Below are 111,459 nucleotides of genomic sequence, written 5' to 3' on the forward strand. Positions count from 1 at the left end.
CCCCTGCCGCTGCGGCGGTGGCTGCTGCCGGGCCGACTTTGGCCGGTTCGAAGGATTTGCCTGCCGCCAGGTCTTCAACCTGACTGGCCGCACGCTGGCCGGTGCGCAGTGCGCCTTCCAGAGTGCCCGGGTACAAGGTGTCGGTGTGTTCGCCGGCAAACGCTACGCGTTGCAGCGGACGCTCCCACAGGCGCCAGTATTTGCTGATCTGGCCAGGGCCGAAGGCGAGGTAAGAACCGCCGGTCGATGGATCGGTGCTGTAGCGACGGATTTCATAACCGGTGAACGAGCCACGGGCCTGTGGATAAAACGCGTGCAGACGAATCAGCACCTGATCGACCATCTGCTTGTCGCCGAAGGCCTGCATGACGCGGGCGTTGTCGCCGGACAGGTTGATCACCACGTTCGCGCCGCCCTTCAGGGCTGGCTCGATCCACAACATGCCAAGACCGGTGTTGCTGTAGATCTCGCCGGACATCCGCGCCTTGCTTTCCCACACAGGCGTCTTGAACTTCAGCATGATCTGGTCGCGCCAGCCGTAGTTGGTGCCTTTGATCGCAGCCAGGTGCTGGGCGTCCAGCGCCGGGGTCAGCTGGATCTTGTTAAGGGCGCGCAACGGCACCGCCAACACGACGTAATCCGCCGAATAACCCACACTGCCGACCTTGACGGTCACGCCGTCCTTGTCCTGGGTGATGGCGGATACCGGCGAGTCGGTCTTGATGGTTTTCAGCTGTTTGACGAAGGCCTGGGCCAGCACCGGGCTGCCGCCAACCAGACGCGAAGCGCGCAGGTCACGGTCGGACACGCCGCGATACACCCGGCTCTGCTGTGCGAAGTACAGCAGCGACAGGCGCGAAGGCTCGTCGTAGTGGGTGCGGATGTCCTGGTTGATCAGCTGACGCGCGGTGGCCGGCAGGTTCTGCTTGTCGAGCCAGCTCGAGACGTTGATCTGGTCCAGTGCATGCAGGGTGTTGGTCGCCGCCGGGTTCTGCGGATCGTCGATCGAACGCGCCAGATCGTCACGGGTTTTCTCGTAGCGCTTCAGCGCTTCGGCCGTAGCAGGCTGTTTGGTGGTCAGGTCGGCGGCGGAGAAATACTCGCCGTCGATCAGGTAACCCGGGGTCCGTACGAATTCAGGGGCTGGCGTGGTGTTCAGCTTGAAGGTCGATACGTACTTGTTCAGCACCGGCTGAGTCTTGTCGTTGCCGATCCACTCGCTGGTGGCCATACCCGAGCGACCGCCCAGGCTCGGTTTGGCTTCGAGCAGCGTCACCTGCCAGCCCTTGTTCTGCAGTTCGTAAGCCGCCGTCAGGCCCGACAGGCCGCCGCCGATCACGATCGCGGTTTTATCCTTGGCCAGCGCCGTAACGCTAAACAGCCCCAACACCACTAGCGCACAGGCGCGCAGCCAACCGACAGACATTCAGCGAACTCCGGAAAAACACGTAGGAAAATGCAGTTTTGCGGGTCAGACGACCCAAAGAACCGCGAAGAATACGTCAGCCATCAAAACGCCGCCAGCGACGTCTATCGGCCCATACAAAGTAGCTCAATCGACACAATGGGTTGTCCCGACGCAACGCATTGCATACGCTTGCGCGATTGTTTGCCCGCGCCTGACGCGAGCCGCCTCGAGGAGACTGAACATGGGCCTGAACAACCAGTGGATGCAACGCGATCTCGCGGTGCTGTGGCATCCCTGCACCCAGATGAAAGACCACGAACAGCTGCCGCTGATCCCGATCAAGCGCGGTGAAGGCGTCTGGCTGGAAGACTTCGAAGGCAAGCGTTATCTGGACGCGGTCAGCTCCTGGTGGGTCAACGTGTTCGGCCATGCCAACCCTCGCATCAACCAGCGCATCAAGGATCAGGTCGATCAGCTGGAACACGTGATTCTGGCCGGCTTCAGCCATCAGCCGGTGATCGAGCTGTCCGAGCGTCTGGTGAAGATGACGCCCGAGGGCCTGAACCGGGTGTTCTACGCCGATAACGGTTCGTCCTGCATCGAAGTCGCGCTGAAAATGAGCTTTCACTACTGGCTCAACCGCGGCCAGCCGAACAAGAAGCGCTTCGTCACGCTGACCAACAGCTACCACGGCGAAACCATGGCGGCGATGGCGGTCGGTGACGTGCCGTTGTTCACCGAAACCTATAAAGCCCTGCTGATGGACACCATCAAGGTGCCGAGCCCGGATTGCTACCTGCGCCCGCAGGGCATGAGCTGGGAAGAGCATTCGCGCAACATGTTCGCGGCGATGGAGCAGACGCTGGCGGAAAATCATGACAGCGTCGCTGCCGTGATCGTCGAGCCGCTGATCCAGGGCGCCGGCGGCATGCGCATGTACCACCCGGTGTACCTCAAGCTGCTGCGCGAAGCCTGCGACCGCTACGGCGTGCACCTGATCCACGACGAAATCGCCGTCGGCTTCGGCCGCACCGGAACGATGTTCGCCTGCGAACAGGCCGGCATCCGCCCGGACTTCCTGTGCCTGTCGAAAGCCCTGACCGGCGGTTATCTGCCGTTGGCGGCGTGCCTGACCACCGACGAGGTGTACAGCGCGTTCTACGACGATTACCCGACCCTGCGCGCCTTCCTGCATTCGCACAGCTACACCGGCAACCCGCTGGCCTGTGCGGCGGCGCTGGCGACCCTGGATATTTTCGAACAGGACAACGTGATCGAGAACAACCGGGCGCTGGCCCAGCGCATGGCGTCGGCGACGGCGCATCTGGTGGATCATCCGAATGTTTCGGAAGTCCGGCAGACCGGCATGGTGCTGGCGATCGAGATGGTCAAGGACAAAGCCACGAAAGAGGCTTATCCGTGGCAGGAACGTCGCGGTCTGAAGGTGTTCCAGCATGCGCTGGAACGTGGCGCGTTGCTGCGCCCGCTGGGCAGCGTGGTGTATTTCCTGCCGCCGTACGTGATCACCCCGGAGCAGATCGACTTCCTCGCCGAAGTCGCCAGCGAAGGCATCGACATCGCCACTCGCGACAGCGTCAGTGTGGCGGTGCCGAAGGATTTCCATCCCGGGTTCCGTGATCCGGGCTGATTCGGCTTACTTCACTCGTTCCCACGTCGAGGCGTCGAACCGTCTGCGTGGGAATGCAGCCCGGGACGCTCCGCGTCCCAAAAGCGGACGCAGAGCGTCCAACGAGGCATTCCCACGCAGAGCGTGGGAACGATCTACTTAAAGAGAACCACCATGAGACTGTCCCGCTTCTTTATCGACGCCCCGCTCAGCACCGGCGAACACGAACTGCCGGAAGCCCAGGCGCATTACATCAGCCGCGTGCTGCGCATGGCCGAGGGCGATGCGGTGCAGATGTTCGACGGTTCCGGCCACGAGTTTCGCGGATCGCTGGTGGAAGTCGGCAAGAAACGCGTGGTGGTGCAGATCGACGAGCAGTTCGCCGGTCAAATCGAATCACCGCTGCAGATCCACCTCGGCCAGGGCCTGTCCCGGGGCGAGCGGATGGACTGGGCGATTCAGAAAGCCACCGAGCTGGGCGTGAACGAAATCACCCCGATCTTCAGCGAACGCTGCGAAGTCCGACTCAAGGACGAACGCGCCGACAAACGCCTGCTGCACTGGCGTCAGGTGGCGATCAGCGCTTGCGAGCAATGCGGTCGTTCGCGGGTACCGGTGATTCATCCACCGGTGCTGCTGGCCGACTGGCTGAAACAGACCGAAGCCGAACTGAAACTGGTGCTGCACCCGGTGGCCGAGCCGCTGGTCAGCCATGCCAAACCATCGACGCTGGCGTTCCTGATCGGCCCGGAAGGCGGCCTGTCCGACGCCGAAGTCGAGCAAGCCAAGGCCAAAGGCTTCCACGCCGCCCGCCTCGGCCCGCGCGTGCTGCGCACCGAAACCGCGCCGGTTGTGGCGCTGGCGGTGGCGCAGCAACTGTGGGGTGATTTCTAAGGCTTCATCGCCAGCACGCTGGCTCCCACAGGTGATCTGCGGTGCACACAAAATCGCGAACACCCGAAATCCAATGTGGGAGCCAGCCTGTTGGCGAATGGCAGCACCTCGATCTGACAATTATTGCACCGGATCACTGATCGGTCTGGCGATGATTGCCTTGAGTTCGCTGGTCATCGGGAACTCAAGGTTCAGGCCCTTCGGCGGGATCGGTTGTTCGAACCACTTGCGGTAGATCCCGTTGATTTCCCCCGAGCTGTACAGGTCGGCCAGCACTCCGTTGACCAGCGCGAGAAATTGCGGATCATCCTTGCGCACCATGCAGCTGTAGATTTCCCGCGATTGCTCCTCCCCCACCACGACCCAGTTATGCGGGTCGCGCGCCTTGGCCCGCTCGCCGTAAAGCAGCGCATCGTCCATGTAGAACGCCGCCGCGCGCCCTGATTGCAGCATCTGGAACGCCTCGCCGTGATCCTTGGCGCTGATGACGAACATGTTCAGTTTATGGTCGAGGTTGTAGCTCTTCAGATAGCGCTCGTTGGTGGTGCCGGCGGTGGTCACCACGTTCTTGCCGCGCAGGTCATCGAAGCTGTGGATGCCGCTGTCCTTTGCGGTCAGCAACTGCCCTTTGACGTAGATGAAACCGTAGGAGAACGCGACCTGCTTCTGCCGTTCGGCCGTCACCCCGGTAGAGCCGCATTCAAGGTCGACCGTGCCGTTCTGCACCAGCGGAATCCGCGTCTGCGACGTCACCAGGTTGTACTTCACCTTCAGCTCCGGCAACGCCAGTTGCTGCTTGATGCGCTCGACGATCTTGTCCGCCAGTTCCACCGAATACCCCATTTGGCTGGCCCGTGTGATCGCCCACATACGAGAACGGCACCGACGCATCGCGATAACCCAGGATGATGCTGTTGGCGCTGGCGATCTTGCCGAGCGTACCGGTCAACGGCAGTTCATTGGCCTGAGCCTGAGCGCCGAAAACCAGCGCCAGAGTGCAGCCGAGCAACGTGATTTTTTGCATTGTTATTCTCCGTTGTGGGTGGGGTGTTTTAGCAGAAACCGTCACGCCGCACGGGGATTGAACCCGTGCAGATCAATGGATGTGCGCTGCTGGCCAATCAGCTCACTGAGCAGTTGTCCGCTGCCGCAGGCCAGGGTGAAACCGAGCGCACCGTGGCCGAGGTTGAGCCACAGATTGCGATACGCCGTGGCGCCCAGCAGTGGAACGCCGGTGGGGGTGGCCGGGCGCATGCCGGCCCACTCCACGGCCGCATCGTAGTTGCCGGCGTCGGGAAAGGTGTCGCGGGCCTGGCGCTTGATCAGCGCCAGCCGCTCGGGTTCCACCGCCGGGTCGAAACCGACGATGTCGACCATTGCCGCCACGCGCAGTTGTTCGCCGATGCGCGCGTAGACGATTTTGCGGTCGTAGTCGGTGATGCTCACATCTGGCGCTCGATGCTCGTTGCCGATCGGCACGGTCAAGCTGTAGCCCTTCAGCGGATACAGCGGCAGGCGCAGGCCGGGCAGCGCCAGCAACGGGCTGCGATGGCCGGCGGCGATCACCAGTTGTTCAACCGGCAGGGTTTCTTCGCCAAGCTCAATGGCCGTAACCGCGCCGTGGCTGTGGCGAATGCCGGTGACTGCCTGACCAAGGCGAAACTCGCAGCGACCCGACGCCTTCAATCGCGCCGCCAACTGTTGGCAGAATCCGTGACAATCGCCGACTTCTTCATCCGGCGTGTAGATCGCGCCCACAAACGGCGCATCGGCCAGTGCCGGTTCCAGTTGTGCACATTCGGTGGCAGACAACACCTGCTGTTGCTGGGGATCGGCCAGGCCTTTGCGTGCATGCTCGAAGCTGGCGGCATTGCGGAAGGTCACCAGTTTGCCGTTGCGCCGCCAGTTGAAACCGACCAGTCCGTCGTCCTCGCGCCAGCGTTTCAGCGCGCTCTGGCTGAACAGCGCCAGACGCAACAGGTGCGCGGCGTTTTCACGGTTGACCGAGGTGCGGCACGCGGCGAGAAACGAGGCCATCCAGCGCCACTGCGCCGGGTCTAGGCGCGGGCGCAACTTGAGCGGTGAGTCGCCGCGCAGCATCCAGCCGATTGCCTGCAATGGCACGCCGGCATCGGCCAGGGGCGCAACGTAGCGGTAGGACAACTGGCCGCCGTTGGCGAAACTGGTTTCGCTGCCCAGCGCCTGCCGCGCCTCGACCACTGTCACTTCGAAACCGTCGCGCACCAGCGCCCAGGCCGTTGCCAACCCGATCACGCCGCCGCCGATGATGCACACACGCTGAGCCATGTCTGTCCTTAACCGTTCTTGAACACGAGGCCGAGGTTAGGGTGAGGTGACAGGCGCCGAACAATGAATAAAGATGCCAAACCTATAAACAAAGGTTATGGAATCGTCATGCGCCTTCGTCATATCGAGATTTTCCAGGCCATTCGCCAGACCGGCTCGGTCAGCGCCGCTGCGCAGTTGCTGCACGTCTCGCAACCGGCGGTGACGAAAGTGCTGCAGCACGCCGAGCAGCAGCTGGGCTTTCCATTGTTTCTGCGGGTACGCGGCAAGTTGCAGGCAACCCCGGAAGCGCTGGAGCTGGAGCGCGAAGTCGACAAGGTCACCGAAAGCCTGCAAGGCTTGCGGCGTCTGGCCCAGAGCCTGCGCCGCGAACCCGGCCACAGCCTGCGGATCGGCGCGACCCCGGCGCTGGCGCTGTCGTTGCTGCCGCCAGCGATCCAGCAGTGGACGGCGCAGTTCCCGGACATCGCCTGCGAACTGTCGAGTGCCCACAGCCGCGAGCTGATGCAAAACCTGCTGATGCGCGAAGTGGACGTGGCCCTGACGTTGCAGTTGCCGGACCATCCGGGGCTGAAGGCGCAGGCATTGGCATCGGGGGTGCTGGTGGCGCTGGCGCCCAAAGGTTACTGGCCGGAGGAAGACGCAGGTCAGCCGTTGCCGCTGATGGCTCTGGCCGGGGCGCCGCTGATCGGGCTGTCCAGCGCCGATCCACTGGCCGCGCGCCTCGATAGATATCTCGAAGCGGTCGAGCCACCGCCTCGCGTGCGGATTGCCGTGCAGACGTATTCGCTGGCGCGGGCGATGGTGGAGTCCGGCGCCGGGGTGGCCGTGATCGATCCGTTCACCGCCCTCGGTGCCTCATCGGCCACCACCACTATCCGCCCTCTCGCCCCGCCGCTGCCGATCACGCTGTACGCGGTGACCCGCGCCACCGAACCACCGCCACATACGCTGAATGATTTGCTGGAGATCTTCAGTCAGCGTGCCGGCGAACAACTCGGCCGCCTGATGAGCGTTTAAAGGACGTAAAACAGAATCGCCACAAAGTGCAGCAGGCTCCCGGCGATCACAAACAGATGCCAGATCCCGTGGGCATGCCGCAACCGATGATCGAGGGCAAAGAAAATGATCCCCACGGTGTACAACACGCCGCCCGACGCCAGCCAGGCAAACCCCGCTGTCCCCAGCGCCGCAATCAACGGCTTGACCGCCACCAGCACGATCCAGCCCATCACCGCGTAGATCACGATCGACAGGATCCGCGCCTCCGAGCGCGGCTTGATCTCTTGCAGGATGCCGATCAGCGCCAGCCCCCAGACGATCCCGAACAGCGTCCAGCCCCACGGCCCGCGCAGGGTCACCAGGCAGAACGGCGTGTAACTGCCGGCGATCAGCAGGTAGATCGAAAAGTGATCGACCTTCTTCATGATCGCTTTCTTGCGCCCGCGCACGCTGTGGTACACGGTGGATGCGCTGTAGAGCACCAGCAAGGTGAAGGCATAAATCGCCACGCTGACGATCTTCCACGGGCTGCCGTCGAGGCTGGCGATCACCAGCATCCAGACGCCCCCGACGAACGCCGCTATCGCCCCGACCAGATGCGTCCAGGCGTTCAGTTTTTCTCCGTGATACATGTGTCGCACACCTCGATTTCATTACCGCAGCGCGCAAGGCTCGGGCCTTGAGCGTAAAAGCGCAATGTTTCCGTTCAACGCAGGCAGGCGCCTGTCCTGATATTTGGGCACAATCGACCGATACCAAGAAGAGTCCGCGCCATGCTAATCGACGAAGAATTGACCCTGAAGAAACTCGAGGTGTTCCTCGCCTTCATGCGCACCGGCAACCTCGCCCGCGCCGCCGCCGAGTTGCAGACCAGCAACGTCAGCGTGCACCGCGCGATCCATTCGCTCGAGAGCGCCCTGCGCTGTCCGCTGTTCAAGCATGAAGGGCGCAACCTGACGCCGCTGGAAAGCGCCTACGTGCTCGAAGAGCGGGCGCAGAAGCTGATTCAGGACGTGGTCGAAAGCGTGCGTCTGACCCGCGAAGCCGCCGGGTTCTCGGCCGAGCGCTTCAAGCTCGGCTCGCTGTATTCGCTGACGGTGAAAACCGTGCCGCAGCTGATCATGGGTTTGAAGATCCGCCGCAGCGAACTCAACATCGACCTGATCCTCGGCTCGAACATCGACCTGCTCTACAAGCTGAAAAACATGGAAGTCGACGCGATCCTCGTGTCGCTGGACGACAGCGTCAACGACCCGGACTGCGAGCAGATTCCGCTGTTTTCCGACGACATCTTCCTCGCTACGCCAGCCGATTCGCGCTTCGCCCAACGCAGCGAAGTGGATCTGGCAGAGGTGCGCGACGAAACCTTCATCACCCTGACCCAAGGCTTCGCCACCCATCAGGACGGTATTCGGGTGTTCAGGCAGGCGGGGTTCGAGCCGAAGGTGGCAATGCAGGTCAACGACATCTTCACCCTGCTGAGCATGGTCAGTTCCGGGGTCGGTTATGCGTTGCTGCCGGGGAGGATTGCGGCGGTGTACGAGAACCGGGTGAAGCTGATTCCGTTGCAGGAAAAGTACCGGTTGCAGCAGCACATTGGGGTGGTGTTTTTGAAGGCTAAAGAGCGGGATCCGAATTTGCTGGCGTTGCTGGCGGAGTGTCGGATGTATGCGAATCGCCAAGGCTCACAATGATCGCGGCTGATGATCGTTCCCACGCTCCGCGTGGGAATGCCTCAATGGACGCTCTGCGTCCGCTTTTGGGACGCGGAGCGTCCCGGGCTGCATTCCCACGCAGAGCGTGGGAACGATCTTCAGAACCTAGCCAACGATTCCGCGAACAATGAAGAACAGCAGCGATGGCCCAAGCAGGCACCCAAGCCCGGTGTGAAACGTAGCCGTCAACGCCCCATAAGGCACCAACCGCCGATCCGTCGCCGCCAGCCCCGCCGTTACGCCGCTCACGGTCCCGGCCAGCCCGCCAAACACCATCGCCGAGCGCGGATTGTCGAGGCCCATCCAGCGTGCCGCCACCGGCGTGCCGACCATCACCAGAATCGCCTTGATCAACCCGGTGGCAATCGACAGCGCCATCACATCCGACGTCGCGCCAATCGCCGCACCGGTCACCGGCCCGACGATGTAAGTCACCGCACCGGCGCCGATGGTGGTCATGCTCACCGCATCGCGATAACCGAACGCGTAAGCCATGCACGCGCCGACAATGAACGGCAGGATCGTGCCCAGCAGCAGCGCAATCACGCCGATCATCCCGGCCTTCTTCGCCTCGGTCGCCTGCACTTCAAACGCCGTGGCAACGATGGCGAAATCCCGCAGCATCGCGCCGCCCATCAGGCCGATGCCGGAGAACAGCGTCAGGTCCGCCAGGCCCTTCTGCCCGCCCGTCATCGTGCCGCCGACCCAGGCCAGCACCAGGCCGATGACGATGGCAATCGCCGAGCCGTGAATCCGTCCGAAGGTCAGGCGTTTGGAGAGGATCACCGAGACCCACATGATCACGCCGACGAACGCGAACGCGGTGATCAGACCGTTGTGTTCCAGACCTTTTTCAATGAGATCCCACATATCAGCGACCTCCTACCGGTGTGCCGACCGGGGAGATTTCCGCCGGTTCATCGGGCAATGGCTCGCCCTTGTGGGTGCGGCTGATCAGGGCAATCGTGCAGCCACAGACCACCACCGAACCGATCGCCGCCAGCACTGCCACCGGGCCGCCGTGCAGGGCGGTGACGACGTTCTGTTGCGCGGCCATCGCCACCACCACCGGAATGTACATGGCGCCCCAGAAGCCGACGCCCATCTCGCAATCCTTGGTCATGCCGCCGCGTTTCTGCATCCACAACCGCGCGCAGATCAACAGGATCATGGCGATGCCGACCCCGCCGACGTTGGATTTGACCCCCAGCAGCACGCCAAGCAGGTCACCCATGATCACCCCTGCCAGCGTACAGATCGCCAGCAGCGCCACACCGTAAATAATCATTGTTGTAGTCCTCAAAGTGCATCGTCGAATGTTGTTTTTGTTGTTCGAAGCCTGAGTCGGTGATTTAGGGTCGTCGGCCCTCCTCTTCACGCAACAGCGCCTGCAAGGTGTCGAGCCGGGCACTGTCGAAGGCAGTGACAGTCCCCTGTTCGAACACCCGGCGCGCCAGCCCGGTCAGCACCGCACCGGGCGGCAGTTCGATCTGTAGACGTACGCCGCGCTCGTAGGCGCTTTGCACGGTGCCGCGCCAGTCCACCACGCGGCACATGTTGAAAGCGAGATCGTCGCGCAGCGCTTCTACCTGGGTCACAGGCCTTGCGCGACTGCCGCTCAGGTAGGCGATTTTCGGTGTTTTCAGTTCTACCCTGGCGAACGCTTCGGCGAGGGTTTGCGCGGGTTCATCCAGCAGCGGGCAATGCGACGGCACGCTGACCGCCAGACGTTTCGCCAGCCCGGCGCCACGACTGCGCGCCAGCTCGGCGACCGCTTGCATCGCCTTGTCACCGCCAGCGATCACCACCTGGTTATCGGCGTTGATGTTGGCCAGGTACACCGGTGTTTCTGCGCTGTGCACCTGAGCCAGCAAATCTTCGACTGTGGATAATTGCAGACCGATGATCGCGGTCATGCCGAAGCCCTGTGGATAAGCCTGCTGCATCAACTCGCCGCGCAGGCTGACCAGATGCAGCGCATCGCTGAAGCTCAAGGCTCCGGCGACCACTGCTGCCGGGTAAGCACCGATGGACAGACCGGCGACGTAATCTGCGGTGAGTCCGCCCTGCAACAACTGCCGCGAGGCTGCGACTCCGGCGATCAGCAGACAGAGCTGAACCGCTCGGGTGCTGCGCAACGCTTCGCTGGAATCCAGCCGCAAGACATCTTCACCGAGGCTTTCACTGGCCTCGATCAGCGTTTCCCGAGGCAAACGCTGGAGCATGCCGGGCTGCTGCGCGCCCTGGCCGGGAAACACCAGCAGACTGCTCACGCTGCCTGCTCCTGCGGGTTCCACGGGTCGGACACCAGACAGGCTTCATGGGCGTTTTTCAGCAGCACCCGTGAAGCATTCCCGGCCCATTCGCGCAGGGCGACGGCACCGAATGGCGTCTGCAACTGCATATCTACCCGGCAGATCGCCTGATCGAAAACCGTGACCAGTTTGCGCGCCTGATTACGGGTGATGAGTTGTGGCGTACGCAGGATCAAGTCGAGATCGCTGGCTTCGTGCATCGCCGTAAATCCACTGGCCAATTCAAACCCGACGCTGCCACTGACGCCCCAGATCCAGCCGCAATCATCGAGCACCGGCCGCAATTGCCGCAGCGCGTGCATGACCGGCAGATCACGCTCGCTCTCGACATGACAAAGCGCTTCCGGACTGACCCGACAGGCAATCGAATCGATCGCCATGAACGCCGCCAACCGCTGCTCGCGCAACCAACCGCGCACGCCCACTGCCACAAGTCCTTCCTCACTCAACGCCCGCCGCACCACCACCGGTTGCCCAGCAGCCAGCGAATCAATCGCCCACTGCGGCGCATCCGCCGGCAACTGCGCCGGCGTCATGCCCCACAGCAGGTCGTGGGCCAGAGGCGTGTTCACCACTGCGCCCTCAGCAGTTCACGAACGCGGCTGGAGGCTTCACGATTTTTCGCGCCGAGACGATTGCTTAGATCAGTCGCCGAAATATCGCCGATGGCTTGCTTCAGGCATTCGCTGACTCGCGCCAGATCCTCCGCCGTCGGCTGTTCGATCTGCTGCACCGACAGGGTTTCCCAGAGCAATCCGAGGCTGGCATAGCTGTCGATGTCATAGGCCATCGGCGGCACGCTGGACGCCAAGGCTTCCAGTTCTTCGACGCTGCGCAAGGTCACCCGCGCCGCCGAAGCCTTGCCCATTGCATGCACCATCACCCCCGGATCCCGCAGGGCGATCAAGCGATTGGCCTGATAACCGTGAGCGAGAAACGCCCCGGACATGGCCTTGCCCACCAGCAGCGCAATCACCGGATGCCCGGCCAGACGGGCGCGGGCATAAGCGTCCGCCGCACCGGCCAAAGCCTGATGAATGCCGAGGGCTTCTTCGCGGCGACCATAGGCCTGGCTCGGCACATCGACGATGGCGATCAAGGGACGCTTTTGCGTTTTGTCTCGGTCGGCGGTGATCGCATCATCCACAGCCTTGGCCAGGCCCCAGCCTTCGAGCAAACCGACTTCGCCGTTGCGAGCGCGAGGGAAACGGTTTTGCGGATCGGCGACCACCGCGATAAAGCGCCCGAGTAGCCCGTCGGCGACCTTCAGCGAGGGCGGCAAACCTTCAACCGCGTTCGCGCCAGCGCTCAAGGCGTTGAACCAGTTCAAACCGCGCACGGAATAACCACTCATGAGCGCTCTCCTTGATACAGATCGCGAACCACCGAAGGCTCGATTTGCTTGTCAGTGTCCAGGGTCGTCAGGCGTTGCAGGAACCACTCGGCTCGTTGACTGCGCGGTTGCGCTGGCAAGCCTTGTTGCAACAATTCGCCGACCTGTTGGCGAATCTGCGCCACGTCATCGGCGACGTAACGGTCCACCAGACCACTGGCAAACCGTTGCTCGCCGCCGGTCAGGCTCCAGATGAAGGGCCGGTCGCGGGAGTCGTATTCCTCGATCCCGGCTTCCTGCTCGATCACCTGCGGGCCGTTCAGGCCAAGGCGTGCTTCCTGGGTCACCAGCAAGTAGCTGCACAGCGCGGCGGCAATCGACATCCCGCCAAAGCAACCGACGCTGCCGGCTACCACGCCGACCACCGGCTGGTACTGCTGCAAATCGACAATCGCCGCGTGGATGTCGGCAATCGCCGCCAGCCCGAGGTTGGCTTCCTGCAAGCGCACGCCGCCGGTTTCCAGCAGCAGGATGGCGCGGGTCGGAATGCCTTTGCGGTTGTCCTCGGCGGCCAGTTCCAGCGCGCCGGCGATTTTCGCGCCGCCGACTTCACCGAGACTGCCGCCCTGAAACGCGCCTTCAATCGCCGCGATCACCACCGGCAAACCGTCGAGGCTGCCCTTGGCGATCACCACGCCGTCATCGGCCTGCGGCACTACGCCCTGACGTTCGAGCCATGGCGACATGACGCGTTGAAACGGGTCGAGCAATTCGCGGAAGGTGCCGGCGTCGAGCAAGGCTTTCGCCCGCTGCCGGGCGCCGAGTTCGACGAAGCTGTGTTTGTGCAGAAGTGCCGAGGTGTCAGTCATGGCCGATCTCCTCGAAGCCCTGTTCCAGGCGCAGACGCACCACGCCCGGGGTCGCGCCGAAGTCATGGATATCGATGGCCATCGCCGGCGGTGTGGTGCCGTCGAACATCCGCTCGAACAGATGCTGCCAGCGCTGCTGCGCGCCATTGACCGAGGTTTGCACATTGATTGTCAGTTTGCCGGCCAGGCCCGGTTCGATCAGCACTTCCAGATCGCCCGAACCGACACAACCGACCAGCGCCCGACCGCGCGGCGGCTGCCCGGCGGGGAATTCAAAGGATAAGGTTTCCATCAAAACGCTCCCTGAAGGATGCCGTCGCGCTCGATTCGATCAAGCAGCAGAGTGGCGGCGAGCAAGTCGGCGGCGCCACCGGGCGAGGCATTCAATGCAATGAGTTGTTGATCCAGTTCGTGCAGGCGACGGCGACCGGTGAGGCTGGCGCTGCCACCGGCGTCGAGCACTGCCTGGGCGCCGTGCTGCATGGCGTGCAGACCCTGTTCGCCGGCGCGATAGAGGACGCAGGTGTCGGCGAGGTCGGTCATGATCGCCAGCAAGCCATCGAGCCGGGCGTTCTGTTCGCCATGGCCGGCGGCGCGGCTGCGCTTGAGTTGCGGCAGACCGCGTTGCACAACGGACGGAAAGCCGAGTTGCGCTTCTTCCCGGGCACCGCGAGCGCCGTAGCGCTGGGCGACTTGCGCGCCGTGGCTCAGCGGACGCGGCGCATAACGGTCATCGAGCAATGCCAGACGCGCAGCGCGCAGAGTGACGGCGCCAGCGCTGGTGGATTTGGTGTCCAGCGCAGCAGCCGTGACCAGCAGACCCAGCGCCCAAATCGCCCCGCGATGGGTGTTCACGCTGTTGGTGGTGGCGAGCATCGCTTGCTCGCCTTCCCGTCCGATGCGGCCGATGGCTTCGCGCAGCGGCAAGCCAATCTCGCCGAACTCGAGCGCGGCTTCGGCCATTTCCTTGAACGCCGGCCACAACGCCAGCGCCGAGGCATGCATCAATCCCAGGTGCAGGTCGGTGTGTGCACCGTTGCCGCGACGGTCGACCAGCGCCGGTTTCGGCGACAGGTCGGCTTCGTCGATCAGCGCGTCCACGGCCAAATCCGCCAGCCGTTCCGCGAGGGTGATGGTTTTGGGTTGCAGGTTGAGTGCGTGCATTACCAGCTCCTGAACTTGGCGGGCGGGTTGTAGAGGCCGCCGGACCACTCGACCAGATCGGCCACGCTTTTCGCCGCGAGCAGTTCGCGGGTGGCGTCAGTGCGGCGGATACCGAGGTCTTCGGGCAAGGCGATCAGGCCTTCGCGGCGCATGCGTTCGGTGTCTTTCGGGTTATGGCGCAGGCCGATGGCGGTGACGCCGGCGACCGCAGCGATCATCGCCTGACGCTCTTCCAGCGAGCGCGCCTTGTACAGGTAGGCGATGCCTTCTTCGGTGAGCAGGTGAGTGACGTCGTCGCCGTAGATCATGATCGGCGCCAGCGGCATCCCGCTTTTCTTCGCCACCTCTACCGCGTCGAGGGTTTCGACGAAGGTGGGTTTGCCGCCCTCCTGGAACGTCTCGACCATCTGCACCACGAGTTTCTTGCCGCGTTCGAGCATCGGTTGCTGCGAATCATCGTGGCGCATATCAAGCCACGCCGGGGTGCCGTGACGACGGCCGCGCGGGTCGTGACCCATGTTCGGTGCGCCACCGAAACCAGCGAGGCGGCCACGGGTGACAGTGGAGGAATGGCCATCGCCATCGACTTGCAGGGTTGCGCCGATGAACAGGTCCACCGCGTATTGCCCGGCCAGTTGGCAGAACATCCGGTTGGAACGCAGCGAGCCGTCGCGCCCGGTGAAGAACACATCGGGGCGAGCGGCGATGTAGTTTTCCATGCCCAGTTCGGTGCCGAAGCAATGCACGCTTTCGACCCAGCCACTTTCAATCGCCGGGATCAGCGTCGGGTGCGGGTTGAGCGTCCAGTTGCGGCAGATCTTGCCTTTGAGGCCGAGGGATTCGCCGTAGGTCGGCAGGATCAATTCGATGGCGGCGGTGTTGAAACCGATGCCATGGTTCAGCGACTGCACGTTGTGTTTTTCGTAGATCCCGCGAATCGCCATCATCGCCATCAACACGTGCACAGGCTTGATGTGGCGCGGGTCGCGGGTGAACAGCGGCTCGATATAGAACGGTTTGTCCGCCACCACCACGAAATCGACCCACGATGCGGGGATGTCCACGCGAGGCAGTTCGCTGACGTCGTCTACCAACTGGTTGACCTGGACGATGACGATGCCGTCGCTGAAGGCTGCCGGTTCGATCAGCGCCGGGGTGTCTTCGGTGCTCGGGCCGGTGTAGATGTTGCCGGCACGGTCGGCCATGAACCCGGCCGAGAGCACGACGTTGGGGATCAGATCCACCACCAGCCGGGCGTAGAGTTCGATGTAGGTGTGGATCGCGCCGACTTCCAGCAGACCGTCTTCGAGCAACTGGCTGATACGCAGGCTCTGGGTACCGGCGAAGGAGAAATCGAGCTTGCGGGCGATGCCGCGTTCGAACAGGTCAAGATGCTCGGAGCGGCCGACGCTGGGCATAATCATGTGCAGATCGTGGAGCTTTTCAGGATCGGCCTTGGCCAGCGCACGGGAAAGAAAATCCGCCTGCTTCTGGTTGTTGCCCTCCAGCACCACACGGTCGCCCGGATGGATCAGCGCTTCGAGCGCCGCGACGATCCTGTCGGTGGGCAACACCGCACCGTCGGCCAGCCCGCGCACCTTGTCGAGGCGCCGCTGCTTCTCGTCACGCCGCCGCGTCCAGCGCGAGTCGGGGGAAATGGTTGTTGTCATGCTCACTCCACGGGGTTCGCTGTCGTGGAGCTACCTTAGGAGTGTGATCGAGGGGCATCAATCAAGCGCAGTGGCGAACCGTTACGGTGAGCGTAACGATCAGCGGACAAGCCCCGCATCCACCAACAATTTCTCCAATGCCAACAAATCCGGCACCTTCGCCACCTGTTCCCCCACCTGCACCGCCGCCTGCTCCAGCGCACACAACGGCACGTCGACATAACTCAACTGGCTGTCGAGCTTGTACGAGCGTGGAATCCCCTGCACCAGTAGCGCGATGAACTTCAACTCCGGCCGCCCGCCGAGGGCGTTGAGGATGACGATCCGCGCCCGTTCGCCGATGACGATCTTGTTGCCGCACGCCGACTCGAAACTCAGCAGCGGAATCTGCCGCTCACGCCAGGTCACCCGACCGAGATACCACGGCGGCGTGTCGAGATCGAAGGCGCTCGACTGGTAGTCGATCAGCTCGGCGACGGCGACGTTGGGCAGGATCAGGTTGCGATCCGCCAGCGGCAGCAGCAGCCCGGTGAGTTGGCTGGTGCGCTGGTTGTGCCGGCGTTCATGCATGTTTTTTGCTCCACAGGGCGATGCTTTCGAGCAGCACCGATTCCTGGTACGGCTTGCCGAGGTAGTCGTTGACGCCGATGGCCATCGCGCGGTCGCGGTGTTTCTGGCCGGTGCGCGAGGTGATCATGATGATCGGCAGGTGTTGCAGGCGTTCGTCGTGACGCACCTGGGTCGCCACTTCGAAGCCGTCCATGCGCGGCATTTCGATGTCGAGCAGCATCAGGTCCGGCATGTGTTCTTCCAGCAGCAGCATCGCATCGACCCCGTCCTTGGCGGTCAGCACGTTCATGCCGTGGCGTTCGAGCAGGCGGCTGGTGACCTTGCGCACCGTGACCGAATCGTCGACCACCATCACCAGCAACGGCTTCTGCGGTTCGCTTTCGATTTCGTGACTGGCCGGACGCTGCGGCAACCGCGCCTGCATCGCGCGGATCGGCGCCAGCAGGTCGAGAATCAGCACCACCCGGCCATCGCCGAGGATCGTCGCCCCGGACACGCCCTGCACCGACGCGAACTGCGGGCCGAGGCTCTTGACCACGATCTCGCGGGTGCCGGCCATCGTGTCGACCTGCACCGCGATGTGCCGGTCGTTGCACTGCACCAGCAAGACCGGCACCGGCAGGCTCTGGCCGGACAGTTTTGGCCGTGGCGCGGTTTTCAGCAGCTCGCCCAGGTAGCACAGTTCATAACGCTGGCCGCCGTACTGATAACTCGGCGGATCGAGACGGAAATGTCCATCCAGTTCATTCGGCAGTACGCGGACGATGCCGTCGATGGTGTTCAGCGGAATCGCGTACTGATCCTCACCGCACTGCACCATCAGCGCACGGTTGACCGACACGGTGAACGGCAGGCGAATGCGGAAATGCACGCCCTGCCCCGGCACCGAGTCGATGCTCATGGTTCCGCCCAGTTGCCGGACTTCTTCGTGCACCACGTCCATGCCCACGCCGCGCCCGGAAATCTGGGTGATTTTCTCGGCCGTGGAAAAGCCTGGCTGGAGGATGAACTGCAACACTTCGCGGTCGCTGATATCGGCATCCGGCGCCAGCAGACCGCGCTTGATCGCCTTGCGTCGCACCGCGTCCAGCGGCACGCCGGCGCCATCGTCGCGGATGTCGAACACGATGTCGCCGCCCTCGCGAGACAGGTCGAGGCTGATCTGCCCTTGCGCCGGTTTGCCCGCCGCCAGCCGGACTTCGGCGGACTCCAGACCATGGTCGACGGCGTTGCGCAGCATGTGCTCCAGCGGTGCGGCCATGCGTTCGAGAACGTTGCGGTCCATCTCGCCTTCGGCGTTGCCGACGCTGAACGCGACGTCCTTGCCCAGCTCTTCGGCGACCTGTCGGACGATGCGTTTCAAACGCGGTAACATGCGTTCGAACGGCACCATGCGCGTGCGCATCAGGCCTTCCTGCAATTCGGTGTTGATCCGCCCCTGTTGCTGCAACAGGTTCTCGGCGTCGTGGGTGCGCCGGTCGAGTGTTTCCTTCAGATCCAGCAAGTCGGAAGCGGACTCGAACAGCGCCCGTGACAGCTGCTGCAACTGCGAATGGCGGTCCATTTCCAGCGGGTCGAAGTCTTCATAACCGAGGCGTTCGGCATCCACTTGCTGACGGCTGAGGATGCGCCCCTGGGTTTCGGTGTCGAGCCGGCGCAACTGGTCGCGCATACGCTCGATGGTGGTTTCCATCTCGTGCAGGGCGGTCTGTGCATCGCTGACTTGCTGCTCGATGCGCCCACGGAAAATCGAGGTTTCGCCGGCGAGGTTGACCAGTTCATCCAGCAGCTCGGCGGAGACCTTGACCATGTCCGCCCCGGCCTCGGGCGCCGGGGCAGCAGGCTCGACCTTGACCGCAACCGGCGGCACGGGTGCAGGGGTTTGCACGACCAGCGGATGGCTGAAATTCTGGATCGCGCTGATCAACCGGTCTGCCGGTGGGCACGGCTGGCCGGCACGCACTGCATCGAGCATCTGCGCCAAGCGGTCCTGGCCGCGCTGCAACAGCGCGAACAGTTCGGCGCTGCCTTGCAGGGTGCCGGCGGACAGGCTTTCGTATAGGTACTCCAGCTCATGGGCGAGGTCGCCGATCGGGCCGATCTCCACCATCCGCGCGCCGCCCTTGAGGGTATGCAGGTCGCGCAGCAGGGTTTCCACTTCCTGGCGATTGCCGGGCTCGGCCTGCCAGCGCAACAGCGCGGCGCCGGAGTTTTCGATGATGTCGAAACCTTCCTCGAGGAAGATCTCCAGCAGCTCCGGATCGTGTCCGGGGCCGTGCTGCGTGACGGTGGCTGATGGCGTTTCGGGGTTGGTGCTCGGGCCCTGACGGAAACGGCGGATCGCCTCGATCAGGTCCTGCGCCGGATCCAGCGGCTGGTGCCGGTGCAACTGTTCGAGGAACTGTGCCAGACGCTCGTGGCTCTGGCGCAGCAATCGGTCGAGGGCTTCGCTGTGGCTGTAACGACGATCCACCAGCCCTTCGTAAAGGCCTTCCAGCTCATGGGCCAGATCACCGACCGCCGCCACCTCGGCCATCCGCGCGCCGCCCTTGAGCGTGTGCAAATCCCGTTGCAGCGACGACAGCGGTGCGCCGTTTTCCGGATCTTTCAGCCAGCGCTGCAAGGCTTGGCCGGCGCTGTCGAGAATGTCGACCGCCTCTTCGAGGAAGATCTCCACGATCTCCTCGTCCGGCCCGCTGTCGACGCTGTGTTGTTGCAGTTCGGCGGTGGCGCTGCCCAGTTCGCGGATGCTCAGGGTGCGGCTGCCGTCGCTGCGGATCAGGCCCATTGCCGACGGATCGAGGCTCTCGTCGAGCAGTTCGTGCAAGGCGCGGATGCGTTGCGGTTGCGGGGTGATTTCCTGGCCGGCGGCCAGTTCGTCGAGCATGTTGATCAGCGCTTCGTGGGCCTGCTGCGCCTCATGAAAAAACCGCTCGCTGACCGCCAGGCTGCTTTCTTCAACCGCGCCGTACAGATCGAGCAAGGCTTCGCACAGCACATCCACCGGCAGCAGATCTGCCAGGTGTGCGCCTTCGCCCAGGGTGGTCAGCTCATCCAGCAGCGCGCTGAGTTCCTGACGTTCGCCGGGGTGCTGCTGCCAGCGCTGCAAGAGGTTTTCGGCGTCGAGCAGGATGTCCATGCCCTGGGCCAGGAAGTTGTTGATCAGTTGCGGATCGCGCTTGACCCGCAAGGCACTGCTCGGGGCATTGAGGATCGATTCCAGACGCTCGCCGATCAGGGTTTCGGTGCGTTTGATCAGCGACTGCGCGCCGACAATCGGCGCCAGCGGATCGTGTTTGAGCTGACGCAGACCGACACGGAACAGGCCCTCGGCCTCCAGCAGCAGCTCCACTTCGTCGAGGTCCAGCGCCAGTTGATGGGCCTTGAATTCCCGGGCGAGCTTGTCGAGCGGCGCCGCCAGTTCGGCAATCGGCGAAACCCCCGCCATCGAGGCGCTGCCCTTGAGGGTGTGCAGCGCTCGCTGCAATTCGTCGCTGGCCTGTAACGGCACATGCTCGGCAGCCTGATCGAGAAAACGGTTGAGGCTGGCGAGGTGGGTCTCGGCTTCGTTGCGAAAGATCTCCAGCAACAACGGATCGAGGGCTGCGACGTCTTCCACGTCCTCGGCCGGCAGCGGCGTGTCGCCCTTGGCTAGCGCGTGGGCACGGGCCGCCAGTTGATCGACATCGTGGCGTTGGCGCTGGCCGTTGGTGGCGAATTCGCCGATCAGGTCCGGCAACAGCAGTAGGGTATCGGCAAGCAACTGGCGCACCGCCGGGCCGGGTTCGACGCTGTGTTCCAGCACGCGATTGAGCAGGTTTTCCACCGCCCAGGCCAGCTCGCCGAGGACCAGCGCACGCACCATCCGGCCACTGCCCTTGAGGGTGTGGAAGGCGCGGCGCAGTTCACTCAGGGCGGCTCTGTCATCGGGCGCGGCAGACCAGCGCGGCAGGTATTCGCTCAGCACTTCGAGCACTTCCCCGGTCTCTTCGAGGAACACTTCGCGCAGCTCGTCGTCCACCGGTTCTTCATCGGCCGGTGGCGGCAGCAGGCTGCCCGGCGTGGTCAGCGCCGGCGGGTTGACCGCCGACACCGGGCTGGCCAGTACTTCGGCCAACGACTGCACGATCTCCGGGTCGTCCAGTTCCTGCAAATCCTGCATCACCAGCGCTTCGCTGGGGCTGAGCACATCGTCGAGCACCGGCACATGCGGCTCGCCGGGCTGTTCGTCAGGAAAGAAACCGAGACTGGCGAGGCTTTTCTGCGCGATATCCAGCAAGTGTTCGCTGGGTGCCTGCGGGTCGTCGGTCAGGCGCTCGAGGTAATACTCGAGGCTGGTGATGGCGTCGGCGAGGCTGTCGAGTTGCTGCCAGCCCGGCTCGTGAGGGTCGAGCAACAGGTGCTCGCGGATAAATCCGTTGCAGGCTTCGAGCAGGCTTGCCGCACGCGCCAGCGGGATCATCGCCAGCGCGCCGCGCACCTGGGTCAACAGCGCCGGCAGGCTTTGCAGTTGCTGGCGATCCCAGTCGGCGTCGATGTAGTCGACGATCATGTCCTTGGCCTGTTGCAGGCAGATCCGTGCTTCCTTGATCACGATCTGATGGATCTGCGTCAGGTCGGTGGTCGGCAGGCGCGAGTCTTCCGGGCTTTCCGGTTCCACCGTGCCGACCATCCCGGCCAGCGTCGCTTCGACGTAGAGCAAGGCGCCGGCGACGTCCATCAGCGTGGCGTCGTTCGGTTCGCGCTGGCCCTGAGCGAGGCTGAGCACCACCGCCAGTTGATCGATGATCACCTTGCGTGGCTGGCCGAAACCGAGCACCGCCAGGGTGTCGGCGATCTGCCGCAGCGGCGCCAGCAGGCTGTCCAGATCCGAGGCGTGCTGGCGGTCGCTGCGCACGAACAGGTCGAGGCGTTCCTTGACCCGCACCAGTTCTTCGCACAGCGCCGCGAGCACCGAGCGCATGGCATCGCGGTCGGGGCCGGCCAGGCGCGCGCGTTCTTCGTCGACCATCGCGCTGTCGGGCAGCGCGTCGTCCAGGGAGTAGCGATCTTTCATGGTCAGCATCTGCCCGGTGGGATGTTCGGCTTTGGCGATATAAAACAGCAGGCTTTTCAGCAGTTCAGGCGGTGGCGGCTGGTTGAGGCCGGGCATGCCCTGTTCGAGCAGGCGCTTGAGTTCCTTGTCGGCATCCTTGAACAGGCTGCGCAGGGCCGGGCTGTTGGCGATCCGCCCTTCGCGCATGCCTTCGACCAGCGCCGAAGCGACCTGCCACAACGGGCTCAGTGGCGAGTTACCGCTGAGTGCTTCAAGCCGTGTAAAGACCTTGGCCAGATAAGCGAGATGCGTCTGGTCGTCCTGCTCGCGGAGCAATCCGACCAACGCCATTTGCAGCATCTGGCGCAACTTGCGCAGCACATTCGGCAGCTCTGCCGGTTGCAGCAGCGCCAGGGTTTCCTCGCCCAAAGGCGCAAGTTCAGGCAACTGCGGGCTGAACAGGCTGGTTTCCGACAGCAGGCTTTCGCCCCGGGCGCTGCGCAAGTCGTTGATCAGCGGCAGCACCACCAGCGGCAGATCGCGGCGGGCGCCCTGCACGCGGTCGAGGTAGATCGGCAACTGACCCAGCGCCTGCAACAGCAAGTGCAGTGCTTCGTCGCGGTGGCTGACGCGGTCGTTCTGCAACGCTTCGACCAGGTGTTCCATCTCTTCGGCCAGCAACGCCGCACCGTAGAACTCGACCATTTGCAGGCTGCCGTGTACCTGATGGATGCAGGCCAGGCATTCGTCCAGCCCCGGCACCGACTGCGGATCGTCGAGCACGGCTTCGATGGCCTGATGCGCCTGTCTCAGCGTCTCGGCTATTTCACCCTTGACCCATTCGAGGGCCACGTAGTCGTGCCGGTCACCCATAACCACTCCGCTCGACATGGACTCGCCCGCAGGCCTCACGCCTTGTCCGCGACGGGCGCAGGCGCCGCCGGCAAGGTGAACCCGGACACCGAGCGGCGCAACTGGCTGGCCATTTTCGCCAGGTTGCCGATGCTCTCGGCGGTGGCCGTGGAGCCGGACGAAGTCTGCGAGGTGATCTGCTGGATCACGTTCATCGTCAGGGAAATCTGCCCGGCCGAAGACGTCTGCTGCTGCGCCGCGTTTGAGATGCTCTGGATCAGCGCCGCGAGGGTCTTGGACACGCCTTCGATTTCTTCCAGGGCCACACCGGCATCCTGCGCCAGCCGCGCGCCGCGCACCACTTCGGTGGTGGTCTGCTCCATGGAAATCACGGCTTCGTTGGTGTCGGTCTGGATCGCCCGCACCAGCGTCTCGATCTGCCGGGTCGCGGCGGACGAACGCTCGGCCAGCCGCTGCACTTCGTCGGCCACCACGGCGAAACCACGCCCGGCATCACCGGCCATCGAGGCCTGAATTGCCGCGTTGAGGGCAAGAATGTTGGTCTGGTCGGCGATGTCGTCGATCAGGCTGACGATGTCGCCGATTTCCTGGGACGACTCGCCCAGGCGCTTGATGCGTTTGGCGGTGTCCTGGATCTGTTCGCGGATGTTGTCCATGCCGTGGATGGTGTTGTGCACCACCTCGTTGCCCTTGTTGGCGATCTCCACCGACCGCTCGGCAACCGCCGAGGATTCGGCGGCGTTGGCCGACACCTGATCGATGGACTGGGCCATGTCGCTGATCGCGGTCGAGGCTTCGGAAATCTGCTGGGCCTGATGCTCCGAGGCCTGGGCCAGGTGCATGGCGGTGGCCTGGGTTTCCTGCACCGCGGCGGCGACCTGGCCGGCGGTGAGGTTGATGGTGGCGACCAGATCGCGCAGCTGGTCGACGGAATAGTTGATCGAATCGGCGATGGTCCCGGTGAAGTCTTCGGTCACCGAGGCGGTTACGGTCAGGTCGCCGTCGGCGAGGTCTTCGATCTCGTCGAGCAGGCGCATGATCGCATTCTGGTTGCGCTCGTTCTTCTCGGCGGTCTCGCGCAACTGACGGTTGGTTTCCCGGACCATGACCATGCCGATCAGGATGATCGAGGCCAGCGCCAGCAGGCCCAGCACGTAGCCGCCGATGGTGTCGGTATTGCGCCCGCCGGCGAGGTTTTCGAAACCGGTGGCCAGGTGCGAGGCTTCGTCGAGCAGGGTCTGCGACAGGCTGAAGATATTGGTGGCCGATTCACGGACCTTGAACAGCTCCGGCGAGGTTTCGAGGATTTCATCCACCGAACCCGAGACGAACTGGAACAGTTCGGAGATCTCGCTCAAACGCGCGCGCGCGTCGCGGTCTTCGACCTGGCTGATCTTCAGTGCCGGGTTGCCCTGCAGCATGCCGTTAAGCACCTGACCGAAGCGTGCGGCATCGCGACCGAAGGCATCGGCAGCCTGCTGGGAGTTTTCATCGCCGGAAAGCACGGTGTTGACCGCGCCGAGAATCCGTTCGGCCAGCAGCGACTGACGCTGGGCCATCGCCACCTGCGCCGCCGGAGCGCCGCGTTGCAGGAGGATTTCCACGACCTTTTCGTATTCGATCTGCAACTGCGGCACGGTTTCGGCCAGGGTCGCGGCCACCTGATGCAGGGACAGCACGGTCTGTTCGCTGGAGAGAATCGCGTCGGTGTTTTTCAGCAGGCGTTCCCAGTCCAGCTGCACGGCGCGCATTTCCGGGCGCACGGTGGACGGCGCGGGCGGCAGGCCGGTGGCCGGGTCGCCTTTCTTCAGGTAGCCCCAACGCTGGGCGAAGTCGTTGCGCGCATCGCTCAACAGCTTGAACGCGGCAGCCTTGCCGGCGGCGGCTTCGGTGGCGTTCTTGGCGATCCGCTGCGACAGCACCCGCAGCTCGCCGGCGTGGCCGATGTACTGCTTGTCGTAGTTGGCCTGGGTGTTGAGGTAAGCGAAGTTGGCGAACAGCAGCATGATAAACACGATCAGTGCGATGAACAGCACGATGATCTGCGAGCGGCTGCGCGAGCCTTCTGCGGGCTTGCCTGTTTTTGCTTTGATCATCGGTCCTCGCCTGTTAAACCGCGACGTGCATGAAACTCGGTGACTGCGCCAGCGCAAACAGGCTGAACACCCGCCAGTTCTGCTCGCGCCGGAAATAGCCCTTGATGAACTCGCCCTTGGAGCCTTGCCGTTTACTGATCGAGACGGATTCGAAACTGTCCTGCTCGAAGTGCTGCAGGCCGAAGACTTCATCGACCAGCAACCCCGCAAACACGTCCTGATGCTCTACCACCAGTACCCGCCGCTGCTTGCGCATCGGTGACAGCTCATGGCCGAAAAAGCCACACAGGTCCATGACCGGCAACAGCCGTCCGCGCAGGTTGGCCACGCCCTTGACCCACGGCTTGACGCCCGGCAACTGGGTGACGCGCAGTTCGGGCAGCACTTCGCTGACTTCGCCCATGGGCGTGACATACCAGTGCTCGCCCAGACGAAAGCCGATGCCGCTCCAGCGATCCTGGCGCGCCGGTTGCGACGGCAGGTCCGCCGCCAGCAGGCGACAGCGCTGGTCGATCTGCCACAACAGTTCGAACGCGGTCAGCGATTCGCTCATGGCGGCGCGATCAACCGGCCAGCACGTTGTTCAGGGTCTTGATCAGCGTGTCTTCGTCGACCGGTTTGGTCAGGTAGTCCTTGGCGCCCTGGCGGGTGCCCCAGACCTTGTCGGTCTCCTGATCCTTGGTAGTGATGATGATCACCGGGATGTGGCTGGTCTCCGCATCCTTGGTCAACTGGCGGGTGGCCTGAAAACCGTTGAGGCCGGGCATGACGATGTCCATCAGCACCGCGTCAGGTTTTTCCTGGCGGGCCAGGGCCACGCCGTCGGCGCCGTTTTCGGCTTTCAGCACTTCGTGCCCGTGCTTTTCCAGCATGCCGGTGAGTTTGTACATTTCGGTCGGCGAATCATCGACGATCAGGATACGTGCCATGGTCTTCCCCATTTTTCTTGTCGACACCGGGCCCGCTGGCCGAGCGTCTCTGTGCGTGTCTTACTGCGGCAAAGCGGCAGCGAAGCCCGGAACATGGGCCGAAATCGCGTCGAGCAGTTCTTCCTTGCTGAAAGGCTTGGTCAAAAATTGATCGGAACCGACAATCCGCCCCTTGGCCTTGTCGAACAGCCCGTCCCGGGACGACAGCATGATCACCGGCGTGCCCTTGAACGCATTGTTGTTCTTGATTAAAGCGCAGGTCTGATAACCATCCAGACGCGGCATCATGATGTCGACAAAGATGATCCCGGGATGGTGGTCGGCGATCTTCGCCAGGGCGTCAAAACCGTCGATCGCGGTGATGACTTCGCACCCTGCATTTTTCAACAGGGTCTCGGCGGTGCGACGAATCGTTTTCGAGTCGTCGATCACCATGACCTTCAAGGCGCTGGACTGCTGTTCCATAAGGGGGCTCTACCGTCGCCTTTGCGAATCAATTTGTCCGTTTTGCGATGCGTAATGGCTGGAAACCCTTGATGTTCAAGGGCCAGCACGACATGGCAGCCTTTTTAGCACAGTCTCCTGATCCAATCTATCGACGGGTTTTTCCTTGACCGAAAACCCGCCCGGCGCCACTCTGGCGGCACTTTTTTCATACCGATCCGGTAGCCAATTTTCGAGGAAAACCCAATGAGCGTTCGCGTCGGGATTGTCATGGACCCTATCGCCAGCATTTCCTATAAAAAGGATAGCTCGCTGGCCATGCTGCTGGCGGCGCAGAAGCGCGGCTGGGAACTGTTCTATATGGAACAGAAAGACCTTTATCAGGGCGAAGGCCAGGCACGGGCGCGGATGAAGCCGCTGAAAGTCTTCGCCAACCCGGAAAAATGGTTCGAACTGGGCACCGAGCAGGATTCGCTGCTGAGCGACCTGAACGTGATCCTGATGCGCAAGGATCCGCCGTTCGACATGGAGTTCGTCTACTCCACCTACCTGCTCGAACAGGCCGAGTCGGCCGGGGTGCTGGTGGTCAACAAGCCGCAGAGCCTGCGCGACTGCAACGAAAAACTGTTCGCCACCCTGTTCCCGCAGTGCACGCCGCCGACCGTGGTCAGCCGCCGCGCCGACGTGCTGCGTGAATTTGCCGCCAAACATGGCGACGTTATCCTCAAGCCGCTGGACGGCATGGGCGGTACTTCGATTTTCCGTCACCGCGCCGGCGACCCGAACCTGTCGGTGATCCTGGAAACCCTGACCGCCCTCGGCGCCCAGCAGATCATGGGCCAGGCCTACCTCCCGGCGATCAAGGACGGCGACAAGCGCATCCTGATGATCGACGGCGAGCCGGTGGATTACTGCCTGGCGCGGATTCCGGCCCAAGGCGAAACCCGTGGCAACCTCGCGGCCGGTGGTCGTGGCGAAGCCCGCCCGTTGACCGACAAGGATCGCTGGATCGCCGCCCAGGTCGGCCCGACCTTGCGCGAAAAAGGCCTGCTGTTCGTCGGCCTGGACGTGATCGGCGAGCACCTGACCGAAATCAACGTCACCAGCCCGACCTGCATCCGCGAAATCGACAATGCCTTCGGCACCGACATCGGCGGCCTGCTGATGGATGCCATCGAGAAAAAGCTGCAAGCTTGATGTGCATCACATGCAGCCTGTCGCTTGATGCTTGAAGCTAAAGGCGTGAAACCAACATTGCGTTATCATGCGCGGCCTGTGAAAAACGCGATGTTGGTTTTCTTGTCATGACACTTCCGTCCGATCTGCCCGCTGAACTCGCCCATAAAGGCGTGCGCCCGGTCGATCGCCTCGGATTTACCCTGTTTCTCGCGGCGCTGATCCATCTGGCGCTGCTGCTCGGCGTGGGTTTCACCATGGTCGAGCCCAAGCAGATCAGCAAAACCCTGGAAATCACCCTCGCCACCTTCAAGAGCGAAAAGAAGCCGGCGAAGGCTGACTTCCTCGCCCAGGAAAACCAGGAAGGCAGCGGCACCCTCGACAAGAAGGCGATCCCCAAGACCACCGAGGTCGCGCCGTTCCAGGACAACCAGGTCAAGAAAGTCACCCCGCCGCCCGCCGCCAAGCCGGAAGTGCAGGAAGCCGCACCCAAAGCAGCGGTGACCACCGTCGCGCCGAAACCGAAAAAGGCGCCGACCAAGAAAGAAGAAGCCAAGACCGAGACCAAACCGACGGTCGACGCCCCGACCTTCGACAGCTCGCAGCTCTCCAGCGACATCGCCAGCCTCGAAGCCGAACTGGCCAACGAACAACAGCTCTACGCCAAGCGCCCGCGCATTCACCGCCTGAGCGCGGCGTCGACCATGCGCGACAAGGGCGCCTGGTACAAGGACGAGTGGCGCAAGAAGGTCGAGCGCATCGGCAACCTCAATTACCCCGACGAAGCCCGGCGCAAGCAGATCTACGGCAATCTGCGCCTGATGGTGTCGATCAACCGCGACGGCTCGCTGTATGAAGTGCTGGTGCTGGAGTCTTCCGGCCAGCCGCTGCTGGATCAGGCGGCGCAGCGCATCGTGCGACTGGCAGCCCCGTTTGCACCGTTTACCGGGGACCTGTCGGACATCGACCGGCTGGAAATCATCCGCACCTGGAAATTCGCCCGGGGCGACCGGCTGTCCAGTAACTGAATACATCGCTCCCACTTTTGATCTGGGTTGTTCTCTGATCCTCAGCTTGTCAGCTTGTCAGCTTGTCAGTTTGCCCCTTCGACGCCACACTAGCGCACATGAAAAACGTCAGCCCCAGCTACCTCAAGCATCACTTCCTGATCGCCATGCCACACATGGCCGACCCGAACTTTGCCCATACCTTGACCTACATCGTCGAGCACACGGCCAATGGCGCCATGGGGCTGGTGGTCAACCGACCGCAAGAGCTGAATCTGGCCGACATCCTCGAACAATTGCGCCCGGACATCGATCCGCCAGCGCTGTGCCAGCATGTGCCGATCTTCATCGGCGGCCCGGTGCAGACTGATCGCGGTTTTGTCCTGCACCCGGCGGGCAAGACCTTCCAGGCCACCGTCGAGCTGGACGGCGATCTGGCCCTGTCCACCTCGCAGGACGTGCTGTTCGCCATCGCCGACGGCGTGGGCCCGGCCAAAAGCGTCATCACCCTTGGTTATGCGGGCTGGGAAGCCGGGCAACTGGAGGCCGAGCTGGCCGACAACGCCTGGCTGACCTGCCCGTACGACGCCGACATCCTGTTCAACACCAGCAGTGAACTGCGCCTGGAAGCGGCGGCCAAGCACCTGGGGATCAACCTCAGCCTGCTGACCAGCCAGGCAGGACACGCCTGATGGCCCTGCGCCTGATCCTCGGCTTCGACTACGGCACCAAACAGATCGGCGTGGCGGTCGGCCAGGTGATTACCGGCCAGGCCCGCGAACTGTGCACCTTGAAGGCGCAAAACGGTGTGCCGGACTGGAATCAGGTCGAAGCCCTGATAAAGGAATGGAAGCCCGACGCCGTGGTGGTCGGCCTGCCGCTGAACATGGACGGCACGCCCAGCGAGATGTGCGCCCGCGCCGAGAAATTCGCCCGCCGCCTCAACGGCCGCTTCAACCTGCCTTTCTATACCCACGACGAACGCCTGACGACCTTCGAAGCCAAGGGCGAACGGCTGGTGCGCGGCGGACAGAAAGGCAGCTACCGCGACAACCCGGTGGACGCCATCGCCGCCGCCCTGCTGCTGCAAGGCTGGCTCGACGAAAACACCGCACTATTTGAATCCTGACAAGCGCTACGGCGCTTTTCTTTTGGTTACAACCCGAGCCACGGTTCGCGAGAACCGGCTCGACCCCAAGAAGGAGCAACCATGAGCCTGCCCAATCCCGCCGATCTGATCAGCCAGATGGCGACCCGCCTCAAGGCGCACCTTGCCCAGCGTGATATCAGCGAACCGCGTTACATCGGCATCCGCACAGGCGGCGTCTGGGTCGCCCAGGCCCTGCTCGCAGAGCTGGGCAGCGACGCGCCATTGGGCACGCTGGATGTTTCCTTCTACCGCGACGACTTCAGCCAGAACGGCCTGCACCCGCAGGTGCGCCCGTCCGCCCTGCCCTTCGAAATCGAAGGCCAGCATCTGGTGCTGATCGACGACGTACTGATGAGCGGCCGGACCATCCGCGCCGCCATGAACGAACTGTTCGACTACGGCCGCCCGGCCAGCGTGACGCTGGTCTGCCTGCTGGACCTGGACGCCGGCGAACTGCCGATCCGCCCGAACGTGGTTGGCGCGACCCTGTCGCTGGCCGCCCACGAGCGGGTCAAGCTGTCCGGGCCGGAGCTGGCCCTCGAACTGCAAGACCTTGCCCTTTAATCCGCCCTATTGAGAGTCCCCCTCGCGATGACGCCTCTAGATACCAAGCGCCCGCTGCAGCTCAATGATCAGGGCCAGCTGCGCCACTTCCTCTCGCTCGACGGCCTGCGCCGCGAGTTGCTGACGGAAATCCTCGACACCGCCGACTCGTTCCTCGAAGTCGGTGCCCGGGCCGTGAAGAAGGTCCCGTTGCTGCGCGGCAAGACCGTGTGCAACGTGTTCTTCGAAAACTCGACCCGCACCCGTACCACCTTCGAACTGGCGGCCCAGCGGCTGTCGGCGGACGTGATCACCCTGAACGTGTCGACCTCGTCGGCCAGCAAGGGCGAAACCCTGCTCGACACCCTGCGTAACCTGGAAGCCATGGCCGCCGACATGTTCGTCGTGCGCCACGGTGATTCGGGCGCTGCACACTTCATCGCCGAGCATGTCTGCCCGCAAGTGGCGATCATCAACGGCGGCGACGGCCGGCACGCGCACCCGACTCAGGGCATGCTCGACATGCTGACCATCCGCCGCCACAAGGGCGGTTTCGAAAACCTCTCGGTGGCCATCGTCGGCGACATCCTGCACTCGCGGGTGGCGCGCTCGAACATGCTCGCCCTGAAGACCCTCGGCTGCCCGGACATCCGCGTGATCGCGCCGAAGACCTTGCTGCCGATCGGCATCGAGCAGTACGGCGTGAAGGTCTACACCGACATGACCGAAGGCCTGAAAGACGTCGACGTGGTGATCATGCTGCGCCTGCAGCGTGAGCGCATGACCGGCGGCCTGCTGCCGAGCGAAGGCGAGTTCTACCGCCTGTTCGGCCTGACCACCGCGCGCCTGGCCGGCGCCAAGCCCGATTGCATCGTCATGCACCCGGGGCCGATCAACCGCGGCGTGGAGATCGAGTCGGCGGTGGCCGACGGCCCGCACTCGGTGATCCTCAATCAAGTCACCTACGGCATCGCGATCCGTATGGCCGTGCTGTCGATGGCCATGAGCGGACAAACAGCGCAGCGTCAATTCGAGCAGGAGAACGCCCAGTGAAGCTCAGCATTCTCGGCGCCCGCGTCATCGATCCAAGCAGCGGCCTGGATCAAATCACCGACATTCACGTTGAAGCCTGCAAGATCGTCGCCCTTGGCGCTGCACCGGCAGGTTTCACCGCCGTCGAAACCATCGACGCCCAAGGCCTTGTCGCCGCTCCAGGCCTCGTAGACCTGAACGTCGCCCTGCGCGAACCGGGCTACAGCCGCAAAGGCACCATCGCCAGCGAAACCCGCGCGGCTGCAGCCGGTGGCGTGACCAGCCTGTGCTGCCCGCCGAAAACCAGACCGGTGCTCGACACTTCCGCCGTGGCCGAACTGATCCTCGACCGCGCCCGCGAGGCCGGCAACACCAAGGTGTTCCCGATCGGCGCGCTGAGCAAAGGTCTGGATGGTGAACAACTGGCCGAGCTGGTTGCCCTGCGCGACGCCGGTTGCGTGGCGTTCGGCAATGGCCTCGAAAGTTTCCGCAACACTCGCACCCTGTGCCGGGCGCTGGATTACGCGGCGACTTTCGACCTGACGGTGATTTTCAACTCCCAGGATCACGACCTCGCCGACGGCGGTCTGGCCCACGAAGGCCCCACCGCCAGCTTCCTCGGCCTGCCGGGCATCCCGGAAACCGCTGAAACCGTGGCGCTGGCCCGGGATCTGCTGCTGGTCGAGCAAACCGGTGTGCGTGCTCACTTCAGCCAACTAACCAGCGCTCGCGGCGTGGCCCTGATTGCTCAGGCCCAGGCTCGTGGCTTGAAAGTCACGGCGGATGTCGCCCTGTATCAATTGATCCTGACGGACGAAGCGCTGATCGACTTCAGCAGCCTGTATCACGTGCAACCGCCGCTGCGCACCCGCGCCGACCGCGATGGTCTGCGTGAAGCGGTGAAGTCCGGCGTGGTCTCGGCGATTTCCAGCCATCATCAGCCCCACGAGCGCGATGCCAAACTGGCACCCTTCGGCGCGACCGAGCCGGGCATCAGCAGCGTCGAACTGCTGCTGCCGCTGGCGATGACCCTGGTCGAGGATGGTCTGCTGGACCTGCCGACCCTGCTGGCCCGCCTGAGCGCCGGCCCGGCCGAGGCACTGCGCCTGCCGGCGGGCAAACTGGCGGTGGGTGGCGCGGCAGATATCGTGCTGTTCGACCCGAAGGCCTCGACCGTTGCCGGCGAAACCTGGCTGTCGAAGGGCGAGAACTGCCCGTTCCTAGGCCATAGCCTGCCGGGTGTGGTGCGTTACACGCTGGTGGATGGCCGGATCAGCCATCAGGCGTAAAAAAATGGCGAGGGAGCCAGCTCCCTCGCCATCACTTACTGAAAGGCGCCCCGCCCTTCGGCATTACGCACCGACACCTGATCGTTCAGCGTCCAGAAGTCATACAGCACCCCCAGAAAGAACAACCCGCCAGTCAGCAGATACACCACCCCGCTGATCCACTTGCCCTGATACATCCGGTGCACGCCGAGCGCGCCGAGAAAGGTCAGGAGAATCCATGCCACGTTGTACTCGATCGGGCCCGCGGCGAAACGCAGGTCGGCTTCGCGATCCATCGCCGGGATCAGGAACACGTCGATCAGCCAGCCGATCCCCAGCAACCCGAAGGTGAAAAACCAGATCGTGCCGGTCACCGGTTTGCCGTAATAGAAGCGGTGAGAGCCTGTGAAACCGAAAATCCACAACAGGTAACCGATCACCTTGCTATGGGTGTCTTTTTCCTTCACACGGGGCAGCTGATAGCCGTTCATTAAGACCTCGATACACGCGATAGATAAATATTCTTTAATTCTTTGTGACTTTTTTACAGGTAGCCGACGTATGGCAAATGCTACCGTGTCTCCCGTCAAAGCCTTATAGCACCGGACTCCTGTCCGACAATTGCGTCTTTTTGCCGCTTATTTGGTTCCGTTGGCACCCGATTGAATCGACCAACGGCCTCGGAAGGGACAAAAAAGCTGTTATAAAGTTGCGCGCTATCACATGAAGAGCCCTGCCTAATGCGTCCATTTTTCAAGACATGGCTAACTATTTGCCTATTAATGCCACTGGCCGCCCACGCCACCAATCGTGAGCAACGTCTTCCAAACGTTAACGGTTTTACCCCTAAATCACATGCCTCTGCTCCATCGAACAAAGGCAAACAGGTCAAACACACCACGCTGAGCAGCAACGGCCGCAGCAAGCTGGTGCCACCGATGGCGACCAAGGAAAGCAGCAACGTCCTCAGTCGCGCGGTAAACGTCCTCGGTACACCTTACCGTTGGGGCGGCAGCAGCCCGAGTAAAGGCTTCGACTGCAGCGGTCTGGTGAAATACGCGTTCAACGACGCTACGTTCGACCTGCCACGCACCTCGAACGCCATGGCCAGCGGTCACGGCGAGAAAGTCGAACGCAAGGACCTGAAGCCGGGTGACCTGATTTTCTTCAACATCAAGAGCCGTCGGGTCAATCACGTTGCCATCTACCTGGGCAACGACCGTTTCATACATGCGCCACGGCGCGGCAAGTCGGTGAGCATCGACACACTGAACAAGCCGTACTGGGAAAAGCATTACGTCGTAGCCAAACGCGTATTGCCGAAAGAACAAGGGCAGATGCGCGTCGTTCAGCGCTGATTGCTCAGACACAAAAAATCGCAGCCCATGGGCTGCGATTTTTTTTGCCTAGAAGTTATCCGGCGTACGCGCCTTCTCCCGCGCATGTTCGCGGCTGATCAAGCCCTTGGTCACCAGATCCTTCAGGCACATGTCGAGTGTCTGCATCCCCAGCGACCCGCCGGTCTGAATCGCCGAGTACATCTGCGCCACCTTGTCCTCGCGGATCAGGTTACGGATCGCCGACGTGCCCAGCATGATCTCGTGCGCCGCCACCCGGCCACCGCCGATCTTCTTGATCAGCGTCTGCGACACCACCGCCAGCAACGACTCCGAGAGCATCGAGCGCACCATGGACTTTTCGTCCCCGGGAAACACGTCCACCACCCGGTCGATGGTCTTGGCCGCCGACGTGGTGTGCAGCGTTCCGAACACAAGATGCCCGGTTTCGGCGGCGGTGAGTGCCAGGCGGATGGTTTCCAGATCACGCATCTCGCCTACCAGAATCACATCCGGGTCTTCGCGCAGCGCTGAACGCAATGCGGTGGCGAAACTGCGGGTATCGCGGTGGACTTCACGCTGATTGATCAGGCATTTGCGCGATTCGTGGACAAATTCGATCGGATCTTCGATGGTCAGGATGTGGTGATGACGATGGGTGTTGAGGTAATCGATCATCGCCGCCAGGGTCGTGGACTTGCCGGAGCCGGTCGGTCCGGTCACCAGTACAAGCCCGCGTGGCGCATCGGTGATCTTGCGGAAGACGTCGCCCATGGCCAGGTCTTCCATGCTCAGCACTTTCGACGGGATGGTCCGGAACACCGCGCCGGCGCCACGGTTCTGGTTGAAGGCATTGACCCGAAAGCGCGCCACGCCGGGGACTTCGAAGGAAAAGTCGGTTTCCAGATGTTTCTCGAAGTCCACCCGCTGGGTGTCGTTCATGATGTCGTAGATCAGCTCGTGCACCTGTTTGTGATCCAGCGCCGGCAGATTGATCCGCCGCACATCGCCATCCACGCGGATCATCGGCGGCAGACCGGCCGACAGGTGCAGGTCGGAAGCGCCCTGTTTGGCGCTGAAGGCCAGCAGTTCAGTGATATCCATAGCGTCCCTCAATTCCAGTAGAATGCCGCGAACCTTCAGACCGCTGGCGCCTCTTGATGTCCACGATAGCAGACAACATTCTCCAGGTTAGTTCGCGCATCCAGGCAGCGACCCAAGCTGCCAATCGCAGCGAAGACAGCGTCCAGCTGCTGGCCGTGAGCAAGACCAAACCGGCACAAGCCCTGCGCGAAGCGTACGCCGCCGGCCTGCGCGACTTCGGCGAGAACTACCTGCAAGAGGCCTTGGGTAAACAGCTCGAACTGACCGACCTGCCCTTGATCTGGCACTTCATCGGCCCCATTCAGTCGAACAAGACCCGCTCGATTGCCGAGCATTTCGCCTGGGTGCACTCCGTGGATCGTCTGAAAATCGCCCAACGCCTTTCCGAACAACGCCCGGCGGATCTGCCGCCACTGAACATCTGCATTCAGGTCAACGTCAGCGGTGAGGCCAGCAAGTCCGGCTGCACGCCGCAAGACTTGCCGGCCTTGGCCCAGGCCATCAGCGCCCTGCCACGCCTGAAGCTGCGCGGGTTGATGGCGATTCCCGAGCCGACCGAAGATCGCGCCGAGCAGGACGCGGCATTCGCTGCTGTTCAGAAGTTGCAGGCCAGCCTCGATCTGCCGCTCGACACACTTTCCATGGGCATGAGCCACGACCTCGAGTCGGCCATTGCCCAGGGCGCGACCTGGGTCCGTATCGGTACGGCCCTGTTCGGCGCCCGCGACTATTCCCAATCTTGAACATTTCCAGATAAGGACCTGACATGAGCAACACACGTATTGCCTTTATCGGTGCCGGCAACATGGCCGCCAGCCTGATCGGCGGCCTGCGGGCCAAGGGTCTGGAAGCTGCACGGATTCGCGCCAGCGATCCGGGCGAAGAAACCCGCAACCGGGTCAGCGCCGAACACGGCATCGAAACCTTCGCCGACAACGCCCAGGCCATCGACGGCGCCGACGTTGTCGTGCTGGCAGTCAAGCCACAGGCCATGAAAGCCGTGTGCGAAGCGATTCGCCCGAGCCTGAAACCGAATCAACTGGTGGTCTCGATCGCCGCCGGCATCACCTGCGCCAGCATGACCGCCTGGCTGGGCGAGCAGCCGATCGTGCGCTGCATGCCGAACACCCCGGCGCTGCTGCGTCAGGGCGTGAGCGGTTTGTACGCAACCAGCGCAGTGAGCGCCGAACAACGCCAACAGGCTGAAGAACTGCTGTCCGCCGTCGGCATCGCCCTGTGGCTGAACGAAGAGCAGCAACTGGACGCGGTCACTGCGGTGTCCGGTTCCGGCCCGGCGTACTTCTTCCTGCTGATCGAAGCCATGACCGCCGCCGGCGTCAAACTCGGCCTGCCGAAGGAAACCGCCGAGCAACTGACTTTGCAGACCGCTCTGGGCGCCGCGCACATGGCCGTGTCCAGCGACGTCGACGCTGCCGAACTGCGCCGCCGCGTGACCTCCCCGGCCGGCACCACTGAAGCTGCGATCAAATCGTTCCAGGCCGGCGGCTTCGAAGCCCTGGTGGAAAAAGCACTCGGCGCCGCCGCGCACCGCTCGGCCGAAATGGCCGAACAACTGGGCAAATAAGGAGCCTTACATGATTGGATTGAACACCGCAGCGGTCTACGTGCTGCAAACCCTCGGCAGCCTGTACCTGCTGATCGTGCTGCTGCGCTTCGTCCTGCAACTGGTGCGGGCGAACTTCTACAACCCGCTGTGCCAGTTCGTGGTCAAGGCCACCCAGCCGCTGCTCAAGCCACTGCGCCGGATCATCCCGAGCATGTTCGGCCTCGACATGTCGTCGCTGGTGCTGGCGATTCTCGTGCAACTGGCGCTGATGGCGCTGACCCTGCTGCTGACCTACGGCACCACCGGCAACCCGCTGCAACTGCTGATCTGGTCGCTGATCGGCGTGACGGCGCTGTTCCTGAAGATTTTCTTCTGGGCCATGATCATCAGCATCATCCTGTCCTGGGTCGCACCGGGCAGCCACAATCCGGGCGCCGAACTGGTGAACCAGATCTGTGAACCGGCCCTGGCGCCGTTCCGCCGCATCCTGCCGAACCTCGGTGGTCTGGATCTGTCGCCGATCTTCGCCTTCCTCGTGCTGAAGCTGATCGACATGCTGGTGATCAATAACCTCGCGGCGATGACGATGATGCCGGAAATCCTGCGCCTGCTGATGTGAGCTGGTTTCGCTGGGACGGTGACGACCTGATTCTGGAATGTCACCTGCAACCGGCCGCCCGCAGCGATGATTTCTGCGGGCTGCACGGCGATCGCCTGAAGATCCGCCTGACCGCGCCGCCGGTCGAGGGCAAGGCCAATGCGTACCTGATGGGGTTTCTGGCCAAGGCTTTTGGGGTTTCCAAAAGCCAGGTCAGCCTGATCGGCGGCGAGTTGAACCGGCAGAAGCGGGTGAAGATCTGCTCGCCGAAGAAGCTCCCGGATTTGCCTGATTTGGCGCGTCCAGCCTGATCCACCGAGTCGTCTCATTCGCGAGCAGGCTCGCTCCCACATTAGATCTGTGTTCAATACAAATCCCCTGTGGGAGCGAGCCTGCTCGCGAATGGCCGCACCTCGATCAAGAGCGAACCAATCGGGCCTGATCGTTGCTTGCCGCTAACCCCACCGGTCTTTAGACTTACGCCTCATTTCAACGAGAGCAGGGTCGATGCCAGCTGCCTTTCCCCCCGATTCTGTTGGTCTGGTGACGCCGCAAACGGCGCACTTCAGCGAACCGCTGGCCCTGGCCTGCGGCCGTTCGCTGGCCGATTATGACCTGATCTACGAAACCTACGGCACGCTGAACGCGCAAGCGAGCAACGCCGTGCTGATCTGCCACGCCTTGTCCGGCCACCACCACGCCGCTGGCTACCACAGCGTCGACGACCGTAAGCCCGGTTGGTGGGACAGCTGCATCGGCCCCGGCAAACCGATCGACACCAACAAGTTCTTCGTGGTCAGCCTGAACAACCTCGGCGGTTGCAACGGCTCCACCGGCCCGAGCAGCCTCAACCCGGAAACCGGCAAGCCGTTCGGCGCCGACTTTCCGGTGCTGACCGTGGAAGACTGGGTGCACAGCCAGGCACGTCTGGCCGACCTGCTCGGCATCGGCCAGTGGGCCGCGGTGATCGGTGGCAGCCTGGGCGGCATGCAGGCGCTGCAATGGACCATCACGTATCCGGATCGCGTGCGCCACTGCCTGGCAATCGCCTCGGCCCCGAAGCTGTCGGCGCAGAACATCGCCTTCAACGAAGTGGCGCGCCAGGCGATCCTCACCGACCCGGAATTCCACGGCGGCTCGTTCCAGGAACAGGGCGTGATCCCCAAACGCGGCCTGATGCTGGCGCGGATGGTCGGGCACATCACGTATCTGTCCGACGACTCCATGGGCGAGAAATTCGGCCGCGGCCTGAAGAGCGAAAAGCTCAACTACGACTTCCACAGTGTCGAGTTCCAGGTCGAAAGCTACCTGCGCTATCAGGGCGAAGAGTTCTCCGGGCGCTTCGATGCCAACACCTATCTGTTGATGACCAAAGCGCTGGACTACTTCGATCCGGCGGCGAACTTCAACGATAACCTGGCGAAAACCTTCGAAGGTGCGAAAGCCAGGTTCTGCGTGATGTCGTTCACCACCGACTGGCGTTTCTCCCCGGCCCGCTCGCGGGAATTGGTGGACGCGCTGATGGCCGCACGCAAGGACGTCAGCTACCTGGAAATCGACGCGCCGCAAGGCCACGACGCCTTCCTGATTCCGATCCCGCGTTATTTGCAGGCGTTCGGCAATTACATGAACCGCATTACGTTGTGAGAAAGCCATGAGAGCTGATCTGGAAATCATCCAGGAATGGATCCCCGCCGGCAGCCGCGTGCTCGACCTCGGTTGCGGTGACGGCGAATTGCTGACCTGGCTGCGCGACCACAAGCAGGTCACCGGCTACGGCCTGGAAAACGACGCCGACAACATCGCGCAGTGCGTGGCCAAGGGCGTCAACGTCATCGAACAGGACCTGGACAAGGGCCTGGGCAACTTCGCCAGCAACAGCTTCGACATCGTGGTGATGACCCAGGCCCTGCAAGCCGTGCACTACCCGGACAAGATCCTCGACGAAATGCTGCGGGTCGGACGCCAGTGCATCATCACGTTCCCGAATTTCGGTCACTGGCGCTGCCGCTGGTACTTGGCGAGCAAGGGCCGGATGCCGGTGTCGGAATTCCTGCCGTACACCTGGTACAACACGCCGAACATTCACTTCTGCACCTTCGAAGACTTTGAAGAACTTTGTCGCGAACGTGAGGCGAAGGTCATTGATCGGCTTGCCGTAGATCAACAGCACCGCCACGGGTGGGCCAGTAAGCTATGGCCTAATCTGTTAGGTGAGATCGGTATCTACCGCGTCAGCAGCCCGGGGCTTGCGGATCACAGAATCGCGGTCTGAACCACGACATTGCGAGGAGAACGAACATGGGACGCTTGATTACCGCGCTATTGGCCGCCTGCCTGAGCCTGTCGGCCGTGGCCGCCGATGCCATCAAGGGCGAACGCAAGGAAGTGTTCGGTGATGTCACCGTGCATTACAACACCTTCAACTCGACCTTCCTGACGCCGGACATCGCCAAGGCTGCCGAGCTGATCCGCAGCAAGAACCAGGGCGTGATCAATGTCTCGGTGATCAAGGACGGCAAACCGCTGATCGCCCAGGTCACCGGCACCGTCAAGGACCTGACCAGCCAGAGCGTGCCGCTGACCTTCCGCCAGATCACCGAACAGGGCGCGATCTACTACATCGCCCAGTACCCGGTGGAGCAGCAGGAAACCCGCACCTTTGAAATCAAGGTGCAGACCGGCGACAAGATCAACACCATCAATTTCAACCAAGAGCTTTTCCCTGGCCAATGATCAATCTCAAGCAACTCGTACTGGCCAGCCATAACGCCGGCAAACTCAAGGAACTCCAAGCCATGCTCGGCGAATCGGTGCAATTGCGCTCGATTGGCGAATTCAGCAGCGTGGAGCCGGAAGAAACCGGTCTGTCGTTCGTCGAGAACGCGATCCTCAAGGCACGAAATGCCGCGCGCATCTCAGGGCTGCCGGCGTTGGCCGACGATTCGGGCCTGGCGGTGGATTTCCTTGGCGGCGCGCCGGGCATCTACTCGGCGCGCTACGCCGACGGCAAGGGCGACGCGGCGAACAATGCCAAACTGCTTGACGCCTTGAAGGACGTGCCTGAAGCCGAGCGCGGCGCGCAGTTCGTCTGCGTGCTGGCGCTGGTGCGTCACGCCGACGATCCGCTGCCAATTCTCTGCGAAGGCCTGTGGCACGGGCGCATTCTGACCGCCGCCAGCGGTGAGCACGGTTTCGGCTACGACCCGCTGTTCTGGGTGCCGGAGCGTAACGTGTCCAGCGCCGAGCTGAGCCCGAGCGACAAGAACCAGATCAGCCACCGCGCCCGTGCAATGGATCTGCTGCGCCAGCGTCTGGGCTTGAAATGACCGATAGTTCCTCCGCGTCGTCGCTGATTATCGGTGGCGCCGCCTCCTCGCCTCGGGCGCCGTTGCCGACGCTGCCGCCCCTGGCGCTGTACATCCACATCCCGTGGTGTGTGCGCAAATGCCCCTATTGCGACTTCAACTCCCACACCGCCAGCCCGGTGCTGCCGGAGCAGGAATACGTCGACGCGATGCTGGCCGACCTCGATCAGGATCTTCACGCGGTGTACGGCCGTGAGTTGAGTTCGATCTTCTTTGGCGGCGGCACGCCGAGCCTGTTCAGCGCCGAAGCCCTGGGTCGCTTGCTGGAAGGTGTGAAACAGCGCATTCCATTTGCCGACGACATCGAAATCACCCTGGAAGCCAACCCCGGAACCTTCGAACAAGAGAAGTTCGTCGCCTACCGCAAACTGGGGATCAATCGCCTGTCGATCGGCATCCAGAGCTTCCAGCAGGAAAAGCTCAAGGCCCTCGGCCGTATCCACAACGGCGACGAAGCCATCCGCGCCGCCGGCATGGCGCGCCAGGCCGGGTTCGATAACTTCAACCTCGACTTGATGCACGGCTTGCCGGACCAGTCGCTGGACGATGCCCTGAGCGATCTGCGCCAGGCGATCGAGCTGAAGCCGACGCACATTTCCTGGTATCAGCTGACACTGGAGCCGAACACCGTTTTCTGGAACCAGCCGCCAGTGCTGCCGGAAGACGACACGCTGTGGGACATTCAAGAGGCCGGACAGGCGCTGCTGGCCGAGCACGGTTACGCGCAGTACGAAGTTTCGGCCTACGCCCAACCGGGTCGCCCGGCGCGACACAACCTCAATTATTGGAGCTTCGGCGACTTCATCGGCATCGGCGCCGGCGCCCACGGCAAGCTCAGTCACCCGGACGGGCGCATCGTGCGCACCTGGAAGACGCGCCTGCCGAAGGATTACCTCAACCCGGCCAAAAGCTTTCAGGCCGGCGAGAAGGCCCTGACCAACGACGAGATGCCGTTCGAGTTCCTGATGAACGCCCTGCGCCTGACCGCCGGCGTCGAATCGCGCCTGTATCCGGAGCGCACCGGCCTGCCGCTGGAAAGCCTCGACGAACACCGGCGCGAGGCCGAACAAAGCGGTCTGTTGCAGGTCGAACCGTCACGTCTGGCGGCCACCGAGCGCGGACAACTGTTCCTCAACGACTTGCTGCAGAAATTTCTGAGCTGACCGCTCTTAAGGAAACCGCATGGATTTGATACTCGACCTGCTCGCCACCGTGTCCCGCTGGAGTCGCAGCAACCTCTCGGAAATCGCTTTGGCGCTGGTGGGCTGTCTGCTGGTGCTGTTCGGCGCTGACTTCAAGGCTTGGGTCGAACAGCGCCTGGGCAGCATCGCCGGCGCCCTGCGCGTCCCGCTGATGGCCCTGCTGTGCCTGATCGGCAGCGGCGCGGCGCTGATCTACGCGACGCCGTGGGTGGTGAAGGGGCTGAGCCAGTTCAACAACTACAGCCTGGCGCCGGTGTTGTTGGTGGTGCTGGTGTTGATTGGCGTGGTCGCGGATCGCCGCTGACCGCGCATTGAAAACAGACAGGGAAGTTCATGAGTAAGAAACTGCTGGACGAAACAAGCAAATTTCTCAGCTTCGTGCTGCGCCATGAGCCTCAGGCGATTGGCCTGGCGCTGGATTCCGAAGGTTGGGCGCACATCGACGCCTTGATTGATGGCGCGGCGCGGGACGGCAGAACGCTGGATCGCACGCTGATTGAAAACGTCGTGGCGAGCAGTGACAAGAAGCGCTTTTCGATCTCCGCAGACGGTCAGTCGATTCGTGCGGTTCAGGGGCACTCGACGAAAAGCGTGGAACTGCAATTCGAAGAAAAGCAGCCTCCGGAAACGCTTTATCACGGCACCGCGACGCGTTTCATGGACTCGATCAACGAGCAGGGATTGATCCCCGGCTCACGTCATCACGTGCATCTGTCCCAGGAAACTGCCACCGCTTCAGCGGTTGGCCAACGTTACGGAACGGTCGTGATTCTGCAAGTCGCCGCGCGGCAAATGCAGGAACAGGGTTTCAAGTTCTATCAGGCCGAGAATGGGGTCTGGCTGACTGAGCGGGTTCCGGCGGTGTTTCTTTCTACGGTGTAATTTTCGAGTACTGCCAAAACAACTGTGGGAGCCATTGGCTCCCACAGTTTTATTGCGTGATGCTTAAGCGAGCTTTTCGAACTTCAGATCCCACACGCCATGTCCAAGACGTTCGCCGCGGCGTTCGAACTTGGTGATCGGGCGTTCGGCCGGGCGAGGTACGCACTTGCCGTCTTCGGCGAGGTTGCGATAGCCCGGAGCGACGTTCATCACTTCCAGCATGTATTCGGCGTACGGCTCCCAGTCGGTGGCCATGTGCAGAATGCCGCCGACTTTCAGCTTGCTGCGCACCAGTTCAGCGAAGGACGCCTGAACGATGCGGCGCTTGTGATGACGGCTCTTGTGCCACGGATCCGGGAAGAACAGCATCAGGCGATCAAGGCTGTTGTCGGCGATGCAGCGGTTGAGCACTTCGATCGCGTCGCAATCGTAGACCCGCAGGTTGGTCAGGCCCTGAGTCAGCACGCCGTTGAGCAGCGCACCGACACCCGGACGGTGAACCTCGACACCGATGAAATCCTGTTCCGGCGCAGCGGCGGCCATTTCCAGCAGCGAGTGACCCATGCCGAAACCGATTTCCAGCGAGCGCGGCGCGGAACGGCCGAACACCTGGTCGTAATCCACCGCCGCGTCGGCCAGCGGCAGGACGAACTTCGGCGCGCCCTGATCCAGGCCGCGCTGCTGGCCTTCGGTCATGCGCCCGGCGCGCATCACGAAACTCTTGATGCGGCGGTGTTGGCGCTCGTCGCCTTCTTCCGTCTGGATTGGCGTGTCGTTCGATTCAGTCATCAATAGCTCTTACTTGATCAGACCATCCAGCGGCGAAGAGGCGCTGGCATAGAGTTTTTTCGGCATGCGGCCGGCGAGGTAGGCCAGGCGGCCCGCGACGATCGCGTGTTTCATGGCTTCGGCCATCATGATCGGCTGCTGGGCGTGGGCGATGGCCGAGTTCATCAGCACGGCGTCACAGCCCAGCTCCATCGAGATGGTGGCGTCGGAAGCGGTGCCGACACCGGCATCCACCAACACCGGGATCTTGGCTTCTTCGAGGATGATCTGCAGGTTGTACGGGTTGCAGATCCCCAGGCCCGAGCCGATCAGACCGGCCAGCGGCATCACCGCGATGCAGCCGATTTCCGCCAGTTGCCGGGCGATGATCGGGTCGTCACTGGTGTAGACCATCACGTCGAAGCCTTCCTTGACCAGCACTTCGGCGGCCTTGAGGGTTTCGATCACGTTGGGGAACAGGGTTTTCTGGTCGGCCAGCACTTCCAGCTTCACCAGGTTGTGGCCGTCGAGCAGCTCACGAGCCAGACGGCAGGTGCGCACGGCTTCGACTGCGTCGTAGCAGCCGGCGGTGTTCGGCAGGAAGGTGTAGCGATCCGGCGACAGCACTTCGAGCAGGTTCGGCTCGCCTTCGATCTGGCCCAGGTTGGTGCGGCGCACGGCGAAGGTGACGATCTCGGCACCCGAGGCTTCGATGGCCAGGCGGGTTTCTTCCATGTCACGGTACTTGCCGGTACCGACCAGCAAACGCGACTGGTAAGTACGACCGGCCAGAACGAAAGGCTTGTCGCTACGAACGATGCTCATGGGGAATCCTCTGTTGGGGTGAGGGTCTTGCAGAATTCTCGGCCCATGCAGGCCTGGCGATCAGCCGCCGCCGATGGCGTGCACCACTTCGACGTTGTCGCCGTCGTTGAGCGTGGTGTCGGCATGCTGGCTGCGCGGGACGATATCCAGATTGAGTTCGACCGCGACGCGGCGTCCGGTCAGGTCCAGACGGGTCAGCAGGGCCGCAACGGTTTCACCGTCGGGCAGTTCAAAGGATTCACCGTTCAACTGAATGCGCATGCGCAACGCCGCCATCACTTTTTAGGGGGTGGCATTCTAGCCCGATCATGACCTAAAGGTCAGCACCAAGCGTCAAGCGGTTGGATGCAGGCGCCAGGCGGCGAGTCCGAGGCACAGCCAGCCGATCAGGAACGCCAGACCACCGAACGGGGTGATGATGCCGAGCTTGCCGATGCCTATGGTGGTCAGCAGGTACAGGCTGCCGGAGAACAACAGGATGCCGATGCTGAACGAGATGCCGGCCCAGGCGATCAGACGCCCCTGCAGCTGGGTGGCCAGCAGCGCCACGCCGAACAGCGCCAGTGCGTGCACCAACTGGTAGGTGACGCCGGTGTGGAAGATCGCCAGATACTCCGGGGTCAGGCGGTTTTTCAGGCCATGGGCGGCGAATGCGCCGAGGCCGACACCGGTGAAACCAAAGAAGGCAGCCAGCATCAGAAAGCTACGCAGCATGTAGAACTCCAGTCAGACTCGATCGGCAGGGTCTGTATAATGGCCCGCTCAACCGGTTCGGCCAAGCCATCTCTATGCTGCGTTTATTTCTCCGTCGTTTCACGAAGGCCCTGCTCTGGTTCGCGGGCGGCAGCGTATTGCTGGTATTGGTGTTTCGCTTCGTGCCGCCACCGGGCACGGCGCTGATGGTCGAGCGCAAGATCGAATCCTGGGTCGACGGCGAGCCGATCGATCTGCAACGCACCTGGAAACCCTGGGACGAGATCTCCGATGACCTGAAGGTCGCGGTGATTGCCGGGGAAGACCAGAAATTCCCCGAGCATTGGGGTTTTGACCTGAGCGCGATCAAGGCCGCACTGGCCCACAACGAACTCGGCGGTTCGATTCGCGGCGCCAGCACCCTGAGCCAGCAAGTGTCGAAGAACCTGTTCCTGTGGTCCGGCCGCAGTTATCTGCGCAAGGGCCTGGAGGCCTGGTTCACCGCGCTGATTGAAGTGTTCTGGCCGAAGCAGCGGATTCTCGAGGTGTACCTGAACAGCGTCGAGTGGGATGACGGCGTGTTTGGTGCCGAAGCGGCGGCAAGGCATCACTTTGGCGTAGGCGCCAGGTCGCTGTCCCGGCAGCAGGCGAGTTATCTCGCGGCTGTGCTGCCAAATCCCCGGGTCTGGAGTGCCAGTCATCCGACCGCTTACGTGTCACGCCGTGCCGGCTGGATTCGTCAGCAGATGAGCCAGCTGGGTGGCGACAGCTATTTGCTGACGCTCAATGATTCGCGCCGCGCGCCCTGGGCCCAATGACGTTCTGACAGGCAAACAAAAACGCCCCGATCATCACTGATCGGGGCGTTTTTTATTGCCGGACTGCCGGTTATGCGGCAATCGACAACTTGAGCTTGTTCATCGCGCTCTTCTCGAGCTGACGGATTCGCTCGGCCGACACGTTGTACTTCTGCGCCAGGTCGTGCAGCGTGGCTTTCTCTTCTGCCAGCCAGCGTTGGTAGAGGATGTCGCGGCTGCGTTCGTCCAGCACTTCCAGCGCTTCGTGCAGGTTGTGATTGGAGTTGTCGCTCCAGTCGGCATCTTCCAGTTGACGCGCCGGATCGTACCGGTGGTCTTCCAGGTAGTTGGCCGGCGACTGGAAAGCGCTGTCGTCGTCCGCTTCCGCAGCCGGGTCGAAGGCCATGTCATGGCCGGTCAGGCGACTTTCCATCTCACGCACTTCACGCGGCTCGACGCCGAGGCTTTCCGCCACACGGTGGACTTCCTCGTTGTTCAGCCAGGCCAGACGTTTCTTCTGGCTGCGCAGGTTGAAGAACAGCTTGCGCTGGGCCTTGGTGGTCGCGACTTTCACGATCCGCCAGTTGCGCAGGATGAACTCGTGAATCTCGGCCTTGATCCAGTGCACCGCGAAGGACACCAGACGCACGCCCATTTCCGGGTTGAAACGCTTCACGGCCTTCATCAGGCCGACGTTACCTTCCTGGATCAGGTCAGCCTGAGCCAGACCGTAGCCGGAATAGCTACGGGCGATGTGTACGACAAACCGCAGGTGGGCGAGCACCATCTGCCGAGCCGCCCCCAAATCCTGCTCATAGTAGAGACTCTCGGCCAGTTCACGCTCCTGCTCCGGCGTCAGCAATGGAATGCTGTTGACGGTGTGCACGTAGGCTTCCAGGTTTGCGCCTGGAACCAATGCATACGCAGGTTGCAAAGAATTGGACATACGGAAAAACCTCCGACTTACATACTCATGCTTTTCAGCATTGCGAAAAATTGACCGGAAACTCAAATGAAAGTTTCCTTAACAGCTGAAAGATCAATCACGCGCAAAAAAAGATTCTACTTCGGCGCCAGCTCCCTGAGATGACGTGCGACTGCAATCCATGCACCGATATAACCCAACAGCACCGCGCCAAGCAAGAGCGACAGACCGTCGGCAACTGGCACGCCGGCCAGTGCGAAATCACTGCCGTACAAGCCGGCCAGCCCGACCACCGCGTCGTTCAGCCAGTTCAGGCCGAACGCCAATACACCCCAGGACAACAGCCCCGCACCGAAGCCATACAGCGCGCCCATATAAAGGAAAGGACGACGCACATAGCTGTCGGTGCCGCCGACGAGTTTAATCACTTCTATCTCGGTGCGGCGGTTTTCAATATGAAGACGAATGGTATTGCCTATCACCAAAAGTAATGCAGAAACCAGCAACACCGTCAGACCGAACACGAAACGGTCGCCGAGCTTGAGGATGGCAGCCAGACGCTCGACCCAGACTAGATCAAGTTGCGCCTGTTGTACCTTGGGCAGCTCGGAAAGTTTTTGTCTTAATGCTTCCAGCGTCGACTTGTCGACCTCGTTCGGCGTCACCAGCACCACACCCGGCAGCGGGTTTTCCGGCAGCTCGCGCAGGGCTTCGCCCAATCCGGACTGCTGCTGGAACTCTTCCAGCGCCTGGTCGCGGCCGACATATTCAGCATCAGCTACGCCCGGCATGCCTTTGATCTGGTCGCGCAACGCTTCGCCCTGAGCCGGACTGGCTTCAAGTTCCAGGTACAGCGAGATTTGCGCCGCGCGCTGCCACGAGCCGCCCAGACGCTCGACATTGCTCAGCAACAGCGAAAGGCCCATCGGCAGGCTTAACGCAACCGCCATCACCATGCAGGTGAAGAAGCTGCCGATCGGCTGTTTGCCGAGGCGACGCAGGCTGTCGATCCAGCTGGCGCGATGGCTTTCGATCCAGGCACGGAACAGCGTGGCAAAGTCCGGACCGTCGTCATCGTCGTGCTTTTTCTTCTTTGGCGGTTGCGGATCGGCGGCCTTCGGGGCCACGCGCTCGGAAACCTTCGGACTGCGTGTTGCACTCATACGCCGGCCTCCCCGTCGCCGATCAATCGGCCGCGTTGCAGGGTCAGCATGCGATGGCGCATGCGTGCGATCAGCGCCAGATCGTGACTGGCGATCAGTACGCTGGTGCCCAGACGGTTGATGTCTTCGAACACACCCATGATCTCGGCCGCCAGACGCGGGTCGAGGTTACCGGTCGGTTCGTCCGCCAGCAGCAGGGCCGGACGGTGAACGATGGCGCGGGCAATGCCGACGCGCTGTTGCTGACCGGTGGACAGGTCGCCCGGATACAACTCGGCCTTGTCCGACAGCGCCACGCGCTCAAGCGCGGAATCGACGCGCTTGGCAATTTCGACCTTGGACAGCCCGAGAATCTGCAACGGCAGCGCGACGTTGTTGAACACCGTGCGATCGAACAGCAGTTGATGGTTCTGGAACACCACGCCGATCTGCCGACGCAGGAACGGAATCTGCGCATTGCTGATGGTGCTCAGGTCCTGCCCGGCCAGCAGCAGTTTGCCGCTGGTCGGACGTTCCATCGCCAGCAACAGGCGCAACAGCGTGGATTTACCGGCACCGGAGTGGCCGGTGACAAACAGGAACTCGCCGCGACGGACTCGAAAGCTCAGCTCATGCAAGCCGACGTGACCGTTCGGGTAGCGCTTACCGACCTGTTCGAAACGAATCATGAACGCTCCCGCTCGGCAAACAGTGCCTGGACAAAGGGTTCGGCTTCAAAGGTACGCAGATCGTCGATGCCCTCACCGACGCCGATATAGCGGATCGGCAGGCCGAATTGCTTGGCCAGGGCGAAAATCACCCCGCCCTTGGCGGTGCCGTCGAGCTTGGTCAGCGCCAGGCCGGTCAGTTCGACGGTCTGGTTGAATTGCTTGGCCTGGTTGATGGCGTTCTGACCGGTGCCGGCGTCGAGTACCAGCAGCACTTCGTGCGGCGCATCGGCGTCGAGCTTGCCGATGACCCGGCGAACCTTCTTCAGTTCTTCCATCAGGTTGTCTTTGGTGTGCAGGCGACCGGCGGTGTCGGCGATCAGCACATCGATGCCACGAGCCTTGGCGGCCTGCACGGCGTCGAAGATCACCGAAGCCGAGTCCGCGCCCGTGTGCTGGGCGATCACCGGGATCTTGTTGCGCTCGCCCCAGACCTGCAACTGCTCGACAGCCGCGGCACGGAAGGTGTCACCGGCGGCCAGCATGACTTTCTTGCCTTCCAGCTGCAGTTTCTTCGCCAGTTTGCCGATGGTGGTGGTCTTGCCGGCGCCGTTGACACCAACCACCAGAATCACGAACGGCTTGTTCTGGGAAACGATCTTCAGCGGTTGCTCGACCGGTTTGAGCATTGCAGCCAGCTCGGCCTGCAGGGATTTGTACAGGGCGTCGGAATCGGCCAGCTCTTTACGTGCGACCTTCTGGGTCAGGCGCTGGATGATTACCGAAGTCGCCTCGACGCCGACGTCGGCAGTCAGCAGGCGGGTTTCGAGATCGTCGAGCAGATCGTCATCGATGGCCTTCTTGCCGAGGAACAGGCTGGCCATGCCCTCGCCGATGCTGGCACTGGTCTTGGACAGGCCCTGCTTGAGACGGGCGAAGAAGCCGGCCTTGGTTTCTTCGGTGCGCGGGGCCTCGACCGGGGTTTCAACCTGGATTTCCACAGGAGCGACTGGCGCTACGGCGACCGGTGCAGGTGCAGGTGCAGGTGCAGGTGCAGGTGCAGGTGCAGGTGCAGGTGCAGGTGCAGGTGCAGGCTCGGGCGCTTCAACAATCGGAGCAACCGGGGCAACCGGGGCAACCGGGGCAACCGGCGCAACAACCACAGGTTCTGGAATGACAGGAGCGACTTCCACCACCGGCGACGGGACAGCCTCGGGAGCGAACACAACCGGCGCAGGAATCGGCGGCGTAACGTGCGGCGCAGCCTCTTCAACCAGCGCCACCGGCTCTTCCGCCACTGGCAAGGTCAGCCACGGCTCGCTGGCCGGGGTCAGCGGCAATTCGGCGGCGGCCGGCGCTTCAGGCTCGGCCTCAGCCACCGGCTGCAGCACTGGCTCGGCAATCGGCAGCACAACCGGCGCCGGCGCTTCTTCTATTACGGGAGCGGGCGCAGGGGCTGGCTCAGGAATGGCAGTCGGCTGTTCGACGACGGGTTCCTGCGGTTTCTTGCGCAGCCATCCGAACAGGCTTTTCTTCTCGCCAGCAGCAGCTGGGGTCTTCTTGTCGTCGTTGGAACCAAACATGGAGGACGGCTATCTCACGGTAGCGACGCGCCGCAGGGGCGCCCCGGCAAATAAATATTCGATGCAGAACAGACTGTGTTTCACCCAGCTTGTTCACGCGCAACATTTTGTCGAGGCACCAACGGCACCTCAAAGGAATCGTTTTAATGAAGGACTGGCCGGCAAAATCGGCGAAAAAGCGAAGTTTAGCTGATAAACCAAAGCCTTCTGCCGCAAACCCATACAACCTGATCAGGTTTCAAAACCGGATAGGCGTGGTCGCCGGTAAAACGGATCAGTATCCTAGCACCCTCTCGCCCGCCGACGCTAAGACCAAGCGGGCAGCCCAACAGGTTTAAAAACGAATGAATGCTCTAGCCCGCCGCGCCGCAGGCCTGCTGCTCAGCACAGTCTGCCTGCCCCTTTCGGCCCTGGCGGCCGACCCGCAACCGACCCACGAATTCACCCTCGACAACGGCCTGAAGGTCGTCGTGCGCGAAGACCATCGCGCGCCGGTGGTGGTGTCGCAGGTCTGGTACAAGGTCGGTTCCAGCTACGAAACCCCGGGCCAGACCGGTCTGTCCCACGCCCTCGAACACATGATGTTCAAGGGCAGCGAGAAAGTCGGCCCCGGCGAAGCCTCGCTGATCCTGCGCGACCTCGGCGCCGAAGAGAACGCGTTCACCAGCGACGACTTCACCGCTTATTACCAGGTGCTGGCCCGCGACCGTCTGGGCGTGGCCTTCGAACTGGAAGCCGACCGCATGGCCAACCTGCGCCTGCCGGCCGACGAGTTCGCCAGGGAAATCGAAGTCATCAAGGAAGAGCGCCGCCTGCGCACCGACGACAAGCCGATGTCCAAGGCCTACGAGCGCTACAAGGCCATGGCCTACCCGGCCAGCGGTTATCACACGCCGACCATCGGCTGGATGGCCGACCTTGAGCGGATGAAGGTCGAAGAGCTGCGCCACTGGTATCAATCCTGGTACGTGCCGAACAACGCCACGCTGGTGGTGGTCGGTGACGTGACCCCGGACGAGGTGAAGACCCTCGCCCAGCGCTACTTCGGGCCGATCCCGAAACGCGACGTGCCGCCGGCGAAAAAGCCGCTGGAACTGGCCGAACCGGGTGAACGCCAGATCACCCTGCACGTGCAGACCCAACTGCCGAGCCTGATGCTCGGCTTCAACGTCCCGAGCATCGCCACCGCCGAAGACAAACGCTCGGTCAACGCCTTGCGCCTGATTTCGGCGTTGCTGGATGGCGGCTACAGCGGCCGCATCCCGACCCAACTGGAGCGTGGTGAAGAGCTGGTGTCCGGCGGTTCGTCGAGCTACGACGCCTACACCCGCGGCGACAGCCTGTTCACCCTGTCGGCCACACCGAACACCCAGAAGAAAAAAACCATGGCCCAGGCTGAAGCCGGCCTGTGGAAACTGCTGGAACAGCTGAAAACCACCGCACCATCCGCCGAAGAACTGGAGCGTGTACGTGCGCAGGTCATCGCCGGTCTGGTCTTCGAGCGTGATTCGATCACCAGTCAGGCCACCGCCATCGGCCAACTGGAGACCGTCGGTCTGTCGTGGAAACTGATGGATACCGAACTGGCCGATCTGGAAAGCGTCACCCCGCAAGACATCCAGAACGCCGCCAAGCTGTATTTCACCCGCGAACGTCTCAGCGTCGCCCACGTCCTGCCACTGGAGACGACTCATGAGTGAGCGCAAAACCCCACGCCTGCTGCTCGGTCTGATCGCCGTGGCTGTCATCGGCTCCGCCGCGTTCTACCTGGTACCAAGCGACAACACCAAGGCCAGCGAAGCGCTGGATAACGCCAAGTCCAGCCAGAAGCTGCAATCGCTGGCCGAACTCGACGGCAAGGCCCCGGCCAGTCGCAAGCTCGACGTGCAGACCTGGAACACCGCCGAAGGCGCCAAGGTGCTGTTCGTCGAAGCCCGCGAACTGCCGATGTTCGACATGCGCCTGATCTTTTCCGCCGGCAGCAGCCAGGACGGCAACGCGCCGGGTCTCGCCCTGCTTACCAACGCCATGCTCAACGAAGGCGTGGCGGGCAAGGATGTCGGCGCCATCGCCCAAGGTTTCGAAGGCCTGGGCGCGGATTTCGGCAACGGCGCTTACAAGGACATGGCCATCGCGTCGCTGCGCAGCCTGAGCGCCGCCGACAAACGTGAGCCGGCGCTGAAGCTGTTCTCGGAAGTAGTGGGCAAACCGACCTTCCCGGCCGACTCCTTCGCGCGCATCAAGAACCAGATGCTCGCCGGTTTCGAGTACCAGAAACAGAACCCCGGCAAACTCGCCAGCCTGGAGCTGATGAAGCGTCTGTACGGCAATCACCCGTACGCCCATTCCAGCGACGGCAACGCGCAAAGCGTGCCGAAGATCACGCTGGCGCAACTGCGTGAGTTCCACGCCAAGGCCTATGCGGCCGGCAACGTGGTGATTGCGCTGGTGGGCGATCTGTCCCGCAGCGAGGCCGAGGCGATTGCCAATCAAGTGTCTTCTGCGCTGCCAAAAGGCCCGGCGCTGGCGAAGGTCGAGCAACCGACCGAGCCGAAAGCCGGCATCGGCCACATCGAGTTTCCGTCGAAGCAGACCAACCTGATGATCGCGCAACTGGGCATCGACCGTGATGACCCGGACTACGCCGCGCTGTCGATGGGCAACCAGATCCTCGGTGGCGGTGGTTTCGGCACCCGGCTGATGAGCGAAGTCCGCGAGAAGCGCGGCCTGACCTACGGCGTGTATTCGGCCTTTAGCCCGATGCAGGCTCGCGGCCCGTTCATGATCAACCTGCAGACCCGCGCGGAAATGAGCGAAGGCACCCTGAAACTGGTGCAGGACGTGCTCGCCGATTACCTCAAGACCGGCCCGACCCAGAAAGAACTCGACGACGCCAAGCGCGAACTGGCCGGCAGCTTCCCACTGTCCACCGCGAGCAACGCCGATATCGTCGGCCAGCTCGGCGCCATGGGTTTCTACAACCTGCCGCTGAGTTATCTGGATGACTTCATGCGTCAGTCCCAGAGCCTGACAGTCGAGCAGGTTCGTGACGTTCTGAACAAACACTTGAGCACGGATAAATTGGTCATCGTCAGCGCTGGCCCGACCGTGCCGCAAAAGCCGTTACCGGCCCCATCTGATAAACCTGCCGAGCAGCCGCTCGGGGTTCCGGAGCATTAATGGCCAGTCCAAAGAAACCTGTACAAAAACTGCACAACGGTGTGAACCAGTTGCGCATCATCGGCGGCGAATGGCGCAGCCGAAAGCTGAGCTTTCCTGATGCGCCGGGCCTGCGTCCGACGCCGGACCGGGTGCGCGAAACCCTGTTCAACTGGCTCGCGCCGTACGTTGCCGGGGCCAAGGTGCTCGACCCGTTCGCCGGCAGCGGCGCGTTGTTTCTGGAAGCGCTGTCCCGTGGCGCGGCCATGGGCCAGGCGCTGGATGCCAGCCACGTCGCAGTCTCCAGCCTGAAAGAACACCTCGGCACGCTGCGCTGCACCAACGGTCACGTGCAAACCGCCGATGCGCTGCGCTACCTGGAAACCCAGACCGCAACGGCGTTCGATCTGGTGTTCCTCGACCCACCGTTCAACCAGAACCTGCTGCCCGCCGTGTGCACGCTGCTGGAAGAGCGCCAATGGCTGGCCGACGATTCGTGGATCTACACTGAAAGCGAAACCGCGCCATCGACCCTCGGCCTGCCGGGCAACTGGCGCCTGCACCGCGAGCAGAAATCCGGGCGGGTGTACTACGCGTTGTGGCAACGTATGGCAGTGATCGCCGGTTAACCGACCGGCCTGAAAAAGCGGCGAGTCTCAGCCGAGGCTCGCTGCGCTGCATCGAGAGCAATCGTGCCCCCTTCGTCAAAACCGTTCATCCCCGCCTTCGGCCTCGGCAATCCGCACCTGCAAACCCTGTGGGGGCCGCTGTGGCGCAAGACCGTGCACCTTGATCGCCAACGCGAACGGCTGTGGCTGGATGACGGCGACTTCCTCGACCTCGACTGGCACGGCCCCCACAGCGCCGAAGCGCCTCTGGTGCTGGTGCTGCACGGGCTGACCGGTTCTTCCAATTCGCCCTACGTGGCCGGGATCCAGGCAGCGCTCGCCGCGCAAGGCTGGGCCAGTGTTGCGCTGAACTGGCGCGGCTGCTCGGGCGAACCGAACCTGTTGCCGCGCAGCTACCATTCCGGCGCCAGCGAAGACCTCGCCGAAACCATCCGCCACCTCAAAGCCAAGCGGCCATTGGCACCGCTGTATGCGGTCGGCTATTCCCTCGGCGGCAATGTGCTACTCAAGCATCTGGGGGAAACCGGCAGCGCCAGCGGCGTGCTTGGTGCAGTGGCGGTGTCGGTGCCGTTTCGCCTCGATCAATGCGCCGATCGTATTGGCCAGGGTTTCTCGAAGGTCTATCAGGCGCACTTCATGCGCGAGATGGTCGCCTACATCAAAAACAAGCAGCGCCAGTTCCAGCACGATGGGCGCGAGGATGGTCTCGCCGCACTGGCCGCCCTCGGCTCGCTGGAAAACATGCGCACTTTCTGGGATTTCGATGGCCGGGTGACCGCGCCGCTGCACGGTTTCACCGATGCCGAGGATTACTATCGCCGCGCGTCGAGCCGCTATTTTCTCGGCGAGATCCGCACGCCGACCCTGATCATTCAGGCGGCTGACGACCCGTTCGTGTTTCCCCACAGCCTGCCGCAGGCCAGTGAGTTGTCGAGCTCGACCGCGTTCGAATTACAGAACAAGGGCGGGCACGTCGGCTTCGTCGACGGCACGCTCCGCCAGCCAGGTTATTACCTGGAACGACGGATTCCGCAGTGGCTGGCCGACGCGGGGCACGGGTGAGGTCATGAGCGATCAGGGCGAGTCGATCCGTTTCTGGCAAGCCGCGCCCCTGGCTGGGGTCGAGCTGTTGACCGCGCGCTACATTGAGCATCGTTTCGCCCCGCACGTCCACGACGGTTATGTGATCGGCATGATCATGGCCGGCGCTCAGCGCTACCGTTATCGCGGCGCCGAACACCTGGCGGGCAGCGGCACGCTGGTGCTGATTAATCCGGACGAAGTGCATAACGGCCACAAGGGCACCGACGACGGCTGGCTGTACCGGGCGTTTTATCCCGACACCGGGCAGATCGTCGCGCTGCTGAATGAACTGGAACTGCCGACCGCACCGATGCCGGCTTTCGGCGCGACGCTGTATCGCGATCCGGACCTGGTCAACGGTTTCTGTCAGTTGCATCGTTTGCTGGAAAGTCCCGCCACCGCGTTGCAGCAGCAAACGGTGTGGCGTGAAATGATGATGCTGCTGTTGCAGCGTCACGCGGCGGTGCAAATCAACGGTAATCCCGGCAAAGAGCACCGCGCGGTAGCGATGGCCAAGGAGTTGCTGCACGCGCAGCTGGCAGCGCCGCCCTCACTGGAAGAACTGGCGGCGGCCGTGAACCTGTCGCCTTTCCATTTCGCCCGGGTGTTCCGCCGCGCCACCGGCATGCCGCCGCACAGCTGGCTGATGCAGCAGCGGATCGCCTGCGCGCGGGGTTTGTTGCAGAGCGGCTGCCTGCCGGTGGAAGTCGCCACGCAGCTGGGATTTGCCGACCAGAGCCATCTGAGCCGGCAATTCAAACAGGTTTATGGCGTGGGGCCGGCGGCCTATCGCAGCGCGCGGCTGGATCGCTGAGCGCTTATTCGCCCGTCGCGATTCCACGCGCAGGATCGTTGATCCACTCGCTCCACGATCCGGCATACAGCGAACCCAACGGATAACCCGCCAGGCACAGGGCGAACAGGTTGTGACACGCCGTCACCCCGGAGCCGCAGTAAGCCACCAGATCGTTCGGGGAACGCTCGCCGAGTTTCGCGGCGAAACGCTGCTTGAGCTGATCGGCCGGCAGGAAACGCCCGTCGCTGCCCAGGTTGTCGGTGAACGCCGCGCATTGTGCGCCGGGAATGTGCCCGGCGATCGGGTCGATCGGCTCCACTTCGCCCTTGAAGCGTGGCAAGACACGGGCATCGAGCAGGGTCAGGGCCGGCTGGCCGAGGCGCTGCTGCAATTGCTCGGCGCTGAGCAGCAGGCTCATGTCCGGCTGGCCGCTGAAGTTGCCCCGTGCCGCAGACGGGGGATCGAGACTCAGCGGCAGCCCCGCCGCATGCCAGGCCTTGAGCCCGCCATCGAGAATGAACACGCCGTCGCGCTTGCCCAGCCACGCCAGCAACCACCAGGCCCGCGCCGCATAGGCGCCCGGGCCGTCGTCATACAGAACCACGTCGCTGTCGTTGTCGATGCCGAAAGCTTGCAGCCGTTCGACCAGCGCCGCCGGCTCCGGCAGCGGATGACGACCGGTCACGCCCTTGGTCACCGGGCCGCTGAGGTCGCGCTCAAGATCGGCGAAATGTGCCCCGGCAATGTGCCCCTCGGCGTAGCTGCGCTGGCCGTAATCCGGGTCTTCGAGGGCAAAACGGCAATCGAGAATCACCAGCCCCGGTTGCGCCTTGCGGGCATCCAGTGCGGTCGGGCTGATCAGTTGCGCAATCGGCATAGCGAACGACTCCAGTGAGGAAATGGAATTACGGTCTTTCTTCGAGGGCCTGGGCCAGCGGCACGTAAAACTCTTCGAACAAGGCGTTGACCTCATCGCGGGCCTGCTCGGTAACGAACCCTGCTTCCAGCACCAGCACCTGATACACGCCACGTTTGATGGCCTGTTCGCTGAGGTGATTGGAATTCTCCCGGGTCGTGCACAGGAAGCGCACCCACGAGGTGAGGATGATCCACGCGTTGAGGGTCAGGGATTCGATCTGCACCCGGTCCATCTTCAGGATCCCGGCGGCAACGAAGCCTTCGTAGATCGCCGCGCCCTGGATCACGCAGCGCTGGGAGAAGCGCCGGTAACGCCCGGCCAGGTCCGGATCGCTGTCGAGCAGATGCTCGAGATCGCGGTGCAGAAACCGGTAGCGCCACATCGCCGACAGCAGCTCCTTGAGATAGAAACGCTTGTCTTCGACCGTCGCGGCACGGCCCTGGGGCGGACGCAGGAAGCTGTCCACCAAGCTTTCGTACTCACTGAACAGCACGGCGATGATCGCCTGCTTGTTGGGGAAGTGGTAGTACAGATTGCCCGGAGAAATCTCCATGTGGGCGGCGATGTGATTGGTGCTGATGCTGCGCTCGCCCTGCTGATTGAACAGCTCGAGGCTGTTCTGCACGATGCGCTCGCTGGTTTTGATCCGTGGGGCCATGGCTTGAGCTTTAATTCAGAGTGCGTTGGGGGGCATCTTACGACCTAACCGGAACGGGATAAAACCAGGATGCGCAAGGAAGCCATTTGACTTTCTAGAGCATAGACTCTAAAAAGTTCCTCACAACAACATCTCCGGAGCTGACGATGACTGCCGATATTGCCTACCTGCAAACGCTGCAACAGCCGCTGGAAGAGCTCAACCGGCTGTTCGATGCGCAGCGTGCCGCCTACGCCGCCAACCCGATGCCGCCTGCGGCCCAGCGCCAGCAATGGCTCAAGGCCCTGCGCGATTTGCTGAGCAGCGAACGGCAGGCACTGATCGACGCCATCAGCTCCGACTTCAGCCACCGCAGCGCCGATGAAACCTTGCTCGCCGAACTGATGCCGAGCCTGCACGGCATTCACTACGCCAGCCAGCACATCAGCCAGTGGATGAAACCTTCGCGGCGCAAAGTCGGTGTGGCTTTCCAGCCGGCGTCGGCGAAAGTCGTGTATCAGCCGCTCGGTGTGGTCGGCGTCATCGTGCCGTGGAACTACCCGCTGTTCCTGGCCATCGGCCCGTTGACCGGCGCGCTCGCGGCCGGCAATCGGGTGATGCTGAAACTCAGCGAATCGACCCCGGCCACCGGCCTGCTGCTGAAGGAATTGCTGGCGCGGATCTTCCCCGAAGATCTGGTGTGCGTGGTGCTCGGCGAGGCCGATGTCGGCGTGGCGTTTTCGAAGATGCGCTTCGACCACCTGCTGTTCACCGGTTCCACCAGCGTCGGCAGGCATGTGATGCGCGCAGCGGCGGAAAACCTGACACCGGTGACGCTGGAACTGGGCGGCAAATCCCCGGCCATCGTTTCCCACGACGTACCGCTCAAGGACGCCGCCGAACGCATCGCCTTCGGCAAGACCCTCAACGCCGGCCAGACCTGCGTGGCCCCGGACTACGTGCTGGTGCCGGAAGAGCGCATTGGCGGTTTCGTCGAAGCCTATCGCCAGGCGGTGCGCGGGTTTTATCCGACACTCGCCGACAACCCGGACTACACCGCCATCATCAACGAGCGCCAACTGGCGCGGCTCAACAGCTATCTCAGCGACGCCACCAGCAAGGGCGCGCTGTTGATTCCGCTGTTCGACCAGGGCCAGGGTCGACGCATGCCGCACAGCCTGCTGCTGAATGTCAGCGATGAGATGACGGTGATGCAGGACGAGATCTTCGGCCCGCTGCTGCCGATCGTGCCGTATCAGGATCTGGATCAGGCATTTGCTTACATCAATCAGCGGCCACGTCCTCTGGCTCTTTACTACTTCGGCTACGACAAGCGCGAACAGAAGCGCGTACTCAGCGAAACCCATTCCGGTGGCGTCTGCCTCAACGACACGCTGCTGCACGTGGCGCAGGACGACATGCCGTTCGGCGGCATCGGCCCGTCGGGCATGGGCCATTACCACGGACACGAAGGTTTCCTGACGTTCAGCAAGGCCAAGGGCGTGCTGGTCAAACAGCGCTTCAACGCGGCGAAGCTGATCTACCCGCCCTACGGCAAATCCATTCAGAAACTGATCCAGAAACTGTTCATTCGCTAACGTCACCGCCGGGTAATAACAACAATGCACCCAAGCCTGACCGAAACACCTGCCCTGTCGCGCCGTGGCCTGCTGAAATTCAGCCTGGGCGCCACGGCTTTTCTCGCCACCGCCGGCCTTGGTGCCAGCCTCAGCGGCTGTTCGTCGAGCGTTTCAGCCAACGGATTCACCACGTTGCGCAGCGGTGATCTGCTGTTTCTGCGCGCGCTGATTCCAGTGCTGCTGGAGGGCGCCGTAGCTGTGGAAAAGCTGCCCGCCGCTGTCGATGGAACCCTGAAGTCGCTGGATTACAGCCTCGATCACCTGTCGCCGGAAATGCTCAAGCTCACCCGGCAACTGTTCGATGTCCTGGGCATGGCCGTGACGCGCGGGCCATTGACCGGAATCTGGGGCAGTTGGGAAAACGCCAGCCCCGAGGCAATCCGCCACTTCCTCGAACGCTGGGAAAACAGCTCGCTGAGCCTGCTGCGCATGGGCCACAGCTCATTGCTGCAAATGGTGATGATGGCCTGGTACACCCGCGCCGAATCCTGGGCCCATTGCGGTTATCCCGGACCGCCCGCCGTTTGAGCCTGGCGACCCATCCAAAACAATAATAAGAGAACCTGATCGATGCCCGTACCCGACCCGTTTCGCGAAGGCCTTGCCCGTGGCTGGAAAACCTACAACGGCGCGCAACTCACCGATGACCTGACCCTGGAAGCCGATGTCGCCATCATCGGCAGCGGCGCCGGTGGCGGCACCACGGCGGAAATCCTCAGCGCCGCCGGCTACAAAGTGCTGCTGATCGAAGAAGGCCCGCTCAAGACCAGCAGCGATTTCAAACTGCTGGAAGACCAGGCCTACAGCAGCCTCTACCAGGAAGGCATCGGCCGCATGAGCAAGGACGGCGCGATCACCATCCTTCAAGGCCGCGCGGTCGGCGGCACCACCCTGATCAACTGGACATCGAGTTTTCGCACCCCCGAGCCGACCCTCGAACACTGGGCCAAAGAGCACAACGTCAAAGGCCACAGCCCCGCCGACATGGCCCCGTGGTTCGAAAAAATGGAGCAGCGTCTCGGCGTCGCCCCGTGGATGGTGCCGCCCAACGCCAACAACGACGTGATCCGCAAAGGCTGCGAACAACTCGGCTACAGCTGGCACGTGATCCCGCGCAACGTGCGCGGCTGCTGGAATCTGGGCTACTGCGGCATGGGCTGCCCGACCAACGCCAAGCAATCGATGATGGTCACGACCATTCCGGCGACTTTGGAAAAGGGCGGCGAGCTGCTGTATCTGGCCCGGGCCGAAAAGCTTTTGATCAGCGGCGACAAGGTCACCGGCCTGCAATGCGTGGCGATGGACGAACGCTGCGTCGAGCCGACTGGACGCACGATCACCGTCAAGGCGCGGCATTACGTGCTGGCCGGCGGCGGGATCAACAGCCCGGCGCTGCTGATGCGTTCGGATGCACCGGATCCGCACAAACGGCTGGGCAAGCGCACTTTCCTGCATCTGGTGAACATGTCCGCCGGGCGTTTCGACGAGGTCATCAACCCGTTCTACGGTGCGCCGCAGTCGATCTACTCGGACCATTTCCAGTGGAAGGACGGCACCACCGGCCCGATGGCCTACAAACTCGAAGTGCCGCCGCTGCACCCGGCGCTGGCCGCCACGTTGCTCGGTGGTTTCGGTCAGGAAAGCGCGCAACACATGGCGGACCTGCCGCACACCCACGCGATGCTCGCCTTGCTGCGTGACGGTTTTCACCCGGACAGTCAGGGCGGCAGCGTCGAATTGCGCGGTGACGGTTCGCCGGTGCTCGACTATCAGGTGTCGCCTTACACCTGGGAGGGCTTGCGTCGCTCATTCCACAGCATGGCCGAGATCCAGTTCGCCGGCGGCGCCAAGGCGGTAATGCCGATGCACGCCGATGCGCGCTACGTGAACAGTCTGGCCGAGGCCCGCTCGTTGATCGACAGCCTGAGTCTGGAGTTGTATCGCACCCGCCTGGGCAGCGCCCACGTCATGGGCGGTTGCGCCATGGGCGAGGACCCGAAAACCGCCGTCACCGACAGCCTCGGCCGCCATCATCAACTGAGCAATCTGTCGATCCATGACGGCTCTTTGTTCCCCACCAGCATCGGCGCCAACCCGCAGTTGTCGGTGTATGGTCTGACGGCGCAACTGGCGACATCCCTCGGCGAACGGTTGAGAAACCCGTGAAAAAGACGAAAATTCCGATCGTCTATAGTGCTTTCTTACCCAACAGGCGACTTTCCCGACCGGGACGGCTGCGATACCATCCGACTCCCCAACGGATTCCCGCCAGGACGACGCGATGAACCGAGTGTTGTACCCAGGTACCTTCGACCCTATTACCAAGGGCCATGGCGATCTGGTCGAACGCGCCTCGCGCCTGTTCGACCACGTGATCATCGCCGTCGCCGCCAGCCCCAAGAAGAATCCGCTGTTCCCGCTGGAACAACGGGTCGAGCTGGCCCGCGAGGTCACCAAACACCTGCCGAACGTGGAAGTGGTCGGCTTCTCGACGCTGCTGGCGCATTTCGCCAAAGAGCAGAACGCCAACGTGTTCCTGCGTGGCCTGCGCGCGGTGTCGGACTTCGAATACGAATTCCAGCTGGCCAACATGAACCGCCAGCTAGCCCCGGATGTGGAGAGCCTGTTCCTCACCCCGTCCGAGCGTTATTCGTTCATTTCCTCGACCCTGGTGCGGGAAATCGCGGCCCTGGGCGGCGATATCAGCAAGTTCGTCCACCCGGCGGTGGCCGAAGCCCTGACCCTGCGCTTCAAGAAGTAACGACCGTTCAAACGGCGCCCGCGTGCACTACGGGCGCCAATGCGGCACAATTGCGCGCATTGATTCATAGCGCCCGGGCTCCCCGCCCCGGCTGGAGTTAGCATGTCCCTGATCATCACCGACGATTGCATCAACTGCGACGTCTGCGAACCCGAGTGCCCGAACGCCGCCATTTCCCAAGGCGAAGAGATCTACGTGATCGACCCGAACCTGTGCACCCAGTGCGTCGGCCACTACGACGAGCCGCAGTGCCAGCAGGTCTGCCCGGTGGATTGCATTCCGCTGGACGAAGCCCATCCGGAGACTGAAGAACAGTTGATGGAGAAGTACCGCAAGATCACCGGCAAGGCTTGAGCCACTGAATCCGATCGCAGCTCCCGGCTGCGATCGCGTCATTCACGCTGCTCGAATCCCTCCCCTGTGCAGCCCAGGCAACGCACGAACGCCGCTTTCGCCGGCGCCACCACCAACGCCTCTCCCGCATCGCCAATCCCGCCACCCAGCGCGGTGAACGGCAATGACACGACGAACGCCCCGGCACCGATCACCGTCGCCACCACCAGCAATGGTCGGGCAATCAGCAGGTCGCCGAGCATGGCGTAGGCCGGTGGATTCTGGATGGCGTAGCGAGGGTCACCGCTGCCGCCTTCAGTGGCCTGAACGGTCAGGCTGAAGCACAGCAGCAGGGCGACGATGAGGGTTTGCAAGGACTTCATGGCACGATCCTTCGGGCTGAACAGTGAGACAACTCACTATAGACCGTAGGACTTATTCGGAGGCTTTGCTCAGCTCTGGCAGCGCGGACACCAGACGCTGGCGCGCTGGCCGAGCTTCATTTCCCGCAGGCCCGTGCCGCAGACCTTGCAGTGCTCGCCACCGCGACCGTAGACAAACAGTTCCTGCTGGAAATAGCCCGGCTGCCCGTCGCCACCGATGAAATCACGCAACGTGGTGCCGCCGCGCTCGATGGCGGCAGCGAGGATGCGTTTGATCTCGATCGCCAGCTTCAAGTAGCGCGCCCGGGAAATGCCCTTGGCTTCGCGACGCGGATCGATGCCGGCGGCGAACAGTGCTTCGGTCGCGTAAATATTGCCGACCCCCACCACCACCGCGTTGTCCATGATGAACGGCTTGACCGCCATCGAACGCCCGCGTGACAGCTGATACAAGCGCTCGCCATCGAACAGGTCGGTCAACGGCTCTGGGCCCAGGCGGATCAGCAATTCGTGATTGAGCGGGTCGGTGCTCCAGAGCATCGCCCCGAAACGCCGTGGATCGGTGTAGCGCAGTGCCAGGCCCGACTCCAGTTCGATATCGACATGCTCATGCTTGGCCGCCGGCATCCCGACCTCAACCAGCCGCAAGTTACCCGACATGCCCAAGTGGCTGATCAGCGTGCCGACTTCGGCGTTGATCAGCAGATACTTGGCGCGCCGCTCGACCAGCACGATGCGCTGCCCGGACAGGCGCACATCGAGGTCTTCGGGAATCGGCCAGCGCAGCCGCCGGTCACGCACGATCACCCGGCTGACGCGCTGGCCTTCCAGGTGCGGGGCGATGCCGCGGCGGGTGGTTTCGACTTCCGGCAATTCAGGCATGGGGGTCTCGAATCAGTTTGCTAAATCAGTGCGCGCCAAGTTCGCGGATCGTCTGCTTCAACGTTTCGAAGTCGTAATCCGAGAGGCCAATGTATTCCAGCACCAGCGGCCCGACCGCCTGCCATTCGAAGTCTTCGGTCTGGTTGCCCAGCACCCGGTACGACGCGCAGATGTGCTCGGCCATCTTCAGGATCGCCAGCAGGTTTTTCATCTGACTGTTGCGCGAAGTCTCGTCGCTGAAGATCGCCAGGGCATTGTGGTGATTGGCGATGGCCGCGCTGACGTGTTCCGGCAGGCGCCAGGACTTCGCGGTGTAGTAACCGACCACCGAGTGGTTGGTGTTGTAGACATCGTTCTCGGTGTCCACGACCCGGCGCTCGGCACTCGCGTTGGCGTAGGCCTTTTCGAGCGTCGTCATGTAATCCGGGAAACGCTGAAGCATCAACGGGACGCCGCAGTCGTGGAACAGGCCCAAGGCGTAAGCCTCGTCGCTGGCCTCGGTGCCGACGCGCTTGGCCAGGGTCAGGCAGGTCATGGCCACGTCCTGGGCGGTGTCCCAGAAACGGTTGAGGGTGACGATGGTGTCGTCATTCATCTCGCCCTTGATCGACATGGCGTTGATCAGATTGACGATCGAACGGCTGCCCAGCAGGTTCACCGCGCGCTTGATCGAAGTGATCTTGTTGCTCAAGCCGTAATACGGCGAGTTGACGATTTTCAGCAGCGAGCCGGACAGGCCGGGATCCTGGGAGATCAGCTTGGCGATCGTCTCCAGATCCGGGTCGGGCATGTATTGCTCCATTTGCAGATCCACCATGATCTGCGGCTGCGCAGGCACGCTGATGCCTTGCAGGGACTGTTGAATCTGTTCGGTGGTCAGCTCTTGGGACATAAGTACACACTCTGGGACAGGCGGCGATTCTAACCTCTAAAAACCGACGGACGACACATCGGGGGCAGATCGGCGGAAACTTTCATTCAAGACCATCTGGCCAATTCTGCCTTCATTCATTTGCAGGCCGGGCTGACGCGCCGCGTGTCCAGCGTCGAACCCGCGTGCGGCGCAACACGGTATACTCCCGCTCTTTTTTCCGGAGCGACGTCATGTCCCTGCCTAGCTTGCGCCTCAAAGCCAACGCCGACCGTCGCCTGCGCGCCGGCCACCTGTGGGTCTACAGCAACGAAATCGACGTGGCCGCCACCCCGTTGCACGGCTTCAAGGCCGGCGACCAGGCGATCCTCGAAGCCGCCGGCGGCAAGCCTCTGGGCATCGTCGCCATGAGCCCGAACAACCTGATCTGCGCACGTCTGCTGTCGCGCGACATCAAGCTGCCGCTGGACAAGTCGCTGCTGGTGCACCGCCTGAACGTGGCCCTGTCGCTGCGCGAGCGCCTGTTCGACAAGCCGTTCTATCGCCTGGTCTACGGCGATTCCGACCTGCTCCCGGGTCTGGTAGTCGACCGCTTCGGCGACATCCTCGTGGTCCAGCTCGCTTCGGCGACCATGGAAGCCCATAAAGATGACGTGATCGCGGCACTGACCCAAGTGCTCAAGCCAAGCGGCATCCTGTTCAAGAACGACTCCGCCGCCCGCGATGCCGAAGGCCTCGAGCGTTACACCGAAACCGTGTTCGGCGTGGTGCCGGAGTGGGTGGCGCTGGAAGAGAACGGCGTGAAATTCGAAGCCCCGGTCATTCAGGGCCAAAAAACCGGCTGGTTCTACGACCACCGCATGAACCGCGCCCGCCTGGCCCCATACGCCAAGGGCAAACGCGTGCTCGATCTGTACAGCTACATCGGTGGCTGGGGTGTGCAAGCCGCCGCATTCGGCGCCAGCGAAGTGTTCTGCGTCGACGCATCGGGCTTCGCCCTCGACGGCGTTGAGCGCAACGCCGCACTCAACGGTTTCGCCGACAAGATGACCTGCATCGAAGGCGACGTCTTCGAAGCCCTGAAGGAACTCAAGGCCAGCGAAGAGCGCTTCGACGTGATCGTTGCCGACCCGCCTGCGTTCATCAAGCGCAAGAAAGACCTGAAGAACGGTGAAGGCGCCTACCGTCGCCTGAACGAGCAAGCCATGCGCCTGCTCACCAAGGACGGCATCCTGTTCAGCGCTTCGTGCTCGATGCACCTGCCGGAAGACGACCTGCAGAACATCCTGCTGACCAGCGCCCGTCACCTGGACCGCAACATCCAGCTGCTGGAGCGCGGCGGTCAGGGCCCGGATCACCCGGTACACCCGGCCATCCCGGAAACCCGCTACATCAAGAGCATCACCTGCCGCCTGCTGCCCAACAGCTAACGGTATCGATGCGTATAAAGAAGGGGAGCCCACGGGCTCCCCTTCTTTTTGCCTTTGATTTTGCTTTCCTACATTTATCGTCCTGCCGACGTGCAGGATATTTCCGCGAATACTTTATTTATCGATATCTAACTTACACACTGACTTCCAGCCAAAGATCACTCCGACAAAATTACTGGACTATTCCTACTTAATATTTGCTTGCGATTAACCCATTACAAACTATTATTAAGTCGTCACCACGGAGGTGACACCAACTAACCACGAAGCAAAAATGAACAAGGAGTTCAATCATGAAAGCAATTACCCTGGAATCCCGCACCCTCGCAAACCTGGCTTTTCTGGTCGCACCTAAAGCCCGTTAAGTAAGGTGGGTGCTGGGTATAGCCGGCTATCCAGCGCCTCTGACAAAGCACCTATCCAGAGCAGCGTGCCCCAACATGCATATAAATCCTTATTTATTCATACTGCCACGAACGCCCGGCCAGATAGTCTGGAACTACAAAAACCATACTCAACATGAACTTGATCTTGAGTACTCCTCCCGATTGGCGCAACTTATTCACGACCCTGATTCATATGACAGCAGCAACATAATAGACACACAGTTATTAACTGCCGGAATACTGACTTCTTCAAAAATCTCAGCGCCTGTCTGGGGCTGGGATGAACTGTCCAGGATCTACCATATCGGGACTCGGGATATTCCTTGCGAACACACTCCCCGAAACATTCAGGAATGGTCCAGGCAATACCTCGAACACTGCAACACAGTGCTTGCCACCCCACCGCCGGCCGACATCCCTGCAGATACCTGTCCGACCCCACTCATCGCCCTGCCCGAACCGCTGGCACTGAATGACGACAGCCTGTCGAGTTCACTGACCCGGCGAAAGACCTGCCGATCCTTCACCGGCGCCGCCGTGTCGCTGGACGATGTCGGCACCTTGCTCTACCTGTCACTCGGTTACCTGCGAGAACGCGATGCCGATTGCGACGACAGCATTGCCGACGGACTTGGCGCACGGCGCAGCAGTCCTTCCGGAGGCGGGCTCAATGCCTGCGCCGGGTTCGTGTTTGTACAGAACGTCGACGGACTGGCGCCCGGCGTTTATGCCTACCACCCCGTCGAACACGCCTTGAGCTTCATCAACCCCTTGCCCGACACCGAGCCCGGCAATCTGCTGGGGGGCCAGCATTTCATCAATAACCTGCCATTGGGGCTGTTCATCACCGCCCGCTTCGACCGGCTCTGGTGGAAATACCCGCACTCACGCGCCTATCGAATGGCGTTCGTCGAAGCCGGGCACCTTTCGCAGACATTTCAACTGGTGGCTACAGCGCTGGGCATGAACACCTGGCTCACGGGCGCGTTTTCCGACGATCAGGTCGAAACGTTGCTGAAGCTCGAGAACAGTGCGGAGCAACCCTTGTTCTTCGTCGGTTGCGGGGAAAGCGACGGTCAGGCGATGTGTCAGGAAATGCGCGACCTGCTGCGTGAGGCACAAGCATGAGCGCCCTCGCCCCGGAACCGGTCTTTCAGTTCACCCTGAGTGACTGGAACATCCGCGCCTCGGTTCGCACCAGCCCCCACGATTACCGCTTGCCGGACAACGTGCAGGAACAACTGGAGACCCGGCACTGGTTTCCGCCGGCGTTCCTGCCCTACCTGGCCCACCCAGCCATTGAAGCAGCGGGCCGCTCGATGTTGCACCGGCTTACGGCCCGGCATCTGGTGCATTTTCTCGACTACACAACGCTGCTCGAACACCGAATCGTCAATCGCGCCGTCGAAACCATCGTCCACGGCGAGCTGCCGGTCGCGGTGCCTGCGCCGATGAAAACCGCCGCACTCCAGCTCTACACCGACGAGGGCTATCACGCCCTGTTTTCCAGTCAGGTGGCAGAGCAGATCGCCAATATCTACACGATCACCGGGCGCCCCGTGATACCCAGACGAATCACCCGGATGAACCTGCTGATTGCTCGCACCGGGCAGGAGCACCGGCCGCTGGCGTGCTTTCTTCTGGGCTTCGTCTCGGAAACGATCATTGCCCGTGAACTGCTGGATGTCTGCCGCGACAGCCTGGTGTCCGGCGTCAACGACATGTTGCGCGATCACCTCACCGACGAAGCGCGCCACAGCCGCTATTTCACCGAAGTGTTCCACTACCTCTGGTTGCACCTGAACCCGCGACAGCGAACGTTCACCGCGACGACCCTGCTCGACATTCTGGAAATCTTCTTCGAAGTGGATGAGCACTGGCTGCAGGAAAGCCTCGGTGGCGCGGGCATTGCAAACACGACGGTGATGGACATTCTCGGCACGATGACATCGACCCAGGCCAGTCGACGGCGGTCACGCGCCGGCAGCCTCGCTACATTGAACGCATTGAAAAAAGCCGGATTTTTTGCCGAACCTCAAAACCAGACATTATTTGCCAGGGCAGGACTGATCGATGGATGACGGACAATCTGTGGTGACCCGACGACAGCGGCGCGGGGCTGTCAGTCTTCTGCTGGCAATGGTGTTGCTCGGCGTCTTTCCACTGGATGTCCTGCTGCCTTCGTTCCCGGCACTGGCCGAACACTTTCGCCGCACCCCGGCGGACATCGCCCTGTCGATCAGCCTGTTCGCGGTCGGAATTGCCTTCGCCCAGTTGCTGATCGGGCCGCTGTCGGATGTGATCGGGCGCAAGGGGCTGCTACTCGCCGGCATGAGCGTTTCAATACTCGGCGCCCTCGGGTGCGTGATGACCTCGGACTATTCGCTGTTTCTGATGTTCCGGGTGGTGCAGGCGCTGGGGTGCGGTTGCTTCGTGCTGTCACAGGCGCTGGTGCAGGACCTGTTTGAAGGCGAGGAGCGTGATCGCCTGCGGATCCTGATGGTGACCGCCGGCGGGATTTTCATCTCGGTATCGCCGCTGGCTGGCACCTTTCTTCAGGCGACGCTGGGCTGGCGCGGCAGCTTCTGGGTGTTCATCGCATTATCAGCCGCAGTGCTGCTCAAGGCCTGGCTGTTTCTGGAGAAAACCCGACCGACCGCCAGTGGCACACGTACGAACTTCCTCACGGCCTATCGACGGGTTCTGGGAGATTTCGACTTCGTCGGTTACTGGCTGATTTCAGCGTTTGCCTTCGCCTGCCACTTTTCATTCATCGTGATCTCGCCGCTGATCTTCATGGATCGACTGCAACTGTCCGCTTACGAATTTTCGTTGATCCTGTTGATCTACGGTGCGGCTTACGTCACCGGGGGGATCCTCGCCAGCGTGCTGAGCAGGCGCATCAACAGCGGCCAGCAGATGGTCGTCGGCCTGAGCCTGATCCTGTTCGCCGGCGTGACCATGCTGTACCTGTCGTCGAACCTTGCACTGGCTCCGGCGACCGTGCTGATCCCGATGCTGATCTGTACCGCCGGCACCACCATTGCCCGGCCGGCCGCCACGTCCCGGGCCATGAGTCTGTTTCCGGAAAACGCCGGCACCTCGGCCTCGGCCGGCAGCACGATCATTTTCATCTGCGGCGGCTTGATCAGTGCCTTGATCAGCCTGAGCCCGACCAATCTGCAATCCACGCTGGGCTACAGCTTCGTGATACTCAGCGGGGTGGCACTGGCGTTGAACGCGCGGATCAGTCGGCGCAACGATCTGGTGGGGCAACCGGACAGCGATTAATCCTGCCGGTCGTCATCCCGCACGCTTCGTCAGCACTGGAACAACGCTTTGCGCCATTCCCTCCTGACGCCAGCGGTGTAGAATCGCGAGATTCATCGCCATTCATCCCCGGCGGGTTTATGAGCTCAGGCTGAGACCAGCGGCGATCCCGCAACGTCATCGGCAACATCAGGACACACGGCCATTTCTGAGTGTTCCAGACGTCAATAGAAGCTCACTCCCTTTTGATACCTGATTAGCCGCCCGGAGTGCTCCATGCCAGATTACCGCTCGAAAACATCCACCCACGGCCGCAACATGGCCGGCGCCCGCGCACTGTGGCGCGCCACCGGGATGAAAGATGACGACTTCAAGAAGCCGATCATCGCCATTGCCAACTCCTTCACCCAGTTCGTACCGGGCCACGTTCACCTGAAGGACCTGGGTCAACTGGTTGCCCGTGAGATCGAACGCGCTGGCGGCGTTGCAAAAGAATTCAACACCATCGCCGTAGACGACGGCATCGCCATGGGCCACGACGGCATGCTCTATTCGCTGCCGAGCCGCGAGATCATCGCCGACTCCGTCGAGTACATGGTCAACGCCCACTGCGCCGACGCCATCGTCTGCATCTCGAACTGCGACAAGATCACCCCGGGCATGCTGATGGCCGCCCTGCGCCTGAACATCCCGGTGATCTTCGTTTCCGGCGGCCCGATGGAAGCCGGCAAGACCAAACTGGCCAGCCACGGTCTCGACCTCGTCGACGCCATGGTCATCGCCGCCGACTCCAGCGCTTCTGACGAGAAGGTTGCCGAGTACGAGCGCAGCGCCTGCCCGACCTGCGGTTCGTGCTCCGGCATGTTCACCGCCAACTCGATGAACTGCCTGACCGAAGCCCTGGGCCTCGCATTGCCGGGCAACGGTTCGACCCTGGCCACCCACAGCGACCGCGAGCAGCTGTTCCTGCAGGCCGGCCGCACCATCGTCGAGTTGTGCAAACGCTACTACGGCGAGAACGACGAATCGGTACTGCCGCGCAACATCGCCAACTTCAAGGCGTTCGAGAACGCGATGATGCTCGACATCGCCATGGGCGGTTCGACCAACACCATCCTGCACTTGCTGGCCGCTGCCCAGGAAGCCGAGATTGCGTTCGACCTGCGCGACATCGATCGCCTGTCGCGCGTTGTGCCACAGCTGTGCAAGGTCGCGCCGAACATCCAGAAGTACCACATGGAAGACGTGCACCGCGCCGGCGGCATCTTCAGCATCCTCGGCTCGCTGGCCCGTGGCGGCCTGCTGCACACCGACCTGCCGACCGTGCACAGCCGCAGCATGGAAGAAGCCATCGCCAAGTGGGACATCACCCAGACCGACGATGAAGCCGTACACCATTTCTTCAAGGCAGGCCCGGCCGGCATTCCGACGCAGACCGCGTTCAGCCAGTCGACCCGTTGGGAAACCCTGGACGACGACCGTGAAAACGGCTGCATCCGCAGCTTCGAACACGCCTATTCGAAAGAAGGCGGCCTGGCCGTGCTGTACGGCAACATCGCCCTGGACGGCTGCGTGGTGAAAACCGCCGGCGTCGACGAGTCGATCCACGTGTTCGAAGGCAACGCGAAGATCTTCGAAAGCCAGGACAGCGCCGTACGCGGCATCCTCGCCGACGAAGTGAAGGAAGGCGACATCGTCATCATTCGCTACGAAGGCCCGAAAGGCGGCCCGGGCATGCAGGAAATGCTCTACCCGACCTCGTACCTGAAATCCAAAGGTCTGGGCAAAGCCTGCGCCCTGCTGACCGACGGCCGTTTCTCCGGCGGTACTTCCGGTCTGTCCATCGGCCACGCTTCGCCAGAGGCTGCGGCCGGCGGCGCGATCGGTCTGGTACAGGACGGCGACAAGGTGCTGATCGACATTCCAAACCGCTCGATCAACCTGTTGATCAGCGACGAAGAACTGGCGGCACGCCGGGTCGAGCAGGACAAGAAAGGCTGGAAGCCGGTCGAACAGCGTCCACGCAAAGTGACCACCGCCCTCAAGGCCTACGCCCTGCTGGCGACCAGCGCCGACAAGGGTGCAGTGCGCAACAAGGCGATGCTCGACGGGCTGTAAGCGTCAAATCGCAGAAACAAAATGCCCCGCCAAGTGCGGGGCATTTTTTTTCCTTCAGTTTGATCGTTCCCACGCTCTGCGTGGGAATGTAGCCCGTGACGCTCCGCGTCACTGGACGCGGAGCGTCCCCGTAGGCATTCCCACGCGGACGGTTCGACGCCTCGACGTGGGAACGATCATCGTAGAAAGGATCACTGGATTTCTTCCGGCTTCACGATCACCCAGTTCTTGTCCGCCGTCACCGGCAAACCTTCTTTCGCCTGGGCCGCCGCGTGCTTGGCCATCATGCCCTGGATCTGGGTCATGTACTTGTCCTTGCGGTTGACCCAAAGGTGAATACCGCCCTTGGCCACGTCCACATCGTGGAACAGCATGTAGCCGTCGCTGGTCGGCGTGTCGCCACCCACCAGTACCGGTTTTTTCCACTCGTCGATGTAAGTCAGGATCGCCGCGTGCTTGCCGGCCATCCAGGTCGCCGGGGTCCACAGGTACGGGGTCAGTTCGAGGCCGAGGTTGGCCTTCTCGTCATATTTGCCGGCGGTGATCTGCTTGCGCGCGGTGGTCAGCTCACCGGTTTCGCGGTTCTTCAGCAACGTGGTCACGCCGATCACGTTCTGCGGTTTGACGTTGTAGCCGTACTTCGGATCGGCCGCGACCATGCGCACCAGTTCTTCGGAGGCGGCGGTCATCACGTAGACCTCGATGCCGTTCTCCATCAGTTTGTTGTACAGCTCTTTCTGGCCAGTGAAGATCTTCGGCGGATTCACATCCAGGTTCTTGACCACGTCACCTTCGTAATAGGTCGCCGGCACCGGTTTGCCCGAGGCAATCAGCTCATCGACGTAGCCCTTGAGTTCCTTGAGGGTGAAGCCGGAAAACACCTGCGCGACCCATGGATAGCAGACCATGTCGTCGACTTCGCAGAGGCGGTAGTAGTAGCTGAACAGGCTTTCCTTGTGGTCGGCGGAGTCCTTGAACGGCATCAGTTTCAGGGAGGGGTCGAGCTTGTCGCGGGTGATCAGGCCCTTGTTTTCCATGAACGGCAGCAACGACTCTTCGAGGTCGTAGCGGTAACTGGTGTTGTCCATGTCGAACACCGCGTAGTTACCCTTGTTGGCGTTGGCGGCGATCATCGCATCCAGCGCCTTGGCCTGATCCGCCGGCCAGTGTTTCAGGTCGGTGGCGAATGCCTGAGTGGCCAGGCCCATCCCCACAGTCAGTGCGACAGCCAGAAATTTCGGTGCAAACTTCATTGGCGCTTCTCCCTGAGTCAAAGAAATCGACGCTAACAAATAAATGTGACAGTCCCCGTCTGTCAGCGACCGTCCACGTCCGTTTCGCGCCAGCTGCATCCCCGAGAGCGACACCCGCTTATTCCAAAAACGACGGACAACCTTTGATTTCGGTATTAAATCATTGGAAATCAAACTGTTAGGCTTGCCGGTTCGCAACAGCCCCGGAAGGTTGTTGGCACAGTCTTTTCTGGAGTCCTCATGAATCTGCCCCTGATTCTCAACTTGCTGGTGTTCCTCGCCCTGCTCTTTGGCCTGGCGCAAACCCGTCACACCTCGTGGAGCCTGGCGAAAAAAGTCCTGCTCGCGCTGGTGCTGGGCGTGGCATTCGGCGTCGCGCTGCACACGATTTACGGTGCCGGCAACCCGGTGCTGAAAGCCTCGATCGGCTGGTTCGATCTGGTCGGCAACGGTTACGTGCAACTGCTGCAAATGATCGTGATCCCGCTGGTGTTCGCCTCGATCCTCAGCGCCGTGGCCCGTCTGCACAACGCATCGTCGCTGGGCAAGATCAGCTTCCTGACCATCGGCACGCTGCTGTTCACCACCGCGATTGCGGCACTGATCGGTATCGGCCTGACCAACCTGTTCGGTCTGACCGCCGAAGGCCTGGTCGCCGGTACGCAGGAAATGGCCCGTCTGCAAACCATTCAGACCGATTACGCCGGCAAAGTCGCCGACCTGAATGTGCCGCAACTGCTGTTGTCGTTCATACCGCAGAACCCGTTCGCCGACCTGGCGCGGGCCAAACCGACCTCGATCATCAGCGTGGTGATCTTCGCCGCGTTCCTGGGGGTTGCCGCGCTGCAACTGCTCAAGGATGACGTCGAGAAAGGTCAGAAAGTGATCAACGCCATCGACACCCTGCAAGCCTGGGTGATGCGTCTGGTGCGTCTGGTGATGAAGCTGACCCCGTACGGCGTGCTGGCGCTGATGACCAAAGTGGTCGCCGGTTCCAACCTGCAGGACATCATCAAGCTCGGCAGTTTCGTGGTGGTGTCGTACCTCGGTCTGGGCCTGATGTTCGTGGTGCATGGCTTGCTGGTATCGGCCGCCGGGATCAATCCGCTGCGTTTCTTCCGCAAGATCTGGCCGGTGCTGACCTTCGCGTTCACCAGCCGCTCCAGTGCCGCGAGCATTCCGCTGAGCATCGAAGCACAGACCCGTCGTCTGGGCATCCCACAATCGGTGGCAAGCTTCGCCGCATCGTTCGGCGCGACCATCGGCCAGAACGGTTGCGCCGGCCTGTACCCGGCAATGTTGGCGGTGATGGTTGCGCCAACCGTGGGCATCAACCCACTGGATCCGCTGTGGATCGCGACGCTGGTGGCGATCGTAACCTTGAGTTCGGCCGGTGTGGCGGGCGTGGGTGGCGGTGCGACCTTCGCCGCGCTGATCGTGCTGCCGGCCATGGGCTTGCCGGTTTCGCTGGTAGCGTTGCTGATTTCGGTCGAGCCGCTGATCGACATGGGTCGTACGGCGCTGAACGTGAGCGGTTCGATCACCGCTGGCGCGATTACCAGCCAGGCGATGCAGCAGACCGACAAGGCACTGCTGGATGCCGATGAGCATGCGGAGCTTGCTCAGGCTTGATTGACGTTGTGGCGAGGGAGCGTGCTCCCTCGCCACAGATTCAGGCTTTTTCCCAGACTTCGAAGTTGTAAGCCGGTTTGTCGCCTTCAGCCGGATTCGGCACGTTCGACACCAGCTTCCACTGGTTCAGATCGAACTCCGGAAACCACGCATCCCCTTCCGGGCTCAGTGCCACACGGGTCAGATACAAACGATCCGCCTGCGCCAGCCCCTGCGCATACAACTGCGCCCCGCCAATCAGCATCAACTCGTCGACGCCCTGCTCTTTCGCCCACTCTTCGGCGCGAACCACGGCAGCTTCCAGCGACGGATAGACTTCCGCGCCTTCCAGCACCAGACCGGCCTGACGGCTGACCACGATATTCAAGCGCCCCGGCAACGGACGACCCAGCGAATCCCAGGTCTTGCGACCCATGATGATCGGCTTGCCGAGCGTCGTGGCCTTGAAGTATTTGAAGTCCCCCGGCAGGTGCCAGGGCATGCTGTTGTCGACGCCGATCACACGGTTTTCACCGAGGGCTGCGATCAGGCTGAGGGGGAGTGATTTAGTCATGCCGGCGAGGATACCAGAGCCGCGCTTACCCCGATAAGCGCCACAGCGGTTATGCTCACGGCTCAATCAAGCAACGGGATGCCGCGTGACTGAACTGACTTCACTGCAAAACCTCTGGCTCACCGAAACCGTGCGCCTGCGCGAAGAACACGCAGGTCCGCTGGACGATCTGGAAGCCAATCGCCTGGCCCGCGCGGCCGGCGGCGATCTGCCGGGACGCATTCAACGCCGCGCCCTGTGGCTGGCCGAGCGCGACGGCCTGACCTCGGCGCTCAAGCACTGGCTGCAAGGCGCACGTCTGGCGCTGGTGCTGCTGGCGATCTTCGCGGTACTGAGCGGCGCCGGCCTGGCCTTCGCTGCACTGGGCCAGACGCCGGTCAATGTGTTCTGGGCCTTGGGCAGTCTGCTCGGGCTGAACCTGATTCTGCTGTTGAGCTGGGCGCTGGGGCTGATCTTCGCTGGCGAACATGGCGCCACTCTCGGCCGCTTGTGGCTGTGGCTCAGTGAAAAACTCGCCCGCGATGCCAAGGCGGCACAACTGGCGCCGGCCCTGCTGTTGATGCTGCAACGCAAGAAGCTCAATCGCTGGGCGCTCGGTACGCTGGTCAATGGCTTGTGGTTGCTGGCGATGTTCAGCGCGCTGGTTTTGCTGCTGACGCTGATGGCGACCCGGCGCTACGGCTTCGTCTGGGAAACCACGATTCTCAGTGCCGACACGTTCATCAACATGACCCAGGCCCTCGGTGCCTTGCCGGCGCTGCTGGGATTCAACGTGCCGACCGTGGACATGATCCGCGCCAGCGGCGACACCGCGCTGAACATCGAAAGCGCCCGTCAGGCCTGGGCGACCTGGCTGGTTGGCGTGCTGGTGGTGTACGGCGTGCTGCCGCGTCTGCTGTTGGCGCTGTTCTGCTTCTGGCGCTGGAACAGCGGCAAAGCCGCATTGCGTCTGGACCTCAACCTGCCCGGTTACGCCCAACTGCGCGAACGCCTGATGCCGACCAGCGAACGCCTCGGCATCACCGACCCAGAGCCTGCGCAATTGCACCGTGTCGAAAGCACCGTCGGCGAACACGCCAGCGAAGGCGCATTACTCGTGGCAATCGAACTCGACGATCAACACTCATGGCCGCCGACGCTGCCGAAAAACGTCAGCAACGCCGGCATCCTCGATAGTCGCGAATCGCGCAACAAACTGCTCGAACAACTCAGCCGCTTCCCGCCGGCGCGCCTCGCGATCGCCTGCGACCCACGGCGGTCGCCGGATCGCGGCAGTCTGGCGCTGATTGCAGAACTGGCGCGCAATGCCGCCGCGACCCGCGTCTGGCTATTGCAGGCGCCGCAAGGACAGGCGCTGGACGCCGAACGCCTCGGTGACTGGCATGTGGCGCTGCAACAGCTTGAGCTGCCGTTTGCCGATTGCGCCCCGTTGAACTGGCTGGAGCACGGACATGACTGATGCTTGGAAAGCGCCGCTGAAACTGGCGGTGGTCGGCCATACCAACGTCGGCAAGACTTCGCTGTTGCGCACCCTGACCCGCGACGTCGGCTTCGGCGAAGTCTCCCATCGCCCGAGCACCACCCGGCATGTCGAAGGCGCGCGCTTGTCGGTGGATGGCGAACCGTTGCTCGACCTCTACGACACGCCGGGCCTGGAAGATGCCATCGCCCTGCTGGATTTTCTCGAGCGCCTGGAACGTCCCGGCGAACGCCTCGACGGCCCGGCACGGCTGGCGCGGTTTCTCGACGGCAGTGAAGCGCGCCAGCGTTTCGAACAGGAAGCCAAGGTGCTGCGGCAACTGCTCGATTCCGATGCCGGCCTGTACGTGATCGACGCCCGCGAACCGGTGCTGGCCAAGTACCGCGACGAACTGGAGGTGCTGGCCAGTTGCGGAAAACCGTTGCTGCCGGTGCTGAATTTCGTCAGCAGCGCCAACAACCGCGAACCGGACTGGCGCGAAGCACTGGCGCGTCTGGGCCTGCATGCGCTGGTGCGTTTCGACAGCGTCGCCCCGCCGGAAGATGGCGAGCGGCGGCTGTATGAAAGCCTCGCACTGTTGCTGGAAAACGCCCGCCCTCAGCTCGAACGCCTGATCGCCGATCAACAGGCCCAACGCCTCGCCCGCGAGCAAAGCGCCGCGCGCCTGATCGCCGAATTGCTGATCGACTGCGCCGCGTGCCGACGCAGTGTGGCGAGCAATGCCGAGCAGGAACAACAGGCCATCAGCGAACTGCGCAAAGCCGTGCGCCAGCGCGAACAACGCTGCGTCGAAGCGCTGCTCAAGCTCTACGCCTTCCGCCCGCAGGACGCCGCCGCCAGCGATCTGCCGTTGCTCGACGGCCGTTGGGGCGATGACCTGTTCAACCCGGAAACCCTCAAGCAACTCGGCGTGCGGGTCGGTGGCGGAATTGCCGCCGGTGCCGCAGCCGGTGCCGGTGTGGATTTGCTGGTGGGCGGCATCACCCTCGGTGCCGCTGCTCTGGCCGGTGCAATTGCCGGCGGTGCCCTGCAAACCGCCCGCAGCTATGGCAACCGCCTGCTGGGCAAGATCAAAGGGCAGCGAGAGCTGACGGTCGACGACAACGTGTTGCGCCTGTTGGCACTGCGTCAGCGGCAACTGCTGCAAGCGCTGAATGCCCGAGGCCATGCGGCGCTGGATGCCGTTCAGGTGGCGACGCCGCAGGACAAGACCTGGCGCGAAGGCAAGCTGCCGGAGGCGCTGAACAAGGCGCGCGCGCATCCGCAATGGTCTTCGCTCAATCCGCATCCGAAGCTGAATCAGGCGGAGCGGCAGGAGCAGATTGAGTTGTTGGTCGGGAAGGTGCTTGAGCTTTAGATCCGCGCCCTCACCCGGTCGACAACAAAACTTCAGCCTTGCGCTTGAGAACAGACAGATCCATCACCGGCACGGCCATTTCCTTCGCCAGTTCATCCCATTGGCGCATCCGCAAGCTGACGGCGCACAAAGGATCCTGCTCGAACGCATCCGCTTCAGCCTCGGTCATCACCCCGCCCTGATATTCCAGGGTGCGGCGGCTGGCTTCGCTCAAGCGGTCGTAATAGCCCGACTCCCTGAGCGTCAGATAGCGCTTGGCCTGGACGTGATATTCCACCAGCCGCGCCAAACGTTCGCTGAAGCCGGCCTCACGCAAATAGTCCGCGCCGAGACGTTCGTGGCTGACCACGCCGTAACCGCCCATGTTCTCCGCGCCTTCGGCACACAAGTGGCCGATGTCGTGGAAGAACGCGGCGAGCACCACTTCGTCGTCGAAGCCTTCGGCGATGGCCAGTTGCGCCGCCTGGGACATGTGCTCGATCTGCGACACCGGTTCGCCGATGTAGTCGCTGGCGCCGAAGCGCTCATAGAGGCCGAACACCCGGTCGACGACTTGCTGCTGACTCAACATCCGTTCTCTCCAAAAAGCTGTGCAACATTGCGCTCGGCCATGGCCGGGCCGACGCTCATGCCGACGCCGCTGTGCATCAGCGCCACACTCAGCCCCGGCGCCGGACGCAGAAACGAAAAAGGCCCCGGCCCGCGAGAACCATAGACACCCTGCCAGCGCTCGACCACTTGCACCTTGCAGCCGAGGGTCTGTTCGGCCAGTTCGAGCATCCAGTTGTCGACCTGCTCGGCGTTGAACGGCGACGGATCGCTGCCGTAATGGTGCGAGTCGCCAATGATCAGTTCGCCATACGGCGTCGGGCTGATCAGCAGGTGAATGCCGTTTTCCTGGAGGTGCGGTTGCTCGCGCAGGATTTGCGCCTGCACTGCGGCCGCTTCCGGCAGGTCAGCGAAGGCGCCGTAATGCACGCAGCTGAGGCCGGTGAGCAAGGCGTGTTGCAAGTTCAGGTCGATCTGCGGCCGGGCGCGGAGCATTTGCAGGCGGCAGATTTGCGGGTCGAGGGCGGCAATCGGCTCGGCCAGCAGGGTCTGATAATCGTGGCCGGAGCAGACGATGATCTGCTCGGCGGTAAAAGTGCCGGTAGTGCTTTGCAGGCGTCCCGGTTCGACGTCGCGCACCAGCGTCGAGAAGTGAAACTCGACGTCGAGTTCGCGGCGCAGGTATTCGATCAGCGCCGGAATCGCCTCCCGGGAATACAGCTGTTGATCGTCCATGCCGTGCAGCGCGGCGCGGTGATGGCTGAACTGGCCGCCGTACAGATCGCGCAACGCGGCACCGCGCAGCAGTTCGACGCGGTAGTCGTGCTCGACGGCGCGCCCGGCGCAGAAGGCTTCGAGCAAGTGCTCTTCGGCCTCGGTGCGGGCGAACAGGTACGAGCCGTTGCGCTTGAGTTGCAGGCCGGCGAGCTGCGCCCACTGACCCCAGATGTCGCGGCTGGCCTTGGCCAGTTCGAGCATCGGGCCCGGTGGCTGGCCGGTGACCAGTGCCTGGCCGAAGTTGCGTACCGAGGCGCCGAGTGGCGTGGTGGTGCGTTCGAAAACCGTGACCTTGAGACCGCGCCGGGCGGCGGCATAGGCGTGGGACAGGCCCAGGATGCCGGCGCCGACGATCAGCAAGTCTTTGTGTTGTGTCATGTAGCTACCTCAATGATCGTTCCCACGCTCTGCGTGGGAATGAATACCGTGACGCTCTGCGTCACAGAGGACGCAGAGCGTCCTTGGCTGCATTCCCACGCGGAGCGTGGGAACGATCAACACTCCGTCAGGGAACGATCGGGTAAGAAGATTTACTTGGCAGCGACTTTCTCGGACTTGCCGTCATAGCGCTTGCGCCATTCGGTCAGGATCTCGTCGCGGTTCTTCGAGGCCCAGGCGAAGTCGTTCTTGATCAGGCGCTGCTCGTAATCAGCCGGCAGTTCGGTCTGCGGCTTGGCGATGCCCGGCTGTGCGAGGACGGCGAAGTTCTCCTTGTACAGATCCATCGCCGGGGCGCTGGCGGAGAAGTCGGCCAGTTTCTTCGCGGCTTCTTCATGCGGCGTGCCTTTGATCACGGCAGTCGCTTCGATCTCCCAGCCGAGGCCTTCCTTCGGCAGGATGATGTCCAGCGGCGCGCCCTGACGCTTCAGCTGAACGGCCGGGTACTCGAAGGAAATCCCGATCGGGAACTCGCCCGCTGCCGCCAGTTTGCAAGGCTTGGAGCCGGAGTGAACGTACTGGCCGATGTTCTGGTGCAGACCGTCCATGTAGGCCCAGCCCTGTTTCTCGCCGAAGGTTTGCAGCCAGGCGCTGACGTCGAGGAAACCGGTGCCGGACGACGCCGGGTTCGGCATCACGATTTTGCCCTTGTACTCAGGCTTGGTCAGGTCCTGCCAGCTCACCGGTTTGGTCAGGCCCTGCTTTTCGGCTTCGACGGTGTTGAAGCAAATGGTTGCGGCCCAGACGTCCATGCCGACCCAGGCTGGCGGGTTGGCGGCGTCGCGGTAGTTCGCGCCGATCTTGCCCAGATCCTTCGGCGCATAGCTTAGCAGCATGCCTTGCTGATCGAGGATCGCCAGGCTCGAAGCCGCCAGGCCCCAGACCGCGTCAGCCTGCGGGCGATCCTTTTCGGCCAGCAGTTTGGCGGTGATGATCCCGGTGGAGTCGCGCACCCACTTGATCTCGACGTCCGGGTTGGCCTTTTCGAAGGCCTCTTTGTAGGACTTCAACTGCTCGGCTTCGAGGGCGGTGTACACCGTCAACTCGGTTTTTGCCGCGAAGGCATTCAGGCTGAAAGTAGCGAGCACAGCAGCGGCCAGGGCCATAGGCTTGAACATGATCGTTTTCCTGTCGGTGAGTTGAGGCTGAAGGGATAAGTCGTGGATCAGTGGCCGGGCGCCGTTTGCCGCCAAGCCTGGGAACGGCGCAGCAAGCCGCGCGAAGCCCACGCCAGCAGCAAGGACACGCCCGCCGAGGTGAACAGAATCAGGGTCGACATCGCCGCCGCGCCGCCGACGTTGCCGGCGTCATCCATGTTCAGCACCGCCACCGCCGCGAGGATGGTGTCGGGGCTGTAGAGGAAGATCGCGGCGGACACGGTAGTCATGGCCGAGACGAACAGGTAGCGCACGATGTCCAGCAGCGCCGGCAGGCAGATCGGCACGGTGACCCGCAGGTAATGCCGGTACAGCGGCGCCTTGAGCGACAGCGCGGCAGCTTCGAACTCGGCATCGAGCTGACGCAGCGCGGTGGTGGCAGTCATCTGCGCAGTGGTCAAATAGTGAGCAATGGTGCAGACGATCAGCAGGGTCATGGTCCCGTACAGCACGTGCAGCGGGTTGCCGGTCAGGTTGAAGAAGAAGACGTAACCCAGACCCAGCACCAGCCCCGGCACCGCCATCGGTACGAAACTGAGCATGCGCAGCGTCAGATTCAGCCCGCGCTGGCTGCGGGTCTTTTCCATCAGGTAGGCGCCCGTGAAGATCAGCACACTGCCAATCAGCGCCGTGCCCAGCGCCATCTTCAAACTGTTTCCGTAGGCCAGCCAGCCACCGCCAGCGGTCTCGTTGAACTGGTAGTGGTTGAGCGACAGCGACAGGTTGTACGGCCAGAACTTCACCAGCGACGAGAACACCGCCATGCCGAACACCAGCAGCAACGCGGCGCTGATCAGCAGGACCACGCTGAGATAAAAGGCATCGCGCTTCTTCGACGGTGCCGGTTTGAACACCTGAGCGCGGCCGCTCATCGAGTCGCCGTGACGGCGACGCAGCCAGGCATCGACGCCGAAGCTGAACAGCGCCGGCAGCAGCAGAACCATGCCGATCAACGCGCCGCGACCGAACTGCTGTTGGCCGACCACCGCTTTGTAGGCTTCCAGCGCCAGCACCTGGTAGTCGCCACCGACCACCACCGGCACACCGAAATCGGTGATGGTCAGGGTGAACACCAGACAGAACGCGGCGAACACAGCCTGGCGGGTCGCGGGCCAAGTGATGCTGCGGAAGGCCTTTGCCGGACTGGCGCCCATGCTCGACGCGGCGTCGAACAGTCGCGCATCCGCCAGCGACAGGGCTGACAGCAAAATCATCAAGGCGTGTGGGAAGGTGTAGATCACCTCACCCAGAACAATCCCCCAGAAACCGTAGATGTTGTCCGACAGCAGCCCGCGCAACATGCCCTGATTGCCGAACAGATAGACCAGCGCGATCCCCGGCAGCATCGACGGCGCCATCAGCGGCAGCAGGGAGATTCCGCGCCAGATGCCTTTTGCGGGAATCATCGTGCGCTGCAAGGCGTAGGCAAACAGGTAGGCCAGCGGTACGACGATGGCCGCAACGCTGAGGGAAACTTTCAGGCTGTTGCCGAGCAGCCAGTGGAAATTGTCACTGGTCACCAGTTCTTTCGCGGCGAGCCAGCCACCGCCCTGCCCGGCTTCGCTGCTGAAGCCGCGCCAGAAGATCGCCAGCAAGGGCAAGAGCACCGCGACGCCGAGCAATACCAGCAGCAGGAGTTTGCCGCCGAGGACGAAGATCCGGTCGCCGACCTCGGCCCCGGACACCTGCCGCGCCTGCTTTTGCGGTAGCGGCAGTGCGAGGTTGCTGTTCATCAGGCAAACACCTGCAGGCTGCGTGGCGGCAAGGCGACCATGATCTGCTGGGCGCCGAGGCGCGGCATGGCTTCCGGCGCCAGTTCGGCGAGCAAGGCGTGGCCGGGCAATTGATCGAGCTCGAAGCTCATGCGGCAGCGGTTGCCGAGGAAAGTGATCTCGCGGACCTTGGCCGGAAACAGGTTTTCCTCGTGCACCAACGGATTGACGTTGATCGCTTCCGGGCGGCAGAACAGCCGGCCCGACGGGCTGTGGACGCTGCCGTCGGCCAGGCGCAGGTTCATCCCGCCGACCTTGGCGTGGCTGTCGCTGCTGCGCTGGAACGGCAGCCAGTTGCCCTGGCCGACGAACTCGGCCACGAACGGCGTGGCCGGACGGTTGTAGATTTCCTGCGGGGTGGCGTACTGCTCGACCTTGCCGTTGTTCATCACGGCGATGCGGTCGGCCATCAGCATGGCTTCGTCCTGATTGTGGGTGACCATCAGGGTGGTGATGCCGAGGTTGCGTTGCAGCTGGCGCAGTTCAGTGCACAGATGCTCACGAACCCGGGCGTCGAGGGCCGACATCGGTTCGTCGAGCAACAGCAGCGACGGCGCCGGTGCCAGAGCCCGGGCCAGTGCCACCCGTTGCTGCTGGCCGCCGGACAACTGGCCCGGGTACTTTTTCTCACTGCCGGTGAGGCCGACCAGTTCCAGCATCTGACCAACACGACGGCGCACTTCGTCGCGACCGCTGCCGGCAAGACCGTAGGCAATGTTCGCTTCGACAGTCAGATTGGGAAACAGCGCGTAGGACTGGAACAAGATGCCGTAGTCCCGAGCCTGCGGGGCGAGGTGGGAAACGTCGCGCTCGCCGAGGTACAGCTCGCCGCTATCCTGCTTTTCCAGACCGGCGATGCAACGCAGCAGCGTGGTCTTGCCACAGCCCGACGGGCCGAGCAGGCAAACGAGCTCACCAGCCGCGACATCGAGGGAGACGTTATCCAGCGCAGTGAAGGCGCCGAAGCGCTTCTGCACGCCGCGCACTTTCATCGGTGCGCCGGGGTTGGTCAGGGCAGTTGCGATTGCAGGGTTCATGGACAGGCCTCATCAAGCAGATGAGACGAATCCTAGAGTTGTAATGCGTCGGTCATATGGCAACAAGGCAAAATCGACCGATAGTGGTATTCAAGGATTTTGGTTCACCGCGGATCGCGGATCGTTCCCACGCTCTGCGTGGAAATGCAGCCCGGGACGCTCCGCGTCCCAAGAGCGGACGCAGAGCGTCCAATGAGGCATTCCCACGCAGAGCGTGGGAACGATCATTACGATCAAGCCGGGGACATTTCCTGCGCCAGTCCGAGAAACGCTGCCGGCAAGCGCGCATTCTTGCGCTCCTTGAGGCAGTAGAGGTATTCGGGAATCTGCGGCGCATTCTCCAGGGTCAGCACCCGCAACTGCGGATCATGCGGCACTTCCTGGCGGGCAATGATGCTGATACCGATATTGCGCAACACCGCCTCGCGGATCGACTCGCGGCTGCCGATCTCCAGCAACGGGCCGAAACTGACCCCGGCGCTGGCCAGCAATTCTTCGGTGAGGCGACGGGTGGTCGAGCCGGATTCGCGCATCAGCAAGGTATGCCCGGCCAATGCACTCAGCGTCACATGGTCGTGCGCCGCCAGCGGATGATTGCGATGCACCGCCAGCACCAGCGGATCGCTGCCCAACACCCGACGGATCAGCCGTGCATCGTCGAGCAACTGCGAGGATGCTGCGACATCCACCCGGTAATCCTCCAGCGCTTCGAGCACTTGCTGTGAATTACCGATTTCCACCGAGACTTCTACTTGCGGCAAGCGCTCGCGGAAGGTCTTCACCAGATCGAGGATGTAATACGGCGCGGTGGCGGCAATGCGCAGCGTGCCCTGCACCTGGCCGCTGTTACGCAGGAAGAATTCGATATCGGCTTCCTGCTGTAACAAGGCTTTGACCATCGGCAACAGCCGCGCGCCTTCGTCGCTGACACTCAGGCGCCGGCCGCCGCGGTAGAACAGCTCCACCGAATACTGGCTTTCCAGATTGCGGATCTGGGTGGTGACAGTCGGTTGGCTGAGGCCGAGCTTTTTCGCCGCCAGCGTGATGCTGCCCAGGCGGGCCACCATGTAAAACGCTTTCAGCTCGGCACTCAGCACAACCGCCCCTCTTCCTCTATTTGCGCAACAGGCGCAAACCGTTGAACACCACCAGCAGGCTCACGCCCATGTCGGCAAACACCGCCATCCACATGGTGGCGAGCCCGGCGAAGGTTACCCCAAGAAAGATCGCTTTGATCACCAGCGCCAGCGCGATGTTCTGTTTCAGAATAGCGGCGGTATGGCGCGACAGGCTGATGAAGGCCGGAATCTTGCGCAGATCGTCGTCCATCAGGGCGACATCGGCGGTTTCGATCGCCGTGTCGGTGCCGGCCGCCGCCATGGCGAAACCGATCTCGGCCCGAGCCAGTGCCGGTGCATCATTGATGCCGTCACCGACCATGCCGACCCGACGGCCCTGCGCGTACAGGTCTTCGATGGCCTGCAATTTGTCGGTCGGCAGCAAATCGCCCTTGGCCTGATCGATCCCGACCTGCGCCGCAATCGCCTGCGCGGTGTGGACGTTGTCGCCGGTCAGCATCAGGGTTTTCACGCCCAGTTCGTGAAGTTGGCGGATCGCCTCGCGGCTGGTTTCCTTGACCGTGTCGGCCACGGCAAACAGCGCCAGCGGGCCGGAACTATCGAGCAGCAACACCACGGACTTGCCCTGTTTCTCCAGCGCGAACAGTTTTTCTTCCAGTTGCGGCGAGCACAGGCCCAGTTCTTCAACCAGACGATGGTTGCCCAAGTGGTAGACCTGACCATTGACCTCACCTTTTACCCCACGGCCGGCCAGCGCTTCGAAGTTATCCACAATCAGCGCTGCGAACCCCTTATCCACAGCCGCATTGGCTATGGCCAGCGACACCGGGTGATCGGAGCGCCCGGCCAGCGCGGCGGCAATCGCCGGGGCCGTGGCGTCGGCGGTCGGGTCGAGGGACAGGTAATCGGTCTGCACCGGTTTGCCGTGGGTGATGGTGCCGGTCTTGTCGAGGGCCAGATAGTCGAGCTTGAAACCGCCCTCCAGGTACACGCCGCCCTTGACCAGTATGCCTTTGCGCGCCGCCGCCGCGAGGCCGCTGACGATGGTCACAGGAGTGGAAATCACCAGCGCACACGGGCAAGCGACCACCAGCAGCACCAGCGCACGGTAGATCCAGTCGAACCACGCAGCACCCATGAACAGCGGCGGGATGATCGCCACGGCCAGGGCCAGAACGAAGACCACCGGGGTGTAGATTTTCGAGAACTGATCGACGAAGCGCTGAGTCGGCGCCCGCGCGCCTTGCGCCTGTTCCACGGCGTGGATGATCCGCGCCAGAGTCGAATTGTTCGCCGCTGCCGTCACCGCGTATTCCAGTGAACCCGCTTGGTTGATGGTGCCCGCAAAGACCTTGTCGCCAACGGTTTTTTCCACTGGCAGGCTTTCGCCGGTGATCGGCGCCTGATCGATAGTCGAACTGCCGCTGACAACTTCACCGTCCAGCGCGATACGCTCGCCAGGTTTTACCCGCACGCGGGCGCCGAGATCGATGCTTTTGACGTCCAGTTCGACCCAGTTACCGTCCGCCTGCAACACGGTCGCCTGCTCCGGCGTCATCTGCATCAGGCCGCTGATGGCGTTGCGCGCGCGATCCAGCGAGCGCGCTTCGATCAACTCGGCCACGGTGAACAGGAACATCACCATCGCCGCTTCCGGCCATTGGCCGATCAACACGGCGCCGGTCACGGCGATGCTCATCAGTGCATTGATGTTGAGGTTGCGGTTCTTCAGGGCGATCCAGCCCTTCTTGTAAGTGGTGAGGCCGCCGCTGAGGATGGAGATCAGCGCGATGATCGCCACCACCCAGGTCGGGGCGGCGCTGGTGAAGTGGATCACTTCGGCAGCGAGCGCACCGACGCCGGACAGCGCCAGCGGCCACCAGTGTTTTTTCACCGGCGCCGGCGTTGGCGCGTCGACGCCCGCCTCCAGCGGCTCGGCCTGCATGCCGAGGGATTTGATCGCGTCGATGATCGGCGCGGTGTCCGGCAGATTGTGGGTCACGCCGAGCACGCGGTTGATCAGGTTGAATTCCAGCTGCTGGATCCCGGCCAGTTTGCCGAGCTTGTTCTGGATCAGCGTCTGTTCGGTCGGGCAGTCCATCGCCTCGATGCGGAAGCTGCTCAGCCGGGCGTCGGCACTTTTTGCCTCGCTCAGTTGCACCAGTGAAGGCGCGGCGGCTTTCGACGAGCAGCAGGCGTCTGCACTCGAATGAGCCGGCGCAGGCGTAACGGTTTTCGACCCGCAGCAGGAATCGCCGCCGTGGGCATGTTTATGCACAGGCTGCAGTTTGTGACTGTGATCGTGCCCGTCGCCGGGCTTGTGGGTGTGCAGGGAATCGCTCATTGGTCGCGTCCATGAAGGTGCCTGTTGCCAAGTAAAGACCCTGTAGCCACTATAGGGTCAAGCACCCTTTTGGAGATTGCCGTCATGAAGATCGGAGAACTGGCGAAACAGACCGATTGCGCCGTGGAAACCATCCGCTACTACGAGCGTGAAAACCTGCTGCCGGAACCGGCCCGCAGCGACGGCAACTACCGCGTCTACACCCAGGCCCACGCCGAGCGCCTGACCTTCATCCGCAACTGCCGCACCCTCGACATGACCCTCGAAGAAATCCGCAGCCTGCTCGCCTTGCGCGACAGCCCGCAGGACCAGTGCGAAAGCGTGAATGCGCTGATCGACGAGCATATCCAGCACGTCAAGGCGCGGATCGATGGGTTACTGGCATTGCAGACGCAACTGCTCGACCTGCGCCAGCGCTGTGGCGAGGGGCCGGAAGCGGATCAGTGCGGGATTTTGCAGCGGCTGGAGGTGAGTGGCGGGGTTGTGGCGGCGGAGGTTGAGCATTCGCATGTGGGCCGCAGTCACGGGCACTAACGATTGACGCTCGTTCCCATGCTCCGCGTGGGAATGCCGCCATGGACGCTCCGCGTCCAAAGTGACGCGGAGCGTCACGGGATTCATTCCCACGCAGAGCGTGGGAACGATCCTGCCGACTAGACCGCCATCGGCGCAGTCATCGGCGCATGGTGCTCGTAGCCTTCCAGCGAGAAGTCGCTCGGCTCCACCAGCTCCAGCCATTCCGGCTGGTACGCACCCGTCTTGGCAAACTCCGGCACGCGGTCCGAAATCTTCAGTTTCGGCATGGCGAACGGCTCGCGCTTGAGCTGTTCGTTGAGCATGTCCAGGTGGTTTTCGTAGACGTGGGCGTCACCGATGAAATAGGTGAACCAGCGCGGCGTGTAGCCGGTCAGGCGACCGATCAGGCTCAGCAGCGCGGCGCCTTCGGTGAGATTGAAAGGTGTGCCCAGGCCCAGGTCGTTGGAGCGGATGTAGAGGGTCAGAGAAATCTCTTTGGTCTCGACATTCGGGTGGAACTGGTACAACAGATGGCACGGCGGCAGGGCCATTTCATCGAGTTGGGCGCAGTTCCAGCCATGGAACAGGATGCGGCGGCTGCCCGGGTCCTTGATGATCGTGTCGATGCACTGGCGCACCTGATCGATGGCTTTGTACAAGACCACGTAGGCCTGGCCGTCTTCTTCGCCCTGGGCAATCTGCTTGTAGCCATTGCTCAAGGTTTGCTCGATGGCCGCCGTGTTGCTCAGCGGGATCTGCTTGTATGCCGGCCATTTGCGCCATTGCACGCCGTAGATTTCGCCGAGATCGTCTTCGCCCTGGCGGAACGGATTGGCCAGCCACTGAGCGTTTTCGTTGGCGTTCTGATCCCAGACCTTGCAGCCCAGTGCACGGAATTCGGCGGCGTTGTTCACGCCACGAAGAAAGCCGCACATCTCGCCGATGGCCGATTTAAAGGCCATCTTGCGGGTGGTGATCGCCGGGAAACCTTCCTGCAGATCGAAGCGCAGCATGGCGCCCGGAAAGCTGATGGTGTTCACGCCAGTACGGTTGGCCTGTTTGGTGCCGTTGTTGATGACGTGCGACACCAGATCGAGATATTGCTTCATGAGTTACCTGTGTCCTTGAGCCCCGGCAAACGGCGCCGGGGTTCGAATATTTAAGCTGTCGGTGCAACCGGCGCCGCCGGGGCGCGGTGGTAGGCCAGCCAGATCAGGAACAGCCCGCCGATGATCATCGGTACGCAGAGTACCTGACCCATGGTCAGCCAGTTCCAGGCCAGATAGCCCAGTTGCGCGTCCGGCACGCGGACGAATTCGACGATGAAACGGAAGATGCCATAGAACAGCGCGAACATGCCCGACACCGCCATGGTTGGCCGCGGCTTGCGCGAGAACAGCCAGAGGATCAGGAACAGCGCCACGCCTTCGAGCGCGAACTGGTACAGCTGCGACGGGTGACGCGGCAGTTGCGCCGGGTCGCTGAACGGTGGGAACACCATGGCCCACGGCACGTCGGTGGCCTTGCCCCACAGCTCGGCGTTGATGAAGTTGCCGATGCGTCCGGCGCCCAGACCGATCGGCACCATCGGCGCCACGAAGTCCATCAGCTGGAAGAACGACTTGCCGTTACGCTTGCCGAACCACAACGCGGCCAGCATTACGCCGATGAAACCGCCGTGGAACGACATGCCGCCCTTCCACACTTCGAAAATCAGCGTCGGGTTGGCGATGTAGGCGCTCAGGTCGTAGAACAGCACATAGCCCAGACGCCCGCCGACAATCACCCCCATCGACAGCCAGAACACCAGATCGGAGAGTTTTTCCTTGGTCCAGGTCGGGTCGAAACGGTTGAGCCGGCGCGATGCCAGCAGCCACGCGCCGCCGATGCCGACCAGGTACATCAGGCCGTACCAGTGGATTTTCAGCGGACCGATGGCCAGGGCCACCGGATCGATCTGCGGGTAAGGCAGCATTGCGACTCCTCGTTAGCATTCAAATCTTCAAAAATTCCCGGGCGACGCTGTCACCTCAGGATTAAGCCAGGATTGCGACCGGCCAAAACAGACGGCTCAGAACAGAAAGCTCAGGCCCACGCAAAACAGCAAAGCCGCGAACAGCCGTTTCAGCAACTTCGGCGACAACCTGTGCGCCAGCCGCGCGCCGAGACGGGCGAACACCATGCTGGTCAGGGCAATGCCCAGCAGCGCCGGCAGATACACAAACCCGAGACTATGGGCCGGCAGCAACGGATCATGCCAGCCCAGAATCATGAAACTTATTGCACTGGCCACAGCAATCGGCAGACCGCAGGCCGACGAGGTCGCCACCGCCTGCTGCATCGGCACGCTGCGCCAGGTCAGGAACGGCACGGTCAGCGAGCCGCCGCCAATCCCGAAAATCGCCGAGGCCCAGCCGATCACACTGCCGGCCATGGTCAGACCGAGTTTGCCGGGCACCGTTCGGCTGGCCTTGGGTTTGACGTCCAGCGCCAGCTGCGCCGCGATCACCAGGGCGAACACACCGATGATTTTTTGCAGGTTGGGCCCGGAGATCGCTTCGGCGGTCAGCGCCCCGAAACCGGCGCCGAGCAGGATGCCGACGGTCATCCACTTGAAGATCGGCCAGCGCACGGCGCCGCGTCGATGGTGTTCACGCACGGCATTGACCGACGTGAAGATGATCGTCGCCAGGGACGTGCCGACCGCCAGATGGGTCAGGATCGACGGATCGAAGCCCTGCAAGGTGAAACTGAACACCAGCACCGGGACGATGATGATCCCGCCGCCCACCCCGAACAGCCCGGCCAATACGCCCGCACAGGCGCCCAGCGCCAGATAGAGCAGAAATTCCATGACTGCCTCCCAAGGCGCATCCCCAAAACCGGAGCGGCATGGTAACGGATGGATACCCTTCGGCTCCACTGGCGATGGATGCACGGACGATGTCTGCGTAGAGTGGGCAAAAAACACACAAGGACCACCTTATGTGCCTGATTGTTTTCGCCTGGCGACCGGGGCATGCCCAGCCGCTGATCGTCGCGGCCAACCGCGACGAATTCTACGCCCGGCCCAGCTTGCCGCTGGGGCAGTGGCCCGAGTCGCCGCACGTTCACGCCGGTCGCGATCTTGAGGCCGGGGGCACCTGGCTCGGTCTTGGTGCCAACGGTCGTTTTGCGGCGCTGACCAACATTCGCGATCCCCATCAGCCGCCGGCGCGACGCTCTCGGGGCGAGTTGGTGGCGGGTTTTCTGACCGGAAACCTGTCGATCGATGACTATTTGTCCGACGTTGTCGCCCGTTCGCCGGAATATGCCGGCTTCAACCTGCTGCTGGGCAATGCCAACGAGCTGTGGCACTTCAATGCGCGGTCTTCGGAACCGGTGATGTTGCAGCCTGGCGTTTATGGCCTGTCCAACGCAGGGCTGGACACGCCGTGGCCGAAACTGCTCAAGGCCAAGACGGCATTGAGTGCGGTGCTGGATGATCCGCAGCCCGAGCGGTTGTTGGCTTTATTGAGCGATGCCCAGACGGCTCCGTTTGCTGACCTGCCGGACACCGGCGTGGGCCTGGCGACCGAGTCGTTGTTGTCGAGTGTGTTTATTGCCAGCCAGAGCTATGGGACTCGGGCGAGTACGGCGTTGATTGTGCAGGCGGACGGGACGCGGCGGATGGTGGAGCGCAGTTTTGGGCCGTATGGCGGGCATCTGGGGGAAGTGGAGATCAACCTATGAAGATCGCAGCCCGAAGGCTGCGATCTTGTCTTTCTAGAGGGGTTTGACCGCCGCCGGATTGACCATCTTCGCCAACCCAAGGTTCTTCAGCGCCAGTTGCAGCGAGCTGTGGATAACCTGCGGGTTGTCGATGGTCATCAGTTCCGCCAGCAGATCCTTGGCCTTGCTCAGGTTGATCTGACGCAGCATCCATTTCACCTTCGGCAGGTTGGTGGCGTTCATCGACAGGCTGTCAAAACCCATCGCCATCAACAGCACCGCTGCTGCCGGGTCACCGGCCATCTCGCCGCAGATGCTCACCGGCTTGCCTTCGGCATGGGCGTCGCGCACTACGGTTTGCAGGGCTTGCAGCACCGCCGGGTGCAGGTAGTCGTAGAGATCGGCCACCCGTGGGTTGTTGCGGTCCACCGCCAGCAAGTACTGGGTCAGGTCGTTGGAGCCGACCGACAGGAAGTCCACCATCCGCGCCAGCTCTTTGGTCTGGTAAACCGCCGCAGGAATTTCGATCATCACGCCCACCGGCGGCATCGGCACGTCGGTGCCTTCGTCGCGCACTTCGCCCCAGGCCCGGTGGATCAGGTGCAGCGCCTCTTCGAGCTCGTGGATGCCGGAGATCATCGGCAGCAGGATCCGCAGGTTGTTCAGGCCTTCGCTGGCCTTGAGCATCGCGCGGGTCTGCACCAGGAAGATTTCCGGGTGGTCGAGGGTGACGCGGATCCCGCGCCAGCCGAGGAACGGGTTGTCTTCCTTGATCGGGAAGTACGACAGCGACTTGTCGCCGCCGATGTCCAGGCTGCGCATGGTCACCGGTTGCGGGTGGAATGCGGCAAGCTGCTCGCGGTAGATCGCCAGTTGTTCCTTCTCGCTCGGGAAGCGCTGGTTGATCATGAACGGCACTTCGGTGCGGTACAGACCGACACCTTCGGCGCCACGCTTCTGTGCCCGCGCCACATCGGCCAGCAGGCCGGTGTTGACCCACAGCGGCATGCGGTGGCCATCGAGGGTCACGCACGGCAGGTCGCGCAGGGAGTCGAGACCCAGCGCCAGTTGTTTCTCTTCTTCCACCACCTCGGCGAACTGCTTGATCAGCACTTCGCTCGGGTTGGTGTAGATTTCGCCCTTGAGCCCGTCGACGATCATCGGAATGCCATCGACCTTGGCGTATGGCAAGTCGACTACACCCATCACCGTCGGGATACCCATGGCCCGGGCCAGGATCGCGACGTGGGAGTTACCCGAACCGAGCACCGACACCAGACCGACCAGCGTGCCTTCCGGCACCTCGCCGAGCATCGCCGGCGTCAGTTCTTCGCTGACCAGAATGGTCTTTTCCGGGTAGACCAGGTTCTGCTGACGCTCTTCCTGCAGGTAGGCGAGCAGGCGGCGGCCCAGGTCCTTGACGTCCGACGCCCGCTCACGCAGGTACTCGTCGTCCATCAAATCGAAACGGTTGACGTGATCGGTCACGACCTGACGCAACGCGCCCTGGGCCCACTGCCCGGTCTTGATCACGTTGGTGATTTCGCTGCCCAGCGAGGCATCGTCGAGCATCATCAGGTAGACGTCGAACAGCGCGCGCTCTTCCGGACGTAACTGGGTCGCCAGTTTGGCCGACAACGCACGCATGTCGGCGCGCACGCCTTCGATGGCGGTCTTGAACAGCGCCAGTTCCGCGTCGATGTCGGTGATGGTCTTGTCCGGCACCACGTCCAGATCCGCCGGTGGCAGCATGACCACCGCGGTACCGACCGCCGCGCCCGGCGAACCCGGCACGCCGACGAACTTGGCTTCCTGGATGCCCTTGCCCTGACGGCCCAGGCCACGGATCGAGCCGGTGGCCTCGGCGTGGGCGATTACGCCCGCGAGCTGCGCGCTCATGGTCACGAGGAAGGCTTCTTCACCTTCATCGAACTGGCGGCGTTCTTTCTGCTGGATGACCAACACGCCAACGACGCGGCGGTGGTGAATGATCGGCGCCCCGAGGAACGAGGCGTAGCGCTCTTCGCCGGTTTCGGCGAAGTAGCGGTAGCGCGGGTGATCCGCGGCGTTTTCGAGGTTCAGGGGTTCTTCACGCGTGCCGACCAGGCCGACCAGACCTTCGTTGGGTGCCATGCTGACCTTGCCGATCGAGCGCTTGTTCAAGCCCTCGGTGGCCATCAGCACGAAGCGGTTGGTCTCTGGATCAAGCAGGTAGACCGAGCAGACCTGGCTGCCCATGGCCTCTTTGACGCGCAACACAATAATCCCCAACGCCGCCTTGAGATCCTTGGCGGAGTTAACTTCCTGGACGATCTTGCGCAGCGTATTGAGCATGGCTCGGGGTCGAACTCCGTCGTCAGTCGCGCGCTAAAAGGCGCGGGGCAAGCTCTTTGAGAGCGCGGCGATACACTTCGCGCTTGAATGTCACCACCTGGCCCAACGGATACCAATAACTGACCCAGCGCCAGCCATCGAACTCCGGTTTACCGGTCAAATCCATCCGCACCCGCTGCTCGTTGGAGATCAGGCGCAGGAGAAACCATTTCTGTTTCTGGCCGATGCACAGCGGTTGGCTGTGGGTTCGCACCAGACGTTGCGGCAAACGATAGCGCAACCAGCCCCGGGTGCAGGCCAGTATTTCAACATCTTCGCGTTCCAGGCCAACTTCTTCGTTCAGCTCGCGGTACAAGGCGTCTTCCGGCGTCTCCTCGGGATTGATTCCCCCTTGCGGAAACTGCCAGGCATCTTGATTGATACGGCGAGCCCATAGCACCTGGCCGGCGTCATTCGTCAGAATGATCCCGACATTAGGGCGGAAACCATCGGGGTCGATCACGGCAACAACCTCGCAAACGCATGTCGCCGCATTGTTCCACAAAGGTTGTGAAGGCGGCAACGAAGGTTCCGAGCTTATGTGCACTCTTGTGAAAAGACCGTATTCTTGTGGCCTTTTTACTGACTTTTCAGCGGGTAACTGCAATGCGCCTGGCTTTATTCGATTTGGACAACACCCTTCTGGGCGGCGACAGCGATCACGCCTGGGGCGATTATCTGTGCGAACGCGGCTTCCTCGACCCGATCGCCTACAAGACGCGCAACGACGAGTTCTATCAGGATTACCTGGCCGGCAAACTGGATAACGCGGCCTACCTGAACTTCTGCCTGGAAATTCTCGGCCGCACCGAGATGGCCGTGCTTGAGCAATGGCACAACGACTACATGCGCGACTGCATCGAGCCGATCGTGCTGCCGAAGGCGCTCGAGTTGCTGAAAAAGCACCGTGATGCCGGCGACAAACTGGTGATCATCACCGCCACCAACCGCTTCGTCACCGCGCCGATTGCCGTGCGCCTGGGCGTTGAAACCCTGATCGCTACCGAGTGCGAGATGCAGGACGGCCGCTACACCGGGCGCAGCACCGATGTGCCGTGCTTCCGCGAAGGCAAGGTGACGCGCCTGAACCGCTGGCTGGAAGAAACCGGGCATTCGCTGGAGGGCAGCTATTTCTACAGCGACTCGATGAATGACCTGCCGCTGCTGGAGCAGGTGGCGAATCCGGTGGCAGTCGACCCGGATCCGAACCTGCGGGCCGAGGCTGAGAAGCGTGGCTGGCCGGTGATCAGTCTGCGCGACTGACTACGCCTTCGTCGGAACGCCGCCCGGAGCAAGCCCGCTCCCACATTGGATCTGTGTCGCACACAAATCCAATGTGGGAGCGAGCCTGCTCGCGATGGGATCGACTCGGTCCAGAGTCTTAAACCGGCTTGGCGCCCATCAACCCGGCAATCGCTATAAAGCAGACCAGCCCGAACAACGCCAGCCCCAGACTGAACCGGCCCACGCCGCCCGGCGCCTTGCGCAACCGGTTCAAACGCACCAGCAGCCAGAACCACGCCAGCGCCGCTACGGTGTAGAGCACGCTCGAGGCCAGAATCCACGTCTGCCCCAGCGGCCAGCCCACCAGATGCACCATCCACCAGCCAGTGAACGGCATGCTCACCAGCGCCAGCACGATCAACAGCCAGACAAACAGCCATGGCCGCTGCAACGTGCGGCTGCCCGCCGTCGCGTCACCGTTGCGCCGTGCGCGCCAGACCCAGATTCCCAGGCCCAGCGCACCGAGCAACAGCACCGCAGTCGCCAGCATGTGCGCCGCTTTCAGGGCGGTTAACGTTTCCATGATCCGATTTCCTTATGGCCTGCCCATCAGCGTAGCCGTTCAGCCAAGAAACAGCTGATAGGCCGGGTTGTCGCTTTCGTCCCAGTACGGGTAGCCGATTTCCTCAAGGGCTGCGGGCACCAGATGACGTTCGTCGTGAGGCACTTGCAGACCGGCGACCACACGGCCATCCGCCGCACCGTGGTTGCGGTAGTGGAACATCGAGATGTTCCAGCGCCCGCCGAGCTTGTTGAGGAAGTTGAACAGCGCGCCCGGACGCTCCGGGAACTCGAAGCGCAGCACCACTTCATCGACCACGTGCGCTGCGCGCCCGCCGACCATGTGACGGATATGCAGCTTGGCCAGTTCGTTGTCGGTCAGGTCGAGCACCGGGAAACCCTGCTCGGTCAGGCTCGCCAGCAGCGCACTGCGCGGGTCGTTGTCCGGGTGGGTCTGCACGCCGACGAAGATGTGCGCTTCGCTGCCATTGTTGTAGCGGTAGTTGAATTCGGTGATCTGGCGCTTGCCGATGGCCTCGCAGAACGCCTTGAAGCTGCCGGCCTTCTCCGGGATGGTCACGGCGATGATCGCTTCGCGGCCTTCACCCAGCTCGGCGCGCTCGGCGACGTGGCGCAGGCGGTCGAAGTTGACGTTGGCCCCGGAATCGATGGCCACGAAGGTCTTGCCGCTGACACCGCGCTGCTCGACGTACTTCTTGATCCCGGCCACGCCCAGGGCGCCGGCCGGTTCGGTGATCGAGCGGGTATCGTCGTAGATGTCCTTGATCGCCGCGCAGATTTCATCGGTGCTGACGGTGATCACTTCATCGACGTAATCCTTGCAGATGTCGAAAGTGTGCTGGCCGATCTGCGCCACCGCCACGCCGTCGGCGAAGATGCCCACGGCCGGCAGTACCACGCGCTCGCCTGCGGCCATTGCCGCTTGCAAGCAGTTGGAGTCATCGGGCTCGACGCCGATGACCTTGATGTCCGGGCGCAGGTATTTCACGTACGCCGCGATGCCGGCGATCAGACCGCCACCGCCCACCGGAACGAAGATCGCGTCCAGTGGCTGCGGGTGCTGGCGCAGGATTTCCATCGCCACGGTGCCCTGCCCGGCAATGGTGTGCGGATCGTCGTACGGGTGGATGTAGACGTAGCCTTTTTCATCGACCAGTTTCAGCGAGTAGGCCAGGGCTTCCGGGAAGGAATCGCCGTGCAGCACCACCTTGCCGCCACGTGAGCGCACGCCTTCGACCTTGATCTCCGGGGTAGTCTTGGGCATCACGATGGTCGCTTTCACGCCCAGCACTTTCGCCGCCAGGGCCAGGCCCTGCGCATGGTTGCCCGCCGACGCGGTGACCACGCCGCGAGCGCGCTCTTCGTCGCTCAACTGGGTCAGCTTGTTGTAGGCGCCGCGAATCTTGAACGAGAACACCGGCTGCAAGTCTTCGCGCTTGAGCCAGATGTCGTTGCCCAGCCGCTCGGAGAGCTGGCGGGCGTTCTGCAGCGGGGTTTCTACGGCAACGTCATAAACGCGCGAGGTGAGGATCTTCTTGACGTACTGTTCGAGCATCGGAAAGCATCACTGGCGGTTGGGCGGGACCAGCGAGTCTAACCCGGCTTTCGGCCGGACGACCACACGAATGCAGAGGTTTTAGCCCGGCTTGAGGCTATAATGCCGGCCTTTCCGTTCTTACCTTGCCCGCTTCCGGAGCCCGCATGACCCAGGATCAACTCAAACAGGCCGTGGCCCAGGCCGCCGTCGACTTCATCCTTCCGAAACTCGACGACAAGAGCATCGTCGGCGTCGGCACCGGCTCCACCGCCAACTGCTTCATCGACGCCCTGGCCCAGCACAAGGGCGCGTTCGATGGCGCGGTCGCGAGCTCCGAAGCCACCGCCGCGCGCCTCAAGGGCCACGGGATTCCGGTGTACGAGCTGAACACCGTGAGCAACCTGGAGTTCTACGTCGACGGCGCCGATGAAAGCGACGAACACCTGAACCTGATCAAGGGCGGCGGCGCAGCCCTGACCCGCGAGAAGATCGTCGCGGCCGTGGCCCAGACTTTCATCTGCATCGCCGACGCCAGCAAACTGGTGCCGGTGCTCGGCGCGTTCCCGCTGCCGGTGGAAGTGATCCCGATGGCCCGCAGCCATGTGGCCCGCCAACTGGTGAAACTGGGCGGCGACCCGGTTTACCGCGAAGGCGTGCTGACCGACAACGGCAACATCATCCTCGACGTGCACAACCTGCAGATCACCAATCCGGTGGAGCTGGAAGCGCAGATCAACGCGATCGTCGGCGTGGTCACCAACGGCCTGTTCGCGGCGCGTCCGGCGGATCTGCTGTTGCTGGGTACCAGCGAAGGCGTGAAGACCCTCAAAGCTGAATAAACCAGGCTGCCACATATTTGTGGGCAGATGAAAAACCTGTGGGAGCTAGCTTGCTAGCGATAGCGGTGTGTCAGTCGACATGTTTGGCGACTGACCCTCCCTCATCGCGAGCAAGCTCGCTCCCACAGTGTTTTGTGGTGTTGGTTAATTCTGCGCAGGCTTCCTGAAGACATAAAACAGGTTCGGCTCGCTCACCAGATACAGCGTCCCGTCGTCATCCATCGCGATACCTTCCGCCTGCGGCACGGTTTTCTTCAGGCCCTGCCGGCCACCGCTCAACGACAGGGTGCTCAACGGGCGCCCGTCCACATCCAGTTCCAGAATCAGCCGCGACTCGTCGGACAGCGCCAGTAAATGGCCGCTGCGCTCGTCGTATTGCAGGCTCGACAGATCGCGCACGAACATCCCGGCATCGCGCTTGGGATTGTTGATCACGTGTACCGCGTAGGATTTTTCCGGGTTGAAGTGCGGAAAACCGTGCACTTCATAGATCAGCATCGGATCCCGCTCCTTGGCCACGAACAGGCGCTTGCCCACCGAGTCGTAAGCCAGGCCTTCAAAGCCCTTGTTGCCGCTCATGTGCACACCGAGGGTCATTTGCTCGGCGTCCGCCGCATCGAGGAACGTGGTGTCGTGTTCCAGGTGGATCTTGATCAGCCGTTGCTGGCGTTCATCGGTGATCACATAGGTGTCGGCGCTGATGAACTCCACCGCCTCGGGATCGCCGAAGCCGATCAAGGCGACACGGCGCAGGATCGCGCCGTCCAGCGACAGCTCGATCAGCTCGGCATTCTTGTTGGTGACCGTGAACAGACTCTTGCGCACCGGATCGTAGGTCAGCGCCGAGACATCGTCGTTCAGCCCGTCGATGACTTTCGCCTCGATCTCTACCCGATATTGGTCCAGCCCGATGGCCTCGCTGCTCATCGGCTGCCAGAGCGTATGCAGGTTGAACCAGGCACGCTCGAACAGTCGCATGTATTGCCCGATCGCAATCAACGCGATCAGGGCAATCACCAACAGGATGATAAATAGAGGCTTGGGACGGGCAAGTCGACGCATTCGGGCAGGCTCGGAGTCAAAACAGGCGGATGAAATATCACGCCTGTCTGAACTGAAGCTTAATGGCCACTTGCCTCAAGCCACAACTGCACAGATCTGCAATTGCTGTAGGAGTCGTTACTTCTGCTTTTCGAAGCGGTAGAACAGGTTCGGCTCGCTGACCATGTACAGCGTGCCGGCCTCGTCCATGGTCACGCCTTCAGCGCGGGGAATGGTTTTCTTCAAACCGTTGAAACCGCCGAGCAGGGTCATGAAGCTGACCTGTTCGCCCTTCTCGTCCAGTTCCAGCAGCAAATGCGAATCGGCGGACAACACCAGGGTGTGACCTGTGCGCGGATCAATCGACAGAGCCGAAAGGTTGCGCAGGTCCAGTTCGTCGCTGTCGAGTTTCTGCTTGTCGCCCTTGAGCGTCTGGCTGCCGTCGCTTTTCCAGGTGAACAGCGCAGGCGGACGCTCTTCGCCCAGAAGCAGTTGCTGGTTGCGGGCGTCCCAGGTGATGGCTTCGAAGGCCTTGTTCTGGTCTTTCGACGGGCCGAGGTCGTATTTCGGGAAATCGTCGCGCTTCAGTTCGCGGGTCTCGGCATCAACCTTGACGATGGAGAGCATGTGCTCGCGCTCGTCGACAATCGCCATCAAGCCATTTTCCATCACGGTCAGGCCTTCCGGATTGCTCCAGCCCACCAGCGGCATCTTGCGCAGCACGTCACCCTGCAGGGTCAGTTCGACCAGGAAAGGATTCTTGCCCATCACCGAAAACAGGGTTTTGGTCTGCGGGTTATAGGAGAGGTCCGAAGCTTCGTCCTTTTCCATGCCCGGCAGCAGCTTGGCGTCGATGACCACCCGGTAGTCCGGGAGCCAGACGCTTTCCTGTTTCTCGGCCGGGCTTTCGAAACGCTCCAGCACCCACAACAGGCCACGGTCATCCCAATGCATGGCAAACGCTAGCCCGTACGCAGCCGCGGCTGCCAACAAAAGCCAGGAATACCAACGCAGGGCGAAACGTGAACGGCGGGCGGGTTTGAGCTGAGTTTGAGATGACATCGAAGGACGCGTTCCGAAAATTCAGGCTACGGGTAATAGCACAAAGAGGCCGGCTCAGACGCCAGAATGACCGGAATTATCCGGACAAAATGTGAAAAAAACGGCAAATGGCCGGAATGCCTTATGTGTTTGCGAGCTGCAACACAAAAACAAATGTGGGAGCGAGCTTGCTCGCGAATACGTCAGGTCAGTCGACATCGTCGTTAACTGATCTACCGCATTCGCGAGCAAGCTCGCTCCCACAGTTTTACTCAGAGTTGCAGTCAGCGAACGCTGCTGGTGAAGCGACTGGCGCCCGGCAGTTCCAGCACGATCTCATCGCCAACGTTCAGCGGGCCGACGCCCACCGGCGTGCCGGTCAGGATCACGTCACCGGCCTGCAGCGAGAAGCAGCCGGCCATGTGCTGGATCATCGGCACGATCGGGTTGAGCATTGCGCTGCTGTTGCCGTCCTGGCGCACTTCGCCGTTGATGGTCAGGCGGATGCCGATGTCGGTCAGGTCGGCAAAGGTGCTGCCCACCACGAACGGCGCAATCACCGCCGCGCCGTCGAACGACTTGGCAATTTCCCACGGCAGCCCCTTGGACTTGAGCTCGGCCTGCTTGTCGCGCAGGGTCAGGTCCAGCGCCGGGGCGAAACCGGAGATCGCGTCCAGCACTTCTTCACGGCTCGGCTTGGTCGACAGTGGTTTGCCGATCAACACGGCGATTTCCGCCTCGTAATGCACGGAGCCACGCTCGGTCGGAATGCTGAAACCGCCTTCCAGCGGCACCACGCAACTGCCGGGCTTGATGAACAGCAACGGCTCGGTAGGTACCGGGTTGTCCAGTTCCTTGGCGTGTTCGGCGTAGTTACGGCCGATGCACACCACTTTCCCCAGCGGAAAATGAATCCGCGTACCGTCGACATACTGGTGCTGATAGCTCATTACCGACTCCTGCCTTCATTGATTCATCAGGGATTGCCAATCAAACCGCGAAGATCTTGCCCGGGTTCATGATGCCGTTCGGGTCGAACACCGCCTTGACCGCTTTCATGTATTCGATTTCCACCGGCGAGCGGCTGTAGGTCAAGTAGTCGCGCTTGGTCATGCCCACGCCGTGTTCAGCGGAAATCGAACCGTTGTACTTCTCGACGGTTTCGAACACCCACTTGTTGACGGCGGCGCACTTGGCGAAAAACTCGTCCTTGCTCAGGTTGTCCGGCTTGAGGATGTTCAGGTGCAGGTTGCCGTCGCCGATATGGCCGAACCAGACGATTTCGAAATCCGGGTAATGTTCGCCGACGATCGCGTCGATTTCCTGCAGGAACGCCGGGACTTTCGAGACGGTGACCGAAATGTCGTTCTTGTACGGTGTCCAGTGGGAGATGGTTTCGGAGATGTACTCGCGCAGCTTCCACAGGTTCTGCAACTGGGTTTCGCTCTGGCTCATCACGCCGTCCAGCACCCAACCCTGCTCCACGCAATGCTCGAAGGTTTCCAGGGCGGTGTTGGCCACTTCTTCGGTGGTCGCCTCGAATTCCAGCAAGGCATAGAACGGGCAGTCGGTTTCGAACGGCGCCGGAACATCACCACGGCCCATGACCTTGGCCAGGGCCTTGTCGGAGAAAAATTCGAACGCGGTCAGGTCGAGTCGACCCTGAAAGGCGTGCAGCACCGGCATGATCGAATCGAAATCGGCGGTGCCGAGGACCATCGCGGTCAGGTTTTTCGGCGAGCGATCCAGGCGCATGGTGGCCTCGACCACAAAACCGAGAGTGCCTTCGGCGCCGATGAACAGCTGGCGCAGGTCATAACCGGTGGCGTTCTTGATCAGGTCTTTGTTGAGTTCCAGCACATCGCCCTTGCCGGTCACCACTTTCATGCCCGCCACCCAATTGCGGGTCATGCCGTAGCGAATGACCTTGATTCCGCCGGCATTGGTGCCGATGTTGCCGCCAATCTGGCTGGAACCGGCCGAAGCGAAGTCCACCGGGTAATACAAGTCATGTTCTTCGGCGGCGTTCTGCAATTGTTCGGTGACCACGCCCGGCTGACAGACGGCGGTGCGGTCGGTCAGGTTGATATCCAGAATCTGATTCATGTAGTCGAACGACACAACCACTTCGCCATTGGCGGCCACGGCCGCGGCGGAAAGACCGGTGCGCCCGCCCGACGGCACCAGCGCCACTTTATGTTCGTTGGCCCAGCGGACGACGGCCTGCACCTGCTCGATGGTCTTGGGGAACACAATGGCGCTGGGCGCCGGGGCGAAGTGCTTGGTCCAGTCCTTGCCGTAAGCGTTCAGGGAGTCGGCATCGGTCAGGACTTTGCCAGGCTCGACCAGGGTCTTCAGTTCATCAATCAGGGCAGGATTGGTCATCGACGGAACTCTCGAACAATTCATGGTCATCCTGAGAACGCTTCACGTCGCAGGAATGAGTGTTTAGCGGGGTGGCTATGCTAGCATACCGACCCCGCAGGCCAGTGCCCAAGGCCGGTTCTGCGGTGACGGCTTTCTTGTCGTCCAGGTCAATGTCTGTTGACCATTTCCTGCCATTTTTCTCCGGGATACAGGTTTACGCAGATGAGCAAGACTTCTCTCGATAAGAGCAAGATCAAGTTCCTTCTTCTCGAAGGCGTCCACCAATCGGCTGTCGACGTCCTCAAGGCGGCGGGCTACACCAGCATCGAATACCTGACAGGCTCCCTGCCGGAAGCCCAGCTCAAGGAAAAGATCGCTGACGCTCACTTCATCGGCATTCGTTCGCGCACCCAACTGACCGAAGAGATCTTCGATCACGCGAAGAAGCTGGTCGCGGTCGGCTGTTTCTGCATCGGCACCAACCAGGTTGACCTGGAAGCGGCCCGCGAGCGCGGTATCGCCGTGTTCAACGCGCCGTACTCCAACACCCGCTCCGTTGCTGAGCTGGTGCTGGCCGAAGCGATCCTGCTGCTGCGCGGCATCCCTGAGAAAAACGCTTCCTGCCACCGTGGCGGCTGGATCAAGTCCGCAGCCAACTCCTTCGAGATCCGTGGCAAGAAACTGGGCATCGTCGGCTACGGCTCGATCGGTACTCAGCTGTCGGTCTTGGCTGAAGGCCTGGGCATGCAGGTGTTCTTCTACGACACCGTGACCAAGCTGCCACTGGGCAACGCGACCCAGGTCGGCAACCTGCACGAACTGCTGGGCATGTCCGACATCGTCACCCTGCACGTTCCGGAAACCGCTGCGACCCAGTGGATGATCGGCGAGAAGGAAATCCGCGCCATCAAGAAGGGCGGCATCCTGATCAACGCTGCACGCGGCACCGTGGTCGAGCTGGATCACCTGGCCGCTGCGATCAAGGACAAGCACCTGATCGGCGCCGCCATCGACGTGTTCCCGGTCGAGCCGCGCTCCAACGACGAAGAGTTCGAAAGCCCGCTGCGTGGCCTGGACAACGTGATCCTGACCCCGCACATCGGCGGTTCCACCGCTGAAGCGCAGGCCAACATTGGCCTGGAAGTGGCAGAAAAACTGGTCAAGTACAGCGACAACGGTACTTCGGTATCGTCCGTGAACTTCCCGGAAGTGGCCCTGCCGGCTCACCCTGGCAAGCACCGCCTGCTGCACATCCACGAGAACATCCCGGGTGTGATGAGCGAGATCAACAAGGTCTTCGCCGAAAACGGCATCAACATCTCCGGTCAGTTCCTGCAGACCAACGAGAAGGTCGGCTACGTGGTGATCGACGTCGACGCCGAGTACTCGGAGCTGGCGCAAGAGAAGCTGCAACACGTCAACGGCACCATCCGTAGCCGCGTGTTGTTCTGATCAAGCGTTGAGCGACAAAAAAGGGAGCCTTCGGGCTCCCTTTTTCATGCACGCGAAAACGTCATTCGACGTTGACGGTGATCTTCTTCGACACGATCGGTGGATCGAACGCCATGTGGCCGCTGTCACCCAGCTCCAGCTGCAGGGTGTGCTTGCCCGGCGCGAGCTTGATGTCGGCCTGGGTCTGCGCCTTGCCGAAGTGCATGTGGTTGGCGTCGGTCGGCACGACGGAGCCGGCCGGAACGATTTCCTTGGCATCGATCAGCAGATGGTGATGACCGGTGTTCTTGGTGACGTCACCGGCCGGTGCCAGCGCGATGTCCTTTACACCGAACTTGACCGTGAAGGTCTGCGGAACCGTGGCTCCGTCCTCGGGAGAAACGATGAACACTTCGGCGCCCTTCGGTGCCGGTGTGGCCGCACTGGCCAGTACCGAAACACCCATCAGCACACCGGCCAACGCTGCACGTGACATAAAGCTTTTCATTTTCTTCTCCAGTTTTTCCGTAAAATCCGCACGGTCATGACAACTTCATGACCATTCGTTGTCGAAGGCACTCGACAACCATAGCAAAGCGAGCCTGGAAAACAGGCCGATATCGATTTCAAAGGAGTGACCATGCGTTTTCTGCCTGGCCTGATCTGCCTGCTTCCCCTTCTGAGCCCTCTGGCTCACGCCGAACTGATTGATGACGTCTACGACCGAGGCGAGTTGCGCATAGCCCTTGAGGCTAATACACCGCCCTTCAATTTCAAGGACGGCGACACGCTCACGGGGTTCGAGGTCGAGCTTGGGCAACTGCTGGCCAACGAACTGGATGTGCGCGCCGACTTCATCGTCACTGACGAAGCCGATCTGCTCCAGGGCGTTGAAAGCGGCAAGTACGACGTCGCGCTCAACCACATAGCACTGACCCCGGAACTCAAGGATCGTTTCGACGTGAGCGAGCCTTACACGCAGGTCAATGCGCGATTGCTGGCGAAAAAAGATGAGCAACCCCGGCCGTTGGTGCTGGTGCAGGCGCTGACGGAAGAGAAACCGAAGGTCCTTCCGCCGGTGGATCTGGCGATTCCGTTTCAGAAGGGTAACCCGGCGTTTCACGCGAGCCTGGAGAATGCCTTGCAGCGGATCAGGGCGGATGGACGGCTGGAGGCGTTATCGAAGAAGTGGTTGAGTGTGCAGGCTACGGAAAACTGAAGTGAGCGTGACTAGTCAAGCAAGTTGAGGGCCTGTGCGGCTTGCGGCAGTTCGAGTTCGCTGAAGACCTGTACGCCATGGCGCTTCAGCAACGCGGCGGTAACGCCCTCGCCACTCACCTTCACCCCACTGAACGTCCCGTCATAGGTCAACAGATTCCCACACGAAGGACTGTTGGCCTTGAGCACCGCCACCCGAATCCCGTGCTTCTGCACCAGCGCCAGCGCCTGCCGCGCGCCGTCGAGAAACTGCGCACTGACATCTTCGCCCTCGGTGGTGATCACCGAGGCGAGTCCGTCCAGCACTTCGCTGCCCTGCCCGCCCGGAATCTCTGCCGCTGCCCGTGGCGTCGGCAAACCACCGGCGACTTCCGGACACAGCGGCACTACGCGCCCTTCGGCAATCCACTGTTCCAGCAGATCGAACGGCCCGCTGGCCCCACCGTCGTAACGCACGCGATGGCCCAGCAGGCAGCGACTGACCAGAATCCTGTGCATCTCAGAACGGCTCGTTGCCACGGCGGCGGAACCAGCCTGTCAGCGACAGCCGCTCGCGGCTGGCTGGCAACACTTCATGAGGGACTTCGCCGGAGAGAAACACCACCAGACAACCGCCCGTAGGCTGTACGTCATGAACGCGGTCATTCTCCAGGTACATGCGCAGCTGCCCGCCATCCTCCGGCAGCCAGCCGTCATTGAGGTAGATCACCGCCGAAACCATGCGCCGGTCATCGTCGCGGAAACGGTCGACATGCTTGCGATAGAAAGCACCCGGCGGATACAGGGCGAAGTGGCACTCGAAGTCTTCCAGCCCCAGGAACAGGCCCCGGTTGAGCGCCTCGCGCAGGCTGTCCATCAGGTTCAGGTAGCGGTCACTGGCCTCGGCCTGACCGGGGTCGATCCATTGGATATGGTCGCCACGAATCCCCTCGCGGATCTCCGAAAACGGGCCACGTCCGACCCCCGCCGGCGCCAGTTCACCTTCGGCGTCACGTTTGCGGCACTCGGCCGCCAGTGCGCGGGTCAAATCCGCAGGCAGGAAAATGTTCTGCTGCGACCAGCCGCGCTCGGCCAGGTCGTCGACGATACGTAACAGCAGCGGGTGATCAGAGGATATTTGCATGGCGCGCATAGTATGCCTGCGGCAAGAAATCCGACAGAGCCACGCGGCGGCTTGATACGAATTCTCGACAAGTACTGGCACCGCACGGAGAATAGTCGGCTGCCGACAGGAGTCCTTATGCGCCGTTTGCTTTTTTCACTGTTGATGTTCTGCGTTTTGCCCGCCTGGGCGGACGGCCACGACCAGTTGTACAAGGTCGCCGGCTGGCCAGAACAACGCGCGCATTTCAACGACGCCCTGAGTGCCGCGCAGCAGCGTTACCAGAACAGCCTGCCGCCGGCGGTGTTTCAGGCGCTGGTGAACAACAGCAACCAGCGCTTCGCCCCTCAGGCCGTGGATCAACGCGCCGAAGCGCAACTGCGTAAGAACCTCGCCGATCCGAAACCGGCCCTGTCGTTCTTTCAGTCTCCGTTGGGCAAGAAGATCGTCGCCGCCGAACTGCTGGCGACCCGCCGCGATCAACTGGCAAAAAACGCCAAGGGCCTGCCGAAGATGCCGGCCAGCGACAGTCGTTTGCTGATCATTGGTCACCTCGCCCAAGCCTTGCCCGCCCGTGAAGCCGGTGCCGAAGTCAGCCTGGCGATTGCCGGCGTGGCGGCGGACAGCCTGAGTTCGATGATCCCCGGCCTGCTCGGCGGCGGTCAGGCCCAGGGCATGTTGAATGGTCAACGCCAGCGTCTGATGGATCAGATCGGTGCCGATCTGAACAACACGCTGCTGTACGTCTATCGCGACCTGTCGGATGAAGAACTGGAAGAGTTCGCGACCTTTGCCGAATCCACCGAAGGCAAGGCCTACTATCAGGCCGCACTGGCAGCAATCCGCGCCGGGCTGGCCGTGGGCCAGAGCACCTCGAACCTGAATCAATAGATCTCTGCTGCCTGACCGACCGCCTTCGCGAGCAAGCTCGCTCCCACAAAGGATTGCGATCTATTGTGGGAGCGAGCTTGCTCGCGAAGGGGCCCTCAGGATCACGAGTGATTCCGGCCCTTGATCCGTTTGCTCAAGAACTCGAAATATTCCTCGCGCATTTCCGCCGTCTCGTTGGCCAGGTGATGCCGTGCCTCGGCCAGCAACAGAATCTGCGGCCGGTCGAACTTCCATTTCATCACTTGCAGGTTGTGCTGCCAGTCCACGGTCATGTCCGCCTGGCCCTGAACGATCAGTGGCCGGCGCGGACTTTTCTTCGCGTATTCAACCCGGTTGATCCAGCGTGACAACGCCCCGACCCACGCGGTCGGCAAGCGTTTCGGCTGCAACGGATCGGCTTGCAGGAACGGCAGGAAATCCGGGTCGTTGGAGTTCTCGCTGAAACGTCGGGCGATGCCCCTGACAAAGGGCCGCAGCAGGTAATAACTGAACTGCGACCAGCCCCAGGCACGCGGACGCACCAACGGCGCCAGCAGAATCAGTTGCCCCTGCGCCGGGCTGTTTTCACCATGATTGAGCACGTGATCGACAATGATTGCGCCGCCGGTGCTTTGCCCGCACAGGTGCCACGGCTGCGGCAGGGCAATCGAGCGCGCCTCGGCGAACAGGCCTTGCAGCGCATCCTGATATTCCGAGAAATCGCGGATACTCGCCCGCTCGCCGCTGGACAGACCATGCCCCGGCAGATCGCAGGCAATCACCGCGAAGCCCTGATCCAGCGCCCACTCGATCACATGCCGGTACAGGCCGGTGTGATCATAAAAACCGTGCACCAGAAACAGCGTGGCCCTGGCCGTTTCCGCCGGCCACCAGCAATGGCTGACCAGTTGATAGCCATTGATGTCGAACCGGCCCATGCCACGCCAGACATCACGCTCCGGAAAGTCGGTCTTGTAGAACCGCTGATACGCCTTCGCCTCCTCGGACAACGGCTGCCACTCGGCCAGAGGCTTGAGGCTCGCACGCAGATGATCGGGATCGAAAGCAACAGACATGGGCAATTCCAGAACGGTAAACGGACTTTATCGGCCTGCGATATTCATCTGTCGCGGCAAGCATGGCAAGCTAGCGCGCCTCTGAGGATCGAAAACCATGCGTTCGCCCTACCGCACCGCACTGTTTGCCAGCCTGCTCGCCATCGTGTGTGCCGGCGTGCTGTGGGCCGCGTACGACTGGTTTCAGGGCCGCTACCTGCGCGCCTTCAGCGAACACACCGCGGTGTTTTCCGGTGACCCGTTGCGCCTGCCCGACGACCTCGCCGGCCCCGGCAACATCCGTCTGGTGCACTTCTGGGATCCCGCCTGCCCGTGCAACGTCGGCAACCAACAGCACCTGACCGAGATGGTCGAACAGTTCGGCCCCAAGGGCGTGGAGTTCTTTGCGGTGCAGAAGGCTGGCAGCCACGGCCAGTTGCCGGCAACCCTCAGCAATCTCAAAACCATCGCGGTCCTGCCCGGCTCCGAACAGATTCCCGCCAGCCCGGCCGTGGCGATCTGGGACCGCAGCGGCAGACTGGCGTACTTCGGCCCGTACAGCGAAGGCCTGACGTGCAACTCCAGCAACAGTTTTATCGAACCGATCCTGCAAGCGTTGAGTGATGATCGCCCGGTCAATGCGACTCATACGTTGGCGGTTGGGTGTTATTGCCCGTGGTTGAGTGGGGAGTGAGACTTTCGCCATACTCCAAAACTAAACTACTTTGAAACCAGGCTTGCTGTTGGCGCTCCGCCACGCCTTAACTTCTTTCACAATCGCTTCAGGGCAATCTTCCCTACCGTCTTTTGGATAGTAGATCAGATCCGATCCATCTGGATGTTCTGTTAAATTCTCAAACTCAAAAACGGCTTCAATTTGCTCCTTCTCAGTCGAATACGATGACTCATATATACCTTTAACGAACAACAAAAACTCTTTCTCAGTAAAACTAGAGATCAACCTATTTTTCATCTCACCACCCAAATCAAATAGTGCCCTTGCACTAAATATGCAAGAGCACGACCTCAACTAAAAATCACTATTCCTTAAAACCCGGCTTACCATTTGCCGCCCGCCATTTTTTTACTTCTTCAACGATCCCTGAAGGACTGTCCTCTCTATCATCTCTAGGGTAGTAAATCAGGTCCGCGCCATCTGGGTGCTCTGTTAAACGCCTAAATTCCAAAACCATCTTCACGTCATCCTCCTCCGTGCGCGCGCCGCTGTCACAGACTGAAATCACAAATTCTAAGAACTCTTGTTCTGTATAATCAGAAATTGACCTAACTCTCATCTCACCATCCCCTGCCATGAATATCTTTGTGACGCTTTGGCGTAACAACACTGATATTTTCTAAACCATACACACTGCCATCATTCGATATATATATTTTGTGATGAAGCTCAAACTTCCCTGTTTCGCCCGCCCACTCTTTTTCAGGTGCATAAGGGGACTTTCCTTTTTCCATCGCAGACAGACTCTGCTTTTTAAACTGAGCCGCCAACTCCGGATCCCCAGCCACCGCCTTCCAAAACGCCTCTCGAAACGCCCGAAAATTCCTGAACTCCCGCCCTCGTAACTGATCGGCAATCTGCGTCGGCACCGGCGCGCCTTCACCCTGCGATGCACTCCCGAGCCAGTTGCCCGATACCGCCTGCCCCACACCTGACGCGACGCCCGGATCCTCCCGCCGATCCCGAAACATCGTGTAGTTCGGCGGCAGCCCGGAGTCCTGCGGGAACACCAGCACATAGTCATCGAATCCAGCTTCGAAAACGCCCGGGAACGAATCGAGGCGTCCCTCTACCGGGACCACCGTCGAGCCAGTATAGGCAGGCACATCCGGCTGGCCGGCCGGTGAGGTCGTCGAGCTGTTTCCCGGATTGACGATCGGGGTCCACGTCAGGGTGCGTGGCGGAACATCGGTGGTGATCGCGGTGTAGACGTTGCGTTCGGCGTCGTAGGCAGCCGCCACCACCCTGACGGCCGACGGAATATTCCGCCCATCAGTCTTGACGACAAAAACCTCTGACTGCCCGTTCGCGTCGGTCTTTGAACTGACGCGGAAAGGCAGATCAACCGTCCCGCCAGCCGCCGCGATGGCGTGCAGATCGGGTGCGAAATCTGGTGCGAGGTCCGACAGCGGCGTGCTGAACGCGTAACGGTCAGGCAATTCGCCGTTGCCCAGTTTCGACGAGTAGACCAACGCTGAAACACCGACGACCGCGCCAGCCCCGACACTGGCCGCAAGGCTGCCTAACCCCGCGATGGCGCTGCGAACGGCCGCTTGCAGACTGGCCGAAGCGGCCTCGACAACCGCCACGGCTCCGGCTGATGTCATGAACAACGGCCCTGTAGCCGAAGCGGCACCTGGCGCGCGGAAGGTATGGGCGTTGCGAATGGCCTCTGCCGCTATGCGTGCTTGTTCCTCGGCAAGGCGCCTTGCCTCTGCTTCAGCGGCAATACGAGCCTGCTCCCGTATACGTGCCTGCTCATCGGCAACACGCCTGGCTTCAACCTGCGCGGCGATACGTGCCTGTTCCTGCAACTGCCGGGCTTCTTGCTCCCGGGCAACGCGTATCTGCTCCTGCAACCGCTCCGCCTCCTGGGCGCGGGCGATCAGACCGGCAAATGCGTCCGCCGCCGCTGCCATATGCCGGGCGTTTTCCGAATGCAGGAGTGACGCGTGATAGTCCTGCCAGCGCTTGCCCAGTTCGGTCGTGGCCTGCAAGTCCACCAGGTTCTTCAGCGCTTCGAGCTCAGGCTTGCTCAACGGGGCGTTGATCGCCGGATTGGCGATTGCATAAGGCCGGACGGCTGCCTGCTCGACAGCACGAATGCTGTCCGCTGCGATTTTATAATTGGTGAGTGTCTGGGAGAGACTGCCTCCGGTTGAGCCCGCTGCAGCGGCGATTTTTTCAACCAGAAAACCCGGCAGGAAGTGCAGGCGGATATTCGTTTCCAGATTCACCACGGATAGCCTTTCGGCAGAAAGAATCTGCTGGGCGTCCCTCGTGGTTGGCGTCGCGGCCTCAACCTGGGCTCTTCTTGTGGCCAACTCCGGAAGTTGATTGGCGATGATAGCCATCACCCACGAAAGGCGCCGGAGCTCCATTGCCGAGCGATAGGCCCTGTCGATCGCCGCATAAGCGACGGAAACATCCGGAACCGGCAATGCCAGACTGTCTCTTATCTTCTTGAAGGACAAATCCTTCATCAGGAAAAATGGATTATGTCCATACAGCGAGTAAGCGGTCTCGGTATGAGCCCGATACTCCAACAACTTTGAATGAATAACCTGAATAGTTACTTCTTGATCGGCCTTGACCTTCTGAGCCGCAGAAAGTCCAGCACTGGCTGCTTGCCTGGCCTGCTCTACTTCATTGTTTGATGCCGCGCCGATATTGCTGAATACTCCAGCGTACTCAAGATCAATATATGCCTGAGCATTCTGTTGCTCCTGCATCAAATCATTCCAGATAAATGGAGTTAACGGATCAAGTTTTCCAGACCCTTGACCTGTTCCTCTATGCGGTCCTTCATTCAAACCCCAACTTCCCGAGAAAAACCCACCCTGCCCCAATCGAGACGGAGCCCTGTCCCGAACCGGTATGGGGGCCAGTTCATATCTGCCTGGCCCGGTTTGTCTGTGAGGTCCAAGATAATTTTCAATATCACTCATACGACTTCTCCATGTCAGTTATTCCATGTATTGAATTCGCGAACTTTGTTTTCGCCCTCTGCTTTTTCTCGAGGTCTTTTATAGGCCCGCCCCGTTAAACGCAGCAACAACAAACTTGTAGTGCACTTCCCGAAAACCTGAAGGAAACTTCCTATTCAAGAAATACTGTGTTATGAAATCCCGGTTGTGATCCTCAAATAGATCAGCACCATCAATGCCTTCATATAAATAGAACGACAGGGAGCAGATTTTTCATG

112 protein-coding genes and 1 pseudogene (1 of these 113 only partly in view) are annotated in these 111,459 nt (G+C 62.1%); 52 read left to right on the plus strand and 61 right to left on the minus strand.

Features of this window, described 5'->3' with window-relative positions:
* On the minus strand, nt 1-1,426 hold a 1,426-nt coding region (locus PMI24_RS09670), incomplete at its 3' end, for a flavin monoamine oxidase family protein (RefSeq protein ID WP_007953300.1).
* 223 nt (nt 1,427-1,649) lie between these two features.
* Here PMI24_RS09670 and PMI24_RS09675 point away from each other — a divergent pair.
* On the plus strand, nt 1,650-3,056 hold the full coding sequence (locus PMI24_RS09675) for an adenosylmethionine--8-amino-7-oxononanoate transaminase (protein ID WP_007953301.1): 1,407 nt from the start codon (nt 1,650-1,652) through the stop codon (nt 3,054-3,056).
* Nucleotides 3,057-3,209: 153 nt separating this feature from the next.
* Nucleotides 3,210-3,929 (plus strand): 16S rRNA (uracil(1498)-N(3))-methyltransferase, encoded by a 720-nt coding sequence (locus PMI24_RS09680; RefSeq protein WP_007953303.1) that lies wholly within the window; start codon nt 3,210-3,212, stop codon nt 3,927-3,929.
* A 120-nt stretch (nt 3,930-4,049) separates the two neighbouring features.
* Here the strand turns inward: PMI24_RS09680 and PMI24_RS09685 are convergent.
* Nucleotides 4,050-4,953, minus strand: a pseudogene (locus PMI24_RS09685) (transporter substrate-binding domain-containing protein).
* Nucleotides 4,954-4,994: 41 nt separating this feature from the next.
* Entirely contained in the window at nt 4,995-6,236 is a 1,242-nt protein-coding gene (locus PMI24_RS09690; RefSeq protein WP_007953306.1) for a D-amino acid dehydrogenase, read from the minus strand.
* 108 nt (nt 6,237-6,344) lie between these two features.
* Here PMI24_RS09690 and PMI24_RS09695 point away from each other — a divergent pair, with 108 nt between their 5' ends.
* On the plus strand, nt 6,345-7,256 hold the full coding sequence (locus tag PMI24_RS09695) for a LysR family transcriptional regulator (RefSeq protein WP_007953309.1): 912 nt from the start codon (nt 6,345-6,347) through the stop codon (nt 7,254-7,256).
* Here PMI24_RS09695 and trhA read toward each other — a convergent pair.
* Nucleotides 7,253-7,870 (minus strand): PAQR family membrane homeostasis protein TrhA, encoded by a 618-nt coding sequence (gene trhA / locus PMI24_RS09700; protein WP_007953311.1) that lies wholly within the window; start codon nt 7,868-7,870, stop codon nt 7,253-7,255. The genes PMI24_RS09695 and trhA overlap by 4 nt on opposite strands.
* 141 nt (nt 7,871-8,011) lie before the next feature.
* Here trhA and PMI24_RS09705 point away from each other — a divergent pair, with 141 nt between their 5' ends.
* Nucleotides 8,012-8,932 (plus strand): LysR family transcriptional regulator, encoded by a 921-nt coding sequence (locus PMI24_RS09705; protein ID WP_007953313.1) that lies wholly within the window; start codon nt 8,012-8,014, stop codon nt 8,930-8,932.
* 126 nt (nt 8,933-9,058) lie between these two features.
* On the opposite strand, the gene madM is transcribed toward PMI24_RS09705, so the two are convergent.
* The 15 genes from madM to pilG all read right to left on the minus strand — a co-directional run bounded on the left by madM (nt 9,059) and on the right by pilG (nt 26,272).
* Nucleotides 9,059-9,823, minus strand: coding sequence for a malonate transporter subunit MadM (gene madM, locus PMI24_RS09710; RefSeq protein ID WP_007953314.1), 765 nt, complete (start codon nt 9,821-9,823; stop codon nt 9,059-9,061).
* Between the two features lies 1 nt (nt 9,824).
* Nucleotides 9,825-10,241, minus strand: a complete 417-nt coding sequence (gene madL, locus PMI24_RS09715; protein ID WP_007953315.1) for a malonate transporter subunit MadL — start codon at nt 10,239-10,241, stop codon at nt 9,825-9,827.
* Between the two features lie 64 nt (nt 10,242-10,305).
* Nucleotides 10,306-11,226, minus strand: a complete 921-nt coding sequence (mdcH, locus tag PMI24_RS09720) for a malonate decarboxylase subunit epsilon (RefSeq protein WP_007953316.1) — start codon at nt 11,224-11,226, stop codon at nt 10,306-10,308.
* Nucleotides 11,223-11,843 (minus strand): malonate decarboxylase holo-ACP synthase, encoded by a 621-nt coding sequence (locus PMI24_RS09725; protein ID WP_007953317.1) that lies wholly within the window; start codon nt 11,841-11,843, stop codon nt 11,223-11,225. Before PMI24_RS09725 ends, mdcH begins: the two co-directional genes overlap by 4 nt.
* Nucleotides 11,837-12,622: a biotin-independent malonate decarboxylase subunit gamma gene (gene mdcE, locus PMI24_RS09730; protein WP_007953318.1), complete on the minus strand. Its 786-nt coding sequence runs from the start codon at nt 12,620-12,622 to the stop codon at nt 11,837-11,839. The genes PMI24_RS09725 and mdcE overlap by 7 nt, the downstream gene beginning before the upstream one ends.
* The gene (locus PMI24_RS09735) at nt 12,619-13,470 is read right to left on the minus strand and encodes a biotin-independent malonate decarboxylase subunit beta (RefSeq protein ID WP_007953319.1); all 852 of its coding nucleotides are present in this window, start codon (nt 13,468-13,470) and stop codon (nt 12,619-12,621) included. Before PMI24_RS09735 ends, mdcE begins: the two co-directional genes overlap by 4 nt.
* The gene (locus PMI24_RS09740; protein ID WP_007953320.1) at nt 13,463-13,762 is read right to left on the minus strand and encodes a malonate decarboxylase subunit delta; all 300 of its coding nucleotides are present in this window, start codon (nt 13,760-13,762) and stop codon (nt 13,463-13,465) included. Before PMI24_RS09740 ends, PMI24_RS09735 begins: the two co-directional genes overlap by 8 nt.
* Nucleotides 13,762-14,634: a triphosphoribosyl-dephospho-CoA synthase gene (locus PMI24_RS09745; protein ID WP_007953321.1), complete on the minus strand. Its 873-nt coding sequence runs from the start codon at nt 14,632-14,634 to the stop codon at nt 13,762-13,764. The genes PMI24_RS09740 and PMI24_RS09745 overlap by 1 nt, the downstream gene beginning before the upstream one ends.
* The gene (gene mdcA / locus PMI24_RS09750) at nt 14,634-16,304 is read right to left on the minus strand and encodes a malonate decarboxylase subunit alpha (protein WP_007953322.1); all 1,671 of its coding nucleotides are present in this window, start codon (nt 16,302-16,304) and stop codon (nt 14,634-14,636) included. Before mdcA ends, PMI24_RS09745 begins: the two co-directional genes overlap by 1 nt.
* A 99-nt stretch (nt 16,305-16,403) precedes the next feature.
* Complete coding sequence (locus PMI24_RS09755; RefSeq protein WP_007953324.1) at nt 16,404-16,874, minus strand: chemotaxis protein CheW; 471 nt, start codon at nt 16,872-16,874, stop codon at nt 16,404-16,406.
* Nucleotides 16,867-22,782 (minus strand): Hpt domain-containing protein, encoded by a 5,916-nt coding sequence (locus tag PMI24_RS09760; protein ID WP_007953325.1) that lies wholly within the window; start codon nt 22,780-22,782, stop codon nt 16,867-16,869. Before PMI24_RS09760 ends, PMI24_RS09755 begins: the two co-directional genes overlap by 8 nt.
* Nucleotides 22,783-22,817: 35 nt before the next feature.
* Nucleotides 22,818-24,878 (minus strand): methyl-accepting chemotaxis protein, encoded by a 2,061-nt coding sequence (locus tag PMI24_RS09765; protein WP_007953326.1) that lies wholly within the window; start codon nt 24,876-24,878, stop codon nt 22,818-22,820.
* Nucleotides 24,879-24,891: 13 nt separating this feature from the next.
* Complete coding sequence (locus tag PMI24_RS09770; RefSeq protein WP_007953327.1) at nt 24,892-25,431, minus strand: chemotaxis protein CheW; 540 nt, start codon at nt 25,429-25,431, stop codon at nt 24,892-24,894.
* A 10-nt stretch (nt 25,432-25,441) separates the two neighbouring features.
* Entirely contained in the window at nt 25,442-25,807 is a 366-nt protein-coding gene (gene pilH / locus PMI24_RS09775; protein WP_007953328.1) for a twitching motility response regulator PilH, read from the minus strand.
* Nucleotides 25,808-25,867: 60 nt separating this feature from the next.
* Nucleotides 25,868-26,272 carry a twitching motility response regulator PilG gene (pilG, locus tag PMI24_RS09780; protein ID WP_007953330.1) on the minus strand — a complete coding sequence of 135 codons (405 nt, stop codon included), beginning with the start codon at nt 26,270-26,272 and terminating at the stop codon, nt 25,868-25,870.
* A 225-nt stretch (nt 26,273-26,497) separates the two neighbouring features.
* Between pilG and gshB the strand changes: the two genes are divergently transcribed.
* The 7 genes from gshB to PMI24_RS09815 all read left to right on the plus strand — a co-directional run bounded on the left by gshB (nt 26,498) and on the right by PMI24_RS09815 (nt 32,448).
* Complete coding sequence (gshB, locus tag PMI24_RS09785; RefSeq protein ID WP_007953331.1) at nt 26,498-27,448, plus strand: glutathione synthase; 951 nt, start codon at nt 26,498-26,500, stop codon at nt 27,446-27,448.
* 107 nt (nt 27,449-27,555) lie between these two features.
* The gene (locus PMI24_RS09790) at nt 27,556-28,455 is read left to right on the plus strand and encodes an energy transducer TonB (protein ID WP_007953332.1); all 900 of its coding nucleotides are present in this window, start codon (nt 27,556-27,558) and stop codon (nt 28,453-28,455) included.
* A gap of 98 nt (nt 28,456-28,553) precedes the next feature.
* A complete protein-coding gene (locus tag PMI24_RS09795; protein ID WP_007953333.1) occupies nt 28,554-29,126 on the plus strand; it encodes a YqgE/AlgH family protein in 573 nt (190 codons plus the stop codon).
* On the plus strand, nt 29,126-29,563 hold the full coding sequence (gene ruvX, locus PMI24_RS09800) for a Holliday junction resolvase RuvX (RefSeq protein ID WP_007953334.1): 438 nt from the start codon (nt 29,126-29,128) through the stop codon (nt 29,561-29,563). The genes PMI24_RS09795 and ruvX overlap by 1 nt, the downstream gene beginning before the upstream one ends.
* Nucleotides 29,564-29,644: 81 nt before the next feature.
* The gene (gene pyrR / locus PMI24_RS09805; protein WP_007953335.1) at nt 29,645-30,148 is read left to right on the plus strand and encodes a bifunctional pyr operon transcriptional regulator/uracil phosphoribosyltransferase PyrR; all 504 of its coding nucleotides are present in this window, start codon (nt 29,645-29,647) and stop codon (nt 30,146-30,148) included.
* Nucleotides 30,149-30,175: 27 nt separating this feature from the next.
* Nucleotides 30,176-31,180, plus strand: coding sequence for an aspartate carbamoyltransferase catalytic subunit (locus tag PMI24_RS09810; RefSeq protein ID WP_007913665.1), 1,005 nt, complete (start codon nt 30,176-30,178; stop codon nt 31,178-31,180).
* Nucleotides 31,177-32,448, plus strand: a complete 1,272-nt coding sequence (locus PMI24_RS09815) for a dihydroorotase (protein WP_007953339.1) — start codon at nt 31,177-31,179, stop codon at nt 32,446-32,448. Before PMI24_RS09810 ends, PMI24_RS09815 begins: the two co-directional genes overlap by 4 nt.
* Before the next feature lie 35 nt (nt 32,449-32,483).
* On the opposite strand, the gene PMI24_RS09820 is transcribed toward PMI24_RS09815, so the two are convergent.
* Entirely contained in the window at nt 32,484-32,918 is a 435-nt protein-coding gene (locus PMI24_RS09820; protein ID WP_007953343.1) for an NINE protein, read from the minus strand.
* 249 nt (nt 32,919-33,167) lie between these two features.
* Here PMI24_RS09820 and PMI24_RS09825 point away from each other — a divergent pair, with 249 nt between their 5' ends.
* Nucleotides 33,168-33,785, plus strand: a complete 618-nt coding sequence (locus PMI24_RS09825) for a C40 family peptidase (protein WP_007953345.1) — start codon at nt 33,168-33,170, stop codon at nt 33,783-33,785.
* A gap of 48 nt (nt 33,786-33,833) precedes the next feature.
* Here the strand turns inward: PMI24_RS09825 and PMI24_RS09830 are convergent, their stop codons facing one another.
* Nucleotides 33,834-34,868 carry a type IV pilus twitching motility protein PilT gene (locus PMI24_RS09830; protein ID WP_007953348.1) on the minus strand — a complete coding sequence of 345 codons (1,035 nt, stop codon included), beginning with the start codon at nt 34,866-34,868 and terminating at the stop codon, nt 33,834-33,836.
* 56 nt (nt 34,869-34,924) lie between these two features.
* Here PMI24_RS09830 and PMI24_RS09835 point away from each other — a divergent pair, with 56 nt between their 5' ends.
* The 11 genes from PMI24_RS09835 (at nt 34,925) to PMI24_RS09885 (ending at nt 42,485) form a co-directional block, all read left to right on the plus strand.
* Nucleotides 34,925-35,611 carry a YggS family pyridoxal phosphate-dependent enzyme gene (locus PMI24_RS09835; RefSeq protein ID WP_007953351.1) on the plus strand — a complete coding sequence of 229 codons (687 nt, stop codon included), beginning with the start codon at nt 34,925-34,927 and terminating at the stop codon, nt 35,609-35,611.
* A 23-nt stretch (nt 35,612-35,634) separates the two neighbouring features.
* Entirely contained in the window at nt 35,635-36,453 is an 819-nt protein-coding gene (gene proC, locus PMI24_RS09840) for a pyrroline-5-carboxylate reductase (RefSeq protein ID WP_007953353.1), read from the plus strand.
* 10 nt (nt 36,454-36,463) lie between these two features.
* Nucleotides 36,464-37,054 (plus strand): YggT family protein, encoded by a 591-nt coding sequence (locus PMI24_RS09845; RefSeq protein WP_007953355.1) that lies wholly within the window; start codon nt 36,464-36,466, stop codon nt 37,052-37,054.
* Nucleotides 37,051-37,344: a DUF167 domain-containing protein gene (locus tag PMI24_RS09850; protein WP_007953358.1), complete on the plus strand. Its 294-nt coding sequence runs from the start codon at nt 37,051-37,053 to the stop codon at nt 37,342-37,344. Before PMI24_RS09845 ends, PMI24_RS09850 begins: the two co-directional genes overlap by 4 nt.
* 196 nt (nt 37,345-37,540) lie before the next feature.
* Entirely contained in the window at nt 37,541-38,680 is a 1,140-nt protein-coding gene (gene metX / locus PMI24_RS09855) for a homoserine O-succinyltransferase MetX (protein WP_007953360.1), read from the plus strand.
* Between the two features lie 7 nt (nt 38,681-38,687).
* Nucleotides 38,688-39,308 carry a methionine biosynthesis protein MetW gene (metW, locus tag PMI24_RS09860; RefSeq protein ID WP_007953362.1) on the plus strand — a complete coding sequence of 207 codons (621 nt, stop codon included), beginning with the start codon at nt 38,688-38,690 and terminating at the stop codon, nt 39,306-39,308.
* A gap of 26 nt (nt 39,309-39,334) precedes the next feature.
* Nucleotides 39,335-39,769 (plus strand): DUF4426 domain-containing protein, encoded by a 435-nt coding sequence (locus tag PMI24_RS09865; RefSeq protein WP_007953365.1) that lies wholly within the window; start codon nt 39,335-39,337, stop codon nt 39,767-39,769.
* Nucleotides 39,766-40,362, plus strand: coding sequence for an RdgB/HAM1 family non-canonical purine NTP pyrophosphatase (gene rdgB / locus PMI24_RS09870; RefSeq protein WP_007953366.1), 597 nt, complete (start codon nt 39,766-39,768; stop codon nt 40,360-40,362). The genes PMI24_RS09865 and rdgB overlap by 4 nt, the downstream gene beginning before the upstream one ends.
* Nucleotides 40,359-41,564, plus strand: a complete 1,206-nt coding sequence (gene hemW / locus PMI24_RS09875) for a radical SAM family heme chaperone HemW (protein WP_007953367.1) — start codon at nt 40,359-40,361, stop codon at nt 41,562-41,564. The genes rdgB and hemW overlap by 4 nt, the downstream gene beginning before the upstream one ends.
* 19 nt (nt 41,565-41,583) lie before the next feature.
* Entirely contained in the window at nt 41,584-41,907 is a 324-nt protein-coding gene (locus tag PMI24_RS09880; protein ID WP_007953368.1) for a DUF3392 domain-containing protein, read from the plus strand.
* Between the two features lie 29 nt (nt 41,908-41,936).
* Nucleotides 41,937-42,485, plus strand: a complete 549-nt coding sequence (locus PMI24_RS09885; protein WP_007953371.1) for an RNA 2'-phosphotransferase — start codon at nt 41,937-41,939, stop codon at nt 42,483-42,485.
* A gap of 63 nt (nt 42,486-42,548) precedes the next feature.
* On the opposite strand, the gene trmB is transcribed toward PMI24_RS09885, so the two are convergent.
* The 4 genes from trmB to PMI24_RS09905 form a co-directional block, all read right to left on the minus strand.
* Nucleotides 42,549-43,274 carry a tRNA (guanosine(46)-N7)-methyltransferase TrmB gene (gene trmB, locus PMI24_RS09890; protein WP_007953378.1) on the minus strand — a complete coding sequence of 242 codons (726 nt, stop codon included), beginning with the start codon at nt 43,272-43,274 and terminating at the stop codon, nt 42,549-42,551.
* 9 nt (nt 43,275-43,283) lie between these two features.
* Nucleotides 43,284-44,078, minus strand: a complete 795-nt coding sequence (locus tag PMI24_RS09895) for a thiazole synthase (RefSeq protein ID WP_007953385.1) — start codon at nt 44,076-44,078, stop codon at nt 43,284-43,286.
* A gap of 60 nt (nt 44,079-44,138) precedes the next feature.
* Nucleotides 44,139-44,339, minus strand: a complete 201-nt coding sequence (thiS, locus tag PMI24_RS09900) for a sulfur carrier protein ThiS (protein ID WP_007953386.1) — start codon at nt 44,337-44,339, stop codon at nt 44,139-44,141.
* 72 nt (nt 44,340-44,411) lie between these two features.
* Nucleotides 44,412-44,792 carry a DUF423 domain-containing protein gene (locus PMI24_RS09905; RefSeq protein ID WP_007953388.1) on the minus strand — a complete coding sequence of 127 codons (381 nt, stop codon included), beginning with the start codon at nt 44,790-44,792 and terminating at the stop codon, nt 44,412-44,414.
* 74 nt (nt 44,793-44,866) lie between these two features.
* On the opposite strand from PMI24_RS09905, the gene mtgA reads away from it, so the two are divergent.
* Nucleotides 44,867-45,589: a monofunctional biosynthetic peptidoglycan transglycosylase gene (gene mtgA, locus PMI24_RS09910; protein ID WP_007953390.1), complete on the plus strand. Its 723-nt coding sequence runs from the start codon at nt 44,867-44,869 to the stop codon at nt 45,587-45,589.
* 70 nt (nt 45,590-45,659) lie between these two features.
* On the opposite strand, the gene rpoH is transcribed toward mtgA, so the two are convergent.
* The 4 genes from rpoH to ftsY form a co-directional block, all read right to left on the minus strand.
* Nucleotides 45,660-46,514, minus strand: a complete 855-nt coding sequence (gene rpoH / locus PMI24_RS09915; RefSeq protein ID WP_007953393.1) for an RNA polymerase sigma factor RpoH — start codon at nt 46,512-46,514, stop codon at nt 45,660-45,662.
* A 116-nt stretch (nt 46,515-46,630) separates the two neighbouring features.
* A complete protein-coding gene (ftsX, locus tag PMI24_RS09920; RefSeq protein WP_007953395.1) occupies nt 46,631-47,656 on the minus strand; it encodes a permease-like cell division protein FtsX in 1,026 nt (341 codons plus the stop codon).
* Nucleotides 47,653-48,324 carry a cell division ATP-binding protein FtsE gene (gene ftsE, locus PMI24_RS09925; protein WP_007953396.1) on the minus strand — a complete coding sequence of 224 codons (672 nt, stop codon included), beginning with the start codon at nt 48,322-48,324 and terminating at the stop codon, nt 47,653-47,655. The genes ftsX and ftsE overlap by 4 nt, the downstream gene beginning before the upstream one ends.
* Nucleotides 48,321-49,886, minus strand: a complete 1,566-nt coding sequence (gene ftsY / locus PMI24_RS09930; RefSeq protein ID WP_007953398.1) for a signal recognition particle-docking protein FtsY — start codon at nt 49,884-49,886, stop codon at nt 48,321-48,323. Before ftsY ends, ftsE begins: the two co-directional genes overlap by 4 nt.
* Between ftsY and PMI24_RS29210 the strand changes: the two genes are divergently transcribed.
* The 6 genes from PMI24_RS29210 to PMI24_RS09960 all read left to right on the plus strand — a co-directional run bounded on the left by PMI24_RS29210 (nt 49,885) and on the right by PMI24_RS09960 (nt 55,571).
* Complete coding sequence (locus PMI24_RS29210; protein WP_157222933.1) at nt 49,885-50,079, plus strand: hypothetical protein; 195 nt, start codon at nt 49,885-49,887, stop codon at nt 50,077-50,079. The genes ftsY and PMI24_RS29210 overlap by 2 nt on opposite strands.
* 151 nt (nt 50,080-50,230) lie before the next feature.
* Nucleotides 50,231-51,586, plus strand: coding sequence for a M16 family metallopeptidase (locus PMI24_RS09940; protein WP_007953399.1), 1,356 nt, complete (start codon nt 50,231-50,233; stop codon nt 51,584-51,586).
* Entirely contained in the window at nt 51,579-53,066 is a 1,488-nt protein-coding gene (locus tag PMI24_RS09945) for a M16 family metallopeptidase (protein WP_007953400.1), read from the plus strand. The genes PMI24_RS09940 and PMI24_RS09945 overlap by 8 nt, the downstream gene beginning before the upstream one ends.
* Nucleotides 53,066-53,674, plus strand: a complete 609-nt coding sequence (rsmD, locus tag PMI24_RS09950) for a 16S rRNA (guanine(966)-N(2))-methyltransferase RsmD (RefSeq protein WP_007953401.1) — start codon at nt 53,066-53,068, stop codon at nt 53,672-53,674. Before PMI24_RS09945 ends, rsmD begins: the two co-directional genes overlap by 1 nt.
* A gap of 63 nt (nt 53,675-53,737) precedes the next feature.
* Nucleotides 53,738-54,736: a hydrolase gene (locus PMI24_RS09955; RefSeq protein WP_007953402.1), complete on the plus strand. Its 999-nt coding sequence runs from the start codon at nt 53,738-53,740 to the stop codon at nt 54,734-54,736.
* A gap of 4 nt (nt 54,737-54,740) precedes the next feature.
* Nucleotides 54,741-55,571, plus strand: a complete 831-nt coding sequence (locus PMI24_RS09960; RefSeq protein ID WP_007953403.1) for an AraC family transcriptional regulator — start codon at nt 54,741-54,743, stop codon at nt 55,569-55,571.
* Nucleotides 55,572-55,575: 4 nt separating this feature from the next.
* On the opposite strand, the gene PMI24_RS09965 is transcribed toward PMI24_RS09960, so the two are convergent.
* Both PMI24_RS09965 and PMI24_RS09970 read right to left on the minus strand, forming a co-directional pair.
* Nucleotides 55,576-56,430, minus strand: a complete 855-nt coding sequence (locus tag PMI24_RS09965; RefSeq protein ID WP_007953405.1) for a sulfurtransferase — start codon at nt 56,428-56,430, stop codon at nt 55,576-55,578.
* Between the two features lie 28 nt (nt 56,431-56,458).
* Nucleotides 56,459-57,130 carry a TetR/AcrR family transcriptional regulator gene (locus PMI24_RS09970; protein WP_007953407.1) on the minus strand — a complete coding sequence of 224 codons (672 nt, stop codon included), beginning with the start codon at nt 57,128-57,130 and terminating at the stop codon, nt 56,459-56,461.
* A 146-nt stretch (nt 57,131-57,276) separates the two neighbouring features.
* On the opposite strand from PMI24_RS09970, the gene PMI24_RS09975 reads away from it, so the two are divergent.
* From PMI24_RS09975 to PMI24_RS09995, 5 genes are all read left to right on the plus strand, one after another.
* Nucleotides 57,277-58,707: a coniferyl aldehyde dehydrogenase gene (locus PMI24_RS09975; protein WP_007953409.1), complete on the plus strand. Its 1,431-nt coding sequence runs from the start codon at nt 57,277-57,279 to the stop codon at nt 58,705-58,707.
* Between the two features lie 24 nt (nt 58,708-58,731).
* Entirely contained in the window at nt 58,732-59,277 is a 546-nt protein-coding gene (locus PMI24_RS09980) for a hypothetical protein (protein WP_007953410.1), read from the plus strand.
* A gap of 42 nt (nt 59,278-59,319) precedes the next feature.
* On the plus strand, nt 59,320-60,915 hold the full coding sequence (locus PMI24_RS09985; protein ID WP_007953413.1) for a GMC family oxidoreductase: 1,596 nt from the start codon (nt 59,320-59,322) through the stop codon (nt 60,913-60,915).
* 115 nt (nt 60,916-61,030) lie between these two features.
* Complete coding sequence (coaD, locus tag PMI24_RS09990) at nt 61,031-61,510, plus strand: pantetheine-phosphate adenylyltransferase (RefSeq protein ID WP_007953414.1); 480 nt, start codon at nt 61,031-61,033, stop codon at nt 61,508-61,510.
* 102 nt (nt 61,511-61,612) lie between these two features.
* On the plus strand, nt 61,613-61,864 hold the full coding sequence (locus PMI24_RS09995) for a YfhL family 4Fe-4S dicluster ferredoxin (protein ID WP_003195146.1): 252 nt from the start codon (nt 61,613-61,615) through the stop codon (nt 61,862-61,864).
* A 38-nt stretch (nt 61,865-61,902) separates the two neighbouring features.
* On the opposite strand, the gene PMI24_RS10000 is transcribed toward PMI24_RS09995, so the two are convergent.
* The 3 genes from PMI24_RS10000 to PMI24_RS10010 all read right to left on the minus strand — a co-directional run bounded on the left by PMI24_RS10000 (nt 61,903) and on the right by PMI24_RS10010 (nt 63,946).
* Nucleotides 61,903-62,226: a hypothetical protein gene (locus tag PMI24_RS10000; protein WP_007953415.1), complete on the minus strand. Its 324-nt coding sequence runs from the start codon at nt 62,224-62,226 to the stop codon at nt 61,903-61,905.
* A 69-nt stretch (nt 62,227-62,295) separates the two neighbouring features.
* The gene (mutM, locus tag PMI24_RS10005; protein ID WP_007953423.1) at nt 62,296-63,108 is read right to left on the minus strand and encodes a bifunctional DNA-formamidopyrimidine glycosylase/DNA-(apurinic or apyrimidinic site) lyase; all 813 of its coding nucleotides are present in this window, start codon (nt 63,106-63,108) and stop codon (nt 62,296-62,298) included.
* A gap of 25 nt (nt 63,109-63,133) precedes the next feature.
* Nucleotides 63,134-63,946, minus strand: a complete 813-nt coding sequence (locus PMI24_RS10010) for an HDOD domain-containing protein (RefSeq protein ID WP_162130477.1) — start codon at nt 63,944-63,946, stop codon at nt 63,134-63,136.
* Between the two features lie 266 nt (nt 63,947-64,212).
* Here PMI24_RS10010 and PMI24_RS10015 point away from each other — a divergent pair, with 266 nt between their 5' ends.
* The 5 genes from PMI24_RS10015 to ilvD all read left to right on the plus strand — a co-directional run bounded on the left by PMI24_RS10015 (nt 64,213) and on the right by ilvD (nt 71,183).
* On the plus strand, nt 64,213-65,409 hold the full coding sequence (locus tag PMI24_RS10015) for a class I SAM-dependent rRNA methyltransferase (RefSeq protein ID WP_007953425.1): 1,197 nt from the start codon (nt 64,213-64,215) through the stop codon (nt 65,407-65,409).
* Between the two features lie 440 nt (nt 65,410-65,849).
* Nucleotides 65,850-66,923, plus strand: coding sequence for a SagB family peptide dehydrogenase (locus PMI24_RS10020; protein WP_045121709.1), 1,074 nt, complete (start codon nt 65,850-65,852; stop codon nt 66,921-66,923).
* On the plus strand, nt 66,920-67,876 hold the full coding sequence (locus PMI24_RS10025; RefSeq protein WP_007953427.1) for a diiron oxygenase: 957 nt from the start codon (nt 66,920-66,922) through the stop codon (nt 67,874-67,876). Before PMI24_RS10020 ends, PMI24_RS10025 begins: the two co-directional genes overlap by 4 nt.
* Nucleotides 67,869-69,086 carry a multidrug effflux MFS transporter gene (locus PMI24_RS10030; protein WP_007953428.1) on the plus strand — a complete coding sequence of 406 codons (1,218 nt, stop codon included), beginning with the start codon at nt 67,869-67,871 and terminating at the stop codon, nt 69,084-69,086. Before PMI24_RS10025 ends, PMI24_RS10030 begins: the two co-directional genes overlap by 8 nt.
* Before the next feature lie 255 nt (nt 69,087-69,341).
* Nucleotides 69,342-71,183, plus strand: coding sequence for a dihydroxy-acid dehydratase (ilvD, locus tag PMI24_RS10035; RefSeq protein WP_007953430.1), 1,842 nt, complete (start codon nt 69,342-69,344; stop codon nt 71,181-71,183).
* A gap of 191 nt (nt 71,184-71,374) precedes the next feature.
* Here ilvD and PMI24_RS10040 read toward each other — a convergent pair whose 3' ends face one another.
* Nucleotides 71,375-72,436: a phosphorylcholine phosphatase gene (locus tag PMI24_RS10040; RefSeq protein ID WP_007953432.1), complete on the minus strand. Its 1,062-nt coding sequence runs from the start codon at nt 72,434-72,436 to the stop codon at nt 71,375-71,377.
* A gap of 240 nt (nt 72,437-72,676) precedes the next feature.
* Here PMI24_RS10040 and PMI24_RS10045 point away from each other — a divergent pair, with 240 nt between their 5' ends.
* Nucleotides 72,677-74,068: an L-cystine transporter gene (locus tag PMI24_RS10045; protein ID WP_007953434.1), complete on the plus strand. Its 1,392-nt coding sequence runs from the start codon at nt 72,677-72,679 to the stop codon at nt 74,066-74,068.
* 40 nt (nt 74,069-74,108) lie between these two features.
* Here the strand turns inward: PMI24_RS10045 and PMI24_RS10050 are convergent, their stop codons facing one another.
* Nucleotides 74,109-74,621, minus strand: coding sequence for a dihydrofolate reductase (locus PMI24_RS10050; protein ID WP_007953436.1), 513 nt, complete (start codon nt 74,619-74,621; stop codon nt 74,109-74,111).
* Between the two features lie 85 nt (nt 74,622-74,706).
* Between PMI24_RS10050 and PMI24_RS10055 the strand changes: the two genes are divergently transcribed.
* Together PMI24_RS10055 and PMI24_RS10060 are read left to right on the plus strand one after the other, a co-directional pair.
* Complete coding sequence (locus PMI24_RS10055) at nt 74,707-76,080, plus strand: DUF2868 domain-containing protein (protein ID WP_007953438.1); 1,374 nt, start codon at nt 74,707-74,709, stop codon at nt 76,078-76,080.
* Complete coding sequence (locus PMI24_RS10060) at nt 76,073-77,458, plus strand: GTPase/DUF3482 domain-containing protein (RefSeq protein WP_007953440.1); 1,386 nt, start codon at nt 76,073-76,075, stop codon at nt 77,456-77,458. The genes PMI24_RS10055 and PMI24_RS10060 overlap by 8 nt, the downstream gene beginning before the upstream one ends.
* Nucleotides 77,459-77,468: 10 nt before the next feature.
* On the opposite strand, the gene PMI24_RS10065 is transcribed toward PMI24_RS10060, so the two are convergent.
* From PMI24_RS10065 to PMI24_RS10095, 7 genes are all read right to left on the minus strand, one after another.
* A complete protein-coding gene (locus PMI24_RS10065; protein WP_007953441.1) occupies nt 77,469-78,029 on the minus strand; it encodes a phosphonate degradation HD-domain oxygenase in 561 nt (186 codons plus the stop codon).
* Nucleotides 78,023-79,162 (minus strand): TIGR03364 family FAD-dependent oxidoreductase, encoded by a 1,140-nt coding sequence (locus PMI24_RS10070; protein ID WP_007953443.1) that lies wholly within the window; start codon nt 79,160-79,162, stop codon nt 78,023-78,025. The genes PMI24_RS10065 and PMI24_RS10070 overlap by 7 nt, the downstream gene beginning before the upstream one ends.
* 152 nt (nt 79,163-79,314) lie before the next feature.
* Nucleotides 79,315-80,340 carry a putative 2-aminoethylphosphonate ABC transporter substrate-binding protein gene (locus PMI24_RS10075; protein WP_007953448.1) on the minus strand — a complete coding sequence of 342 codons (1,026 nt, stop codon included), beginning with the start codon at nt 80,338-80,340 and terminating at the stop codon, nt 79,315-79,317.
* 47 nt (nt 80,341-80,387) lie between these two features.
* Entirely contained in the window at nt 80,388-82,112 is a 1,725-nt protein-coding gene (locus tag PMI24_RS10080; protein ID WP_007953449.1) for a putative 2-aminoethylphosphonate ABC transporter permease subunit, read from the minus strand.
* Nucleotides 82,112-83,188 (minus strand): putative 2-aminoethylphosphonate ABC transporter ATP-binding protein, encoded by a 1,077-nt coding sequence (locus tag PMI24_RS10085; RefSeq protein WP_007953451.1) that lies wholly within the window; start codon nt 83,186-83,188, stop codon nt 82,112-82,114. Before PMI24_RS10085 ends, PMI24_RS10080 begins: the two co-directional genes overlap by 1 nt.
* A 233-nt stretch (nt 83,189-83,421) precedes the next feature.
* A complete protein-coding gene (locus PMI24_RS10090) occupies nt 83,422-84,285 on the minus strand; it encodes a LysR family transcriptional regulator (RefSeq protein ID WP_007953452.1) in 864 nt (287 codons plus the stop codon).
* Nucleotides 84,286-84,301: 16 nt separating this feature from the next.
* A complete protein-coding gene (locus tag PMI24_RS10095) occupies nt 84,302-86,611 on the minus strand; it encodes a heavy metal translocating P-type ATPase (protein WP_007953453.1) in 2,310 nt (769 codons plus the stop codon).
* Nucleotides 86,612-86,695: 84 nt separating this feature from the next.
* Between PMI24_RS10095 and cadR the strand changes: the two genes are divergently transcribed.
* Nucleotides 86,696-87,145 carry a Cd(II)/Pb(II)-responsive transcriptional regulator gene (gene cadR, locus PMI24_RS10100; protein ID WP_007953454.1) on the plus strand — a complete coding sequence of 150 codons (450 nt, stop codon included), beginning with the start codon at nt 86,696-86,698 and terminating at the stop codon, nt 87,143-87,145.
* Between the two features lie 119 nt (nt 87,146-87,264).
* Here the strand turns inward: cadR and PMI24_RS10105 are convergent, their stop codons facing one another.
* The 3 genes from PMI24_RS10105 to PMI24_RS10115 form a co-directional block, all read right to left on the minus strand.
* On the minus strand, nt 87,265-88,236 hold the full coding sequence (locus PMI24_RS10105) for a thymidylate synthase (RefSeq protein ID WP_007953456.1): 972 nt from the start codon (nt 88,234-88,236) through the stop codon (nt 87,265-87,267).
* A gap of 50 nt (nt 88,237-88,286) precedes the next feature.
* Nucleotides 88,287-89,102, minus strand: a complete 816-nt coding sequence (gene lgt / locus PMI24_RS10110) for a prolipoprotein diacylglyceryl transferase (RefSeq protein WP_007953463.1) — start codon at nt 89,100-89,102, stop codon at nt 88,287-88,289.
* A 96-nt stretch (nt 89,103-89,198) separates the two neighbouring features.
* Nucleotides 89,199-89,981 carry a sulfite exporter TauE/SafE family protein gene (locus PMI24_RS10115; RefSeq protein ID WP_007953465.1) on the minus strand — a complete coding sequence of 261 codons (783 nt, stop codon included), beginning with the start codon at nt 89,979-89,981 and terminating at the stop codon, nt 89,199-89,201.
* 131 nt (nt 89,982-90,112) lie between these two features.
* Between PMI24_RS10115 and PMI24_RS10120 the strand changes: the two genes are divergently transcribed.
* A complete protein-coding gene (locus PMI24_RS10120; RefSeq protein ID WP_007953468.1) occupies nt 90,113-90,859 on the plus strand; it encodes an NRDE family protein in 747 nt (248 codons plus the stop codon).
* A gap of 33 nt (nt 90,860-90,892) precedes the next feature.
* On the opposite strand, the gene ptsP is transcribed toward PMI24_RS10120, so the two are convergent.
* Nucleotides 90,893-93,172, minus strand: a complete 2,280-nt coding sequence (gene ptsP, locus PMI24_RS10125; RefSeq protein ID WP_007953470.1) for a phosphoenolpyruvate--protein phosphotransferase — start codon at nt 93,170-93,172, stop codon at nt 90,893-90,895.
* 22 nt (nt 93,173-93,194) lie between these two features.
* Entirely contained in the window at nt 93,195-93,674 is a 480-nt protein-coding gene (locus PMI24_RS10130) for an RNA pyrophosphohydrolase (RefSeq protein ID WP_003229203.1), read from the minus strand.
* A 143-nt stretch (nt 93,675-93,817) separates the two neighbouring features.
* On the opposite strand from PMI24_RS10130, the gene PMI24_RS10135 reads away from it, so the two are divergent.
* Nucleotides 93,818-94,474, plus strand: a complete 657-nt coding sequence (locus PMI24_RS10135) for an HAD family hydrolase (protein ID WP_007953472.1) — start codon at nt 93,818-93,820, stop codon at nt 94,472-94,474.
* 118 nt (nt 94,475-94,592) lie between these two features.
* Here the strand turns inward: PMI24_RS10135 and PMI24_RS10140 are convergent, their stop codons facing one another.
* Complete coding sequence (locus tag PMI24_RS10140) at nt 94,593-95,018, minus strand: DUF2269 family protein (RefSeq protein ID WP_007953473.1); 426 nt, start codon at nt 95,016-95,018, stop codon at nt 94,593-94,595.
* 39 nt (nt 95,019-95,057) lie between these two features.
* Nucleotides 95,058-96,572 (minus strand): threonine ammonia-lyase, biosynthetic, encoded by a 1,515-nt coding sequence (ilvA, locus tag PMI24_RS10145; protein WP_007953475.1) that lies wholly within the window; start codon nt 96,570-96,572, stop codon nt 95,058-95,060.
* A 146-nt stretch (nt 96,573-96,718) separates the two neighbouring features.
* Between ilvA and rpiA the strand changes: the two genes are divergently transcribed.
* A complete protein-coding gene (gene rpiA, locus PMI24_RS10150) occupies nt 96,719-97,393 on the plus strand; it encodes a ribose-5-phosphate isomerase RpiA (RefSeq protein ID WP_007953476.1) in 675 nt (224 codons plus the stop codon).
* A gap of 144 nt (nt 97,394-97,537) precedes the next feature.
* On the opposite strand, the gene PMI24_RS10155 is transcribed toward rpiA, so the two are convergent.
* The 4 genes from PMI24_RS10155 to PMI24_RS10170 form a co-directional block, all read right to left on the minus strand.
* The gene (locus tag PMI24_RS10155; RefSeq protein WP_007953479.1) at nt 97,538-98,455 is read right to left on the minus strand and encodes an SdiA-regulated domain-containing protein; all 918 of its coding nucleotides are present in this window, start codon (nt 98,453-98,455) and stop codon (nt 97,538-97,540) included.
* 117 nt (nt 98,456-98,572) lie between these two features.
* Nucleotides 98,573-99,496, minus strand: a complete 924-nt coding sequence (locus PMI24_RS10160) for an SdiA-regulated domain-containing protein (protein ID WP_007953481.1) — start codon at nt 99,494-99,496, stop codon at nt 98,573-98,575.
* Between the two features lie 263 nt (nt 99,497-99,759).
* On the minus strand, nt 99,760-100,425 hold the full coding sequence (locus tag PMI24_RS10165) for a fumarylacetoacetate hydrolase family protein (RefSeq protein WP_007953483.1): 666 nt from the start codon (nt 100,423-100,425) through the stop codon (nt 99,760-99,762).
* Between the two features lie 40 nt (nt 100,426-100,465).
* Complete coding sequence (locus PMI24_RS10170; protein WP_045121710.1) at nt 100,466-101,860, minus strand: FAD-binding oxidoreductase; 1,395 nt, start codon at nt 101,858-101,860, stop codon at nt 100,466-100,468.
* A gap of 204 nt (nt 101,861-102,064) precedes the next feature.
* Between PMI24_RS10170 and serA the strand changes: the two genes are divergently transcribed.
* Nucleotides 102,065-103,294: a phosphoglycerate dehydrogenase gene (serA, locus tag PMI24_RS10175; RefSeq protein ID WP_007953487.1), complete on the plus strand. Its 1,230-nt coding sequence runs from the start codon at nt 102,065-102,067 to the stop codon at nt 103,292-103,294.
* 61 nt (nt 103,295-103,355) lie between these two features.
* On the opposite strand, the gene PMI24_RS10180 is transcribed toward serA, so the two are convergent.
* Nucleotides 103,356-103,781 carry a DUF4399 domain-containing protein gene (locus tag PMI24_RS10180; RefSeq protein WP_007953489.1) on the minus strand — a complete coding sequence of 142 codons (426 nt, stop codon included), beginning with the start codon at nt 103,779-103,781 and terminating at the stop codon, nt 103,356-103,358.
* A gap of 132 nt (nt 103,782-103,913) precedes the next feature.
* Between PMI24_RS10180 and PMI24_RS10185 the strand changes: the two genes are divergently transcribed.
* A complete protein-coding gene (locus PMI24_RS10185; protein WP_007953491.1) occupies nt 103,914-104,492 on the plus strand; it encodes a transporter substrate-binding domain-containing protein in 579 nt (192 codons plus the stop codon).
* 11 nt (nt 104,493-104,503) lie between these two features.
* Here PMI24_RS10185 and PMI24_RS10190 read toward each other — a convergent pair whose 3' ends face one another.
* Both PMI24_RS10190 and PMI24_RS10195 read right to left on the minus strand, forming a co-directional pair.
* Complete coding sequence (locus PMI24_RS10190; protein ID WP_007953493.1) at nt 104,504-104,989, minus strand: DUF523 domain-containing protein; 486 nt, start codon at nt 104,987-104,989, stop codon at nt 104,504-104,506.
* A 1-nt stretch (nt 104,990) separates the two neighbouring features.
* Nucleotides 104,991-105,623, minus strand: a complete 633-nt coding sequence (locus PMI24_RS10195; protein WP_007953495.1) for a 2OG-Fe(II) oxygenase — start codon at nt 105,621-105,623, stop codon at nt 104,991-104,993.
* Between the two features lie 108 nt (nt 105,624-105,731).
* Here PMI24_RS10195 and PMI24_RS10200 point away from each other — a divergent pair, with 108 nt between their 5' ends.
* Nucleotides 105,732-106,484, plus strand: a complete 753-nt coding sequence (locus tag PMI24_RS10200; protein WP_007953496.1) for a DUF2059 domain-containing protein — start codon at nt 105,732-105,734, stop codon at nt 106,482-106,484.
* Between the two features lie 101 nt (nt 106,485-106,585).
* Here the strand turns inward: PMI24_RS10200 and PMI24_RS10205 are convergent, their stop codons facing one another.
* Nucleotides 106,586-107,539 carry an alpha/beta hydrolase gene (locus tag PMI24_RS10205; RefSeq protein ID WP_007953497.1) on the minus strand — a complete coding sequence of 318 codons (954 nt, stop codon included), beginning with the start codon at nt 107,537-107,539 and terminating at the stop codon, nt 106,586-106,588.
* Nucleotides 107,540-107,636: 97 nt separating this feature from the next.
* On the opposite strand from PMI24_RS10205, the gene PMI24_RS10210 reads away from it, so the two are divergent.
* Nucleotides 107,637-108,212, plus strand: coding sequence for a DUF6436 domain-containing protein (locus PMI24_RS10210; protein ID WP_007953498.1), 576 nt, complete (start codon nt 107,637-107,639; stop codon nt 108,210-108,212).
* A 21-nt stretch (nt 108,213-108,233) separates the two neighbouring features.
* Here PMI24_RS10210 and PMI24_RS28785 read toward each other — a convergent pair whose 3' ends face one another.
* From PMI24_RS28785 to PMI24_RS10220, 3 genes are all read right to left on the minus strand, one after another.
* A complete protein-coding gene (locus PMI24_RS28785; RefSeq protein ID WP_081493562.1) occupies nt 108,234-108,491 on the minus strand; it encodes a bacteriocin immunity protein in 258 nt (85 codons plus the stop codon).
* Nucleotides 108,492-108,558: 67 nt separating this feature from the next.
* Nucleotides 108,559-108,831: a bacteriocin immunity protein gene (locus PMI24_RS10215; protein ID WP_443200793.1), complete on the minus strand. Its 273-nt coding sequence runs from the start codon at nt 108,829-108,831 to the stop codon at nt 108,559-108,561.
* Nucleotides 108,815-111,202 (minus strand): S-type pyocin domain-containing protein, encoded by a 2,388-nt coding sequence (locus PMI24_RS10220; protein ID WP_045121711.1) that lies wholly within the window; start codon nt 111,200-111,202, stop codon nt 108,815-108,817. The genes PMI24_RS10215 and PMI24_RS10220 overlap by 17 nt, the downstream gene beginning before the upstream one ends.
* Before the next feature lie 254 nt (nt 111,203-111,456).
* On the opposite strand from PMI24_RS10220, the gene PMI24_RS10225 reads away from it, so the two are divergent.
* A protein-coding gene (locus tag PMI24_RS10225; protein WP_007953500.1) for a penicillin acylase family protein crosses the window boundary here: on the plus strand, nt 111,457-111,459 show its beginning. Its footprint extends 2,409 nt past the window's final position; only the first 3 of its 2,412 coding nucleotides appear in the window; its start codon is at nt 111,457-111,459; its stop codon lies off the right edge, out of view.

It is taken from the genome of Pseudomonas sp. GM25, assembly GCF_000282255.1.
GTDB lineage: Bacteria > Pseudomonadota > Gammaproteobacteria > Pseudomonadales > Pseudomonadaceae > Aquipseudomonas > Aquipseudomonas aphyarum.

What these genes read in the sequence shown, in the direction of transcription:
- PMI24_RS10015 (WP_007953425.1), top strand. Translation starts at nt 64,213, where the DNA reads ATGTCCCTGCCTAGCTTGCGCCTCAAAGCCAACGCCGACCGTCGCCTG.
- PMI24_RS10200 (WP_007953496.1), top strand. Translation starts at nt 105,732, where the DNA reads ATGCGCCGTTTGCTTTTTTCACTGTTGATGTTCTGCGTTTTGCCCGCC.
- thiS (WP_007953386.1), bottom strand. Translation starts at nt 44,339, where the DNA reads ATGCGCATTCAGTTGAACGGTGAATCCTTTGAACTGCCCGACGGTGAA.
- mtgA (WP_007953390.1), top strand. Translation starts at nt 44,867, where the DNA reads ATGCTGCGTTTATTTCTCCGTCGTTTCACGAAGGCCCTGCTCTGGTTC.
- PMI24_RS10155 (WP_007953479.1), bottom strand. Translation starts at nt 98,455, where the DNA reads ATGCGTCGACTTGCCCGTCCCAAGCCTCTATTTATCATCCTGTTGGTG.
- PMI24_RS10205 (WP_007953497.1), bottom strand. Translation starts at nt 107,539, where the DNA reads ATGTCTGTTGCTTTCGATCCCGATCATCTGCGTGCGAGCCTCAAGCCT.
- PMI24_RS10115 (WP_007953465.1), bottom strand. Translation starts at nt 89,981, where the DNA reads ATGGAATTTCTGCTCTATCTGGCGCTGGGCGCCTGTGCGGGCGTATTG.
- pilH (WP_007953328.1), bottom strand. Translation starts at nt 25,807, where the DNA reads ATGGCACGTATCCTGATCGTCGATGATTCGCCGACCGAAATGTACAAA.
- ptsP (WP_007953470.1), bottom strand. Translation starts at nt 93,172, where the DNA reads ATGCTCAATACGCTGCGCAAGATCGTCCAGGAAGTTAACTCCGCCAAG.
- ilvD (WP_007953430.1), top strand. Translation starts at nt 69,342, where the DNA reads ATGCCAGATTACCGCTCGAAAACATCCACCCACGGCCGCAACATGGCC.
- PMI24_RS09705 (WP_007953313.1), top strand. Translation starts at nt 8,012, where the DNA reads ATGCTAATCGACGAAGAATTGACCCTGAAGAAACTCGAGGTGTTCCTC.
- PMI24_RS09865 (WP_007953365.1), top strand. Translation starts at nt 39,335, where the DNA reads ATGGGACGCTTGATTACCGCGCTATTGGCCGCCTGCCTGAGCCTGTCG.
- hemW (WP_007953367.1), top strand. Translation starts at nt 40,359, where the DNA reads ATGACCGATAGTTCCTCCGCGTCGTCGCTGATTATCGGTGGCGCCGCC.
- lgt (WP_007953463.1), bottom strand. Translation starts at nt 89,102, where the DNA reads ATGCTGCCTTACCCGCAGATCGATCCGGTGGCCCTGGCCATCGGTCCG.
- PMI24_RS09970 (WP_007953407.1), bottom strand. Translation starts at nt 57,130, where the DNA reads ATGGCCCCACGGATCAAAACCAGCGAGCGCATCGTGCAGAACAGCCTC.
- PMI24_RS10165 (WP_007953483.1), bottom strand. Translation starts at nt 100,425, where the DNA reads ATGAGCTATCAGCACCAGTATGTCGACGGTACGCGGATTCATTTTCCG.
- PMI24_RS09830 (WP_007953348.1), bottom strand. Translation starts at nt 34,868, where the DNA reads ATGGATATCACTGAACTGCTGGCCTTCAGCGCCAAACAGGGCGCTTCC.
- ftsX (WP_007953395.1), bottom strand. Translation starts at nt 47,656, where the DNA reads ATGAGTGCAACACGCAGTCCGAAGGTTTCCGAGCGCGTGGCCCCGAAG.
- PMI24_RS10070 (WP_007953443.1), bottom strand. Translation starts at nt 79,162, where the DNA reads ATGACACAACACAAAGACTTGCTGATCGTCGGCGCCGGCATCCTGGGC.
- PMI24_RS10025 (WP_007953427.1), top strand. Translation starts at nt 66,920, where the DNA reads ATGAGCGCCCTCGCCCCGGAACCGGTCTTTCAGTTCACCCTGAGTGAC.
- PMI24_RS10050 (WP_007953436.1), bottom strand. Translation starts at nt 74,621, where the DNA reads ATGACTAAATCACTCCCCCTCAGCCTGATCGCAGCCCTCGGTGAAAAC.
- PMI24_RS10040 (WP_007953432.1), bottom strand. Translation starts at nt 72,436, where the DNA reads ATGAAGTTTGCACCGAAATTTCTGGCTGTCGCACTGACTGTGGGGATG.
- rsmD (WP_007953401.1), top strand. Translation starts at nt 53,066, where the DNA reads ATGGCCAGTCCAAAGAAACCTGTACAAAAACTGCACAACGGTGTGAAC.
- PMI24_RS09880 (WP_007953368.1), top strand. Translation starts at nt 41,584, where the DNA reads ATGGATTTGATACTCGACCTGCTCGCCACCGTGTCCCGCTGGAGTCGC.
- PMI24_RS09995 (WP_003195146.1), top strand. Translation starts at nt 61,613, where the DNA reads ATGTCCCTGATCATCACCGACGATTGCATCAACTGCGACGTCTGCGAA.
- ruvX (WP_007953334.1), top strand. Translation starts at nt 29,126, where the DNA reads ATGGCCCTGCGCCTGATCCTCGGCTTCGACTACGGCACCAAACAGATC.
- PMI24_RS10120 (WP_007953468.1), top strand. Translation starts at nt 90,113, where the DNA reads ATGTGCCTGATTGTTTTCGCCTGGCGACCGGGGCATGCCCAGCCGCTG.
- PMI24_RS09980 (WP_007953410.1), top strand. Translation starts at nt 58,732, where the DNA reads ATGCACCCAAGCCTGACCGAAACACCTGCCCTGTCGCGCCGTGGCCTG.
- PMI24_RS09795 (WP_007953333.1), top strand. Translation starts at nt 28,554, where the DNA reads ATGAAAAACGTCAGCCCCAGCTACCTCAAGCATCACTTCCTGATCGCC.
- PMI24_RS28785 (WP_081493562.1), bottom strand. Translation starts at nt 108,491, where the DNA reads ATGAAAAATAGGTTGATCTCTAGTTTTACTGAGAAAGAGTTTTTGTTG.
- metX (WP_007953360.1), top strand. Translation starts at nt 37,541, where the DNA reads ATGCCAGCTGCCTTTCCCCCCGATTCTGTTGGTCTGGTGACGCCGCAA.
- PMI24_RS09695 (WP_007953309.1), top strand. Translation starts at nt 6,345, where the DNA reads ATGCGCCTTCGTCATATCGAGATTTTCCAGGCCATTCGCCAGACCGGC.
- PMI24_RS10045 (WP_007953434.1), top strand. Translation starts at nt 72,677, where the DNA reads ATGAATCTGCCCCTGATTCTCAACTTGCTGGTGTTCCTCGCCCTGCTC.
- PMI24_RS10060 (WP_007953440.1), top strand. Translation starts at nt 76,073, where the DNA reads ATGACTGATGCTTGGAAAGCGCCGCTGAAACTGGCGGTGGTCGGCCAT.
- PMI24_RS10185 (WP_007953491.1), top strand. Translation starts at nt 103,914, where the DNA reads ATGCGTTTTCTGCCTGGCCTGATCTGCCTGCTTCCCCTTCTGAGCCCT.
- trhA (WP_007953311.1), bottom strand. Translation starts at nt 7,870, where the DNA reads ATGTATCACGGAGAAAAACTGAACGCCTGGACGCATCTGGTCGGGGCG.
- PMI24_RS10220 (WP_045121711.1), bottom strand. Translation starts at nt 111,202, where the DNA reads ATGAGTGATATTGAAAATTATCTTGGACCTCACAGACAAACCGGGCCA.
- PMI24_RS10135 (WP_007953472.1), top strand. Translation starts at nt 93,818, where the DNA reads ATGCGCCTGGCTTTATTCGATTTGGACAACACCCTTCTGGGCGGCGAC.
- PMI24_RS09985 (WP_007953413.1), top strand. Translation starts at nt 59,320, where the DNA reads ATGCCCGTACCCGACCCGTTTCGCGAAGGCCTTGCCCGTGGCTGGAAA.
- PMI24_RS10105 (WP_007953456.1), bottom strand. Translation starts at nt 88,236, where the DNA reads ATGAAGCAATATCTCGATCTGGTGTCGCACGTCATCAACAACGGCACC.
- PMI24_RS10210 (WP_007953498.1), top strand. Translation starts at nt 107,637, where the DNA reads ATGCGTTCGCCCTACCGCACCGCACTGTTTGCCAGCCTGCTCGCCATC.
- PMI24_RS10170 (WP_045121710.1), bottom strand. Translation starts at nt 101,860, where the DNA reads ATGACCAATCCTGCCCTGATTGATGAACTGAAGACCCTGGTCGAGCCT.
- proC (WP_007953353.1), top strand. Translation starts at nt 35,635, where the DNA reads ATGAGCAACACACGTATTGCCTTTATCGGTGCCGGCAACATGGCCGCC.
- gshB (WP_007953331.1), top strand. Translation starts at nt 26,498, where the DNA reads ATGAGCGTTCGCGTCGGGATTGTCATGGACCCTATCGCCAGCATTTCC.
- mdcA (WP_007953322.1), bottom strand. Translation starts at nt 16,304, where the DNA reads ATGACAACAACCATTTCCCCCGACTCGCGCTGGACGCGGCGGCGTGAC.
- PMI24_RS10000 (WP_007953415.1), bottom strand. Translation starts at nt 62,226, where the DNA reads ATGAAGTCCTTGCAAACCCTCATCGTCGCCCTGCTGCTGTGCTTCAGC.
- PMI24_RS10215 (WP_443200793.1), bottom strand. Translation starts at nt 108,831, where the DNA reads ATGGCAGGGGATGGTGAGATGAGAGTTAGGTCAATTTCTGATTATACA.
- ilvA (WP_007953475.1), bottom strand. Translation starts at nt 96,572, where the DNA reads ATGCTCGAACAGTACGTCAAGAAGATCCTCACCTCGCGCGTTTATGAC.
- PMI24_RS09755 (WP_007953324.1), bottom strand. Translation starts at nt 16,874, where the DNA reads ATGCATGAACGCCGGCACAACCAGCGCACCAGCCAACTCACCGGGCTG.
- PMI24_RS10140 (WP_007953473.1), bottom strand. Translation starts at nt 95,018, where the DNA reads ATGGAAACGTTAACCGCCCTGAAAGCGGCGCACATGCTGGCGACTGCG.
- PMI24_RS09845 (WP_007953355.1), top strand. Translation starts at nt 36,464, where the DNA reads ATGATTGGATTGAACACCGCAGCGGTCTACGTGCTGCAAACCCTCGGC.
- PMI24_RS09820 (WP_007953343.1), bottom strand. Translation starts at nt 32,918, where the DNA reads ATGAACGGCTATCAGCTGCCCCGTGTGAAGGAAAAAGACACCCATAGC.
- PMI24_RS10095 (WP_007953453.1), bottom strand. Translation starts at nt 86,611, where the DNA reads ATGAGCGATTCCCTGCACACCCACAAGCCCGGCGACGGGCACGATCAC.
- PMI24_RS10190 (WP_007953493.1), bottom strand. Translation starts at nt 104,989, where the DNA reads ATGCACAGGATTCTGGTCAGTCGCTGCCTGCTGGGCCATCGCGTGCGT.
- rpiA (WP_007953476.1), top strand. Translation starts at nt 96,719, where the DNA reads ATGACCCAGGATCAACTCAAACAGGCCGTGGCCCAGGCCGCCGTCGAC.
- pyrR (WP_007953335.1), top strand. Translation starts at nt 29,645, where the DNA reads ATGAGCCTGCCCAATCCCGCCGATCTGATCAGCCAGATGGCGACCCGC.
- PMI24_RS09690 (WP_007953306.1), bottom strand. Translation starts at nt 6,236, where the DNA reads ATGGCTCAGCGTGTGTGCATCATCGGCGGCGGCGTGATCGGGTTGGCA.
- pilG (WP_007953330.1), bottom strand. Translation starts at nt 26,272, where the DNA reads ATGGAACAGCAGTCCAGCGCCTTGAAGGTCATGGTGATCGACGACTCG.
- PMI24_RS10195 (WP_007953495.1), bottom strand. Translation starts at nt 105,623, where the DNA reads ATGCGCGCCATGCAAATATCCTCTGATCACCCGCTGCTGTTACGTATC.
- PMI24_RS09895 (WP_007953385.1), bottom strand. Translation starts at nt 44,078, where the DNA reads ATGAGCATCGTTCGTAGCGACAAGCCTTTCGTTCTGGCCGGTCGTACT.
- PMI24_RS09905 (WP_007953388.1), bottom strand. Translation starts at nt 44,792, where the DNA reads ATGCTGCGTAGCTTTCTGATGCTGGCTGCCTTCTTTGGTTTCACCGGT.
- PMI24_RS09770 (WP_007953327.1), bottom strand. Translation starts at nt 25,431, where the DNA reads ATGAGCGAATCGCTGACCGCGTTCGAACTGTTGTGGCAGATCGACCAG.
- PMI24_RS09740 (WP_007953320.1), bottom strand. Translation starts at nt 13,762, where the DNA reads ATGGAAACCTTATCCTTTGAATTCCCCGCCGGGCAGCCGCCGCGCGGT.
- PMI24_RS10030 (WP_007953428.1), top strand. Translation starts at nt 67,869, where the DNA reads ATGGATGACGGACAATCTGTGGTGACCCGACGACAGCGGCGCGGGGCT.
- PMI24_RS09790 (WP_007953332.1), top strand. Translation starts at nt 27,556, where the DNA reads ATGACACTTCCGTCCGATCTGCCCGCTGAACTCGCCCATAAAGGCGTG.
- madL (WP_007953315.1), bottom strand. Translation starts at nt 10,241, where the DNA reads ATGATTATTTACGGTGTGGCGCTGCTGGCGATCTGTACGCTGGCAGGG.
- coaD (WP_007953414.1), top strand. Translation starts at nt 61,031, where the DNA reads ATGAACCGAGTGTTGTACCCAGGTACCTTCGACCCTATTACCAAGGGC.
- cadR (WP_007953454.1), top strand. Translation starts at nt 86,696, where the DNA reads ATGAAGATCGGAGAACTGGCGAAACAGACCGATTGCGCCGTGGAAACC.
- PMI24_RS09965 (WP_007953405.1), bottom strand. Translation starts at nt 56,430, where the DNA reads ATGCCGATTGCGCAACTGATCAGCCCGACCGCACTGGATGCCCGCAAG.
- trmB (WP_007953378.1), bottom strand. Translation starts at nt 43,274, where the DNA reads ATGACTGAATCGAACGACACGCCAATCCAGACGGAAGAAGGCGACGAG.
- madM (WP_007953314.1), bottom strand. Translation starts at nt 9,823, where the DNA reads ATGTGGGATCTCATTGAAAAAGGTCTGGAACACAACGGTCTGATCACC.
- rdgB (WP_007953366.1), top strand. Translation starts at nt 39,766, where the DNA reads ATGATCAATCTCAAGCAACTCGTACTGGCCAGCCATAACGCCGGCAAA.
- PMI24_RS09975 (WP_007953409.1), top strand. Translation starts at nt 57,277, where the DNA reads ATGACTGCCGATATTGCCTACCTGCAAACGCTGCAACAGCCGCTGGAA.
- rpoH (WP_007953393.1), bottom strand. Translation starts at nt 46,514, where the DNA reads ATGTCCAATTCTTTGCAACCTGCGTATGCATTGGTTCCAGGCGCAAAC.
- PMI24_RS09960 (WP_007953403.1), top strand. Translation starts at nt 54,741, where the DNA reads ATGAGCGATCAGGGCGAGTCGATCCGTTTCTGGCAAGCCGCGCCCCTG.
- PMI24_RS10160 (WP_007953481.1), bottom strand. Translation starts at nt 99,496, where the DNA reads ATGTCATCTCAAACTCAGCTCAAACCCGCCCGCCGTTCACGTTTCGCC.
- mutM (WP_007953423.1), bottom strand. Translation starts at nt 63,108, where the DNA reads ATGCCTGAATTGCCGGAAGTCGAAACCACCCGCCGCGGCATCGCCCCG.
- ftsY (WP_007953398.1), bottom strand. Translation starts at nt 49,886, where the DNA reads ATGTTTGGTTCCAACGACGACAAGAAGACCCCAGCTGCTGCTGGCGAG.
- mdcE (WP_007953318.1), bottom strand. Translation starts at nt 12,622, where the DNA reads ATGAGTGGTTATTCCGTGCGCGGTTTGAACTGGTTCAACGCCTTGAGC.
- PMI24_RS09675 (WP_007953301.1), top strand. Translation starts at nt 1,650, where the DNA reads ATGGGCCTGAACAACCAGTGGATGCAACGCGATCTCGCGGTGCTGTGG.
- metW (WP_007953362.1), top strand. Translation starts at nt 38,688, where the DNA reads ATGAGAGCTGATCTGGAAATCATCCAGGAATGGATCCCCGCCGGCAGC.
- PMI24_RS09745 (WP_007953321.1), bottom strand. Translation starts at nt 14,634, where the DNA reads ATGCACGCACTCAACCTGCAACCCAAAACCATCACCCTCGCGGAACGG.
- PMI24_RS09940 (WP_007953399.1), top strand. Translation starts at nt 50,231, where the DNA reads ATGAATGCTCTAGCCCGCCGCGCCGCAGGCCTGCTGCTCAGCACAGTC.
- PMI24_RS10180 (WP_007953489.1), bottom strand. Translation starts at nt 103,781, where the DNA reads ATGAAAAGCTTTATGTCACGTGCAGCGTTGGCCGGTGTGCTGATGGGT.
- serA (WP_007953487.1), top strand. Translation starts at nt 102,065, where the DNA reads ATGAGCAAGACTTCTCTCGATAAGAGCAAGATCAAGTTCCTTCTTCTC.
- PMI24_RS09945 (WP_007953400.1), top strand. Translation starts at nt 51,579, where the DNA reads ATGAGTGAGCGCAAAACCCCACGCCTGCTGCTCGGTCTGATCGCCGTG.
- PMI24_RS10085 (WP_007953451.1), bottom strand. Translation starts at nt 83,188, where the DNA reads ATGAACCCTGCAATCGCAACTGCCCTGACCAACCCCGGCGCACCGATG.
- PMI24_RS10065 (WP_007953441.1), bottom strand. Translation starts at nt 78,029, where the DNA reads ATGTTGAGTCAGCAGCAAGTCGTCGACCGGGTGTTCGGCCTCTATGAG.
- PMI24_RS10020 (WP_045121709.1), top strand. Translation starts at nt 65,850, where the DNA reads ATGCATATAAATCCTTATTTATTCATACTGCCACGAACGCCCGGCCAG.
- PMI24_RS09825 (WP_007953345.1), top strand. Translation starts at nt 33,168, where the DNA reads ATGCGTCCATTTTTCAAGACATGGCTAACTATTTGCCTATTAATGCCA.
- PMI24_RS09810 (WP_007913665.1), top strand. Translation starts at nt 30,176, where the DNA reads ATGACGCCTCTAGATACCAAGCGCCCGCTGCAGCTCAATGATCAGGGC.
- PMI24_RS10080 (WP_007953449.1), bottom strand. Translation starts at nt 82,112, where the DNA reads ATGAACAGCAACCTCGCACTGCCGCTACCGCAAAAGCAGGCGCGGCAG.
- ftsE (WP_007953396.1), bottom strand. Translation starts at nt 48,324, where the DNA reads ATGATTCGTTTCGAACAGGTCGGTAAGCGCTACCCGAACGGTCACGTC.
- PMI24_RS29210 (WP_157222933.1), top strand. Translation starts at nt 49,885, where the DNA reads ATGGAGGACGGCTATCTCACGGTAGCGACGCGCCGCAGGGGCGCCCCG.
- PMI24_RS09835 (WP_007953351.1), top strand. Translation starts at nt 34,925, where the DNA reads ATGTCCACGATAGCAGACAACATTCTCCAGGTTAGTTCGCGCATCCAG.
- PMI24_RS09680 (WP_007953303.1), top strand. Translation starts at nt 3,210, where the DNA reads ATGAGACTGTCCCGCTTCTTTATCGACGCCCCGCTCAGCACCGGCGAA.
- PMI24_RS10075 (WP_007953448.1), bottom strand. Translation starts at nt 80,340, where the DNA reads ATGTTCAAGCCTATGGCCCTGGCCGCTGCTGTGCTCGCTACTTTCAGC.
- PMI24_RS09735 (WP_007953319.1), bottom strand. Translation starts at nt 13,470, where the DNA reads ATGACTGACACCTCGGCACTTCTGCACAAACACAGCTTCGTCGAACTC.
- PMI24_RS09760 (WP_007953325.1), bottom strand. Translation starts at nt 22,782, where the DNA reads ATGGGTGACCGGCACGACTACGTGGCCCTCGAATGGGTCAAGGGTGAA.
- PMI24_RS09885 (WP_007953371.1), top strand. Translation starts at nt 41,937, where the DNA reads ATGAGTAAGAAACTGCTGGACGAAACAAGCAAATTTCTCAGCTTCGTG.
- PMI24_RS09765 (WP_007953326.1), bottom strand. Translation starts at nt 24,878, where the DNA reads ATGATCAAAGCAAAAACAGGCAAGCCCGCAGAAGGCTCGCGCAGCCGC.